A 115,343-nucleotide genomic window follows, 5' to 3' on the forward strand; every position below is an offset into this window, starting at 1 on the left:
GGTCATCGCCCCCGAGGGATCGCGGCCGGCACAACGGCTGATCCTTGACCGCATAGCATAGGGAGCCATGCAGGCCATCAATGACTTCATCCTCGCGGCAGCCGGACAGCCCTGGGTGCTGTTCCTTGTTTTGGCCTGCTGCATCATTGACGGCTTCTTTCCGCCCGTGCCGAGTGAGTCCGTGGTGGTGGGTCTTTCCGCAGTTTCTGCCACAGCCGATGTCCCCAACCCCTGGCTCCTGATGCTGGTGGCGGCTCTTGGCGCCTTTTCCGGCGACAACATCGCGTATTTGATCGGGCGCAGGGTGGGCACCGGGCGCTGGGCATGGATGCGGGGCCCGCGGATGCAAAGCGCCTTCCGGTGGGCAGGCCGGGAGCTGCGAAAGCGCCCGGCCTCGCTCATCCTTGTGGCGCGGTTCGTGCCGATCGGAAGGGTGGCGGTGAACCTCACCGCAGGTGTCACGCACTATCCGCATCTGCGCTTCGTGGCGCTGACCGTCCTCTCGGCCACCCTCTGGGCCGCCTATTCGGTGGGGATCGGGCTTTTCTTCGGGCAGTGGTTTGAAGACAACCACCTCCTGGGGGCCGTCATCGCCATCATCTGTGCAGTGGCGCTGGGAATCGTGGTGGACGTCGTCATCAACCGGGTCCGGCGCGGCCAGCCCACCGTGGAGCGGATGAAGGAACCGGAAGCGTAGTTGAACCGTTGTTCGGGCAGGCAGGGGGCGTAGCGTGTTGCGCCGCGGCCGTGGGACACTTAGAACGATTTCCGCTTTGGCTGCGTCACTTGTGGCTGGTGCCATTTTGCATAGGAGCAAGACCGCGTGGAGTTTATTAATGAGGCCGTGCTCCATGCAGCGGGCCAGTGGTGGATCTACCCGATACTGCTGCTGTTCTTCTTCGTGGACGGCTTCGCCATGGTGGTCCCCAGCGAGACCCTCATCGTGGCCCTTGCGGCGTTCTCCCGGCACAGCGGGGAACCCAACCTTTGGATCCTCGGCCTCACCGCCCTGATCGGCGCCATCGCGGGCGACAACATGGCTTTTATGCTCGGACGCCGGATTGGCCTGAACCGGTGGAAGTGGATGCGCCGGGCCAAGGTCCAGAAGGCCTTCGGCTGGGCACGCTATGAACTGGAGAAGCGCGGCGCGGTGCTGATCTTCACTGCCCGCTACATTCCCTGGGGCCGGGTGGCCGTCAACTACGTGGCTGGGAGCACCGGCTTCGCCCACCGCCGCTTCTTCCTGCTGGACGCCTTCGCCTGCTTCACCTGGGTGGGGTATTCCATCGGCATCGGCCTGCTGGCCAGTTCCTTCCCGTGGCTGCACCACAACCCCCTGCTCAGTGCCGGCATCGCAGTGGTGTTCGCCATTGTGCTGGGCATCCTCATCGACCACCTGCTCCGGTGGTGGCACAAGCACCTTGCCCGCAACGACTCCGAACACGTGGATGAGTGGCTCGACGGCGGGCCGGACGGGGCGCAGGACAACCAAACCGGCAGCACCGCCGTCCTGGCACCCGCTGCCGCAGACGGCAAGCCTGCCGCTACCTAGCGGCTGGCATTGAACCCCTGCCCACCCTAAGGTGGGAACGTGACTGAGCCTATTGTTGACGCCGCCCCTGCCATCGATTTTGACCTGAAGAACCTGCCCAAGGTTTCACTTCACGACCACCTGGACGGAGGACTCCGTCCGGCCACCATCATCGAGCTGGCCGAGGCAGTTGGCCACACCCTTCCGTCCACGGATCCGGTGGCGCTGGGTCAATGGTTCCGTGAGTCCGCGGACTCCGGCTCCCTGGTCCGCTACCTCGAGACGTTCGACCACACCGTGGCCGTGATGCAGACGGCCGAAGGCCTGTTCCGCGTGGCGAAGGAATTTGTCGAGGACCTCGCTGACGACGGCGTTGTGTACGGCGAAGTACGTTGGGCGCCGGAGCAGCATCTGCAGAAGGGCCTCACCCTGGATGAAGCGGTGGAAGCGGTGCAGGAAGGCCTTGAGGCCGGCGTCGAGGCTGTGGGGGAGAGCGGACGCGAAATCCAGGTGGGCCAGCTCATCACGGCCATGCGCCACGCGGACCGCGGCCAGGAGATCGCTGAACTGGCTGTCCGCCACCGCAACAAGGGCGCCGTGGGCTTTGACATCGCCGGCGCCGAAGACGGCTTCCTGCCCTCCCGCTTCAAGGAAGCCTTCACCTACCTGGCCCAGAACAACTTCCCGGCCACCGTGCACGCAGGCGAGGCAGCGGGCCTGGAGAGCATCCAGTCCGCCCTGGTGGACGGCCGGGCGCTGCGGCTGGGGCATGGCGTCAGGATTGCCGAGGACATCATGGTGGAGTTCGACGACGATGACGAGACCGAGGACACCATCGGGCTGGTCACCCTTGGGGACCTCTCCAGCTGGGTCCGGGACCGCGGCATCGCCCTGGAGATCTGCCCGTCCTCCAATCTCCAGACCGGTGCGATCGCCGGGTTCGGCGACGGCATCGAAAGCCACCCGCTGGACATGCTCTACCAGCTGGGCTTCAACGTCACCATCAACACCGACAACCGCCTGATGAGCGGCGTCACCCTGACGGACGAATTCGACCTCCTGGTGGAAACCTTCGACTACGACCTCGACGACCTGCTGGAACTGACCCTGAACGCCGCCGAGGCATCCTTCCTGCCCCTTGAGGAGAAGGAAGCCCTGGTGGAGTACATCAACGACGCCTACGCGAACCTTGGGTAACGAGCCGGATCCCGGCAGCTCCCCGGCGGGGGAGCTCCCTGGCAGCTACCCGAGCAGCTCGCCGCTGGGGGAGCTCCCCGGCAGCTCCCCGCTGGGGGAGCTGCTGGGGATAGTCGCGTCCCTGCGCGAGCACTGCCCCTGGATGGGGGCGCTCACCCACGCGTCGCTGGTGGAGTACCTCCTCGAAGAGGCCTATGAGGTTGCCGAAACAATCGAGGCCGGAACCGCTGGCAATACCACGGCAAAAGCAGCCGATGCCGAACTCCAGGGCGAGCTGGGCGACGTCCTGCTCCAGGTGGTGCTGCACGCCCGGCTTGCCGAGGAGCGCGGTGCCTTCACGTTCGACGACGTCGCACGGGGGCTGAGTGCCAAGATGGTCCGGCGGAACCCCCACGTGTTCCGCCCGGACGGCTCCCTGCAGGACAGCTTTCCGGCCACGATTGCTGAGATCGTGCAGAAGTGGGATGCCGTGAAGCGGGCCGAGCGGCCGGAGCGGCAGGATCCGTTTGAAGGCATCCCGGTGGCGCTCCCGGCGCTGGCCCGGGCACAAAAAGCCCTTGACCGCGCGGCCAGGGCAGGGCTTCCGCAAACTCAACCACCGGCGGATGTTGGCCCGTTCACGTCGGAAGAAGAACTCGGTAAGCTGCTGCTCGCCGTCGTGCATTCCGCCCACGCCAGCGGCTTGGACGCCGAGCGTGCCCTGCGCGGCGCGGTCCGGACCTACCAGCAGCGTGTCCCCGGGCAGCACCAACAGACCTAGCCGCACCATCATGACGTCCGTGGGCTGGATAGGTTTCCGTAACCCGGACCACTCTCGACTACGCTGGACCGTGACGAGTACGTCGAGTCTTTTAGCAAGATCCCCCCGTTAATCGCCCATAAGGAGCAAATTCATGGCGCTTATCGATGCCATCCACGCCCGCGAGATCCTCGATTCCCGTGGCAACCCGACAGTAGAAGTTGAAGTTCTGCTCTCCGACGGCCAGATCGGCCGTGCAGCAGTTCCCTCCGGCGCTTCCACCGGTGAGCACGAGGCCGTTGAGCTGCGTGACGGGGACAAGGGCCGTTACCTCGGCAAGGGCGTCCAGAAGGCCGTTGACGCGATCATCGACCAGATCGCTCCGGCCCTGACCGGCTTCGACGCCACCGACCAGCGCAGCATCGACCAGGCCATGCTGGACCTGGACGGTACGCCGAACAAGGGCAAGCTGGGCGCCAACGCCATCCTGGGCGTTTCCCTGGCCGTTGCCAACGCAGCTGCCGCCTCGGCAGACCTGCCCCTGTACAAGTACCTGGGCGGCCCGAACGCACACGTCCTGCCGGTCCCGCTGATGAACATCCTCAACGGCGGCTCGCACGCTGATTCCGACGTCGACATCCAGGAATTCATGGTTGTCCCGCTCGGTGCCGAGACCTTCTCCGAGGGCCTGCGCTGGGGCGTTGAGGTCTACCACGCGCTCAAGTCCGTCCTGAAGGAAAAGGGCCTCGCCACGGGCCTCGGCGACGAAGGCGGCTTCGCCCCGAACCTGCCGTCCAACCGTGCGGCCCTGGACCTGATCCAGGAAGCCATCAAGAACGCCGGCTACACCCCGGGCAAGGACATCGCGCTGGCCCTGGACGTTGCCTCCTCGGAGTTCTTCACCGACGGCGCCTACCAGTTCGAAGGCAAGTCGCTGACCTCCGCCGAGATGAGCGCTTACTACACCGAACTCGTCGCCGACTACCCGCTGGTCTCCATCGAGGACCCGCTGGACGAGAACGACTGGGACGGCTGGAAGACCCTCACCGACTCCATCGGCGACAAGGTCCAGCTGGTGGGCGATGACCTCTTTGTCACCAACCCCGCCATCCTGCAGCGCGGCATCGACACCAAGACCGCAAACTCGCTGCTGGTCAAGGTCAACCAGATCGGTTCCCTCACGGAGACCCTGGACGCCGTGAGCCTGGCCCAGCGTGCCGGCTACACCACCATCACCTCGCACCGCTCCGGCGAAACCGAGGACACCACCATCGCCGACATCTCGGTGGCCACCAACGCCGGCCAGATCAAGACCGGCGCACCGGCCCGCTCCGAGCGCGTTGCCAAGTACAACCAGCTGCTGCGCATCGAAGAGGAGCTCGACGACGCCGCGCGCTACGCAGGCCGCAGCGCGTTCCCGCGTTTCAAGGGCTAGTAGCCGCGTAAACGACGAGGCGGTGGCTATGGTTGAAAGACCATAGCCACCGTTGTTGTTTAGGCAGCATTAGTTTCAGCCCAGCTAGTGGCGGCCCAGGCAGGCTGCGCGTTTCAGGAGTGTCATGGCTACCCGCCGTCCCAAAGTCCCAAAGGTCGCCTCTTCCCGTTCGGGCACAACGCGTCCGGGCCAGGAAACGGACAGTGACGCCGATGTCATCCGGGCGGATTTCGGCTCCGCCAAGGAAAACCCCGGCACCGACGGGCCCGGCCGGAAAGCTGCGGGACCCAAGACGGGTTCCAGGAACGTTCCGGGTTCACAGGGCGCCACCTCGCCTGAGGGCGGAGCGAAGGGAAGCAGTTCCCACGGTGCTTCCCGGGCGGCCGGCACCGAAACGCCTGAAGACCAGCAGCCTGTTCCGGCCAAGGCTTTTTCCGGACGCATGCTCGCCCTGGCAGTGGTCATGATCGCCATCACCATCATGCTGGCGCCCACCGTGAAGATTTTCTTCGATAAAAGGGCTGAAATCGCAGCCCTGAACGCTGATATTGCCGCCCGCCAAGCGGAAGGTGACAGCCTGCGGCAGCAGGTTTCCCGCTGGCAGGACCCCAACTACGTGAAACAGCAGGCCCGGGACCGCATTAACATGGTTATGCCGGGCGAAACCGGCTACTGGGTCTTCGGCAGCGATTTGCCGGCCGGAGCGGGTAGTAGCCAAACCGGTGCAGCAGCACAAGACCCCGCCGATCTGCCGTGGGTGGATTCCCTGTGGGAGTCCATCACGCGCGCGGCCACAGACTGAACCGCAAAAGGAAGGACGGCCCGCGACAGTGGAACCCAACACGGCAGCCGCCCGGGACGAATCCCGCCAACCATCAGCGCAAGACCTGGAAGTACTGAGCCGCCAACTGGGACGGCCGGTCAGGGACGTAGTGGAGATCCCTGCGCGCTGCGTCTGCGGCAACCCCCTGGTGGCCGCCACTGCTCCCCGCCTCGGCAACGGAACCCCGTTCCCCACCACCTTCTACCTGACGCATCCGGTTATCACGTCTGCGGTTTCCCGGCTCGAAGCTGCGGGCGTGATGAACGTGATGAACGAGCAACTGGCCGGCGATGACGTACTGGCCGCCGCCTACCGCTCCGCGCACAACGCGTACCTTCAGGCACGCGCCGACATCGGTGAACGGTCCGGCATCGGAGCCGTCCCCGAAATCGACGGGATCTCCGCCGGCGGCATGCCCACCCGCGTCAAATGCCTGCACGTCCTGGTAGGGCACTCACTCGCGGCCGGTCCGGGAGTCAATCCGCTGGGGGACCAGGCCATTTCCGCCATCAGTGAATGGTGGACCGCGGACACGTGTTACTGCGAAGGCGCCTGGGACACCACCGGGGAAGCCCCGTCCCGGGACCTCAGCCGCCACGGGCCGCAGGGTCTGCCGGACATCGTAGGCCGCCCCGCGCCCGTTCGGAAAACCTCCGGCACTGCAGAGGCCGGGAAATGACCCGCGTCGCCGCCATCGACTGCGGCACCAACTCCATCCGACTCCTTATCGCCGACATCGAACGCAGCAACGGGACCACCAGCCTCAAGGACGTTGTGCGCGAGATGCGCGTAGTGCGCCTGGGCCAGGGAGTGGACGCCACCGGCGAACTGGCTCCCGAAGCCCTGGAGCGCACCTTCGCAGCGGCCGCCGACTACGCCCGCCTGATCCAGGACCACGGTGCCGGCAAGGTACGTTTCGTTGCCACCTCCGCCAGCCGCGACGCGCGGAACAGGGACGTCTTCGTCGACGGCATCCGGGACCTTTTAGGCGTGGAACCTGAGGTCATCTCCGGCGACGAGGAAGCCGAGTTGTCCTTCAATGGCGCCAGCAGCGTCCTGCCCATCCTCGACGGCCAGGAGGTGCTCGTGGTTGACCTGGGCGGCGGAAGCACCGAATTCGTCCTGGGCACGGCAGCGGGCGTGACGGCAGCCAAATCAGTGGACATCGGCTGCGTGCGGCTGACCGAAAGGCATCTGCGCAACGATCCGCCCACCGCCGAACAGATAGCAGCAGCGGAAGCCGACGTGGACGCCGCCATTGCCCGCGCCGGACAGGACGTTCCGCTGGAACGCGCCACCGCCGTCGTCGGCGTTGCCGGGTCCATCACCACCATCACGGCCCACGCCCTTCGGCTGCCGGAATATTCGCCCAACGCGATCCACGGCACCGAACTGCCCATTGACACCGTGCGGGCCGCCTCCACCGATCTTCTGGAAATGACGCGTTCAGACCGCGCCGCACTGCCCTACATGCATCCGGGCCGGGTGGATGTCATCGGCGCAGGCGGGCTGGTCTGGCGCCGCATCCTCGAACGGCTGGCGGAGTTGACCGGCGGACGCATTGCAACAGCCACAGCCAGCGAACACGACATTCTCGACGGCATAGCCCTGAGCATCGGCTGACGGCCCATGCAGAAACACCTGATGTGGATGGAATCACCGCTTGGACGGGCCGGCGCAGCACTGCTCGCGCTGGTCCTGGCCGGCGGCTGCCTCGTCACCGGTCTCGCCACCGCTCCGGCGGCACAAGCGGACGAATGGCGCGACAAGCAGTACTGGCTGGCCGAGACCGGCATCACCAAGGCCTGGGAGGTTTCCAAGGGCGCCGGCGTGAAGGTCGCCGTCATCGACAGCGGCGTGGACGCCCGGCATCCGGACCTTAAGGGAGCCGTTGCCGGCGGCTACGACGCCTCCGGGTCCGGACAGCCCGACGGCCAAAAAGGTGTGGGCTCCAAGACTGAACACGGCACCCTCGTGGCCACCATGCTTGCAGGACGGGGCCATCAGCCCGCCGACGCCACAGCCAGTCCAACACCCGGTCCGGCAGCCCTTCCTCCCGACGGAATCGTCGGCGTGGCGCCGGAGGCCCAGATCCTCGCAGTCTCCACCTGGCTGGGCTCAACGAACCCCTCAGGCAAAAGCGACCAGGACCAGATTCCCGAAGCTGTCCGCTGGGCGGTGGACAACGGCGCCAAGGTCATCAACATTTCCCTGGGCAGCACCACCCCGCAGTGGCCGCAAAGCTGGGACGCCGCCTTTCTCTACGCAGAGCAAAAAGACGTGGTGATCGTGGCAGCCGCTGGCAACCGGGTGGGAGGCAACACACAGGTGGGCGCTCCCGCCACCATTCCCGGCGTCCTCACCGTCGCCGGCCTGGACCGCAAGGGCGCGGCCAGCGTTGACGCGTCCTCCCAGGGAATCACCATCGGCGTCGCGGCGCCCGCGGAAAACCTGCTGGGCGGCCTTCCGGGCGGCAGCTATGCGGAATGGGCAGGAACGTCGGGTTCAACCCCCATTGTTTCCGGCGTTGCGGCGCTGATCCGGTCCAAGTGGCCGGATATGTCCGCGAAGCAGGTCATCAACCGGATTGTGACGACCGCAAAGGACGCCGGGGCCCCCGGCAAGGATCCGCTTTACGGCTTCGGTGTGCTCGACGCCGAGGCGGCTTTGAAGGGCACCGTCCCCGAAGCCGCCGCAAACCCGCTTGGCTCCATCGCGGAATGGATCCGGGTCCACCGCCGGGGCAACTTCGCAACCCCCGCCCCGCTGCCTACCTCGGAAGTTCCCAGCGCCGTCCCTACCTTGCCGGAGGCCACCGTGCCCGCAGCCGAGCCGCCGTCGCAGCGGGAAACCGCCCTTGGCGCCGCGGTCGTGGTCGGCTTCAGCCTGTTGTTCACGGCAATCATCGCAGCTGCAGTCATTCAACTCCGGCGGGTGGCGAGGAGCCCGGCGGAGGTGGCCGAGGAGCCCGACACCGGCGTGGTGAACACGGTGGACTCGGGCCGCTGAGTTCCGGGATTGTAGCCTTTCAGCAGCTAGTGAAGATTTTCACAAACTGCTGTATCCTTAAACTATGGCAACCACCCCAGAGCTCCAGGACCGTCCCAGGGTACTCGTCGTCGGCGGCGGGTACGTCGGCCTGTACGTAGCACTCAAACTGCAGAAGAAGATCGCGAATGCCGGTGGCATCGTCACCCTCGTGGATCCACTGCCCTACATGACCTACCAGCCGTTCCTGCCCGAGGTGGCCGGCGGCAACATCGAGGCACGCCACGCTGTGGTCTCCCACCGCCAGCACCTCAAGCAGACCGAACTGATCCAGGGCCGCGTTACCTCGATCGACCACGCCAACCGCACGGCTGTGGTGGCTCCCGCCGACGGCGGCGCGCACTTCGAGGTTCCCTACTTCGATGTCGTGATGGCCGCAGGCGCCATCACCCGTACGTTCCCCATCAAGGGCCTCGCGGACAAGGGCATCGGCCTGAAGACCATCGAGGAAGCTGTAGCCCTCCGCAACAAGGTCCTGGAGCGCATCGAAGTTGCCTCCACCATGACCGACCCCGCGGCCCGCGCCAAGGCCCTCACCTTCGTTGTGGTGGGCGGCGGTTTTGCCGGCATCGAGTGCATCACCGAGATGGAGGACCTCGCCCGGGCCGCCGTCCGGAACAACCCGCGCATCAAGCAGGAGGAAGTCCGCTTCGTCCTGGTTGAAGCCATGGGCCGGATCATGCCGGAAGTTACCGCCAAGCAGGCGGAATGGGTTGTGGAGCACCTCCGCAGCCGCGGCATCGAGGTACTCCTCAACACGTCCCTGGACAACGCAGAGGGCACGCTCAAGCTCATCAACCTCCCGGACAAGACCCCCGCGCAGGAGTTCGAATCGGACACCCTCGTGTGGACCGCCGGTGTACAGGCCAACCCGATGGTCCGGTCCACCGACTTCCCGCTTGAGCCGCGCGGCCGCGTCCGCGTCCTGCCGGACCTTCGGGTTGCCGGCGACGAAGGCATCGTCGAGAACGCCTGGGCAGCCGGCGACGTCGCCGCCGTTCCGGACCTCACCGGCAAGGGCCTCCCGGACGGCACCTGCGTCCCCAACGCCCAGCACGCGCTCCGCCAGGCGAAGCGCCTCGCCAAGAACCTGTGGGCCTCCCGCTGGGACAAGCCGCTGAAGGACTACAAGCACAAGAACCTCGGTGCTGTTGCGGGCTTCGGTGAGTGGAAGGGCGTTGCCAACATCAACCTTGTGGGCAGCATCGGGCTCAAGGGCGGACTCGCCTGGCTCGCGCACCGCGGCTACCACGGCATGGCCATGCCCACGTTCGAGCGCAAGTTCCGCGTGATCTTCAACTGGATCCTCAGCTTCTTCGCAGGCCGCGACACCACGCAGCTGATGGACCTGGACAACCCGCGCGGCGCGTTCGTCGCTGCCGCCACCCCGGCTCCCAAGCCTGCTGCTGCAGCCGCACCTGCGGCCCCTGCCGCGCCCGGAGCCGGCGCCTCAGGTTCCACTGCGGTGGGCTCCAAGGAATCGGTCACGGCCAACGCCAAATAGACCGGGCCTGCCTTAACGCACGACGGCGGCTGTCCCCTTCCAGGGACGGCCGCCGTTTGCTTTTGCCCGGCAAGCTCAGCGCGGGGGCCTAAGCGCGTCTCATAAACCCGGCAGCAGGCCGCGCCTCCTAGACTGGGCAGCATGACTGGCGAAAAGAACCTCCAGACCCTGCTGGCAGGCATGCGCCCGGTCCGGCGGCCCGGCGAATACGTTTACGTCCTGTGGCCGCACGGACGGCCGCTGGCATCTGGCATCGAAGCGGCGGTCCGGGAGGCCGAGGGCCTCACCGTAGTCCTGCCGCGTGCAGAAGCGGACGAAGAAGGGCTGTCCTACGACTTCGTGGGTGCCTGGATCACGCTGCAGATCCACTCGGCACTGGAAGCCGTGGGATTGACCGCGGCCGTCAGCAAAGCCCTCACGGAGGCCAGGATCAGCTGTAATGTGCTGGCCGGGTTCCACCACGACCACCTGCTGGTGCCGGTAGCGGACGCCCCACGCGCCCTGGAGGTGCTGGCTGACCTCGCCGGGCAGGTGCAGGATCACGGACAGCTGCCGCGGCCCGGGCTGGTGCTGCGCGACGAGACCCCGGCAGACCGGAATGCCATCCTCGCCCTGGCAGCCGAAGCCTTCGCCGTCTCCCCGGCTACAGGACTTCCGGCGGACGGGGAACCGGTTGAAGTCAACGTGCTCCGGGAGCTTTTTGACGCCAAGGAATACCTTCCCGGGTTCAGCGTGGTTGCGGTCCTTGACGGCGAGGTCGTGGGGCACGTGATCAGCACCCGCGGGTGGGCGGGGGACCAGGAACTCCTGGGTCTCGGCCCTATCGGAGTCACGCCCCGGCTCCAGAGGCAGGGCATCGGTTCTGCCCTGATGAAGGAGAGCATCGCCAGGGCCAACGCTGCGGGGGAGATCGGCATCGCGCTGCTGGGCAGCCCTGCCTACTACTCCCGCTTCGGATTCGTCCCGGCCGCGACCCTGGGTGTGCTCCCGCCGGAGGAGGCGTGGGGCGACTTTTTCCAGCTTCTTCCGCTCGCCCTGTGGCATGGCGGGGTCCGCGGGACCTTCCGGTATGCCGAACCGTTCACGCGCCTCTGACGGGATACCATTGAGCCGTTGCCCCAGTAGCCCAATTGGCAGAGGCAGCGGACTTAAAATCCGCGTGTTGTGGGTTCGAGTCCCACCTGGGGTACCTGGCAGAACCTGGTACCGAGTGCCCGGTGATTGAGGAAGTCGTCCGCATCGCGGGCGGCTTCCTCCATTTAATTCCACATATGCAACGACTGTTATAAGGATGTGACCTCAGTCACTTATCTTCCCGGTGTATATGCATTAGCTTGAAAACTAAATCAGGAACACCTGATTTTTCGTGTCAAAGGCCGTTCGCACCTTTAGATCGAGGAGCTCGTAAATGACTTTATTCCCCCAGGCGGGAACCCGCGTTGCCAAGCTGACAGCGCTTGGCATCGGCGTCGCCTTTATGGCAACGGCTTGCGGCGGTTCGTCCACACCCACGGCGTCCGAAACCGCCACCGGATCAGCGGCAGGAATTGCATGCCCTGCCCCCGGCTCCACCGGCGGAAGCACCGCCCAGGCCACTGGCGCGGGCGGCGCGGTCCCACCGTCCAAGGGCACCACCGAGACTCCGCTGAAGCTCGGTTCGCTCCTGCCCACCACCGGCTCGCTGGCTTACCTCGGCCCGCCGGAAATCGCCGGCGTTAACCTCGGTGTCAAGGAAGTCAACGACGCCGGCGGCGTCCTCGGCAAGCCTGTTGAAGTGGTGCACCGCGACTCCGGCGACACCAAGACGGACATCGCAACCCAGTCCACAGCGGCATTGCTTGGCCAGGGCGTCAACGCCATCATTGGTGCAGCCTCCTCCGGCGTCTCCAAGACCGTCATCAACCAGATCACGGGCGCCAATGTGCTCCAGTTCTCGCCCGCCAACACTTCGCCGGACTTCACCACCTGGGACGACAAGGGCCTGTACTGGCGAACAGCGCCCTCGGACGTTCTCCAGGGCAAGGTCCTGGGCAACTACATGGCCACCTGTGGCGCCCAGACTGTCGGCATGATCGTCCTGAATGACGCCTACGGCACAGGGCTGGCAACCAACATCAAGGCAGCCTTCGAGTCGGCCGGCGGCAAGGTGGTAGCTGAGGAGCTCTTCAACGAAGGCGATACCCAGTTCAGCAGCCAGGTGGACAAGGTCATCGCAGCCAAGCCCGATGCCATCGCCCTGATCACCTTCGACCAGGCCAAGAGCATCGTTCCGCTGATGACCGGCAAGGGTGTCAAGGCCACGCAGATGTTCCTGGTGGACGGCAACACCTCGGATTACAGCAAGGACTTCCAGCCCGGCACCATGCAGGGAGCCCACGGCACCTTCCCGGGAACCTTTGCCAACGAAACCTTCACCAAGAAGCTCCTTGAGGTGGACCCGGCCCTGAAGGACTTCACCTACGGCGGCGAATCCTACGATGCAGTGAACCTGATTGCACTGGCGGCTGAAGCTGCCGGCAGCACCAGCGGCCCTGAAATCGCCAAGCAGCTCAAGGGAGTCTCGGAGGCCGGTGAGAAGTGCACCAGCTTCCCCTCCTGCGTTACCCTGCTGCGCGAGGGCAAGGACATCGACTACGACGGCCAGTCCGGCCCAGTGACGTTCTCCGACGCCGGTGACCCGACCGAGGCCTACATCGGCATCTACGAGTACACCAACGAGAACAAGCTCAAGCCTCTCCAGTCGGAGTTCGGCAAGCTCTAAACACTAGTTCCGATACACCAAAGAGCCCCTGTCCAGCCGGACAGGGGCTCTTTGGTGTATCGCTTGCCTTTACTCGACCGTATCGGCCAGCGTGCCGAGGTACAGCTGAATGACCTTGGGGTCCTTCATGAGTTCGCGGCCCGTGCCGGTGTAGGCATCCCTGCCCTGGTCCAGCACGTAGCCGCGGTCGCAGATCTGGAGGCAGCGCCGGGCGTTCTGTTCCACCATGATCACCGAAACGCCCGCGCGGTTGATCTCGTGGACACGCAGGAAGGTTTCGTCCTGCTTGACGGGGGAGAGGCCCGCGGACGGCTCGTCGAGCAGCAGCACCGCCGGATTCATCATCAGCGCCCTGCCCATGGCCACCATCTGGCGCTCGCCGCCTGAGAGGGAGCCGGCGCGTTGGGCACGGCGCTTGCCAAGTTCGGGAAACAGGCCGGTGACGAAGTCGAACCGCTCCGCGAAGTCCTTGGGCCGCTGGAACATGCCCATCTGCAGGTTTTCCTCGATGGTCAGGGTGGCGAACACATTGTTCGTTTGCGGGACGAAACCTACGCCCCGGGACACGAGTTTGTTCGCTTTCAGCCCGGTAATGTCCTGTCCACGGACAATCACTGTTCCGGAATGAACCTTCACGAGGCCGAACATGGCTTTCAGCAGTGTGGACTTGCCGGCCCCGTTGGGCCCGATGATGCCGATCAGTTCGCCCTTGCGGGCCTCGATGCTGCAGCCGTTCAGGATGTTGACCCCGGGCAGGTAACCGGCCACCAGGTCGGTGACCTTGACCACGGAGTCGCTGTCGCTGACTGGCTGTGCGGCGGGTGCCGTGCTGGTGCTGCTCATTGGGTGTCCTTCTCTGTGCTGCCGGTCTCCGTGCTTCCGTGGCGGCCGCGCGGTTGATCCCGCTGTGGCTGGCCGTCCCCGCCGCGGGCGGGTTCGTCGCCTTCTGCGGCCACCACGTCGACTGCGATGATGCCGGCATTTTCTGTTCCAACGATGGATTCCTCGTCAGCCACAAGTTCTGCTGCAAGCTCCTTGATGCCCTCGGAGTCTCCAAGGTCGACGTCGTGGTGGGCGCCCAGGTAAGCGTCGATGACTGCCGGGTTCTTCATAACCTCCCCGGGAGGACCTTCCGCAACCACCTTTCCCTCAGCCATGACCACTACCCAGTCGGCAATGTGCCGGACCATGTGCATATCGTGTTCGACGAAGAGGACCGTCATGCCTTCGGCTTTAAGGTTCTTGATGTGGTCCAGCAGGGACTGCGTCAACGCGGGGTTGACTCCTGCCATGGGCTCATCCAGCATCACCAGCTTGGGCCGGACCATAAGCGACCGGGCCATCTCCAGGAGCTTGCGCTGGCCGCCTGAAAGGGAAGCCGCGTAGTCGTCCTTTTTGGCGTCGAGCTTGAACTTCTCCAGCAGGACGTCGGCTTCGGCGGTGATCTGCTTTTCCCTGCCGCCCCAGATGCCCTTGAACAGGGCCTTCGCGAGGCTCTCACCGGGCTGGTTTGCGGCCCCCAGGCGCATGTTCTCCATCACCGTGAGCTTGCCCATGACTTTGGTGAGCTGGAACGTGCGCACCATTCCCATCCGCGCCACCTTGTAAGGGGACACCCCGGCCAGGCTTTGGCCTTCGAACTGCCACTTGCCGCTGTTGGGCGTATCAAAACCGGTGAGCAGGTTGAAGAGGGTGGTTTTACCGGCTCCGTTGGGGCCGATCAGCGCGGTGATCTTGTGGCGGGGGATTTCCAGGTACTTGACGTCCACTGCGTTGATGCCGCCGAAGCTTCGGGTGACGTTTTCGGCCACGACGATGGGGTCCCGCTTCTTGCAGCCTGGGCCGGTCTCGCCGGCAGCTATGGGACGGGTGTCCGTCATGTAGTCCGGTTCCCCGGCACGTGTGGTGGTGGATTCTTCGCTGTGCTTGCTCATGCGAACGCCAGCTCCTTCTTGTTTCCGAAGACGCCCTGCGGCCTGAAGATCATCAGCAGCATTAGGGCGACGCCAACCAGGATGTAGCGCAGCTGCCCGGCCTGGACCGTGTTGAGCCACGTAACGGCACCTGACTCGATCAGGCCGTAGAGGATCCCCTGGGTCAGGGAGAGGACCACCCAGAAGATCATGGCGCCAATGACCGGGCCGAGGACCGTGGCCATGCCGCCGAGCAGGAGGCAGGTGTAGAGGAAGAACGTGAGTTCCGTTCCGTAGTTTGCCGGCTGCACCGCTCCGCGGGGGAGGGTGAAGACCATGCCGGCGAGGGCGCCCAGCACGCCGCCGATAATGAGGGCCTGCATCTTGTAGGCGTAGACGTTCTTGCCCAGCGAGCGTACGGCGTTCTCGTCTTCGCGGATGCCCTTGAGCACCCGTCCCCAGGGGCTGCGCATGAGCAGCCACACGAGGGTGCAGCAGAGGACCACCAGCCCCCATCCCACCACACGAATGAAGAAGTCGCGGCTGTTCATGCCGAAGTAGGAGCCTTCAGGGAACGGGTTCATGGAGTAGAACCCGCCTTCGAAGGCCGCGAGGCCGTTGGCTGATCCGGTGACCGAGGTGAGCTGGTTGGTGGTGACGATGTACCGCACGATTTCGGCCGCCGCAATGGTGACGATGGCGAGGTAGTCGGCCCGGAGCCTCAGGGTGGGGATGCCGAGCAGCAGCGCAAAAATAGCTGAGGCAATAACGGCGATGAGCAGCCCCACGAAGAATGGGACGCCAAAGGTGAGGGTGGAGATGGCGAAGCCGTAGGCGCCCACGGCCATAAAGCCGGCCTGGCCGAAGTTGAGCAGCCCCGAGTAACCGAAATGTACGGCGAGGCCGAGTGCGGCCAGGGCGTAGGCGGCCGTAGTCGGACTGAAAATCTCAGTGGCGGCGCTGGCGAGAATGAATCCAAAGTCCATGGCTGTCTCCTAACCCACGCGCTCGCGTCGGCCCAGGATTCCCTGCGGCCGGAACAAGAGGACAACGATCATGATGAACAGTGCTCCCACGTATTTGAGGTCGGCGGCGAGGCCGAACACGGTGGTCAGCTCCACGAAGATGCCGACGATGATGGAACCGATCAGGGCGCCGAAGACGGTGCCGAGGCCGCCGAGGGTTACGCCGGCGAAGATCAGCAGCAGGATGGCGGAACCCATGTCGAACGTGACGCCCGGACGGTAGTACGCCCAGAGGATGCCGCCGAGCGACGCCAGCATGCCGCCGGTGATCCAGACCAAACGGATCACACCGTCGACGTCGATTCCCGACGCCGCAGCGAGGGCCGGGTTGTCCGCCACTGCACGGGTGGCTTTACCCAGCCTGGTTTTCAGCAGCACAATGCCGATCAGGGCGATCACCACCGCGCTGATGCCCAGGGACCAGAGGTTGTTGGGCGATATGGAAACCGGGCCGAGCTGGATCTCGGGGCTCTGGGCGAACGGCAGCTGCTGGGTGGCCCCGCCGAAGAAGAACTGGATGACATACCGGACGGCAAGGGCAAGGCCGATGCTGACGATCATCATGGGCACCAGGCCTGTGCTGCGGCGCCGCAGCGGCCGCCACAGCCCCCTGTCCTGGATGAAGCCGAACAATCCGCCGCCCAGCAGGGAAAGAATGATGGCCAGCCAGAACGGAAGTCCGATTGCATTGAACGCAAACACCAGCACCGCGCCCAGGGTAACCATCTCGCCGTGGGCGAAGTTTGTCAGGCCCGTGGTACCGAAGATCAGCGAAAGCCCAACGGATGCCAGTGCCAGGAGCAGCCCAAAGCTCAACCCCGCCACGAGCCGGTTGAGCAGGTTCTGGCCGAAGTCCTGCTGCTGGACCACAATGCCTTTGCCGAAGGCAAAGATGACCGACAGGTTGGACGTCTGGCTGAACGTGACATCGCGGGGATTCTCCTGGCCTTCGGCCAGCGTAATGCCCTCAGGCAGGGTCGATTCGTCCAGTTCCACGGTGTAGGTGCCCTGCTGGGGCACACCAATGCTCCAGGACCCGTTCGCGGACGACTTGGCGGTGCCTGTGAAGTCGCCGCTCTTGGCGGTGATGGTCACGTCCGCAATTGGCGCGCGCGTATCGTCCCGGAGGAATCCGCTGATGTTGTTCTGGAAGGTTTGGTTCGACGGGGATGGTGTCGGTGAGGGGGAAGTGGCTTGGGATGCCGGGGCCGCCACGAGGAGGATTGCCAGGATGGATGCGCTGATGGCTCCCAGTAGTCTTAGCAACCCGGGGCGTCCTCCGGCCAACAGGCCTTGGGGTGTACTTCTCAAATTGAAAACCTCCACTTGGGGGGCGGTCTCGGCTGCGCCATTGCAGCCGCTGCGAACGGATGCAGGGCTGGGATGATGCCATAACGCCCTGCACCTGTCACGCATGTGAGTTCCGTCACCCTGCTTGGCTTATGCTACAGCCCGAAAGAACCTCTAAATGCCCTGATTGGGGGCGTCGGCATAGCGATCAGGTAACAACTGCACTGAACCGTGGGCCCCAACCGGTGGAGGAGCAGGAGGAAACCTTTGTTGAGCCACGGTGCTTCCCGGGCAGCCCGACCGCTTGCTCAACTCCGCTGGCCTAACCGCCGTACGGCTCCAGCACATCACGGTTGGGTTGCACCCGGTACTTCAGGGAACTTTTAGCAGTGCCACGACGTGAAAATTGGTAGCGTAAACCATAAGGTTCACAAACACATCCCATACATGGAGGAATCCCGCAATGGCACTTGGCGGCAACCCGATCTTCAACGGAAAAAGCTTCCGTGGAGCCACCCAGGCACCGCCTGTCCCGCAGGCTCCCTATGGCCAGGCCCCGTACGGCCAGCAGCCGTATGGCCAGGCTCCGTACGGCCAGCAGCCATATGGCCAGGCTCCTTACGGCCAGGCTCCGTACGGCCAGCAGGGCTACGGACAGCAGCCCATGACTGACGCGCAGCTGCAGCAGATGTACAACCAGCCTGCCGCAGGCCCGGCGGACACCGGCCGGATGACCTTCGACGACGTCATCGTCAAGACCGCAGCCTGCCTCGGAGTGCTGCTCGTCGGTGCCGCGGTGACAATGTTCGTCGGCATGAGCCTCGCCTCACTGCTGATGATTGTCGGCGCCCTTGGCGGCTTCGTGCTGGCACTGGTCAACACTTTCAAGAAGCAGCCTTCGCCGGCCCTAATCCTGGCTTACGCCGGGCTAGAAGGACTCTTCCTCGGTGGCCTCACCCGGGTCCTGGACACCATGTACCCGGGAGTGGGGCTGCAGGCTGTCCTCGGCACGCTGTCCGTCTTTACCGTGACGCTCCTCCTCTTTAAGAGCGGCAAGGTCCGCGCCACGCCCAAGGCCATGAAGTTCTTTATGATCGCCATCGTTGGCTACGCGCTGTTCTCCGTGGTGAACCTCGTCATGATGGTAACGGGCCTGACCACTGAACCGTTTGGGCTGCGAAGCGGCATCATCGGCATCGCCATCGGTATCCTCGCCATCGGTCTCGCGGCCTTCTCGCTGGTCATGGACTTCACCAGCATTGAAGCGGGCGTCCGCAGCGGTGCTCCGCAGCGTTTCTCCTGGACGGCCGCCTTCGGCCTCACCGTCACGCTCGTGTGGCTGTACGTGGAAATCATCCGCCTGCTCGCCATCCTGCGCGGGGACGACTAACCGCACTGAGGCGTCCCGCCGTCGGACGCCTCCTGCAAACCGGCAACAAAGCTGAGGGCCCCACCGGAAGGTGGGGCCCTCAGCCGTTATTGCCAGGTTCAGGCGATCCGCATGGCGCCGGCCGCCGGTGTCACCGTGAAGATGTCAGGTGCAGTAAAACCGGCACCGGCGAAAGCCTTGACGACGGCGTCCCGCACCTTTTGCTCCGAGCCGACGGGAGTGAGCGCAATGGCCGCGCCGCCAAATCCACCGCCCGTCATCCGGGCGCCAATGGCGCCGTTGGACCGGGAAGCTTCCACGGCAAGGTCCAGTTGCGGGCAGGAGATTTCGAAGTCGTCGCGCATGGAGGCGTGGCTTGCGTCCAGGAGGGCGCCGATCGACGCCGGTCCCTCGGCTGCCAGGAGCTCCACAGTCTGGAGTACGCGGTCATTCTCGGTGACCACGTGCCGTACCCGGCGGAACGTCACTTCATCCAGGAGCCCGGCAGCTTCCTTGAGGTCGGCAACCTGCACGTCGCGCAGTGCCGTAACCCCCAGAACCTCGGCCCCCAGCTCGCAGGATGCCCGGCGGGAGGCGTAACCGCCGTCGGCATGGGAGTGCGAGACCTTGGTGTCGATAACAAGCATCACCAAGTCCGCCGGCTCCGTCTCAAACGGAACCAAGCTGACATGCTGGTCCCTGCAGTCCAGGAAGACGGCGTGGCCCTTCGACCCCCTCAGCGAGGCGGACTGGTCCATGATCCCGGTGGGCGCGCCCACAAAGTCGTTTTCGGCCTGCTGGGTGGCCAGGACCATGTCCTCCGCCTGCAGCCGTGCGCCGGTCAGTTCATTCAACGCGGTGATGACGGCGCATTCGATGGCATGGGAGGAGGAGAGCCCCGCGCCGAGCGGGACGTTCGAGTCCAGCAGCAGGTCCATGCCCGGAACATCAATGCCCCGCTGCCGGAGCGCCCACATAACGCCCAGCGGATATTTGGTCCAGCCCTTGGCCGAACCGGGCTCCAGGGAATCCAGTGAGGTGGTCACCACGCCCTGGTCGCCGTAGGTGGACAGAAGCCGAACAGTCTTATCAGCGCGGGCCGCTACCGCCACGCGGGCGGTCCGGTCGATGGCGAAGGGCAGGACATACCCCTCGTTGTAGTCCGTGTGTTCCCCGATCAGGTTGACCCGTCCCGGTGCCTGCCAGGTTCCCGTCGGAACCCCGCCGAACTCCCGGGTGAACCGGGTGGCCAGGTCTTCGGCAGCAGTGCTTTCCGGCGTGGTCAGCGGGTCAGGTGCGGCACTCAAGCGGGGGCTCCTTCGGGCAGGGCTGCCCGAAGGGCGGCCGGGGAGGGTGTTGAAACTGGAACGGTCACGTTGCGCAGGCGCTCTGCCACACTTTCCGGGGTGGTGTCATTGATAAACGCTCCCATGGCTGCCTCCGACCCCGCGAGGAACTTCAGCTTGTCGGGGGCCCGCCGCGGCGAGGTCAGCTGGAGGTGAAGGTAGCTTGCAGGACGCAGCACCGCGTCCAGCGGGGCCTGGTGCCATGCGGAGATGTACGGGGTAGGTGTGGGGTAGAGCGCGTCCAGCCGTTTGAGCAGGTCAAGGTAGACGTGCGCCAGTTCGTCCTTTTCTTCCCCGCTCAGCGCAGCCAGATCCGGAACCTGGCGGTGGGGAACCATGTGGATCTCGAGCGGCCAGCGGGCCGCAAACGGGACATAGGCGCTGAAGTTTTCGCCTTCCATGACCATTCGGCTGCCGTCCTGACGTTCCGAGCGCAGCAGGGAGCCGGTGAGGGTCTCACGGCCGTCCGCTGCATCGTAGAACTTCCGGGCAGCGGCGCCCAGGACACCGGCGCGTGGGGTCACATAAGGGTAGGCGTAGATCTGGCCGTGCGGATGGTGGAGGGTGACGCCGATATCCGCGCCGCGGTTTTCGAAGGGGAAGACCTGCTTGATTCCCGGAAGGGCGCTCAGCGCTGCCGTGCGCTGCGCCCATGCCTCGATCACTGTGCGGGAGCGGGCTTCCGTGAGGCCGCTGAAGGATCCGGTATGGGCCGGGGTGAACGCCACCACCTCGCAGCGGCCATACGCCGGGCCGGTTGTTCCCCAGGCCGCATCGCCGGGCACTTCACCGAGAGCCGGGCCGAGGGACGGGAAGCGGTTTTCGAACACCACAACGTCGTAGTCGTCAGCCGGTATCTCCGATGGATTGCCGGCAGTGGTGGGGCAGATGGGGCACTGGTCCGCCGGCGGCAGGTGGGTGCGGCTTTGGCGGTGGGCTGCTACCGCCACCCATTCATCGGTGAGGGCATCGAAACGGACTTCACCCGGTTCGCCCCTGGGCGGCAGGGCCCGGTGGTCGGTAGTGGTGTCCGCGGTCCGCGCCTTAGGGCGGTCGGAGTCGTCAAAATAAATCAGCTCCCTGCCGTCGGAGAGCCTGGTGCTGGTGATTCCCGTCATGAATCCCGTCCTGTTGATGTTGCTGCAACTTAACACCATTGTGCCACGGATCGCTCAAAAGAGAATAGAAACAAACAAAACATAACAACGTGCAGTGCAAGCAGCCGGGGGTGCGCTGTAGCGTATTGCTCATGACTTCCGATTCACCCCTCGAAACCAGCGTCGCATCAGGCTACCGGGCGTACGCGACCGGCCGGCAGTATGAACTCCGGCGGGGAGACGCCTTGGCAGTGGTCACCGAACTGGCCGCCGGGCTTCGCTTGTTCAGCAGGGGAGGTGTCCAGCTGACGGAAACGTACGGCGACGACGAGATCCCACCTGGCGGGTCAGGGATCACCCTTGCGCCGTGGGCCAATCGCGTCGAAGACGGCCAGTGGTTCCTGGACGGCAAGAAGCAGCAGCTGGCCATCACCGAGGTGGCACGCAACAACGCAAGCCACGGACTCCTCCGCAACGCCTCCTACGCACTGATTGATGAGTCCGAACATTCAGTCACGCTCGAGGCCACCATTTTTCCCCAGCACGGTTACCCCTTCCTGGCGCGCCACCGGGTGCAGTACCTCCTCACCGAAGACCTTGGCCTGGAGGTCCGCCAGACGCTGGCCAACGATTCCAGGAAGGCTGCGCCGTTTGTCCTTGGGGCCCATCCGTATCTGCGGCTGGGGGACACCGCAGTTGAGGAACTGGTGCTAACGGTGTCCGCTGACACCCGGTTGTTGGCAGACGAGCGCCTCATTCCGCGTGACAGCGCACCCGTCCAAGGTGACACCGACTTCCGGACGGGGCTGCATGTTGCCCCGCTGAACGTGGACGTCGCCCTGACGGGCCTGCAGTTCGAAGGCGGCAAGGCACGGCACACGCTCGCGGCTCCGGACGGCCGGCAGGTGAGCCTCTGGCAGGACGAATCCTGCAAGTACGTCCACGTCTACGTCAGTACCCTGTATCCCGGGCGCAGCCGTGCGGTGGCTGTTGAACCCATGACCGGTCCCGCCAATGCCTTCAACTCCGGCGACGGACTCCGCTGGGTGCAGCCGGGGGAATCCTTCACCATGTCATGGGGGATCGACTACCGTTCCGGTGCCGCCGGCTAGCAGTTTCCCATTAGGCCGTGGCTGGGGAATTATTAGGCTATGACGCCAGCCGAGGATCCCGTTTCGCCCGACCCTCAACTTCCCGTGCGGCAACCATCCGCTGCACCGGCCAACGGAACTCCGCCGCTGCGGGTGCTGACGGACCGCGAACTGGACAAGGACATTCCTTACGGAGTGCGCATCGCCGCGTCCTGGGCCTGGCGCCTGGGACTCATCCTCCTTGTGGGCGGCGTCCTGGTGTGGCTGCTAAGGGGGATCAGTTTCCTGATTATTCCGGTGATGGTCGCAGCCCTCCTGGCCGGCCTCCTGAATCCGGTGGTGGGCTGGCTGAAAAGGCGCCGGGTGCCCGGCGGGGCGGCTGTGGCCATCACGGTGGTGGGCTTCCTGGGCTTGATCGGGGGATCGCTGGCGCTCGTGGGCAGGCAACTGGTCGCGGGCTTCGGGGAACTCTGGTCCGAAGCGCTGACCGGCATCCGGCAGATCCAGAACTGGTTGTCAGAGGGGCCCCTCCACCTGACGGCCGACCAGATCGATCAATACCTGCAGGAGGCCAGTACGGCGCTGCAGGACAACACCAGCAATATCCTCAGCGGTGCACTGTCCTTCGGCAGCAGCGCAGGGCATTTCGCTGCGGGACTGGTCCTTGCGCTCTTCGTCCTCATCTTTTTCCTGCTCGAGGGCGACCGGATCTGGGCGTTCCTCGTCCGGCTGCTGCCACGGAAGGCGCGGGCGGCGACGTTCGGCGCCGGGCGCAAGGGCTGGGCTTCGATGGTCAGCTATGCACGCATCCAGATGTTTGTGGCCTTTGTTGATGCGGTGGGCATCGGCCTGGGCGCCGCGATTATCGGCGTCCCGCTGGCACTGCCCCTGAGCGTCCTGGTGTTTATCGGTTCGTTCATCCCGATCGTTGGCGCCCTGGTGACCGGCGCCATCGCGGTACTGCTCGCGCTGGTGGCCAACGGCCCCATCAACGCCCTGGTCATGCTCGGCATCGTGCTGCTGGTCCAGCAGCTGGAGAGCCACATCCTTCAGCCGCTGGTGATGGGCAAGGCGGTAGCCCTGCATCCGGTGGCAGTAATCCTGTCGGTAGCGGCCGGCTCCTACCTGGCCGGAATTCCGGGTGCGCTGTTCTCGGTGCCCATCCTCGCCGTCGCAAATTCGGCCGTTCGCTACATCGCCGCCAGAACGTGGGAACATGAACAGGTGTTGGCATCACCTGCAGGCTCGGTGGCTGCCGGCGCCGGCCCGGACAACACCATTAAGCGTGTTGACCCGCCGGACGCCCTCAAAGGCGGCGGGGACGCCGCAGCCAGCACCAACGCAGAACAACCTGGCGCCCGTTCCAACGACGCGGCGCCGGGGCCGAAATCCAGAGGAGAATAGTCCGTGAACATCCTTGAAACCCTTCCCGTCACGCTGGACGATGTCCTGGAGGCGCAGAAGCTGCTCGACGGGATTATTGCGCGGACCCCGGTGGAATCATCCCGGGCCCTGGGTGCGCTGGTCGGCGGTGACGTCTACTTCAAATGCGAGAACCTCCAGCGGGCGGGATCATTCAAGGTCCGTGGCGCGTACGTACGGATGGCACGGTTGTCCCCGGAAGAGAAAAAGCGCGGCGTGGTGGCCGCGTCCGCAGGCAACCACGCCCAGGGCGTCGCCGTAGCCGCTAAGAGCCTCGGTATCAAAGCCCGCATCTACATGCCGCTGGGAGTTGCGCTGCCGAAACTGGCTGCCACCCGCAGCCACGGGGCTGAAGTCATCCTGCATGGGCACAATGTCGACGAGGCGCTGGCGGAGGCCCAGCGGTACAGCAACGAAACCGGAACCGTCTTCGTCCACCCGTTCGACAACGTGGACGTCGTGGCAGGCCAAGGCACCCTGGGACTCGAAATCCTGGAGCAGGTACCCAACGTTGACACCGTGCTCATGGGTGTAGGCGGCGGGGGACTCCTGGCGGGCGTCGCCGTCGCCATCAAGGCCCGGGCCAGGGAACTTGGCCGGGAGATCCGTATCATCGGCGTGCAGGCCGAGAACGCTGCTGCGTACCCCCCCTCACTCGCTGCTGATGCACTCGTCCCGTTGAAGAAGGTGTCCACCATGGCGGACGGCATCGCCGTCGGACGCCCGGGGCAGCTTCCCTTCAGCATCATCCGTGAGCTGGTGGACGACGTCGTAACGGTCAGTGAAGACTCCCTCGCGCGTGCCCTGATTTTCCTGCTGGAGCGGGCCAAGATGGTGGTGGAGCCTGCCGGCGCGGTGGGTGTGGCCGCCCTCATGGACGGCAAGATCGAGAACCCCGGAACCACGGCCGTGGTCCTGTCGGGCGGCAACATCGATCCCATGCTGATGCTCAAAGTCATCCAGCGCGGCCTCTCCGCGGCAGGGCGTTACATGACCGTCCGCATGATGCTGGACGACCGCCCCGGCTCACTTGCCACCATCGCCCGCATCATCGCCGAGAACGACGCCAACGTCACCGGGCTGGACCATACCCGGGTTGGCGGGTCAATCAGCATGGGCGACGTCTCCATCACGGTCAACCTGGAAACCAAGGGTCACGAACACTGCGAGCAGGTCCTCAGCGCACTCCGCGCCGAGGGTTTCCAGCCCATCGTGGTGCACTAGGAGAAGCCATGGCCGGACTCACGGGAAACGGAGGCTGGGAGCGGCGGACCATCGCCGCCCGGGCAAAGGGCGGACTGCTGGTGCTTGGCGGGTTTGTGGCCCTCCTGTTCGCCATCGAACTGTTCAACGCGCTGATGCTGCGCTCGCTGAACCGGACGTTCGGCCTGCGGCCCAGGAGCGCCGACGGGCTGCTGGACATCTTCACCTTCCCGCTCCTGCACGCCAACCTGAACCATTTGTTGTCCAACAGCCTGCCGCTGATAATTTTCGGCTTCCTGGTCTTTCTGTCCGGACTGCGGGTTTTCCTGACGGCGCTGGCGTTCAGCTGGCTCGGATCCGGGCTGACTGTCTGGCTGATCGGGAACGGCGGCATTACGGTGGGAGCCTCCGGCCTGGTCTTCGGGCTGTTCTCGTTCCTGCTGGTCCGGGGCTTTTTCAACCGCAGCTGGCGGCAGATCCTCCTGGCAGTTGTGCTGTTTATGGGCTACGGCAGCATCCTGCTGGGCGTCCTCCCGCTGGTCTCCGGTTTCGTCTCCTGGCAGGCCCATCTCGGCGGCGCGGCCGGGGGAGTGGTGGCCGCGCTGCTCCTGCGGCCCGGCAAAGGCGTAACGGGCATCAGGTCCTGACCTCCGTCAGCCTTCCCCGTTAAAAGCGAAAACGCTGGCCGCCCTTCCGGGCGGCCAGCGTTTCTTTACGGCTAATACCTATGCTGCATACGGCTTGGCCGAAAGGATCTCCACTTTGATGTCCTTGCCGTTGGGTGCCGTGTAGCTCAAGGTGTCGCCTTCCTTGTGGCCAAGGATGGCGGCACCCAGCGGAGACTTCTCGCTGAACACGTCAAGATCGGAATCGCCGGCGATTTCGCGGGAACCGAGCAGGAAGGTTTCTTCGTCACCGGCAATCCTGGCCACCACGATCATCCCTGGCTCCACGATTCCGTCATCTGCCGGAGACTCGCCTACGTGGGCGTCCCGAAGCAGGGCCGTCAGCTGGCGGATGCGGGCCTCGATCTTGCCCTGTTCCTCCTTGGCCGCGTGGTAGCCGCCGTTTTCCTTGAGGTCACCCTCCTGCCGGGCTGCTTCAATTTTCTGGACGATCTCCGCCCGGCCAGCGCCGGAAAGGTGGTCCAGCTCTGCCTTCAGGCGGTCAAAAGCTTCCTGGGTAAGCCAGGCTGCAGCTGCGCTGTTGGTGGTAGACACGGACTTCTCCTCTAATGGTCCTACATGCAAAAGACCCCGCCACGGTGGCCACTTGTGGAACAGTAACCAGCTCAGCGGGGTAAAGGTATTGCTCCATTGTAGTCAACCCTATGGATTTAACCCAACAAGGAAGCGGCACGCATCACATGTTCTGTCCGGAGCCGCCCGGAATCCAGCAGCTGTCCACCACGCCGGATACGGACAGTGACTCGGTCCTGACCGGGACCCGCTGCGAAACCGTTCGCCCGCCGTCGGCTGTTCCATCTGCCTGCGAAGGAGGAATGTCCACCACTTTCCACCCCACCACGGCGTACTTCGAATCCAAAGCCTTGACGGCGCACTGCACAGAGGTTCCCGGTTCCCTGGTCACCTGGAAGTCCACCTCGGCCAGCGTGGCGTCCGTGGTGACATAGCCGATGTCCTTGAAGCTCACCTCGGTGAGGGAATTCGACGTGGAAACCCAGGCCATAAAACCGATCCCGGCCGCCAGGGCAGCGCCTCCGATAATGCGCTTGGCGGCGGGGGAGAGCCGGCGCTTTTTAGCACCATAACGATTGGCTAGGCTAGTGTTCGCGGGCTTGGAATGCGCCGGCTGGTCCGGGGAGGTCACCCAACCAGTTTAGTGCCCCTTCCGGCGGACCTTTCCGGCCGATGGCACAACAGGCCTTTCCTGTGCCCGCCCCGCTCAGCAATCGTTCAGCAGCCACTAGCCGCAATGAAGAATAAGGAGCCGTCCTTCGATGACAGCGTCCAGTAACTCCCACGCACCGCTTCGGCTGCTTGCCGTCCACGCCCACCCGGACGACGAGTCCAGCAAGGGCGCTGCCACAATGGCCAAGTACGCAGCATCGGGGGTGGAGGTCATGGTGGCCACCTGCACGGACGGTTCACGCGGGGACATCCAGAACCCCGCGGTGGAAGGCGAGCCGCACCCCAAACGGGACATGGCCGGTGCCCGGCGCCTGGAGATGGAACGGGCCGCCCGGATCCTCGGAATCAAGCAGCGCTGGCTCGGCTTTGTGGATTCGGGCCTGCCCGATGGCGATCCACTTCCGCCCCTGCCGGCCGGGTCCTTCGCCACCTTGCCGCTTCACCACGCGGCCGCCCCTTTGGTCCGTTTGGTCCGGTCCTTCAAGCCCCACGTCATCCTCAGCTACGACGAGAACGGCGGGTATCCGCACCCGGACCACATCATGGCGCACCGGGTTGCCGTCGAAGCCTTTGACGCTGCCGGTGACCCGGCGCGCTATCCGGACGCCGGTGAACCCTGGGAACCGGGCAAGCTGTACTACGACCGGGCCTTCAGTCCGGAACGCTTCCGTGCCCTGCATTTCGCCCTCGAGGAGGCCGGGCTCCAGTCCCCGTACGCGGAGCGGCTCGCGGCATGGCTGGAGTCCGACGCCGAGGGCCACACTCCGCCCCCGGCACCCCATCCCACCACCACCCAGGTGGACTGCGGAGACTTTTTCGAAGTGCGCGACGACGCCCTGCGTGCGCACCGTACGCAGGTGGACCCGCTGGGGTTCTTCTTTGCGGTGTCCCCGGAAATGCAGCGCAAGGCCTGGCCTTGGGAAGATTACTCGCTGATCCGGTCCAGGGTGCCGTCCGAGCTCCCGGAGAAGGACCTGTTCGCGGGGCTAAGATAGAAGCGGCAGGCATTTCTATGCCACGTAGAAGACGTCCCCGGACCCGGGCCCGCCGAATCTGCTGCCTGCTGACACCCGTTCCATAGAAGGTATTCAACGTGCAACGTCTGCTCCTCAGCCTGGCTACCACCCCCTCGCCCCTGCCCACGCCCTCCCTGCGTGAGGGCATCTCCGAGGACCAGGTAACGCCGGGCCTCCTGGGCTTCATCATGACGGCTTTCTTTGTGGTAGCCACGGCCCTGCTGATCGTTGACATGGTGCGGCGGATCCGCCGTGTCCGCTATCGGGCCCAGGTGGAGGAGGAACGCATCGCCGCGGCCTCCGTTGCCGACGTCGAAGCGGCGGAAGCCGCAGAGGCGGGTTCCGGGGCGGCAGGGCCTGCTGCAGGTACAGCCGCCGGCGATTCGTACCAGGGCCCGTCCGAGGGCGGAGCAGGCACCGATCCGGGAAGCCGCCGGCACTAGGGCACGCTGCGCCCGGTTCCCTGCGCGGCCCTCAACGCCGCACAGCAGGCAGCCGGGACGGATCCCTCCAGTGCTAGCTCAGCACTGCCAGGGCAATGGCTGCGAAATGCGCAGCGAAGGCCACCACGGTCAAGGCATGGAAAAGTTCGTGGAAGCCAAAGTGGTGGTAGCTGAAGTTGGGCTTTTTCAGGGCATAGAAGACCGCGCCGGTGATGTACAGCACCCCGCCCAGGCAGATGAGGACGGCGGCGGGGGCGCTGGCCTGGAAAAACTGCGGGAGGTAGAACAGCGCGCCGCAGCCGAGGGCGATGTAGATCGGAACGTACAGCCAGCGGGGCGCCTGGGTCCAGAGCAGCCGGAACAGCACGCCCAGAATCGCGCCGGACCAGATGACCCACAGCAGCAGGACGGCCTGGGGCCGTTCCAGCAGGGTCCAGGCCAGCGGCGTATAGCTGCCGGCGATAACAAGCATGATGTTTGTGTGGTCCAGCCGCTTTAGCGTGATCTTCACCCGCGGCGACCAGTTGCCGCGGTGGTACACGGCGCTGACGCCGAACAGCAGTACGCCCGTGGCGGCGTAGATGGCCGAGGTGATCTTGCGGTCGGCAGTGGGGGCCAGGAGGACGAGGACAATTCCCGCCGCGAGTGCCAGCGGGGCGGTCACAGTGTGAATCCAGCCGCGCCACTTCGGCTTGATCATCAGGAGCTCGGCCAGGCCCACGGCGGCTTCATCCATGGGGGAGGTGCCGGCGTTCGTTTCCGCGCGGGCTTCAAGGCCTGGATTATCGTTGGGCTGCGGCCTCCGGGGACCGTCCGGGGTGTCGCTGTTCATGCCTCCAGAATAACTTACGGGCCGGTAAGTTACTGATGGGTAACACGGGTTCGCGCTCGACGAGCGTGGGGAATACGGACCCAGTCCGTGGCGGACTGTAGCCTAGGATGTGCAAGCCGAACGTACAGCAAGGAAGTCAGGTGAGAGGCCGCGTGGAGTTGCCCGGGTTCCTCTACGGCTTTTATGAGCGCCGGCTGCTGAAGGATCTTGCGCGCGACCGCATTCCCCGGCACATCGGGGTGATGGTGGACGGCAACCGGCGCTGGGCCAAGCAGTTCAACGCGCCCACCAGCCAGGGACACCAGGCGGGCGCAGACAAGATCCATGAATTCCTCGGCTGGTGCCAGGAACTTGGGGTCAAGGTGGTCACGCTGTACATGCTGTCCACGGACAACATGAACAGGTCCAGGGAAGAACTGGACCTCCTGATGGGAATTATCGCCAACACCCTGGACCGGCTGGACGACGACGCCAACATCTCCGTGCACGCCATGGGTGCTCCCGAACTGCTGCCGGACTATCTGGCCGAGCGGCTCAACAAGCTCACCGCCCGCACGCCCGTCCGGGAAAAGATCCACGTCAACGTGGCCGTGGGGTACGGCGGACGCAGGGAAATCGTTGACGCCGTGCGGGAGCTGTTGCACGACGCCGTCGCCAAGGGCGCGGACATCGGCAAGCTCGCCGACGACCTGTGCGTGGACGACATTTCCCGCTTCCTCTACACCCGGGGCCAGCCGGATCCGGACCTGGTGATCCGCACATCCGGCGAACAGCGGCTCTCCGGGTTCCTGATGTGGCAGAGCGCCTACAGCGAGTTCTACTTTTGCGAGGCGTTGTGGCCGGCATTCCGCAAAGTGGACTTCCTGCGGGCCCTCCGCGATTACGCGGGCAGGCAGCGGCGCTTCGGTTCCTGACCTTCCGGGTTCATCGACAGTTCACAGGGCTGCAACAGGAATCGCCGCGTAATGGTTGCGGAAATTACTTCCGATGGATTTACGTTATATCCATCAGCAGGCAAACCGCCGGCTGATCGGGGAGGCCAGTACATGGAGCGAATCATCGCACCGGTTGTATGGGAGGCCGGACCAGGCCTCTTGGCCGAGCCGCCTCACCACTAACAAATCCGGGCCTGCGCCCGGGGCTGGAGTCGATGTGGCTACTTCTGAACAACTGCCCGGGGTCTTTTTCGACCAGGGAGAGAAAGCTACCTCTCGCGCCACGCGAGCCACGTCAGAAACCGGCGCAGCGAAAGATGCAGCGGCCGGTTTTGCTGTTTCCGGAAGGGAAGCCACCATCCACACCTTCGTGATCGACACCTCCGTCCTGCTGTCCGACCCGCGCGCTCTGCTGCGCTTTGCCGAACATGAGGTGATCGTGCCGGTGGTGGTCATCACCGAGCTTGAGGCCAAGCGGCACGACCCCGAACTCGGCTACTTCGCCCGGAAGGCGCTCCGGCTCCTTGATGACCTGCGGGTCAAGCACGGCGGACTGAGCCAGCCGATCCCCATCGGCGACGACGGCGGCACGCTCATGGTGGAACTGAACCACATCTCCGCCGAGGTGCTGCCGCTGGGGTTCCGCAGCGGCGACAACGACAGCCGCATCCTCGCGGTCGCAAAAAACCTCGCGAACGAAGGCCGGGACGTCACGGTGGTGTCCAAGGACCTGCCCATGCGCGTCAAGGCCTCAGCCATGGGACTCACCGCTGACGAATACCGCAACGAACTGGTGAAGGACTCCGGCTGGACCGGCGTGGCCGAGGTCGAAGCCGGTGAACAGGAAATCTCCACGCTGTACGGGCACGAACCCGTCTTCATCCCCGCGGCCGCCGAGCTGCCGGTCAACACCGGTCTTGTCCTGCTGTCCAACCGCGGTTCAGCCCTTGGCCGGGTGGGCCCGGACAAGCAGGTCCGCCTCGTCAAGGGCGACCGTGACGTGTTCGGCCTTCACGGGCGGTCCGCCGAACAACGGCTTGCCATCGACATGCTGATGGATCCCGCCGTCGGCATCGTGTCCATCGGCGGCCGCGCCGGCACCGGCAAGTCGGCCCTGGCCTTGTGTGCCGGCCTGGAAGCGGTCCTGGAACGGCGCGAGCACCGCAAGGTCATTGTGTTCCGGCCCCTCTACGCAGTGGGCGGCCAGGAACTGGGCTACCTCCCCGGTTCCGAGTCCGAGAAGATGAACCCCTGGGCACAGGCGGTCTTCGACACCCTTGGTGCACTGGTCAGCCAGGAAGTGGTGGAGGAGGTCATGGACCGCGGCATGCTCGAGGTCATGCCCCTCACCCACATCCGCGGACGCTCCCTCCACGACGCCTTCGTAATTGTTGACGAGGCCCAGTCACTCGAAAAGAACGTCCTGCTGACCGTCATGAGCCGCATCGGCCAGAACTCAAAGATCGTCCTGACCCACGACGTCGCCCAGCGCGACAACCTCCGCGTCGGACGCCACGACGGAATCGCCGCCGTCGTCGAAACCCTGAAAGGACACCCCCTCTTCGGCCACATCACCCTGACCCGCTCAGAACGTTCGCCAATCGCAGCCCTGGTAACAGAACTGCTCGAAGGCTAGTTTCGGGTTCGATAACAAGGGCCGTGGTTCCATTTGCGAGCCACGGCCCTTGTGCGTGGCAGTGATCGGGTTCGTCGGGCCACGGCCCTTGACTGCGTTGCCGGGGCAGGGTTCGCCGGGCCACGGCCCTTCGCCGTCGCTTAGACACGTCGCATAGGGCCCCTCCGGTCGCTGAGCGACCTCCGGCGGCCCGATGCGCCGCGATGCGCTCCTACGCGAAGGACCGTAACCCGACGTGTGCGCGCCTGCACCTGACGTCGGCCTTGGCACGCATCTGATCCAAGGGCATCGCCGAGAAGGACCGCGGCTACACCAGTTGGCAGTCTCGCACTTCCCGACCACCTACAAGCCCGACGGCTCGGCACACGGGCGGTCCCAGTGCTTCGCGTAGGAGCGCATCGCCGACCAGAGCGTCGAGCAGGTCGCCCAGCGACCGAAGCGGCGCGGCGGGAGGTGTCTAAGCGACGGCGAAGCGCTGGGGGCGGACGAACCCCGCCACGGATGCGTACCTAAGCGACGGAGAAGGGCAGCCTCGCGGCGGACTGGACAGCGGACAATCGCTCAGGTGACCTTGAGGAACCTGGCTGCTGGTTCGTGGCCTTCGACTTGGAGGGTCCAGTCGGGGCGTTTGAATGTTTCCGGGGTGAGGCGGACGTGCTGGACTGTTTCGACTTTGGTGCCCCAGGCCTGGCGGGTGGTGCCGTTCAGTTCGTAGCCGAGGGCGCGGGAGACGCCGAGGGAGGGTTCGTTCCACGTGGCTGCTTCGGACTCTGCTGCTTCGGCGCCCAACCAGTCAAAGGAATAGAGGGCGACGGCGGCGCGCATCTCCTTGCCGAAGCCCCGGCCCTGCACGGACTGCTTGAGCCAGGACCCCGTGGTGACCGTCTTGAGCGCGGCGAAGTCCTTGGAGCCGACGTCCTGGCACCCGATGAACCCGCCGTCGTGCCAGATCCCCAGGAGGAGGGTCCAGGATTCGGGGGAGCACTCCGCCCGGCAGCGCCAGTACCAGCGGGCCATGTTGGGCCCCAGTTCGTCTGCCGGGAGCCCGGTCCACGGAGTGCTGAAGGGGCTCCTGCCGGCCTCGTGGATGCCGCTCTGCGCTGCTGCGACGGCCGCAGGAATCTCCTCGTCCCGGATGGGGCGGAGTTCCAGCCGCGGGGTGGCCAGCTTCAGGCCGAAAAGTGGCCACACGTCGCTCAGTGATGTCATCAGCGAAGCCTAACCGAAGAGCCCTGCCAGGCCTGCTCTCAGGCGGGGATATCCCAGGGGATGTGCTGCCGGACGTCGGTGAGATTCATTGACTGGGCCAGGAAGAGGTCGTCAAGCATGTACTCGTCCACAGCGATGATGCGCAGCCAGTGACCGTAGTCCTCAGACCCGGGTTCCAGGGACTGGCTTGCCACGCAGACGCCGGTGTTCAGGTCCACCCGGATCCGGGATCTGCCGGTAAGGCACAGCGGCGCTGTCGGGTGGGCCGGATGGTATGCGGCTGTGGGGACGACAACTGCTTCAAGGACAGCTCGTCCTTCGTGCTCCTGCTGCCGGACCTCCTGTACGTCCACAGCGTTGCTGCCGGGAAACTCAAGGGGTACGGGCGCGTTCCCGGCCAGTTCCACCGGGTCCAGGGCCGCGGAGAACCGGCCGTTGCCGAACCCGGGCTCGCCGTAGGCTGCTTCCGGGCGCCGGCGCACCAGGCCGTGGTCGTCGTACACGGGCGTTACCAGGTGCGGCGGAAGGAGCCACGACTTCCGGGTGGCACTGACGTAGAGGCCGTCTTTGGAATCGTTGATTCCGGTGGTGCTGTGCAGGACGAGTCCGTCCGCGGTTTCAAGGCGGAGTGCGCCCGGCCGGCGCAACCACGCCCGGACCAGGGGCGCCCCCGGGTTGGGCGCATCTGTGAAGGGCTCATCCCAATACTCAAAGCGCAGGGACTGCCACTTCCAGGGCGAGGACCTGCAAAGGTTCCGGAACAACGCAGGGTGCGCGGCGGCTGAAGTGGTGTCCTGATCCATCCGGTGCCGGGAGTCCCACGTCGCCATATCCACAGTTTACGCGCGGGCCGTGCGTCGGCGGGCGGAAATCCAGTAGCATCCGAGGGTGATCCAACGACTGGGCGAACTATGGCAGCACACCCCGCTGGCCTTCTGGCTGGTGCTTGCTGCCTGTGCCTACTTCGCGGTGATGGCCGTCCGGCTCACCCTGATCGACGTCCGGCATCACCTCCTGCCCAACCGGATCGTCTTTCCGTCCTACGCCGTGGCCGGTGTCCTGCTCCTGACGGCAGCGGCCTTTGCAGGGGCGGGCGGGGGCCAGGGTGCTGCCGGTTCCGTTGCCGGCCTTATCGCTGTGCCGGCGCTCCGGGTGGTGGCCGGTGCCGCCATCCTGTGGCTTTTCTACTTCATCCTGCGGTTCGCGTATCCGCCGGGTATGGGTTTCGGTGACGTGAAACTGGCTGGAGTCTTGGGGTTGTACCTCGGGTACCTCGGCTGGGGACACCTGTTTGCCGGTACTTTCCTGGCTTTCCTCCTGGGCGGGGTGTGGTCCATCGCGCTCCTGGCGGCACGCAGGGGAACGCTGAAATCGTCCATTCCTTTCGGGCCCTTTATGCTCGCCGGGGCAGCGGGCGCGATGCTGCTGCCGGCCTGACCCAACCTGCCATTGGCCCTGAACTTGCCTCCGTGCCGGTACAGCGGCCTGGCAGTTCGGTAGGCTGGCGGGATGCCTGCGCCTGACTACATCCTGAAACTCCGCAAGAAAATAGGCAACGATCCACTCTGGGTCCCCGGCGTCCGCGGCGTGGTGATCGATAATGCGGGCCGCGTCCTGCTCGCCCAGCGGGCCGACAACAAACAATGGGCGCTGGTCAGTGGAATGCTCGAGCCGGGGGAGGAGCCGGCGCGGGGCCTGGTGCGGGAGATCTTTGAGGAGACGGCCGTAGTGGCCGAACCGGAGCGCGTTGTCTCCGTGGGGGCCGTGGGTCCGTTCACCTACCCCAACGGCGACGTGTGCGAGTTCCTGGACGTGGTGTTCCGCTGCCGTTACGTCTCCGGGACTGCCCGCGTGAATGACGACGAATCCCTTGCGGTGGGCTGGTTCGGCATCGATGAGCTCCCTGAGCTGATGCCCGGGCACCTCACCAGCATCCACCGTGCACTGGCTCCGGCCGACCCGGCACACTTCGAACCCTGACCGCCCGCACCAAGGAATCCTCCCCGGGGATGGCGCAGGGCGCTGCAACCCCCAAGATCGCAGCGCCCTGCCGGCTGCCGGCAGCCCGCGTCATCAGGCCGCACGACGACGGCGGGCAGCCCGACGGCGGTCAGTTGCGCTGGGAAACCAGCTCGCCGTCGTCGTCCTTCACGTTGTCCCGCTGCCCAGCGGCTCCCGGCTTCGCCTCTGACGGTGATGCCGGCAGCCCGGCGGCGAGGCGCTCGGCCTCCTCGCCGCCCACCGCTTCGCCGCGGGCCACCATCCCGGCCGTGTCCGACAACGGGATCTGTTTCAGTGTGAGGGCCAGGATCAAGGCAACCGCGATGAACGGGATGAGGTACCAGAACACCGGAGCCAGCGACTCGGCGTAGGCGTTCACGATCGCGTCACGCAGCTGCTCCGGAAGCTGGCTCAGCGCCTGCGGGTCCAGGGTGCTGGTGGACCGGGCAGCCTGGTCCGCCGAGGCCCCCGCGCCGGTGAAAGCGCTGGTCAGGGATTCCGATAGCCGGTTGGTGAAAATCGCACCGAAAACTGCCACGCCCATGGCGGCGCCCACCTCGCGGAAGTAGTTGTTGGTGCTGGTGGCGGTGCCGATCTGGTCCGCGGGGACGGAGTTCTGCACCACAAGGACCACGACCTGCATGATCAGGCCCAGGCCTGCTCCAAAGATGAACAGCTGGACGCAGATCACCCAGATGGGCGTACTGGCAGCGAGGGTGGTCATCCAGAGCATCGCAGCCATGGTGAAGGCCGCTCCCAGGATGGGATACATCTTGTACTTGCCGGTTTTGGAGATCCGGATGCCCGAGTAGATGGACGTGCCCATCAGGCCCGCCATCATCGGCAGCATCAGCAGGCCGGACTCGGCCGCGGAGGTGCCGGAGGACATCTGCAGGAATGTGGGGACAAAAGCGATCGCCGAGAACATGCCCAGTCCAAGGGTGAAGCCGATGGCCGTGGCGTTGACGAAGATCCGGTTGCGGAACAGGCTCAGCGGAATGATGGGATCCTCGGCCCGGCGCTCCACGATAACAAAGGCTGCGGCGGACAGGACCATGCCGGCACCAAAGGTCCAGGTGAGCGGTGAATCCCAGCCTTCGTCCTTTTTGCCGCCGAAGTCGGTGAAGAAGATCAGACAGGTGGTGGCCGCGGACAGCAGCACAACACCCAGGATGTCGATCCGCTTTTCAGCCTTCTTGTTGGGCAGCGTCAGCGTGAACCAGGCGATGGCGAAGGCGGCGATGCCGATGGGGATGTTGATGTAAAAGGCCCATTCCCACGTCAGGTGGTCCACAAAGAAGCCGCCCAGCAGGGGGCCGGCCACAGCGGAAAGGCCGAAGATGGCACCCAGCGGGCCCATGTACTTGCCGCGGTCCTTGGCGGGCACGATGTCGGCGATGATGGCCTGTGACAGGATCATCAGGCCTCCGCCGCCAAGGCCCTGGATGGCCCGGAAGATCACGAAGCCCCAGAAATCCGCGGCAAGGGCACAACCCACCGAGGCGAGCGTGAACAGCGCGATGGCTAGAAGGAACAGGTTCCGCCGGCCCAGGACGTCACCGAACTTGCCGTAAATGGGCATCACGATGGTGGTGGCGAGCAGGTACGCGGTGGTGATCCAGGCCTGGTGCTCCACGCCGCCCAGTTTGCCCACGATGGTGGGCATGGCGGTGGAGACGATGGTCTGGTCCAGGCTCGAGAGCAGCATGCCGGCGATCAGCGCGGAGAAGATGATCCAGATGCGTTTTTGGGTGAGCAGCAGGGGACCCGCTGCTGTTGTCCTCTTATTGGTGGCGGTACTCATGGTTGTCCTTCTGCGGCGGTGGTTTGAGGGTGTCCGAGGGGCTGGGAGAAGAGGGTGCTGGCGGCTGTGATGTTCTCCATCAGCAGGTCGCGGTAGGGGCGGGTGTTGCCGTCGGAGAAGTAGGCCATGCTGCTCTTGCGGGCGATGGTGCCCAGCAGCACCACAGCCATCTGCACCACGGGATGGTCGGCGGCAACGCCTTCGCGGCGGGCGACGTCGCGGGCGAACTGGGCCTCGCGCTGTTCGGTGATTCCGATGATCCGAAGGATCAGCTGGGGTTCCTTCTTAACCACGGCGATCAGCTGCCGGGTTTCTTCCTCGGAGCCGGCCATGTCCTCGGAAAGCCGCAGGGAGAGCCGCACCAGGTCCTGGAACAGGGTGGGGGAGATCTCGCCGGGAGGGGACGAGGCGCCGCCTTCGATGAATTCCGCGATGACGTCCGCGGGGATGTCATCGTCCGCGTGGCCGATGATCGCGTCTTCCTTGGTGGGGAAGTAGTTGAAGAACGTGCGGCGGGAGATGGCGGCGCGCTCGCACACTTCCTCAACCGTATAACCGTTGAGGCCGCGTTCGCCCGTCAGTGCCCTTGCGGCGGCGGTGATGGCTGCACGGGTAGCGGCCCGCTTGCGCTGGCGGAGACCGCCCTCTAAAACTGCACTATCATCCATAGAGTGTAGTTTTGCACTAATGGTCTCTTGGTGCAACTTTTGATAACCAGGACTAAGTGAGTAGAAAGCAGTACGACGACGGCCGGTACCTTTCGTGTGAAAGGTACCGGCCGTCGTCGTAAGCGGGCCGCCGCAGCCAGGGAGGCGGCGGGGACTTAGGCCTTGTGGGCCGGGGCCGTCATGGTGGTGACGTCCAGGGCCTTCTCGAGGTCGGCTTCGGAAACCTTGCCCTCGCCGTCGCCGACGAAGCCGAGCTTCTCGGTGGCCTGGCGGACGGTGAGGCCTTCGGCCACGGCCGTCTTGGCGATCTTGGCCGCGTTCTCGTAGCCGATGTACTTGTTCAGTGGCGTAACGATGGACGGAGAAGCCTCGGCGAGGAAGCGCGCGCGCTCCACGTTGGCCGTGATGCCGTCGATCATCTTGTCCGCCATCACGCGGCTGGTGTTGGCCAGCAGCCGGATGGACTCGAGCAGGTTGGACGCCATCACCGGAATACCGACGTTCAGCTCGAAGGCACCGTTGGTTCCGGACCAGGCGATGGCCGTGTCGTTGCCGATCACCTGCGCAGCCACCATGATGGACGCCTCGCAGATGACCGGGTTGACCTTGCCAGGCATGATCGAAGAGCCCGGCTGCAGGTCCGGGATGGCGATTTCGCCCAGGCCGGTGTTGGGGCCGGAGCCCATCCAGCGGAGGTCGTTGTTGATCTTCATAAACGAGATGGCGATGTTGCGCAGTTGGCTGGAGGCTTCGATGAGCCCGTCGCGGTTGGCCTGCGCCTCAAAGTGGTCGCGGGCCTCGGTCAGCGGCAGCCCGGTGTCAGTGGCCAGCAGTTCGATCACGCGTTCGGGGAAGCCTGCCGGGGTGTTGATGCCGGTGCCCACAGCCGTGCCGCCCAGGGGAACCTCGGCGACGCGGGGGAGGGAAGCGTTGATGCGCTCAATGCCGTACCGGACCTGGGCAGCGTAGCCGCCGAATTCCTGGCCCAGCGTCACTGGCGTGGCATCCATGAGGTGGGTGCGGCCGGACTTAACAACGTCCTTGAACTCCACGGCCTTGCGCTCCAGCGACTCGGCCAGGTAGCCGAGGGCCGGAATGAGGTCGTTGATCAGGGCCGATGTCGCGGCAACGTGCACCGACGTGGGGAAGACGTCGTTCGAGGACTGCGAGGCGTTGACGTGGTCGTTCGGGTGGACAACCTTGTCGCTGCCGGACGCCTTCAGGGCACGGGAGGCGAGCTCGGCGATGACCTCGTTGGTGTTCATGTTCGAGGACGTGCCGGAACCGGTCTGGAAGACGTCGATGGGGAAGTCGCCGTCATACTTCCCGGCAGCCACCTCATCCGCCGCGTCTGCGATGGCCTTGGCAAGCTCGCCGTCGAGCACACCCAGTTCAGCGTTGGCCTGGGCGGCCGCCTTCTTGACCCGGGCCAGTGCCTCAATGTGGGCACGTTCCAGGGTCTTGCCGGAGATAGGGAAGTTCTCCACTGCCCGCTGCGTCTGCGCGCGGTACAGTGCGTTCACGGGGACGCGGACTTCGCCCATCGTGTCATGTTCAATGCGGAACTCTTCAGTGGAAGTCATGGGGCTAGCTTAGGGCGATCCGGCATCCCATCGAAAACCGTGAAGAGCATGCTACGGGCAGGTTTTTACCCCCGCCCTACAGCTCACCGATCCCGGAAACAACGTTGGCGCGCCCCTCCGCCAGGCTGTACGAGAGGCCGATGACCGCGGTGCGCCCGCTTTCAATTGCGTCCGAAATCACACGGGAGCTGTCCACCAGCCGCTGGGCGGTCTGCTTGACGTGCTCCACCACCATGTCGTTGACCTCGTGCTTGTCCTGGCGAATTGAGGTGAGCACCGACGGCGTGATGCGCTCCACCAGGTCGCGAATGAAGCCCGGGGGCATCTCGCCGGTGTCCACTGCCGCCTTTGTGGCGCTGACGGCACCGCAGCTGTCGTGGCCCAGGATGGCGATCAGCGGTACGCCGAGCACACCCACGCTGTACTCCAGCGAGCCGAGGACGGCGTCGTCAATAACCTGCCCAGCCGTACGGACCACAAAAACGTCACCCAGTCCGACGTCGAAAATAATCTCGGCGGCGAGCCGGGAGTCCGAGCAGCCGAAGATCACCGCGAAAGGGTGCTGGTTCTCCACCAGGGAGGACCTGCGCGAGGAGTCCTGGTTCGGGTGGGAGGACTGGCCGGCGACAAAGCGTTCGTTGCCTTCGCGCATCCGGCGCCAGGCGAGGGCAGGAGTCAGGTAGGTAGTCACCCTGCTTACCTTAGGGGGCGGTGGTGGCTGCAGGTGAATCTGTGACGGCAGGATTGCTTTCCAGGGACTTCACGACGGCGTCTGCCAAGGTGGCGAACTCGTCCAGCTGGGCGGCGCCGGTGAGGATGACGGTGGTGCCGCGGTACTCCAGCACCATCGACTTCTCACCCTTGCCGGTATCGCGAAGCTCCCATTCCTGGCCGCCCGCGCTGCGGGAACCCGTGACCGGGGCGTTTTTCGTTTGCTGGAGGAGCCAGGTGGGGTTGGCCGTGCGGGTCTGGACCAGTCCGATAAAGGACTCCTTGGGCGTGATGTAGCCCACCTCCCATGCAGGCACGCCGCTTCCCGTGCCCCCTTCCCATCGGGCGTAGTTGGGCCGGAAGGAGTTGCCGGTGTCCGGTGCTGCCGGCGTGAATCCTGCCACGTCCGTTGCGTTCCGGGCGGCGGCGCTGACGTCGATATTGGGGCGGTAGCCGTCGCTCTTCGGGGAGGGGTTCATCAGGACGATGGGCAGGAACGCGGCGATGCTTAACACCAGGGCAATGATCATGCCGATCACCGAAGCGTTGGCCCGCTTGGCTGCCGCCGCCGGAATGACAGGCTTAACCGGCTCCTGCCCTCCGGCCGCGCTGGATCCGCTGTTGCTTCCGGATCCTGCTGGTTCGGGGGAGGGGCTGGTCTTTTCCTGCATTTCATTCACCCCTCTATAGTCGCCCATGCCGGTGTCCAACTCACACTCGGTCCGGCAGGAAGCGTCCCGCTCCGGACCCTGCTTCCGCGTACATTGCGCGGGCGCGTCATCCCGCAGCCGGAAACCGGGTGCCGCGACTATGATCGATATCAGAGGAATCACCGCGCTGCTGTTCCGGCTGTGCGGGTTCAATGATCGCCACTCGAAGAAGAGGTTCACGTGTCACCAGCGTCCATGACCCAGAAGTACTCCACGATCTCCCCCTCCCTGGCGGTGGGCAACGATGAGCCGGACCGCAACCTCGCCCTCGAGCTCGTCCGCGTGACCGAAGCGGCAGCAATTGCCGGCGGCCACTGGGTAGGCTTCGGCGACAAGAACACGGCCGATGGCGCCGCCGTCGACGCCATGCGCTCCTTCCTGCAGACCGTCCACTTCAACGGCGTAGTGGTCATCGGCGAAGGCGAAAAAGACGAAGCCCCCATGCTCTTCAACGGCGAACGCGTTGGTGACGGCACCGGCCCTGAATGCGACGTGGCAGTCGATCCCATCGACGGAACCAGGCTCACCGCACTGGGCATCAACAACGCCCTGGCCGTCCTGGCCGTGGCCGAACGCGGCTCCATGTTCGACCCCTCCGCCGTGTTCTACATGGAGAAGCTCGTTACCGGCCCCGAAGCCGCGGACATGGTGGACCTCCGCCTCCCCGTAAAGCAGAACCTGCACCTGATCGCCAAGGCCAAGGGCGTCAAGGTCAACCAGCTCAACGTCATGATCCTGGACCGCGACCGCCACCGCCCGCTGGTGGAGGAAATCCGCGAGGCGGGCGCCCGCACCAAGTTCATCATGGACGGCGACGTTGCCGGCGCCATCGCCGCTGCCCGCTCCGGCACTGGCGTTGACGCCCTGATGGGCATCGGCGGAACCCCCGAGGGCATCGTGGCGGCCTGCGCCATCAAGTCCCTGGGAGGCGTCATCCAGGGCCGGCTGTGGCCCACCAGCGACGAAGAGAAGCAGAAGGCCATCGACGCCGGCCACGATCTGGAGCGGGTCCTCTCCACGAACGACCTCGTCTCGAGCGACAACTGTTACTTCGCCGCTACGGGCATCACCGACGGCGACCTGCTCAAGGGCGTGCGCTACTCCAAGGACAAGGTCCTGACCCAGTCCATCGTGATGCGTTCCAAGTCCGGCACCATCCGTTTCGTGGACGGCGAGCACCAGGCCAGCAAGTGGGAAGGCTACGCCCGCAAGAGCTGATCCACCTGCCACACAGGCAATGGGCCCCGGAGCGCGCAGCGCGCTCCGGGGCTTTGGCGTTAATGCGTTGGTATAGGGTTTAAGCCATGATTCCAGCTGTTGTGCCCTGTACTGACCGCGCCCTGTGGGACGAATACGTCGACCGGTTCCAGGGGCACCCGCAACAGCTCTGGGGCTGGGGCGAGACCAAGGCCATGCACGGCTGGTCCGTTGACCGGGTGCTGTTGAACGACGGCGACAACAACACCATCGGCTGCGCACAGCTGCTGATCCGGCGGCTGCCGCTGCCCTTCCGCGCACTGGTCTACATTCCCCGGGGGCCCATGTGCACGCCGGAGAATGCACAGGCCGTCTTCAACAGCCTGGCCGGTCATGCTGCCGCCCGCCACCGCGGCGTCGCCCTGAGCATCGAACCGGACTGGGACCAGGACTCGCCGTACGCGGCCGCGGTAAAGGAAGCCGGGTTCCGTTCATCCACCAATACCGTGCTGATCCCGCGCACGCTGATCCTTGACCTCACCCGGTCCGATGACGAACTCATGGCCGACATGTCCAAGTCCACCCGCGCGAACATCCGCAAGGCCATGCGCAGCGACGTCGAGTTCCGCAAGGTGAAGAATGACGCCGAACTTGAGCAGGTGCTGGCGATCTACCACGAAACAGCGGAACGTGCCGGATTCGGGATCCACGAGGACCAGTACTACCGCGACATCTTCCGGAACATGGGGGATGGCTCACCCATCATCGGCGCCTTCGACGGCGAGCAGTTGCTGGCGTTCGTCTGGCTCGCCAGGAGCGGATCCACCGCCTTCGAGCTGTACGGCGGGGTGTCAGCGGAAGGGCAGAAGCAGCGCGTCAATTACGGCGTGAAGTGGGCCGCCCTGCAGGCGATGCGCGAGGACGGCTGCGCGCGTTACGACTTCAACGGCCTCCTCAACGACGGCATCTCCGATTTCAAGAAGCAGTTTGCCAAGCACGAGAACATGCTCCTGGGCACCTGGGAGAAGCCGCTCTCACCGCTGTACCCGGCGTATGCGCAGGCCATGCCCCTGGCACGCCGCGGACTCCAAACAGCCCGCCGTCTCCTTAAGACTGCTGCCGGGAGGGTCCGGCCACTGATCCGGAAGGTGCGCCCGGGCAGCTAGCAGCGTCAGGACAGCCAGCAGCGTCAGGACAGCGGCGACGACGGCACCCGCCATGGTGCCGTCGTCGCCTTTTTGCTGCTGCTAGGCGCGGGCGAGACCATCCCGCAAGCCGGTGGTCACAGCGAAGGCCAGTGCAGTTTCGGTGCTGCCGGCAACCGGATGGACATTGACGGGCGCCTCGGCGGCTGCCAGGAAAGCGCTGCCGCCGCGGGAAAGCTGCAGGTCGCCCTTGGGTGAATCCAGGTAGACGTCCCCCGCAACCACGATCACCACTGCCGCGCCGGACTGTGCCAGCGGGACGGGCCCGGCGTCCGGGGTGAGTTCGATGCGCTGCAGCTGGAACTCCTCGAAAGGCGGGCGGAAGAGCTCCTGGTCCAGCACGGTCCGCTCGGCCTCCAGCATGGGCACGGCAACGGGCCGGAAATCGATGGTCCGCAGCAGTTCGGGGACATCAATGTGCTTTGGGGTGAGTCCGCCCCGCAGCACGTTGTCAGAGGACGCCATGACCTCTACGCCCAGGCCGTGCAGATACGCGTGGACGTTCCCGGCAGGCAGGTAGACCGCCTCACCCGGCTCAAGCGAGATACGGTTCAGCAGCAGCGAGATCAGGACTCCCGGATCGCCGGGGTATTTCTCATTAAGGCTGATGGCCGTGGCAAGTTCGGCGTCGTAGGGAGCCAGTGAGGCTCCGGAAAGCAGCGCGGCCACCACCTGCGCTGTGTCCTCAGCCACGGACGTGCCGCCGGAGATCAGGCGCTCGAAGGCCTTCCGCAAGCCGGCGCCGTCGTTGCTGTCCGCAAGATCCGCAAGCAGTGCGGAAACCAGCGCGGGCGGGCCCGCCACGGCATCAAACGCTGCGGCAACGTGCTGCAGGATATCCCGTGCCTCGCCGGCCGGGCGGAAACCGCAGAGCGCCTCAAACGGCGTCAGGGCAAGAATCATCTCGGGCTTGTGGTTGTCATCCCGGTAATTCCGGTTGGGGGCATTGGCGGCGAGGCCTTCGGCGTTCTCCCGTGCAAAGCCGGCCTTCGCCTGCTCCAGGCTGGGGTGGACCTGCAGTGACAGGGGCTGGGCAGCCGCCAGAATCTTGGCCAGGAAGGGCAGCCGGGGACCAAACCGTGCCACGGAGTCAGCGCCAAGGAAATGCTCCGGATCGCCGGCGATCAGGGTGTCCAGGGTGGCAGTGGACCCGTCCTCGGGCACGTGGGCCACGGACGGTGAGTCCGGGTGCGCACCGATCCACAGCTCTGCTTCCGGACGCCCGGACTCCGGCCGCCCCAGCAACGCGGCGATCGCCGTCGTCGATCCCCAGGCGTAGTCCCGGAGGACATTATCAATCTCGTACAAGGCGGTGTCCGTTCCTAGGTAGGTCTGATGTGGATGCCGGCTACAGCGAAGCGCATTGGCCGTTGGTTGCCACGAGCTGCCGGATGGCCTCCTCGTTTCCTTCAAGCTTGAGCTGGGTCAGCATCTCTTCCGTTATCGGCTCACCGTCGGGCGTGGTGGTCACCGGGACAAAGTCCGACGGCGCGGGCTGCTGTGTTGCGATGCCGCCTGCCGGCAGGTTGTAGGGAGAGGGTCCTGCCGCCTGGACGGGCCCGGCGGCTGTGGCGGGAACAACCATGACGTCGTCGGGAGCTCCTGCCGACTGTGCCTCCTGCGCAGATGCGGATGCCAGCAAGTCGTCCACCCGCGCGTGGATCTCATCGAAGTCCGGAACCGTGGAGAAGGAGGCGTCGAAATCCGGCGGGCCGATGGTGAGCCGTTTGACGTCCTGGCCCTTCGCCTTGATGGCGAGGTCCACGAAGCTGCCCAGCTGGGACGAGGAGACGTTGGATTCCACCACCTTGGTTCCCGCGTTGGCGATGTCCTCGAACTTGGCCAGCAGCGTGGCGGGATCCAGCTGCTTCAGCATGGCCTGCTGCACGCACTGCTGGCGCTGGATGCGGGAGTAGTCGTCCACATACTCGCGCGACCGTCCGTACCACAGCGCCTGGTCTCCATTGAGTGTTTGTTCTCCGGCCGGGATCCACCCAAGGGGCATACCGTGGGTCTGGCTGAAATCGTCATAAAAGCCGCTCATGGGGACCCAGCCGCCGGCCTTGATCCTGATGCCGCCCATGGCGTCGATGAGGGAGGAGAAGCCCTTCATGTCCACCAGAACGTAGGCCTGGACGGTAATGCCCAGCGTTCCGGAGACTGCTTCAAGGGTTGCCTGCGCACCGGGGTCGGCCACGCCGGGGTAGAGGTCGGTGTACTCGTTAGTCACTTCGGTGTTGATGGCATTGATCAGGCACTCGTCCCCGCAGTCGTAGCCGTCCGGGTAGACGGCACGCATGGGGGAGTCCTCGCTGAACTGGGCGTTCTGCAGGTTCCGGGGTACGGAGATGATCGCGGTCTGGCCCGTCTTGGCGTCCACGCTGAGGACGGACAGGCTGTCCGGGCGCCTGCCCGTACGGTCCTCACCGGCATCGCCACCCATCATCAGGAAGTTGTAGCGGCCCTCCACAGAGTCGATGGCGGGGCCGGAGGAGAAGATGCTTCCGATCGCGTTCCGGCCCACATTGAGCAGGTAGGCGGCGTAACCGAGCGACCCGCTGCTCAGGACCATCGCCACAACCAGGGAAATCACGACGGCGGGCCGTGCCCCCGGCGCCAGCAGCACCGGGCGGATGAGCCGCAGGGTGTTAAGGAACAGGATTGCCCAGCCGACAGCGAGTGCCACCAGCAGGATCACTATTGCCAGCGAGGCGACGGGGTTGGTGATGATGTTGATAAGGAGGGGCCGGTTAAGCAGCAGCAGGAGCACGGCAAGCACCAGGGCTGCCCATACACAGAGTGTCACCCTTAGCGCCGCACGGCCGAGCTTACGGTCGCCTGCCACAAGCTGCGCGCTGCCTGGAACCAGGAGGGTCAGAAGCACAAGGACGAAGCCGCGCTTGGTCCGGACCGGAGAGGAGGCACTGACCGGGTAGCGGACCGGGTCGGTGAGGGCTGTGTCGGTGAGGGCTGTGTCGGAAGGGGACTGCCGGACCTTGCTGCTGGTCATGGCCGCCGTCCTAACGGCTGCCCCGGAGCGTGCCGTTGCCTTCGGCGAAAACCTCGCTGACCTTCTGCCTCAGGTTTGCCCCCTTGCGGGCCGCCACGGCATTGAGGTCTGCGGCGAAGTCGAGAAGGTCGGCGCGCAGCGATGCCGCGAGTTCGTCCGTGCCTGCTGCAAGCATCCGGACCGCCAAAAGTCCGGCATTGCGGGCTCCCGCGATGGAGACGGTGGCCACCGGAACGCCGGCAGGCATCTGCACGATGGAGAGCAGGGAGTCCATGCCGTCCAGTGTCTTCAGCGGGACCGGCACTCCGATCACCGGGAGTGGAGTGACGCTGGCCAGCATCCCCGGCAAATGGGCGGCACCGCCGGCGCCGGCGATAATTACCCTCAGCCCGCGCTCGTGCGCCGTCTGGCCGTAACGGATCATCTCGGTAGGCATCCGGTGGGCGGACACAACGTCAGCCTCGAACGGAATGCCGAACTCGGCCAGGGCGTCCGCTGCGGCTTCCATAACCGGCCAGTCCGAATCCGAACCCATCACTAAGCCCACCAGCGGGAGGCCGGCGGAACCGGGGGCGGGGGTGGCTTCGGGACTCATGCTTTCTCCTCAAGAATTGCCTGTGGTTCTTCGGTGGGTACCCGCCCGTCCCGGATGATGCCCGCTACCGTCCCCGCACGGCGTCGCACAGACTCAACCTCGGCTGTGGATGACCCCACCAGGTTTACGTGGCCGATCTTCCGGCCCGGGCGTACCGACTTGCCGTAGCAGTGAACTTTGGCCGCCGGCTCGCTGGCCAGCGCCAGCGGGAAGGCGGAAAACAGGTCCTGGTTGTCGCCGCCCAGGAAGTTCTTCATCACTACCACCGGAGCCAGGACATCGGTGGCCCCCAGCGGAAGATTCAGGACGGCCCGAAGGTGCTGTTCAAACTGGCTGGTGACCGACCCGTCCTGCGTCCAATGTCCGGTATTGTGCGGACGCATCGCCAGTTCGTTGATGAGGAATCCCGTGCCCGTGCCGGGGGTTTCGAAGAGCTCCACGGCCAGGACGCCGGTCACCCCCAGTTCGTGGGCTATCCGCAAGGCGGCATCCTCCGCGGCGGCTGCAACCTCCACCGGGATGTCCAGGGCAGGGGCGATGACTTCGTCACACACCCCGTCAACCTGGATGGTGTGCACTACCGGCCAGGCGCGGGCTTCGCCGTCGGGCGTCCTGGCCACCAGGGCTGAAAGCTCGCGGGTGAATTCAACTTTTGCCTCCGCCAGGAGGGGGCTCATGGCGTCAAACCATTCAGTGGTTCCGGCAGCCTCCTCAGCAGAGGAAACAATCCGGACACCTTTGCCGTCGTAGCCGCCGCGGGGAGTCTTCAGGACCACCGGCCAGCCAATGTCCTCTCCGAACCGGATGAGCGCGGCCACGTCTTTAACCGAAGCCCAGGCGGGGTTGGGAAGTTCCAGCCGGTCAATGGCGGCGCGCATCACCAGCTTGTCCTGGGCGTGGACCAGGGCATCGGGGCCGGGCTGGACGTTGACGCCGGCTTCCTGAAGGGCCCGGAGATGGGCTGTGGGAACGTGCTCATGGTCAAAGGTCATAACGTCCAGGCCCTCGGAGAAGTCCAGGAGGGTCTGCAGGTCCTTGTAGTCGCCCACCGGTGAGGAGGACACTGCCGAGACCGCGGAAACGTCGTCGCCTTCGGCAAGCACGCGGAGTTCGAAGCCGAGTGCGGTTGCGGCTGGGGCCATCATTCGCGCAAGCTGGCCGCCGCCAACTACACCTATTACTGGAAAAGTCACATGTGCCAGCCTACCGAAGACCGCCCGGTATCCCGCGTTCCTGGCCTGTGTGGGTGGTTTTTCGGGCCCCGAAGCGTTTGGTGGTAGGGCATTAGGGGTGCCTGCCGGACCGCCACAGGAGTTTGCCGGGCTAAAATGGATCTCTGGCCGTGTGGCCCATCGTTCAACGGCCATGGAGGGTCATGTTTAGCACGCTTGCAGATCGCATCCGGGGGCTCGCCTCACTTTTTTGGCGTGAAGTGGCCAAGTTCGGGGCCGTCGGCGGTGTGGCGTTCGTCATCGACAACGGCATGACGTATTACCTCATGCACGGGCCAATGACGGACAGCGAGGCCAAGGCCCGCTTCGTGGGCGCTTCCGTGGCAACCATTTTTTCCTGGATAGCGAACCGCCTCTGGACCTTCCGGCATCGGCGGCAGGACAACGTACTCCGCGAATTCCTGATGTTCATCCTCATCAACGGGATAGGCATCGGCATCTCCACCGGCTTTACGGCCCTCGCCAAATACGGGCTCGGCATCACCGATAAGAACATGCTCTTCCTCGCGGGAGTAGCAGGCATCCTGGTGGCCACCGTGGTCAGGTTCTTCGCCTACCGGTTCCTGGTGTTCAACAAGGAACTGGACCAGGAACCGGAGTTCTCACACGACCACGAGCTCATCGAACTCCACCACCATGGCAAAGACGCCGGCAGCGGCACCAGCGTGCCGGAACCCGAGCCCCTCACGGAGGACCCGGCCCAGCCCCAGAAGTAGGGCCAGGCCGCCAGGCTGGGCGTTCAGTTGCCGTGGATGCGTTCCGCGGCGAGCAGCCTGTCCGTGGGACCGACGTCAGGGTGCGTCATCACCACCGAACCCCCGCGCCGCCACGCGCCCAGCGCGTTGGCCAGCGCCGCCTCCAGTCCGTCCTGCCCCGGGATGTGCAGCCGCACGCCCTCTTCGTGGGGCACTGCAAACCCGTCAAGCAGTTCCTGGTGGAGGTGCCGGCGGCCGTCCTGCGCAACAATCGCGCATGCCGAGGGGTCCGCTTCGGAGTGCTGCATAAACACATCTCCGTGGGAGCGCACCTCCGCAGCGTAATCCAGGCAGCCGGCCGGAAGGTCGCCGGCCCAGCGCATGGCCAGGGCCGGCAGCGCAACGGCCACGACGGCGTCGTAATTCCCTGCTGTTTTCCCGGGCTGGGCAGTGGCCAGCAGGTCCGCCTCGCCGCCGTTCAGGACCGTCTCCAGGCCGAGCTGCCAGGCGGCAAGCGCCCAGACCATTCCCTTCCAGTGCGCGGGCAGGTCAAGCGCCAGGCGCATGCCCGGTTCAGCGTCGAGTTCGTCTTGGAGCAGGTTGCTGGTTTTGGCCACCCAGTTGTCCAGCACCTTCCCGGAGAGCTCGACGCGCTCCGAGTCAGGGCCGTACCAGGTGAGGCGCGGAGCAGTGGAGTTGCCTGATCGAAGGCTGGTCATCAGATCGATTGCCGGGGTAGTCATGGCTCAATCCTGCCACCGGCGCCACAGGGGGTCACCCGGCTGCCTTCGCAGCTTACAGACCTTCCGCCTCCGGAGTGATATTTATCACAGTCGATACTAAGCGTGCTTGCTATTTCTCCCGGTTCCGGGTATTTTCGCGAAAACCGGGGCTTTTTGGGGTGTTTTCCCGCTGGTGCCGCTGGGGCTGGCCTGATTCGAGCCGGACGAAGAAAAATTCCCGGGCGTGGCGTGTGCAACCTTGGGGAACTGGAGTGATTATTATCCCGGCTGCGGCTTGACTCGCCCAAGTTACACACGTGTAATTAGGTATCTAAAGCGACTGCGTAAATACCGGCACACAACCGAGTGTCCATGTATCCAGGCAGAAGGCTGCAACATCAGGAGGGTCGCCGTGGGGCAAGCAGAGCGTATCCAGGAAGATGCCGTCGTAGCCGGCCAGGCAACGGCACGATACCGTGCGCGGGGGGTGCCGAGCGACTGGTACGTGGACCCTGCGGACCCTGAGGCTGCGGAGCGGTACAACCGGAGTTCCGGCGACGCCCTTGAGGATCAGGGCACAGCTTTCCTCGCCGCGCACGAAGCACTCCTGGGCGGCGGGCAGGACCCCGAGGACGAGCTTGACCCGCCCATGGAACTGACGGCCGGACCGGCACAGCCCGTGTGGATCGGGCTGCCTTTCCAGCAGGACTTTGACGACGAGGGCGAGCTCGGCTGGCAGACCGATGCGCTGTGCGCCCAAACCGACCCCGAGGCGTTCTTCCCCGAAAAAGGTGGCTCCACCCGCGATGCCAAAAAGGTCTGCGGTGCCTGCAACGTGCGCTCCCAGTGCCTTGAGTACGCTCTGGCCAACGACGAGCGGTTCGGCATCTGGGGAGGCCTTTCCGAGCGTGAGCGCCGGCGGCTGAGGAAGCGGGCAATCTAATTCATCAGGATGTTCACGTCACTGCCGTTGTGGTTGCCCACAACGGCAGTGCCTATCTCCCCAAAACCCTGGCGGCCCTGGCAGCCCAGGCCCGGCCGGCAGATCAAGCCATCGGTGTCGATACCGGGTCCCGCGACGATTCCAGGAACCTCCTTGAGCAGGCGCTGGGCCGGGCACAGGTACTGAACCACCGCGGCAAGGGCGGAATGGGCGCTGCGGTATCGGCCGGTCTTGCCGAACTCGCCCCCTGGCCCGGACATCATGGCAACCGCCGCTCCGAGTGGATCTGGCTGCTTCATGATGATGCTGCGCCGGCGCCGGAAGCGCTGGCGGAACTTCTCCTCGCCGTCGAACGCGCACCGTCCGTAACAGTTGCCGGCTGCAAACAGTTGGACTGGCACGAGGGACGCAAGCTGGTGGACGTCGGGCTTTCGACCAGCCGCTGGGCCGAGCGGTTGACCCTGATCGACGCGGACGAACTCGACCAGGGGCAATACGACGGCCGCAGCGATACTTTTGCCGTCAATTCGGCCGGCATGCTGGTGCGCCGTGACATCTGGGAACAGCTTGGTGGCTTCGATCCGGCCCTGCCCGGGAGCGGCGACGACGTTGATTTCTGCTGGCGGAACCGCCTGGCCGGACATCGGGTGGTGGTTGTCCCCGCGGCCAGGATGTTCCACGTAGCCCACCGTCCGCATGCGCTGGGCAATCCGGCCGCAGCGCGGCGGGCACAGGTCCACCTGCGGCTGAAGCACGCCCCGCTGTGGATGGTGCCCGTCCATGGGGCGGCGGCCCTTCTCGGCAGCATCTTCAAACTGGTGTTGAGTATCGCCCTGAAGGATCCAGGGCACGGCGTCACGCAGCTTGCGGCGACTGTCGCAGCGCTTGGCCGTCCCCGCGCCGTCGCGAGGGCGAGGGCGAACGCCAGGAAGACGCGCCGGATCCGCCGGTCAGTCATCCGGAAGCTCCAGACACCCCGCCGCGAGGTCTGGAGCCACCGGCGCTCCCTGATGGAAGCCCTGGGCTCGGACGCCGGACCTGCCGACGACCTTGAACAGGACCCGCTGGCGCACCAGCCCAGCGGCGACGCGTCGGATGACTTCGCCGCGCTTGCCACCAGCAGGCGCGGCTGGGTGGGTAACGGTGCCCTGGCCGCGGTGATCATTGCGTCCGTCACCTCTTTGCTGGGATTGACCGGACTCTTCGGTGCCCCCGCAGTCTCCGGGGGGGCGCTCATTCCCGTCTCAAGCGGCCTGGGCGACATCTGGCACCATGCATCCAGCTGGTGGATCTCGTTGGGTGCCGGGCTTCCGGGCCGCGGGGATCCCTTCGGATATGTTCTCTGGATACTGGGCGTCCTGGGCGGCGGTGACGCCAACGCCGCCTTGGCCTGGCTGCTGCTGCTCGGCACCCCGCTGTCCGGCCTGACAGCCTGGTATGCGGCAGGTGGCCTGACAGTAAGCCGCCGCCTCCGCCTGGCAGCAGCACTTTTCTGGGCGGCTGCCCCAGCCCTGCAGGTGGCCCTTAACCAGGGCCGGGCCGGAGCTCTTATTGCCCACATGATGATTCCCCTGGCCGCACTGGCCCTGCTGCGGGCCACCGGCTCCGCAGTGGGGCAAGGACGGTTCCAGCTGCCGGCGCCCGGGGACCGCCGCTTCACTGACCGGCCACCGGCCAAACCGGGGATCAACGGAATGCCGTCATGGACTGCAGCTGCAGCCGCTGGCCTGGCGCTTGCTGTGGTGACCGCGTCCGCACCGTCCCTGCTGATTCCGGCCACAGTGGTGGTAGTTCTTTGCGGGCTTCTGTTGGGGCGCCGCGGCCGGACGGTGTGGTGGGCGCTGTTGCCCACCGCGGCGCTGTTCATCCCGTTCGGCCTTTCGGCCCTGGACAGGCCGCGGGCTGTGCTGGCTGATCCCGGCGTGCCCCTGGGCTTCGACGCGGCTCCGCTTTGGCAGCAGCTGCTGGGCCAGCCGCTTGAATTCGGCCCCGGCGGCGGGCTTGCTGGGCTGCCGTACTTCGCTGACAGCTCAGTGCCGTGGGCGTTGTTGCTTGCCCTCCTCGTTGCCGTCCCCGTCCTGCTCCTGGCCGTGGCGGGCCTATGCCTTTCCGGCAACCGGGCAGGCACTGCCCGGTCCCTGTGGATTGTCGCCACCATAGCCCTGGCGGGAGGCTGGTTTGCGGGACAGGTAGCTACCGGCATGAATGCCGACACCGTAGTGACGCCCTTCCCCGGACCGGCAGTGTCGGCAGCCGCGTTCGCCCTGCTGGGTGCCGGAATCCTGGGAGCTGAACGGCTCCTGGGCCTGGCAACGGCGGCGGCCGGCAGTGTCAAACACAAGACGGCCCTGCAGTCAGCAACAGCATGTGGCATGGTGCTCCTGCTCGCCGGACCCCTCGCAGGAATGGCAGCCTGGTCGGCGCAGAACGTCCTCCGTCCTTCTGTTGTGGCCGCCCAAATGCCACCGGCATCCCCTGCACTGGGCACGCCCCGCCTCGTTGAGGCTGCCGGCATCCGCATCCTCCCCGCCACGGCCACCGACCGCGGAACCGGCCCCGAACAGACGCGCGCGCTGTTGATCAGCACCGGCGAGAACGGCACGTACAACGCTTCCCTGATGCGCGGCGCAGGCACAACGCTGGACAGCCTTTCGGCCATCGCCTCGGCACGGAACATCCTCGGCAGCCCGGGATCAGAAACCGTGCGCGACGACGACGACGTCACGGCAGCAGTCCGCCGCGTGGTGGCAACGCTGGTGGCGGGCCAGGGCGTGGACCCCCGGCCCGACCTTGAACAGCTCGGCGTCGGCTTTGTGGTTCTGCGGGCAGCAGACACCGCTGCCCAGCTCACCGCCAGCCGGATGGACGCGGTGCCCGGGCTCATCGCAGTGGGGCAAACCGACGTCGGATGGCTGTGGCGGATCACCCCGCTGAACCAGCCTGCGCTCGAGGCGGCAGATGTTGCCCACCGGGTGCGGGTTGTCGACGCGGATGGCGCCGCCATCGCGCTGGTCCCTTCAGGGTACGACGACGTCGATGCTGCTGTTCCCGAGGGGCCGGAGGGCCGGCTGGCGGTACTGGCGGAACGGGCAGATCCCGGCTGGAGTGCGTGGCTGGACGGCCGCAGGCTGACAGCAACCACGTCAGGATGGTCCCAGGCTTTCACCCTCCCGGCCTCCGGGGGCCACCTGACGGTGCGTTACGAAAACCCGTGGGCCCTGTGGTCCGGGATCGCCCAGGCCACCGTCATCGGACTGACGGTAATGCTCGCCATCCCGATGCCCGCCCGGCGCCAGAGGACGGGTCTTTCCCGGGACGAGGGCTCGCTGCGTAAGGAACACCAGAATGCGTAACACGTCAATGCCGGCGGAAACACCGGAGGCACGTGGTGCCGCCGGAAATGAAACCCAGGAAAGCCCCGCGCCTGCAAAGCGCTCAACCGGCAACGGGCGGAACTCGCTGTTCTCCGGCCTGGCCACCGCCGCCGTCATCCTTGCCGGTGCAGGAGCCGTGGTGGCAGCCGGCTCCGTCCTCCCTCAGCCCCCTTCAAGCCGCGCCGTACCGGCGGGGGTTTCGGCAGTTCCTGCCGGCAGCAGCGTCGGGGTATGTCCGGGCCCGGCCCGCCTGCTTGAAGGCTCCGAAGCGGGCACAGACCCGCAATTCAGCCCGAAGTCCGCAACTGCCGCCAGCTCGGTCACCGGGGCAGTGCTCAGCGCAGGCGGAGTGCTCCCGGCCAGCCGGCTGTCGGAACTGGGCGGAACGACCGCCGTCGAGATCGCCAAAGAGCAGGCCCGGCCCAGTGCGGCGGGAGGTTCCCAGGAACTTCTCGCCGGCGTGGTGGCGGCCCGTGCCGTGGACCAGGTCACCGTCCTCAGCGCCGATGCCCTGGCAAACCAGAAGGCCTCGGCCGCTGCGGCCATGAAGTTCACGGCAACGGACGGCGACCTGCAGGGGACGGCGGCAGCCAACTGCCTGCAGCCGTCAAACGATCAATGGCTCGCCGGTGCCGGCACGACTGTTGGCCGTACGTCAGTGCTTGTCCTGACCAACGCTTCCACCACCCCGGCCACCGTCAGCCTGGAGCTTTTCGGATCCGGAGGGCAGATCCAGGCACCCGGCAGCCGGGGACTGCTGGTGGCGCCCGGGACATCCCGGCCGGTGGTTCTCGCCGGCCTGGCTCCGGGCGAGGCCCAGCTCAGTGTGCACGTGCGCAGCGCCGGAGGCCCTGTTACCGCCGTCATCCAGCAGAGCGTCCTGCGTGGCCTCACCCCTGGCGGCGTGGACTTCATCGCACCCGGAGCGGCGCCGGCCGTCCGGCAGGTGATGACCGGCATTGATATCCAGGAACCGGACCGGGTAGCCGCGGTCACCGGAAGATCCGGGTACGAGGACGCAGGTCCGGCGCTGCAGCTTACCGTTCCGGGCCCTTCAGACGCCGTCGTGGAGGTCAAGCTCTACGGGCGTGACGGCCAGAAGGCATTGCCCAACGGGGGAGTCATCACTGCCAAAGCGGGCACCGTCACCGAAATTCCGCTGGCCGGTGTCCCGGCTGGCCACTACACGGTCGACGCGTCATCGGATGTCACCTTCGTCGCCGCTGCCCGCATTACCCGCGGCCTCCAGGACACCCAGGCAACAGACGTCGCGTGGGCGGCATCGGGAGTAAGGCTGGGCAGCCAGCACGTGGTCCCCGTGCCACAGGGTGGCCAGCGCACGCTGGTCTTCGGTGCCCTCGATAATCGGGCCACGATCACCTATTCGGCCATTACCGCCGACGGCAAGGTCCGGGCGGCCGCCACCGCCGATATCGCCGGCGGAACAACCGCGTCCGTCGCCATTCCTGAAAAGGTGGAGGACTCCGGCGTTGTTGGCTACGTGGTCTCAGCCTCAGGCGATGCCGCCTACGGGGCCGTGCTGTTGCAGCAGGACGGAAGGAACGACGTCTCGTCCCTGTCCTTCCTGCCGGCAGCGGCGGGCCAGGAAACGGTGCCCGTCACCCTGAGTTACTGAGCGCTGCACCGGCTGATGGAACGCGTTGGTTTGATTAGCTGCTGATAACCGCGGGTCAGTACCGGCGCCGGTACACGGGATCGAGGGTTTCCGGGGCAACACCCAGCATTTCAGCCGTATGCTCCACCACCACGTCATGGACCAGGTCCTGAAGTTCCTCGACGCTCCCGCACGCCTGCTCCACCACGCGCCGGTAAACGGTAATCATCGGACCGTCCTCACCGGTGGCAGGGGTGTACGAACCCATAGGCACAGTGGCGGCATTCGCGGCCAGCTGCTCCAGGTCCGGCGGGATTTCGTCAACGCCAAAGCGGACGCCATCAAGGGTTTTGCCCCAGATGTCGTGCAGCCGTTGCGCGGAGTCCAGCACCATGTCATCGAAGCGGTCCGAACGCGTGCGGTAACCCGGATGGGTGGGGAGCACCACGTCACCCCGGAGACCCCGTCCGTGGCGGTTTCGGCGGCGCATCATAAAGCTTCTGCCCGGGGAAGCCGTGCCTTGGTCCCTGCGGGCATCCGGCTCAGCCAACCGGACCGAAAAGCCTGAATCATGGTTCGATGACTGCATACATCGACTGTAAACCCGGGGGAGGATTTACGCGACACATGGACGGTCCCCGCCAAGGCGCGTCGACCCGGGGAGCAATGCAGTGTTTTGCCGCCATCACGGAGTAGTCTGTGATGTCGTGGGAGCTATCCGTCAGTGTTCAAGATCCGCGTGCCGCCAGTCAGCGGTCGCTACGCTGACGTACGTCTACGCGGATTCCACGGCGGTCCTGGGACCGCTGGCCACCTACGCCGAGCCTCATTGTTACGATTTGTGCGAGCAGCACGCTGATTCCCTCACCGTCCCGCGGGGCTGGGAGGTTTTGCGCCTGGCCATGCCCTCCACTCCGCAGCAGCCGGGCCCGGATGACCTCCTGGCACTGGCCAATGCGGTCCGCGACGCCGCTGCCTTGCCCGCCCAGCCGCAGCCAACGTCCGGGAAGCGCGGCCCGCATTCGGCACTGGAAGCACCGGCAGGAGCGGAAGGTACCCGACGAGGCCACCTTCGCGTCCTGCGTGAACCGTCCTGACGTGCATCTGGCGGTAGGCTGGAAGCTGCAATTCCGTCCGCTACGGCGCCAGCACGCCCGCCAGGGAGCATGAGTAATGCCAAAGATCCATCCTGAACTCCTGTCCATCCTGCGTTGCCCCGTGACGAAATCGTCCCTGGCACAGGAAGGCGAGGAACTTGTTGCAGCCGTCGCGGGCGAGTCCGGAGTGAAGCCCCGCTACGCCATCGAGGACGGAATTCCCCTCCTCCTTCCGCCCGAACTGCTGGCAGCAGCGACGGCGGCTGGTTCAGACCAGCACGATTCTGCCGCCGGAACACCGAAGGCCGTTTAGCCCGCAGCACCACGCCACAGGCGCACCGCCCCACGCCGCGGTTCCCGGACGGGGCGCCGCAAGCAGCACCCGGCCACCGCCGGACAGAGTAAAGGATTCACCCATGGCTTTTGATTACAAGGTTGCCGATATCTCGCTGGCCGAAGCCGGCAGGCACCAGATCCGCCTGGCAGAGCACGAAATGCCCGGCCTGATGTCGCTGCGCGAAGAGTTCGGACCCACGCAGCCGCTTAAGGGCGCGCGGATCGCAGGATCGCTGCACATGACGGTGCAGACCGCCGTGCTGATCGAAACCCTCACGGCATTGGGCGCCGAGGTGCGCTGGGCTTCCTGCAACATCTTCTCCACCCAGGATGAGGCCGCCGCGGCGGTAGTGGTCGGAAAGGGCACCGTGGAAGACCCCCAGGGCGTCCCGGTGTTCGCCTGGAAAGGCGAAACGCTGGAGGAGTACTGGTGGACTGCCGAGCAGATCCTCACCTGGCCCGGCGCGGAGACCAACCCGGAGCTTGGCCCCAACATGATCCTGGACGACGGCGGCGACGCCACCATGCTGGTGCACAAGGGCGCCGAATTCGAGGCAGTGGGCAACGTCCCGTCCAATGACCCGACGGATTCCGAGGAGTACGGCATCTTCCTTGACGTCCTTCGCCGCTCACTGGCATCGGACCCGCAGAAGTGGACCCGCACCGCCGCCACCATCAAGGGCGTCAGCGAGGAAACCACCACCGGTGTGCACCGCCTGTACCAGCTGGCTGAACAGGGCAAACTGCTCTTCCCGGCCATCAATGTCAACGATTCCGTCACCAAGAGCAAGTTCGACAACAAGTACGGGATCCGGCACTCGCTTCCGGACGGCATCAACCGTGCAACGGACGTCCTCATGGGCGGCAAGGTCGCCGTCGTCTGTGGTTACGGCGACGTCGGCAAGGGTGCCGCGGAGGCACTGCGCGGCCAGGGTTCACGCGTGATCGTCACCGAGATCGACCCCATCTGCGCACTGCAGGCGGCCATGGACGGTTACCAGGTGGCCAAGCTTGAGTCCGTCTTGGCCCAGGGCGATATCTTCATCACCACCACGGGCAACAAGGACGTCATCATGGCCGAGCACATGGCCGGCATGAAGAACAAGGCGATTGTTGGCAACATCGGGCACTTCGACAACGAGATCGACATGGCCGGGCTCGCCAGGATCCCCGGCATCAAGAAGGTGGAAATCAAGCCGCAGGTCCACGAATGGGTTTTTGACGAGGGGACCGACGCCGAGCGTTCCATCATTGTCCTGTCCGAAGGCCGCCTGCTGAACCTGGGCAACGCCACGGGGCACCCGTCCTTCGTGATGAGCAACTCGTTCGCCAACCAGACCATCGCCCAGATCGAGCTGTGGACCAAGAAGGACCAGCCCGAGGGGGAGCGCGAGTACGAAAACCAGGTCTACGTCCTGCCCAAGGTCCTGGACGAGAAGGTGGCCCGCCTGCACCTGGACGCCCTGGGCGTGGAACTGACCGAACTGACCAAGGACCAGGCTGAGTACCTGGACCTGGACGTTGCCGGCCCGTACAAGCCCGAGCACTATCGTTACTAAGAAGTAAAGTGCCCGGGTGCGTGGAGCAACCGGGCTGTTACTTTCTGCGCCTAGGATCAACTTATGGAGCCTGAAGTCCAATCCCGCCGTCCCGGAAGAGTCAAAATGATTCTTGTGGTGGCCGCTGTCTGCCTCCTCGCCGCCGTGGGTGGCGTGTTCGCTGCCGTGGCACCGGGAATTGCCCGCGGAGCCATCGAGTCCGAGGCAGGGACCGCCGTCCGGACATCACCGGGCATCGCCTCCCCGGTCATTGCGCCCGTGAAGCTCGACGCCGCGCCCGCCGACGGTTCCAAGCAGGTGAATCCGGCCGCCCCGGTGTCCCTGAAGGTGGCCAACGGCACCATAGAACGCGTTACGCTCACCAGCACCGCAGGTGAGACGGTGGAAGGCAGCATCGACGCCGCGGGGACAGGCTGGACGGCGTCCGGGGCCCTGAAGTTCAACACGGATTACAGCTATACGTACGTGGTGAAGGACGGTGCCGGCCGCGAGACCAGCACCACGCAGTCCTTCAGCACGGTGTCCAGTTCGCACGAGGCGGACGCTGCCATCTACCCCCTGGACGGCATGAAAGTGGGCGTCGGGCAGCCACTGCAGGTGATCTTCAGTGAACCGGTGGTCAACCGTGACGCCGTGGAAAAGGCCATCAGCATCACCAGCAGTGCCGGCCAGGTGGGCGCCTTCCATTGGCACAGTGACACCATGGTCCGGTACCGGGCGGAGAACTTCTGGGCGGCAAACTCCACCATCACCATGGACATGCAGCTCTTCGGCGTGGACCTGGGCAACGGCCAGATCGCCAACTTCAACAAGAAGGTGAACGTCTCCATCGGCGACAAGAAGGTGGCGGTGGCGGACGCAGCCGCTCATACCTTCACCCTTAGCGTCAACGACCAGGTAGTTAAGACGCTCCCGGTGAGCATGGGGGACAAGCGGTTCCCGTCCGCCCGCGGCTATGGCGTGCTGATGGAAAAGAAGCGCTACGACCACTTCCGGGCCTCGAGCATTGGGCTGAAGCCCGATGATCCGGCTTACTACGGGGACAAGGACGTGGAATACACAATCAGGCTCACCCTCAGCGGAGCCTACATCCACCAGGCCCTGGAATCCGCCTACCCCTTCATTGGCAACACCAACGTCTCGCATGGCTGCATCGGATTCGCTCCCGACGGCGCCGCCTGGGTCTTCGAGAACATGGGCACCGGCGACGTTGTCCACATCGTCAATACCGAGGGCGACTACGCAGCCCACGACGACGGGTTCGGCGACTGGAACATCCCCTGGAGCGAATACGCCAACTGACGCTCAGCTGCCAAAAGGCAGCCGGTGCAGCCGCTCACCAGTCTCTGCGGTCCGCCGCCGCGCCTGCGACAACCTGGCGAGTTCCCTGCTCCGCCGCTCAGCCACGACGGCGGCAAGGTAGTCGCCGGGGATGGTCCCGGGAGGCGGGGGAGGGGCCACGTGGGCCGCGAGCTCATTTGCGATTGACTCTGCCATGCCGGTCCTGGACAGGGGCGCCATCCGTCCGGCCTGGCGGATGAACTGCGATGCCCGCCGTGCCGTCGCATCAGGAATCCGTCCGATGTCCGCAGCGGCGGCCCAGGACTGCAGCCGGGGCGGAACAAGCACGGGAGGGGACTCCTCAACCGGTACACGGCTCCGGATGGCGTAAGTCCCCGCCATCAGGTCGCCCAGCCGGCGGGACCTGTCGTTGAACAGGGCCACGGCAATCGCGAGCCCACCAAAGGTCAGGTAGATCTCGAGGAAGCCGGTCAGCCCACGGATGAGGGCGTGGCGGAACCGGATGGCGCCGCCGTCCTCCCGCACCACCCGCAGACCGGCCGCGAGCTTGCCGAGCGAAAGCCCGCGGCTCAGGGTCTCCACCGCCACCGGAACGATCACCAGGCAAAAGACAACACTGGCCAGCACCAGCGCGCGCAGGGCGGCCTCGTCCAGGTCCCCGGCCGCAGCTGTTACGCCGATCAGGATGGCCACCAGCAAAATAATGCTCAGGGCCATGTCCAGGAGCAGGCCCAAGGCACGGGCGGCAAACGATGCCGGACGCAACTCCAGGACAACGGCCTCACCGGTGACGATCGAACTCACGCTGTTCCTGTTCCTCGCGGCGTACGGGACGCTCATAGTCTAGTGCTGGCAGTTAGGCTGGTGCCGTGGATATGGACGCGTTCTCCGCCGTCAACGCGGACAAGTGGTCGCGGCTGCATGACCTTGCCCATAAAGGCAGGCTCAGTGGCCCGGAAGCAGATGAACTGCTGACGCTGTACCAGGCCACCTCCGCCCACCTCTCCCTCATCCGGTCGCTGGCTCCGGAAAGCGGACTGTCCGCGTCGCTGTCCGCCACGCTCGCCCAGGCGCGGACGCGCTTCACCGGCGCGCGGTCCAACCTGATGGAAGACCTGGCACGGTTCTTTGTGGTGGCCCTTCCGGCGGCCTTCTACAGGCTCACCTGGCTCATCCTGGCGTGCGGGGCCGCCTTTGTCCTGATCGGCGCGGCCTACGCAATCTGGATCAGCACGTCGCCCGAGGCGCTGCGTGCGGTGGCGTCCGAAGCGGCGGCCACGCAGTACGTCGAGGAAGACTTCATCAACTATTACTCCGAGAATCCGGCCGCGTCCTTCGCCGGCGCGGTCTGGACCAACAATGCCTGGATCAGCGCACAGGCTGTGGCCCTGGGAATCACCGGAGTGTGGGTGCCAATGATCCTGTTCAGCAACGCCCAGGGGGTGGGCATAGCCGCGGGCATTTTCGCTGCCGCCGGGAAGTCGGATGTCTTCTACAGCTACATCCTGCCGCACGGCCTGATGGAACTCACCGCGGTGTTTATCGCCAGCGCCGCCGGCCTCCGGATCTTCTGGGCGATGGTCTCGCCGGGTCCCCGCACGCGGGGCCGGGCGGTTGCCGAGGAGGGCCGGTCCTTGATCACCGTAGCCCTGGGCCTTGTCCTGGTGCTGTTCGTCTCCGGGCTGGTGGAAGGGTTCGTCACACCCAGCGCGCTGCCGGTCTGGGCGAAGATCGGCATCGGGGCCGCGGTGCTGGCAGCCTACTGGCTGTATGTCCTCACCTGCGGACGGCACGCCTACCAGGCAGGGGAGCGCGGGGACCTCCGCCGCGAAGACGCAGGTTATTCGGAAATGGCTGCCTGAATCGTTGTAATCCATGCGGGGTGGTTCCTCGCCCCGCCGGAAGCCCGGGCGGTAGGCTCGTCAACAGATGAAGCGCGCCGGCGGATCCAGAACCGGCGCGGAAACCCAACGGAAGTGACGCTGCTGTGAAAGACGAAACTCCTGCCCGCGCCAGGCGCGCCGAGCCGCAGCCGGAACCAGTCCTGGACACATCAGGTGACTCTGACGAGCCCGCGTTTTCCTGGCTGACGCCAGCCGGAACGGGCACCGGAAGCACCGCTACTGACCGGCCCAACGGATCAGCCGGGGACGGGCAAGCCGCGACTCCGGTGCGCGGCGGGACTGCCGACGCCGGTTCAACTGCAACAAGTGCCGGCCCAGCCGCAGCCCGCACCGGTGGTTCTTCCGGGGTTGGGGCAGCAACGGGTGCCGCAACCCCGGAAGCCCGCCAAGCTGTCCAGCCGGAGAGCCGGGCGGACCGAAAAGCCGCGGAATCCACCATCGAGGATCCGGGACCGGCGTCCAGTCTGGATTCCTCTCCAGTATTCAAGGAACGGCTGCCCACCTCCGCGCTGCAGGTGCGTCCGCCTGAGGAGGAAGTGGAGCGCCGCAACGCCCAGCGCGAGAGTGCAGCCAATGCCAAACCCGTCGCGCCGCGGGTGATGCAGGTCCTGCTGGCACTCTTCTTCCCACTGATCCTGCTCATCCTTGCTGTCCGTGCAGTGACCAGCCCGCTGTTCCTGTGGGTGGAGTACAACCGCCCCGGATTTCCCGGCGATGGCTACGGGTTCAGCACCGACGACAGGATGACCTACGGCTCCTACGCCGTTGATTACCTCAGCAACTGGGCCGGCCCCCGCTACCTGGGTGACTTGGTGCACCGCAGCGGCGACAAGCTGTTCAAGGATGGCGAAGTCAGCCATATGGCAGACGTCAAGCTGGTGATCCTGTCCACGTTTGGTGCCGGCGTGCTGCTGATCCTGGTGAGCATCATCGCCGTCCTCTACCTGCGCAAGCGGAGCCGGGGCGGAGTCCGCAGGGGCCTGTTTGCCGGCTCCATCATCACGCTGGTCCTGATCCTGGGATTGGGCTCCCTGGCAGTGCTCGGCTGGCAGCAGTTCTTCACCGAGTTCCATCGGATCTTCTTCGCGGACGGCTCATGGACCTTCAGCCTGGATGACACCTTGATCCGGCTGTTTCCCGGCCAGTTCTGGATCGACGCCGGGATGGTGATCGCGGGCCTGGTGCTGTTGACTGCGCTCGTCACGCTCATCCTCACCTGGCCGACCCGACGTCGGCGCGGCCTCGCCAAGGACGAACCGGCGGAAGACCAGCCAGCCGGGCAGGCGTAGCCGGCCAGCCGGCCGGTCAGGCGTAAAGTTTGGCGATATCGGCTTCGTGGTCATTCGCGACGGCGGAACGCTTCAGTTTGAGGGACGGTGTCAGGTGTCCTGACTCGACGGTGAACTGGGCGTCAAGCACGGCGAATTTGCGGATGGATTCTGCCTTGGACACCAACTGGTTCGCCTGATCCACCGCCTCCTGTATTGCTGCCGTTACCTGGGGATCGGCGACGGCGTCGCGGACGGCAAGGGAGGGCAGTCCCTGCTCGGAGCGCCAGTTGTCCAAGCCTTCCGGATCCAAACTCACAAGCGCTGAGACAAAGGGCTTTCCGTCGCCCACCACCACGGCGTGGGCCACCAGCTGATGGGTGCGGATTCTTTCCTCCAAGGGCCCGGGAGCCACGTTCTTGCCGCCGGCGGTAACCAGCAGGTCCTTTTTCCGCCCCGTGACGGTCAGGAAACCCTGGGGGTCAAGCTCCCCGAGGTCGCCGGTGCGGAAGAAACCGTCCACGAAGGCCTCTGCATTTGCGGCCTGGTTGTTGTGGTACCCCCGGAAGACGCCGATCCCCTTCACCAGGATCTCACCGTCGTCGGCTACCCGGACGGTGGTGCCGGGGATGGGGATGCCCACTGATCCCACCCGCGTACGCGAGGGCGTGTTGGCGGTGCACGGAGCGGTGGTCTCGGTCAGGCCGTAGCCCTCAAGGACAGGAATTCCGGCACCGCGGAAGAAGTGGGCGTCCTCGGGCGCAAGGGCACTCGCGCCCGAGACCGTATACCCCACGTGGCCGCCGAAGGCCTGGCGAAGCCGGGGATAGAGCAACCTGTCGAAGATTCCGTGGCGGATCCGGCAGAGCAACCCGGGGCCGCTGCCCTCGCCCCGGCTGCGCCTGTCCTCCTCCTGCGAGTACTCAATGGCCGTTGCGGCCGCGGCGTTGAAAAGCCGCGCCTTGCCCGCCGCTGTTGCCGTGTGCGCTGCGGTGGCGCGGACCTTCTCGAAAATCCGCGGAACCACCAGCAGGAACGTGGGCCGGAACGAGCCCAGGTCCTCCAGGAGCCGGGACGCCCCCGGCGTGTGCCCCAGGGTAGCGCCGGCGGTGAGGCAGACCACCTGGACCGCCCGGGCCAGCACGTGCGCGAGCGGCAGGAACATCAGCGTGCGGGCCTGGTCCTGGAGCAGCAGTTCCGGGAGGAACGTGACGATGTTCTTCGCCACCAGGGCGAAGTTGCCGTGGGTGATTTCGCAGCCTTTGGGGTTGCCGGTGGTACCGGACGTGTAAACCAGGGAGGCGACGTCGTCCAGCCCGGCACGGCTCCGGTGCCGTTCCAGTTCGGCGTCGGTGACACCCATTCCGGCGGCGGCCAGGCTCGCGAGGTCCGGGGCTTCGCCGTCGAAATCCATCCTGACCACGTTGACGAGGCGGTCCCGGAGCAGCGTGGAACCAGCCAGGACGCCTGTCACGAGCTTCACCTTGGCCCGGTCTTCGGCGAAGACACGCCGGACTCCGGCATCATGGAGGATCCACTCCACCTGACCAAGGGAGGACGTTTCGTAAATGGGAACGGTCACGCCGCCAGCAAACCAGATGGCGAAATCGACCAGCGTCCATTCGTAGGAGGTGGCGGACATCACGGCAACGGTGTCGCCGGGCTCAAGTCCCCCGGCGATGAGGCCCTTGGCAAGGGCGCTGACATCCTGCAGGAATTTCTGCGCCGGTACGTCCATCCAGCCGTTGGGCCCCTTGCGCCGGTAGAGGGCGTGGGCCGGGTTGGCGGCCTGTTGCTCCAGCAGCAGATCCGTGACATTGCTGCCGGGATCAAGCTCAACCAACAGTCCGGTGCTCGCTTCTCTCACTGAGGTCTCCGTTCCGCTGCCATGCCGCGGCAGCGGCTCCGTCGGGGGTCTCCTGCCATCCTGCCCTAGATCCAGGAAGGCATCCACATGCGGAGCCGCCACTCCTGGTACGGGATGACTTCGGCGGCCCAGACAGGATAGAAAAAGGCTGCCAACATCACTGCTGCCGCCACGAACAGGGCCACCAGGTAAAGCCCGGACCGGCGGCGCCACGGGGGATCGGTGGTCCTTCCCAGGACAAGCCCCAGGCAGTACACGAGGGCCAGCACCAGGAACGGTTCGAAGGACACCGCGTAGAAGTAGAACATGGTCCGCTCGGGGTACAGGAACCAGGGCAGGTACCCGGCGGCGACACCGGCCAGCACAGCTCCCGCCCGCCAGTCCCGGCGCCCCGCCCACCAGAACAGGAGCACTACCAGCGAGATGGCTGCCGCCCACCAGATCAGGGGATTTCCCACGGACAGGATGGCGGATGTGCACTTGTCCACGTCGCAGCCTGGAGTGCCGGGCTCCGGTGACTCATAAAAGAACGACGTGGGCCTGCCCATCAGCAGCCAGCTCCAGGCGCTCGCCTCATAGGGGTGCTCGGACCCCAGGCCCTGGTGAAACTTGTAGGCTTCCAGGTGGTAGTGCGCCAGTGACCGGACCGAATCCGGCAGCCATCCCCACTCGGCAGACGGGTTGCTCTGCGCCCAGCGGCGGAAGTAGGCATCGTCGGACCGGAACCAGCCGGTCCAGGTGGCGGCGTAAACCAGCACGGCAACCGGAACCATGCTCAGGAACGCCGGGATTCCGTCCTTGATCACGCCGCCGCTGACCCAGCCGCGGATCCCCGCCACCCGTCGTGCGCTGAGGTCCCACAGGACGGTGAGGATCCCGAAACCCGCCAGGAAAAACAAGCCGGACCATTTGGTCCCCACGGCAAGCCCCAGGAAGACCCCTGCTGCGATCCGCCACCAGCGGATGCCCAGCCACGGCCCGGACAGCAGCTGCGCGGGGCTGGGAAGTCCCCCGTTCGCGGACGCACTCTTGGCCAGCCGGGCCGCCAGCCGGCGTCGCCCGTCATCCCGGTCCAGCAGCAAGGCGCCAAACGCTGCGAGGATCCAGAACATCAGGAAAATATCCAGCAGCGATGTCCGCGACATCACCAGGTGATGGCCGTCCACGGCCAGGAGAAGCCCCGCGGCAGCCGCCAGCGGAAGTGAACGGAAGAGCTTCAGCGCTATCAGGGACAGGAGCAGGATGGACAGGGTCCCGGTCAGGGCCGCGGCGAAGCGCCAACCGAAGGAATTGTCCGCCCCGAAGACCCACATGCCGGCGGCGATCATCCACTTTCCCACCGGGGGGTGGACCACGTACTCGGGAGAGTCCAGGAGGAGGGCCGGATTACCTGCATTGAAGGAATCATTGGCTTTCTCCGGCCAGCTGCGCTCGTAACCGCTGATCAGGTACGAGTACGCATCCTTGACGTAATACGTTTCGTCAAAAACCAGCTTGTGCGGCGCCTCCAGCCGGACAAACCGCAGGACGCCGCCGGCCGCCGCAGTCAGGAGCGGGACCAGCAGAAACCAAAGCCGCAGCGACGGCGGGTAGTCCCGCCAGCTATGGACGGGCCCCAGCAGCCGCGCACGAAGGGACTCCGCCGTGAAGGCTTCTGCCGGGCGGCTGACCCACGGCCGGCCCGGCGTCTTCCGGGGCTGGGCAGCGATCCCGGTCGAGGAGCTGGTGGACGCCGGGGTTGTGGCGTGTTCGGCCCCGGCCGGCCGCGTCGAGGTCTGCGTCACGAGCCCCATGCTACCTTTTGCGGCTGGCCGCGCCCTGCAGCAGTAGGCTGGTGGCGTGGACCCTAACCCCAGCCCCTTCCCTGATTCCGGCACTGCCACCCCCGATGAGGAAGCCGGAGGGCAGCCGTCAGGGGGTTCGCAGGCAGCCGCGGCACAAGCGCCTCCCGGGGGGAGGATCGTGCTGGCGGCCACCCCAATCGGAAACACGGGGGACGCGTCCGCCCGCCTGGTGGAGCTGCTGGGTACAGCGGACATCGTTGCCGCGGAGGACACCCGACGCCTGCACCGGTTGGTGCAGAGCCTCGGCGTCACTGTTGCCGGGCGGGTGATCAGCTACCACGAGCACAACGAGGCAGCGAAGACAGCCGAGCTTCTCGAACAGGTGAAGGCCGGCAAGACCCTGGTGATGGTCACCGACGCCGGGATGCCCTCGGTGTCCGACCCCGGGTTCCGGCTGGTGGAAGGTGCGGTGGCAGGCGGACTCACCGTGACTGCCGTACCCGGCCCCTCGGCTGTCCTGACGGCGCTGGCATTGTCGGGTCTGCCCACCGACCGCTTCTGCTTTGAGGGATTCCTGCCACGGAAGGCAGGCGAAAGGGCGTCACGCCTGGCTGACCTTGCCGGGGAGCGCCGGACGATGGTGTTCTTCGAAGCGCCGCACCGGCTTGAGGTGATGCTGCGGGCGCTGCGCGAACGCTTCGGCCCTGAGCGGCGCGTCGCCGTGTGCCGGGAACTGACCAAGACCTACGAAGAAGTGATCCGCGGTTCGCTCGGGGAGCTCCTGCAATGGGTCGAGACCACCGAAGTCCGCGGTGAAATCGCCGTTGTCCTGGCCGGTGCGCCTGAACAGGCTCCCGGGACTCCGGAGGACCACGTTGCCGCCGTCAATGAACTCGTGTCCCAGGGGATCCGACTTAAAGAGGCCGTCGCAGCGGTGGCGGAGGACGTCCGGGTGAGTAAGCGCGAGCTCTACTCCGCTGTTCTCGCCGCCCGCTAAAGGGGGCCATTGGCGATAGGGGAAGGGCTGTGCAGGTGCACAGCCCTTCCGTCTTTCTGTAGTGCGTGAAGGCGTAGACCCGCAGGTGCCACAGCAGTAGTCTGGCAACTAATCAGCCATGACGACGGCGGCTACTCCGGCCGCCGCCCGGGGCTGCACCACAACCCTACTGACAAGGGAGTCATCGTGACTGTCACTGCACAGCCGGCCGTTTCCGCAGAACGCGAAAGCGCCCTTCTGGCCTCTGTTCCCACCGGCCTGCTTATCAATGGCGAGTGGCGGGCTGCCGCTTCGGGCAAGACGTTCGACGTCGAGGACCCCGCGACGGGCAAGGTGCTGTTGAGCATTGCCGACGCCGGTCCCGAGGACGGTGCCGCTGCGCTTGATGCCGCCGCGGCTGCCCAGGAGTCCTGGGCCAAGGTTGCCCCGCGTGAGCGCGGCGAAATCCTGCGGCGCGCGTTTGACCTGGTGACCGAACGCGCCGAGGACTTCGCGCTGCTGATGACGATGGAGATGGGCAAGCCGCTGGCCGAAGCGCGTGGCGAAGTCACCTACGGCGCGGAGTTCCTGCGCTGGTTCTCGGAGGAAGCCGTCCGCGCCTTCGGCCGCTACTCGGTCTCCCCGGACGGCAAGTCGCGGCTGCTGGTCACCAAGAAGCCCGTGGGCCCGTGCCTGCTGATCACTCCGTGGAACTTCCCGCTGGCCATGGCCACGCGCAAGATCGCCCCCGCCGTCGCCGCAGGCTGCACCATGGTGCTGAAGTCCGCGAACCTCACACCGCTGACCTCCCAGCTCTTTGCCGCCGTCATGATGGAGGCCGGCTTGCCCGCCGGAGTCCTGAACGTCATCCCCACCTCAACTGCCGGCGCCACCACCGGACCGCTGATCAAGGACTCCCGGCTCCGCAAGCTCTCCTTCACCGGCTCCACCGAAGTGGGCCGCCGCCTGCTGGCTGACGCCTCCGAAACTGTCCTGCGCACCTCCATGGAGCTCGGCGGCAACGCCCCGTTCGTGGTCTTCGAGGACGCCGACCTGGACGCCGCCGTCGCCGGAGCCATGCTCGCGAAGCTGCGGAACATGGGCGAGGCCTGCACCGCCGCCAACCGCTTCATCGTGCACGAATCCGTTGCAGCCGAGTTCGCTGAGAAGTTCGCCGCGAAGATGAAGGAGATGACCACCGCCCGCGGCACCGAGCCCGAGTCAAAGGTGGGCCCGCTGATCGATGCCAAGAGCCGGGACAAGGTCCATGAACTGGTTTCCGACGCCGTTGCCTCCGGTGCCAAGGCCGTCCTGGGCGGGGGACCGGTGGAGGGCCCGGGCTACTTCTACCAGCCCACCATCCTCTCCGGCGTTACCGAAGGCACCCGGATCCTGGCCGAGGAGATCTTCGGCCCCGTGGCCCCGATCATCACCTTCAGCAGCGAAGACGACGCTGTTCGGCTCGCCAACAACACCGAATACGGGCTGGTGGCCTACGTCTTCACCAAGGACCTCAACCGCGGAATCCGGATGGGCGAAAAACTCGAAACCGGCATGCTGGGCCTGAACGCCGGCGTTATCTCCAACGCGGCAGCACCCTTCGGCGGGGTCAAGCAGTCCGGCCTGGGCCGCGAAGGCGGCCTCGAAGGTATCGAGGAATACCTCTACACCCAGTACATCGGCATCGCCGACCCCTACGCCGCGTAAGCCTTCCTTCGCGAGGGCAAGCCGCCGCAGGCAGCCGGATCAGGAACGCGCAGACCAGCGCGCCGACCAGAAGCGTGCGGCGGCTTTCGCTGTGTGGACCGTTGCTGCTCCGGCAGCCCGGAACGGCGCCGCCAGCAGGCGTCCTAGGCGCCCAACCACCGACGGCGGCACCCACAAGGCGCGCAGCCGCCGCAGCACGGGGGCATGGGCCCGCAACGCGGTTTCAAGTGCCGCGATCCGGGCGCCGGATACCTCCTGGTTACCGCCTGCTGCGTTACCGCCTGCTGCCCTCGGGCCGGTGCGGCCGGTGCGCCCGCCAGGCGCATCGGTCGTTGGCGGGGGCGGGCCGTACTCACGGCGCTCGAAGTCCGAAGTCAGGGCGGCGGCGGCCCGATGGGCGGCATCGTCAAGTCCTCCGGCTTCCCCCAGCAGCCCGGATTCGCGGAGGCGGGCGCCATAGCCGCGGGGGGTCTCGCTGGACTTCGGCGGCAGGCCATAGTCGGTCCCCAGGTCCACCATCTCGCTCCAGGCCATCGCCGCCGCCGCGTCCGGTTCTGCGGCTCGAAGCCGCCGTGCCCTGATGCCTGCCCTGGCCAGGCGCGGCCCGGCGGCGAGAAAAGCGGCCCCCAGGACAGCCCCCATGCCCAGCAGCAAGGGCAGCAGCTGCGTGCCGGCATCAGTGCCCTCGCCTCCACCCGGCGCCGGCAGGGGAGCGGCGCTTGGTGCCGGGGCAGGCGCCGGCGTGGAGTCAGGGACAAGATCGTCATTGTTGTCGAGGGAACCAGGGGCCGAAGGGGCTGATGCCTCTGAAGCGTAGTCAGGCACTACCCCACGGGACGGGGTGGGCTCAAAGGGCACCCAGCCCAGTCCCTGGAAGTACAGTTCCGGCCAGGCGTGGGCATCCCTCGCGTCCACCTCGTATTCGGGCAGCGCGCCCTCGCCGGCCACGGAGACCGTGGCACCGGTCAGCCTGCCCGGGGCGTAGCCCACTGCGATGCGGCTGGGAATTCCTTCGAGCCTGGCCATCACCGCCATGGCCGACGCGTAATGGATGCAGTACCCGCTCTTTTGGTCCAGGAAATCAGCCAGGACCGAGAGGCCGTTTCCGTCGTAGCCTCCCTGCACGGGCGACTGCAGGGAGTAGGTGAACTCCGCTGAGCGGAGGTACTTCTGGATGGCCATCGCCTTCTGGTATGGCGTCTCGCCGGAACCGGCCACTGTGCTGGCCGTCGTTCGAACAATCTCGGGAACGTTGCCCGGAATCCTGGTGAAGTCCTCCGCGATGCCCTGCACGCCCGCCGAGGATTGGGCCAACTGCCCCGCGGTAAGCTTCGGCACGGAGGACCGGACCAGGTACTCCTGACGCCGGGAGGTGGTGTCCGTCCCCTTGATGCTCAAGGTGGCGGGATCCCAGGTCCAGCGGCCATCCAGGCCCTGCACTGATTCCGGCGGGTACGGTGCCGGCAGGTACGGGCTCGTGAAGGTCCCGGCGTCGATTGCCGTGACCAGCGGCTGCTGTTCATCCGCCAGGACTGCATAGCCGGGATCGATCTGGCTGCCAAGGGGGCGGCGGGACGCGTTACGGTCATCCGGACCCCAGGAGTCGCCGTCGAAATGGTCCACGGTGACGGACCGCAGGTACAGCGGCGCCGTGGAATTGGTGGCGTACGTAATCCGTCCCGTGCCGGCAGGGGTGCGGAGGCTGTTGCCCAGCGTGATCATCGGATTAAGGCCGGTGGAGGTGCCCCACGGATTGAGGCGGGAACCCTGCGGGAACGTGCCCTGGTCGAAGCCCGGGACCGCCATCGGCACCAGCATGGTGGCCACCAGGGCCACAGAGCCCGTCAACGCAGCGCGCCGGATTTGGCCCGGGCTGCGCGCGGAATCAGCCGGGGTCCGTGCATCAGGAAGAAACCACTGGCTGCATGCCAGGATCATCAGGTACCCCGCGACGGCGGCGGTGAATCCCAGGATCCCGACGCTCTGGGGTTTGATCATGGCAGGCACCACGAGGATGGCCAGTAACCCTGCACCCGTGGCGGCAGGCATGCCCAGCGGCACGGCGAGCGCGTCAACAAGGATGACCGCGAGGCCCAGGACTGCGCAGACCACCATAACGATGCCCACGTTGGGGGCCACCGGCGCAGTTTCGGCCAGTACAGTTTCGCTGGCGCGGCGGATCAGCCGGTCCAGCTCGCCGAGGCTGGCACCGGTGGGGATGATGCCGGCAAAACTGGAACCGCGGAAGAACGTCAGGGTCAGGACTGCGCCCAGGGCAAGGAACCCGCCGCCAGTCACCAGCAGGGGCTGTGCTCGAGCCGCACGCAAGGCGGCCAGGGTAAAGCAGACCACCACCACGGTGGTGAGAACAGGCCAGTACCAGCCCCAGCCCCTCAGGACTCCGTTCAGCGACAGGGCAGCTCCGGCCACTCCCACGGCAATGGAGCCCGCCATCAGCCATGGGTAGGCACCAACGCGGGCACGTCCTGGTGCGTTCCCTGCCGACGGCGAGGGTTGCCGTTCCGTTCCCGTATTCCGGGGCGGCGCAATGGTCATCCCGTTACCTCCGCTCCGCGCCGGACCTCGGTGGCCGGGGATTCCGGCAAGGCCACGTCCTGGTCGAATTGGTTCCACGCGGCTGCCACCGATACTGACGGCGGCACCGCAGCGGCCCGCCAGCCCCCCTGCCGGAGCTTCTCTAGGGCGTCTTCAAACTCCGCGGGCCGGTCCGTGATAACGATGGCAAAGGCATTCGTACCGTAACCGGCGGCCGGGGCGAGCGACACGGCGTCCAGCGGTGAGATCTTCCCCAGGACAGCGATCAGGGGTCCGCGCATACGGTGCGCCGATAACTTGTCCATCAGGTTGTCCTCAAAGGATGGCGGTCCGGAATCCTGGTGCACGTGGAATTCCCGGGCGCCGTATATCCCCGGGTGGCGGGCGTCGCGGCGGCCATGCGGCCCGGTGAGCTGAATCGCCGCGAGACTTTCCGCGATGGACTGGAGCCCGGACGCGCCGCTGTACTCCTCCACCTCAGGTTCGGGAGCCGAGGGCGAATGCAGGAAAGCAGGTTCACCGCGGGCGTCCAGCAGGCGCAGGGCGTAATTGCGCTCCGCGAGGTGGGCACTGATGGACATCGCGGCAACAACGGCCCACTCGAAGGTTTCGCTGCTGATCATGGAGTGGCCGTCCTGGGCCCCGCTTCCTGCCGGTACGGTTCCGGTACCGCCGGAGAATGCGGTGAACCGGTGGTCCAGGATGATCGTGGCCTCGGGCGTGGTCACGGATTCCTCCTGCCGCACCATCAGGGACCCGTGGCGCGCCGTAGCGGCCCAGTGCACCCGGCGCATCGGGTCTCCATGGCGGTATTCGCGGGTCATGACGTCGTCGTCGCTGGGATTTGCCCGGATCCTGGTGGCCGTGACGCCGTCGTTGCCCCGCGCGCCGGCCAGCCCCGTCAAGGGAAGCACGACGGCGGCGGGCGTTACGGTGAGCGTATCGCCGTCGTCTATTGCCTGCCGGTGCAGGGACAGGCCGAACGGGTCCGTGAATTCCGCGGTCACAGGTCCGATCAGGAACTGGCCGCGCTGGGCGGAGCGGAGGTGGTACTCGTACCTGCTGGTGCCGCCGTTGCCGGAGCGGGACGGAAACCGGAAGGCGGGCGATTCACCGAACCGGGGAGGCAGCCTTTCCTCCATCGTGGCTCTGCCAGTGCCTGCACCGGTCCGCGCTACCGCGAGCCGCACGGTTGTGGGAGCCGACGTTTCCACCGGTGAAGGATTGAATTCGCGGTACACCTGGAAGCGTGGCTTGACCAGCCGGATTCCCGCGAGGGAAACCAGCGGAAGGACGAACAGCAGTACGGCCAGGCTTAAGAGGTCCCGCCGGCCCATCACGTGCGCTGCGGCAAGTGCTGCGGCCCCTGTAGCCAGCATGCCCCAGCCGCGCTGGGTGAAGAGGTGTCGGGGCAGTCTGTCCAACAGCGCCATGGAAAACCGCCTAGTGGTTCCTGCTCAGGCCTGCCACAGGGGTGTTCTTGCCCGTGGCCGCGGGAGCCCTGTTTCCGGCGTCGGCCGGCCTCTGCGTGACGGGCAGCCGGGACAGGATGCCTCGGAGGACGCTGTGCGGGGTTTCCCCGGCGCCGGCGGCCTTCCGGTCGAGGATGATCCGGTGCGCCAGCACGGCTTGGGCAACGTCCACGACGTCGTCCGGCAGCACAAAGTCGCGGCCGTCCAGCGCCGCCGTGGCCTTGGCCGCCCGCAGCAGCTGCAGCATGGACCGGGGGCTCGCGCCCAGGCGAAGCAGAGGACTCTCCCGCGTGGCCCTGCCCACCGAGACCGTGTACTCCTTGACTGCCTGCGAGACGTAGACCTGCTGCACCATGGCAATCATGGCGGCCACGTCGGCAGTGGTTACCACTGCCGATACCTTGGCCAGAGGTGAGGTGGCCTGGTGGGTCTCGAGCATTTCGATCTCGGAGTCCTTGTCCGGGTAGCCCATGGAGATGCGTGCCATAAAGCGGTCCCGCTGGGCTTCAGGCAGCGGATACGTGCCCTCCATCTCAATCGGGTTCTGCGTTGCCACCACCATGAACGGCTCGTCAAGCCGGTACGACTTGCCGTCCACCGTCACCTGGTGTTCCTCCATGCACTCCAGCAGGGCGGACTGGGTCTTTGCTGACGCGCGGTTGATTTCGTCGCCGATCACGATATTGGCGAACACGGCACCGGGACGGAACTCGAAAAGCCTGGAGGACTGGTTATAGATGGAAACGCCCGTGACGTCCGAGGGCAGCAGATCGGGGGTGAACTGGATCCGGTTGACCGTGCAGTCGATGGTCCGGGCAAGTGTCTTGGCCAGAAGTGTTTTTCCCACGCCCGGCACATCCTCCAGGAGCAGGTGGCCCTGGGCCAGCAGGACCGTCAATGCCAGCTTGGCGGCATCGGACTTCCCGTCGATCACCGTATTGATGGTGTCCAGGATCCGCTGGCTTGCCGCGTGGAAGGAAGCACTGTCCATCGCGTTGGGCCGGTGCCCGTTGAGGCGGCTCACGGGGTCCGTGAGCCCCGCCAGGTTGCGGTTCGCGGCGCTCACATCGTTGGCAATTCGTCGGTGCGATTCCATCGGCAACCTTTCAGCCCGGGTTCCTCTGGACGGGACAGAGAGCCCTGCCTTCGCCCCTTGGTGGGCGTCCGCATGTGTTCGTACCAGACTACTAACACAACTGCCGCACCTGACAGAGAGTTCCGACAAATATGCAGCCATCTTCGCGGTTTAGGCTTGATGGATGTGCAATCCGCTGATCCCCGCCGCTTACCGTGCGTCCGCTGACGGCGGCGCTTCGGAAGCAGGCAGTTCTCCGCAACGGGAGTTTCCCCCTGCTCCGGAGCCTTTGCCGGTGCCCGTGATGGACAACCACACGCACCTGGACTTCCCGGACGGAAAAGCGCCGGTAGGGATCAAAGAAGCGCTCGACGCCGCCGCCGCGGTAGGCGTCCAGGGTGCGGTCCAGGTGGGCTGCGACCTGGAATCCTCGCGGTTCACCGTCCAGGCCGTGGACCTGGACGAGCGGCTGCTCGGAGCGGTGGCCCTGCACCCCAACGACGCTCCCCGCTACGCCGAACGCGGTGAGCTGGAAGAGGCGCTGGCGGAAATTGAGCGGCTGGCAGCCCATCCCCGGATCCGGGCCATCGGCGAGACGGGGCTCGACTTTTTCCGCACCGGGGGCGAAGGCCTGGCGCACCAGCGGTACTCCTTCCGACGCCACATAGATATCGCCAAGCGGCTGGACCTGACACTGCAGATCCATGACCGGGATGCCCACGGTGACGTTGTGCAGGTGCTGAAGGAGGAAGGAGCACCCGAGCGCGTAGTTTTCCACTGCTTTTCCGGGGATGAGGAGTTGGCGGCCACGTGCAACAAGGAAGGCTGGTTTATGTCCTTCGCCGGCACGCTGACGTTCAGGAACGCAGCCAACCTGCGGGCTGCGCTCGCCGTTGCCGATCCCGATCTGGTGCTGGTGGAAACGGACGCTCCCTTCCTCACTCCGCACCCGCACCGGGGCCGGCCGAACGCGAGCTACATGGTTCCCTATACCGTCCGTGCCATGGCGGAATTGACAAGCACTGACCTTGGCGGGCTGTGTGCCGGAATCAGCGAAAACACCGTACGCGCGTACGGATCCTGGGATTAAGAACACAGTGTCGAGGGGCCCGCGCGCAATACTCAGTATGTAAAATTGTTGGCCGGTTTATAACGCTACGGTTACAGTGGGAAACTATTAGCCGGGGTCGGGGAAGGCCACCGGGTAAATTCACTTCATTTGCACCAGGATCTGCTGGTCCTTTTTCCAGCATGCCCCAATGTAGAAGTGTGGCGGCGCGAGGGTGCCCGGACTACCCCTTTTAGAGGTGGTGCCGGGCATTTTATTGCGCTTTCCCCGTGCCCGGAAGGACCTAAAGTTACGGGCAATCGTGGTCAAGTTCTTCACAACGGACGGCAAGTTCAGCTTTATCAAGGTTGGCACGCAGCTCCTGGTGCTGTGCGCGCTGGTGGTGGGCCTGGTCGCCTTCGTCGGCAATAACAAAACCATCACGCTGAACGTGGACGGCAAGGTAACGTCAGTCCAGTCCTTCGGCGGAACGGTCGGCCAGCTCGTCAAGGGCGCCAACCTCGAGCTGAAGCCCGCGGACAGGGTTTCCCCGTCCGTTGATGCCACCGTCCAGAACGGCACGGTCATCAACGTCAACAAGGCCAAGGAAGTCAAGGTCAGCCTGGACGGCGCCGAAAAGACGGTGAACACCACCGCCCAGGACGTTGCGGGACTGGTGACCGAACTCGGTGTCGCGAGTGCGTCGTCGGTCTCCGTGCCCAAGGACGCGCAGCTTTCTGTGGCCGGGTCCTTCGTCTCCATTTCCACTCCCAAGTCGGTGAGCATTGTTGCTGACGGCAAGGTGGAGACCGCAACCACCACTGCCGCCACGGTGGGTAATGTGCTCCAGGATGCAGGCCTTGCCCTTGGCGCCAACGACCGTACATCCCAGCCCGCGAACGCGCCCGTGGTCAACAACATGGTCATCAAGGTCTCCCGCGTAGACACCGGCCAGACCGCTGTAACCACCGAGGCTGTCCAGTTCGCGTCGGAGACTATCGAGAGTGCGGAGCTGCTGAAGGGTGAAAAGGAAGTCACCCAGGCAGGCGCCGCAGGCAAGCTGGAGAAGACCTATAAGCTCGTGCTGGTTGATGGCCGCGAAGCATCCCGCACGCTGGTATCCGAAGCCGTCACCGCGCAGCCTGTGACTGAGAAGATCACGGTAGGCACCAAGCCCAAGCCGGTACCCCAGGCCGCCCCGGCCCCTGCACCGGCAACCAGTGCCGGCGCAGCTGCGCCGGCCATGATGAACGAGGCCATGTGGGACAGGATTGCCAAGTGTGAGTCCGGCGGAAACTGGTCCATCAACAGCGGCAACGGCTACTACGGCGGCCTCCAGTTCGACATCCGGACCTGGCTCGGATCAGGCGGCGGTGCCTACGCTCCCAACGCCAGCCTTGCCTCCAAGGCCCAGCAGATCGACATCGCCAACCGCGTTTACGCCCAGCGCGGCCTGCAGCCGTGGGGCTGCGGCTGGGCAGCCACCAGCTGACCAAGACGACCCCCAGCCCCCGCGGGGCAGTGCGGCCGGGCCCGGATCTTCCGGGCCCGGCCGCAGCACTTAAGCGGGCCGGATGCAAGTGCCGCGCGGGATAGGATACCTAGGTGACTGAACCCATCCCCGCCGCGCCCGCACCGCTGTTTGGTGCTACCGACATACGCCGGCTGGCGGAAGAGATCGGTATCCGCCCCACCAAAACGCTGGGCCAGAACTTTGTGATTGACGGCAACACCATCCGCAGGATCGTAGCTGCGGCGGGCATTGGTCCGGACGAAACGGTGCTGGAAGTCGGGCCCGGCCTGGGATCGCTGACTCTCGGGCTGCTGGACGCCGCCGCTTCGGTAGTGGCAGTGGAGATCGACCCCGTGCTGGCCGCGAAGCTTCCGGCCACGGTCAAGGAATGGCGCCCTGCCGCAGCCGGGAGCTTCCACCTGGTGCAGGGCGACGCCATGAAAGTCACGGAACTTCCGGTCGAGCCAACCGCCCTGGTGGCCAACCTGCCCTACAACGTGGCCGTTCCCGTTGTGCTGCACCTTCTGCAGCATTTCCCCAGCCTCCGGCACGGCCTGGTCATGGTCCAGGACGAGGTGGCTGACCGCCTCGCTGCCGGGCCAGGATCCAAAACCTACGGCGTGCCGTCCGTGAAGGCCGCCTGGTACAGCAGGATGCGCAAAGCGGGCGTGATTGGCATGAACGTGTTCTGGCCCGCACCCAAGATCCACTCCGGGCTGGTCTCCTTCACCCGCCACGAACCCCCTGCCACCACCGCCAGCCGCGAACAGGTGTTCGCCGTGGTGGACGCCGCCTTCGCGCAGCGGCGCAAAACGCTCCGCGCAGCCCTCGCGGGCTGGGCCGGGAGCTCGGCGGAAGCCGAACGCTGCCTGGTGGCCGCCGGCGTCGACCCCACGGCCAGGGGCGAAGTGATCGACATTGCAGCCTTCGCGAGGATCGCGGAAGCCCGTGAGGCCCGGCCATGAACGCAGTGGCAGGACGGTTCATGGCCAGGACCGTCCGCGCCAAGGCTCCGGGGAAGGTCAACGTTTCCCTTGATGTCGGACCGCTCCGGCCCGATGGCTACCACTCCGTTGCCAGCGTCTACCTTGCCGTATCGCTGTACGAGGAAGTAACGGCCACCAGCACCGAAGCCCCCGGAATTACGGTGAGCCTCAGCCCGGACAGCACACTGGACCTGGACGACGTCGATATCCCCCTGGACCAGAACAATCTGGCGTACAAGGCGGCAGCCATCATGGCGGACGTTTCCGAGCATGCCACCGGCGTGCACCTGGACATTACGAAACGGGTGCCGGTGGCGGGCGGCATGGGCGGCGGGTCCGCTGACGCTGCAGCCACGCTCCTGGCCTGCGACGCACTCTGGAACAGCGGGCTGTCCCGGGAAGAGTTGGCGCACCTTGCTGCCGAACTGGGCGCCGACGTTCCCTTTTCCCTCCTGGGCGGAACAGCAGTGGGCCTGGGCTTGGGCGACGAGCTGTCGCCCGCCCTGGCCAAGGCGCAGACGGACTGGGTCCTGGTCACCGCCGACTACGGGCTGCCCACGCCCGAGGTGTACAGGACCTTGGACCGCCTGCGGGCGGCAGAGGGCATCGACGTTGCCGAACCAACAGCCGTTGACCCCCAGATCCTCACGGCCCTCCGCAGCGGGGACGCCGAAGCCCTCAGCCGTGTGCTGGTCAATGACCTTCAACGGGCCTCCATCGAACTGGCACCTTCCTTGCGCGATACGCTGGGAATCGGTGAAGCACACGGAGCCATCGCGGGCATCGTCTCAGGCTCCGGTCCCACCGTGGCGCTGCTGGCCGACGACCCTGTGGCGGCGGAAGGCATGGCGGAGAACCTGCGGCGCTACGGGCTGACAGCCCTCGCCGTCCACGGCCCGGTTCCGGGGGCCCGCATCATCTCCGACATCCTTATGTAAGACGTTCAGTTCCTACCTCAGCAGCAGAAAGCAGTTCCCTTTGGCACACCTTCTTGGCGGCGAGAACCTGACGGTCTCCTACGCAACCCGCACCGTCCTGGACGGCATCACCCTCGGACTCGAAGAGGGCGACCGCATCGGCATGGTGGGCCGGAACGGTGACGGAAAATCGACCCTCATGCGCCTGCTGGCGCTGCGGTCCACCCCGGATTCAGGACGCGTCACCAAGCGCGGCGACGTCAACGTGGGCTACCTGGACCAGAGTGACGTGCTCGACGGCGACCTTACGGTTGGCGCCGCGATCGTGGGGGACCAGGCCGATTATGAGTGGGCAAGAAACCCGCAGATCCGCGAGGTCATGGGCGGCCTGGTGTCCGACGTCGACTGGCACGCCAACGTCCACGCCCTCTCCGGCGGGCAGAAACGGCGCGTGGCCCTGGCCAAGCTCCTGATCGAGGACCATGACGTCATTATGCTCGACGAGCCCACCAACCACCTTGACGTTGAGGGCGTCGCCTGGCTTTCCCGGCACCTGAAGACCCGGTGGCGCGCGAACCAGGGCGCGTTCCTGGTGGTCACCCACGACCGCTGGTTCCTGGACGAGGTCTGCAACAAGACCTGGGAAGTCCACGACGGCATTGTGGATCCCTTCGACGGCGGCTACGCGGCGTACGTGCTGGCCCGCGCCGAGCGTGACCGCTCGGCCACTGTGATGGAAAGCAAGCGCCAGCAGCTGGTCAAGAAGGAACTCGCCTGGCTCCGCCGCGGTGCGCCCGCACGCACCGCCAAACCGAAGTTCCGGATTGAGGCGGCAAACGCCCTCATCGCCGACGTGCCCGAACCCAGGGATTCAATGGCGCTGAGCAAGATGGCAACTGCGCGCCTGGGCAAGGATGTCCTGGACCTCGAAAACGTTTCGCTGGACTTCCTTGGCGGTGACGAAGGGCAGAAACTTTTCGACAACATCACCCTGAGGCTTGCACCCGGTGAGCGGCTGGGACTGGTGGGCGTCAACGGCGCCGGCAAGACCACCCTGCTCAAGCTCCTCAATGGTGAGATCGAGCCGACCTCCGGCAGGCTCAAGCGTGGCAAGACCGTGGTCACCGCGGTGCTTACCCAGGAGGTCAAAGAGCTCGACGACGTCGCAGACCTGCGCGTTATCGAAGTGATCGAGCGGGAAAAGCGGTCCTTTAACGTAGGCGGCAAGGAATTCACGGCGGGCCAGCTCGTGGAGCAGCTCGGCTTCACGAATGAGAAGCAGTGGACTCCGGTGAAGGACCTTTCCGGCGGTGAGCGCCGCCGTCTCCAGCTGCTGCGCCTGCTGGTGGGGGAGCCCAACGTGCTGATGCTCGATGAGCCCACCAACGACCTTGACACCGATACCCTCGCCGCGGTCGAGGACGTCCTGGACGGCTGGCCCGGAACCCTCGTTGTGGTGAGCCACGACCGCTACCTTTTGGAGCGCGTGACGGACCACCAGATGGCGCTCCTGGGCGACGGCAAGATCCGCGCCCTTCCGCGCGGTGTGGACCAGTACCTGGAGCTGCGCGAGTCCGCCCTGGCCGGGTCCACCGTCACCGGCGGCGGCAACCCCGTCACCAGCGGCGGTTCGGCCACCGCAGCCGCCGCTCCCGCGGGCCCCTCGGAAGCCGAAAAGCGGGACGCCCGCAAAGCAAAGAACCGCATCGAACGCCAGCTCGGCAAACTGGAGCAGCAGGAAAAGAAGCTCCACGACCAGATGGTCAAAAGCACCGAACAATCGGACTTCGACGCCCTTGCCGAACAAAACAAAAAGCTCAAGGACCTAGCAGGAGAACGCGAAGCCCTCGAACTCGAATGGCTTGAGGCACTCGAAGTCCTCGGCGAGTAAACCGTTCCGTCCGTCGCTTGTGCCTGGCCTGGGTGCCGGAGCCGGCCCTTCGGCGTCGCTTAGCGCGTAGGTCCCTCCCCAACACTCGCAAGCTCGCGTCGGGTCCCTCGGGACGACGCTTACGACGCGTAGAGGCCATTCCGGTCGCTGAGCGACCTCCATGCCCTGACGCGCCGCGATGCGCTCCTTCCCGAAGGACCGCCTCCGGCCAGGGACGTCACCTTCCTGCCTCGAACAGTAGGCGACGCCCGACCTCGAACTTGGCCTTTGGCATCTGGCGCGGCAGCGGTCTCGAACTGAACCTTCGGCTGCAGCAGTGCCGGGAGACGTCCGTACGGAACGCTCGGCACAAGTGGTGCAGGGGGCCTTCGCTTAGGAGCGCATCGCGGCGCATCGGACGCCGGAGGTCGCTCAGCGACCGCAGGTGCCCCTATGCGACGTGTCTAAGCGACGGCGAAGGTCTCCTGCGCCGCGAAGGTGACAGCAACTTCACCCCTCGGACATGAGTTCAGGGTCCTTTTTGAGGCCGGTGAGGCCGTTCCAGGCCAAGTTGACCAGGTGTGCCGCAACAGTGTGTTTGTCGGGCTGGCGGCTGTCCTGCCACCATTGCCCGGTCATGGCGACCATGCCGACGAGCATCTGGGCGTACATGGCGCCATCCTGGGCGCTGAAGCCCCGGCGGTCGAATTCGTCGGAGAGGATGTGCTCCACTTTGGCGGTCACGTGGGAGAGCAGGGTGGAGAAGGCGCCCTCGGGCTGCGACGGCGGTGCATCCCGCATCAGGATCCGGAACCCCTCCGTGCGGTCCTCAATGTACGTGAGCAGGGCCAGGGCGGCCCGTTCCACGAGGACGCGCGGCTTCGCCTGGGCTGTCAGGGCGGCGTTGATGGCATCCAGGAGGATCCGGAACTCGAAATCCACCACCTGGGTGTACAGCCCTTCCTTGGAGCCGAAATGCTCATAGATGACCGGCTTGGATACTCCCGCACAGGCGGCGATCTCCTCGATCGTGGTGCCGTCAAGCCCGCGGACTGCGAAAAGGCCCCGCCCGACGTCGATCAGCTGGCTCCGCCGCTGAAGGCCGGTCATGCGCGTCCGCGGAGGGTTGTTGCTCACATTTCCATCATGCCCTACCGGCCCCGGCGGAACTGCAGCCGCCCGGCCTGCCGGAAGGGCCGGGAAAGGGCATAAACCGGGCAAGGACGGGGGATGGGCGGCCCGTGTCGCGCGGCGCCCCGAACCCGTGGCAAAATAACTACTTGTGCCCGGCCACGCGCCAGGGCACGGTCCGCTCTGGTGTAATGGCAGCACCCCGGCCTTTGGAGCCGTGGAGTATAGGTTCGAATCCTATGGGCGGAACTGCTGTGCGAGGAGCGTTCAGTAGGATGACACCCGGTGCCGGGACGGCTTCAGGCCGCGCGGGCACCGAAAACGCCAGCGTAACTTAGCAAGGAGAGCCCGTAAGTGATCCCCGAGAATACCTGCCCGGCCGCGGTCATCGTTCTGGCGGCAGGCGCCGGTACCCGGATGAAATCGCGCACTCCCAAGATCCTTCATGAGATTGGCGGCAGGTCCATGGTGGGCCATGCCCTGCTCGCCGCACGCAGCATCAATCCCCGCCAGCTCGCTATCGTGGTCCGCCATGAACGTGACCTGGTGGCCCGCCACGTCTCGGAGCTCGATCCTGCTGCCGTCATCGTCGACCAGGACGACATCCCCGGCACCGGACGGGCGGTGGAAGTGGCACTCCAGGCCCTGGACGGGAAACAGAAACTCACCGGAACCGTTGTGGTGACCTACGGCGACGTGCCGCTCCTTTCCGGCCAGCTGCTGGCCGAACTCGTGGCCACCCACGAACGTGAAGCCAACGCCGTCACCGTCCTCACCGCAGTTCTTGACGACGCCACCGGCTACGGACGCATCCTGCGCGGCGACGACGGCACTGTCACCGGCATCGTTGAACACAAGGACGCCTCCGAGGCCGAGCGGCTGATCCGCGAGGTCAATTCCGGCATCTACGCCTTTGATGCTGCCGTCCTTCGCGACGCCCTCACGCTCGTCACCACAGACAACTCCCAGGGCGAGAAGTACCTCACCGACGTCCTCGGACTGGCGCGGCAGGCAGGCGGCCGCGTCGCCGCAGTCGTCACCGCCGACCGCTGGCAGGTGGAAGGCGCCAACGACCGTGTCCAGCTCTCCGCCCTGGGCGCGGAGTTGAACAGCCGCATCGTCCAGGCATGGATGCGGGCCGGAGTAACAGTTGTGGATCCGTCAACCACCTGGATCGACTCTTCCGTGACCCTTGACGAGGACGTCCGGATCCTGCCCAATACCCAGCTGCACGGCGCCACCTCCGTGGCGAGGGACGCCGTCGTCGGCCCCGACACGACGCTCACGGACGTCACCATTGGTGAAGGCGCCAAGGTGGTCCGCACGCACGGATCAGGGGCGGTCATCGGCCCGGACGCCGCCGTCGGACCCTTCACCTACCTGCGCCCCGGCACTGTACTGGGCGAAAGCGGCAAGATCGGCGCGTTCTATGAAACGAAGAACGTCACCATCGGCCGAGGCTCCAAGCTGTCCCACCTCGGCTACGCCGGCGACACCGAAATCGGCGAGGACACCAACATCGGCTGCGGAAATATCACTGCCAATTACGACGGCGAGAAGAAGCACCGGACGGTCATCGGCTCGGGCGTCAGGACAGGCTCCAACACCGTATTCGTTGCCCCGGTTACCGTGGGGGACGGCGCCTACAGCGGCGCCGGCGCGGTGATCCGCAAGGACGTCCCGGCGGGCGCGCTTGCGGTGACGGTTGCCGCCCAGCGCAACACCGATGGCTGGGTGGCGGCCAACCGCCCCGGTACCCGCTCCGCCGAACTGGCCCAGGCAGCAACCCCAGATTCCTCACGTACCCCAGCATCTACAGAAGAGGGCAACCCATCATGAGCGAAATTACGGCGCGCGGCGAAAAGAAGCTGGTGCTGGCCACTGGCCGCGCCCACCCCGAGCTGGCCAGGGAGATCGCCAAAGAGCTCGGCACTGACCTCCTCCCGGTGGACGCCTACGACTTCGCCAACGGTGAGATCTATGTCCGCGCCGGCGAGAGCGTCCGCGGAACTGATGCTTTTGTCATCCAGGCCCACCCCGCGCCGTTGAACAACTGGCTCATGGAACAGCTGATCATGATCGACTCGCTGAAGCGTGCCTCCGCCAAGCGCATTACGGTCGTGTCGCCCTTCTACCCTTACGCGCGCCAGGACAAAAAAGGCCGCGGCCGCGAGCCCATCTCCGCCCGCCTGGTCGCCGACCTGTACAAGACCGCCGGCGCGGACCGCATCATGAGCGTGGACCTGCACACCTCGCAGATCCAGGGCTTCTTTGACGGTCCTGTGGACCACCTGATGGCCATCCCGCTGCTGGCGGACTACATCCGGACCCGGGTGGACGCCGAAAACATCACCGTTGTCTCCCCGGATACCGGCCGCGTCCGCGTGGCGGAGCAGTGGGCGGAACGCCTGGGCGGTGCCCCGCTGGCATTCGTGCACAAGAGCCGGGACCTCACCGTTCCCAACCAGGCCGTATCAAAGACTGTGGTGGGCCAGATCGAAGGACGCACGTGCGTCCTGATCGACGACATGATCGACACCGGCGGAACCATCTCCGGTGCCGTCAACGTCCTGAAGAACGCCGGTGCCAAGGACGTGATTATCGCCGCCACGCACGCTGTCTTCTCCGAGCCGGCGGCCCAGCGCCTCTCCGAGTCCGGTGCACGGGAAGTGGTGGTCACCAACACGCTGCCGCTCACCGCTTCACAGCGCTTCCCGCAGCTGACCGTGCTGTCCATCGCTCCGCTGATCGCCCGGGCCATCCGGGAAGTATTCGACGACGGCTCCGTCACCAGCCTGTTCGACGGTAAGGCCTGACCCTTCCTTACCAACCGGGCCCTGCGCCCCGGTGGCCGATCGTTCGGCTGCCGGGAGCGGGGCCCGTTTTCATTAATAACGGGCAGCGCTGGTAGACTCTTCAGCGATACCTTGGCGAGGGAGAGCGCCGGTGACCGTGTGTATACGGAAGCCGGACTGCAGTCTCCGTTATCGACTGGGTCTGAATCTCCCTTCGAAGATGGGCCCGGCTGCGGCCGCCCGGCGTTGAAGGTCGCAACAGACCTCCGCCCTTGCTGAACACCGTTTAGTTTTCAAGGAGATATCCATGTCTGAGCAGAAGCTCGCAGCAGAAGTACGCACCGAATTCGGCAAGGGCTTCGCCCGCCGCGCCCGCATGGCGAACCTCATCCCCGCCGTCATCTACGGCCACGGCGCCGAGCCCATCCACGTGACCCTTCCGGCGAAGGCCACCACCCTGGCCGTCCGCACCGCCAACGCTCTGTTGTCCCTGGACATCAACGGCGAAAGCCACCTGGCCCTCGTCAAGGACGTCCAGCGCGACCCGATCAAGCAGATCATCGAGCACATCGACCTCCTCACCGTCCGCCAGGGCGAAAAGGTCACCGTTGACATCCCCGTCCACGTCGTCGGCGAGCTTGCTCCGGGCAACGTCTTCAACCAGGAACTCACCGTTATCTCCCTTGAGGCCGAGGCAACCCACCTGCCCACCGCCGTCGAGGTCAGCATCGAAGGCCGCACCGCCGGCGAGCACATCCACGCGTCCGACCTGGTCCTGCCCAAGGGCGCCGTCCTCCTGGCCGACGCCGATGCCCTCGTGGTGAACATCTCCGAGGCTACCGAGTCCGCAGAGGAAGAAAGCGAAGAAGCTGCCGGCGCTTCTTCCGAGGCAGCAGCCGAGTAAAAGCCTGCACTTTTGAACGGTGGCCGGATCCCCAGGGGTCCGGCCACTGCCGTGTCAGCCCCCGCCGTCCGTACCGGACGCCCCACCTTAGGATTGAATCATGACTGACACCTGGTTGATCGTCGGCCTCGGAAACCCGGGAGCGCAGTACCAGGGCAACAGGCATAACGTCGGGCAGATGGTCCTGGACGAACTCGCCGCACGTGTGGGCGCCGGATTCAAGACGCACAAGGCACGTGCCCAGGTGGTGGAGGGCCGGCTCGGCATCGGTGGTCCGCGGGTGGTGCTGGCCAAACCCATGAGTTACATGAACGTCTCCGGCGGGCCCGTCTCGGCGCTGGCGAGCTTCTACGGCATCACACCGGACCATGTGGTGGCCGTACACGACGAAATCGACATTCCCTTTAATACGGTGAAACTCAAAACCGGCGGGGGAGAAGGCGGCCACAACGGCCTGCGGGACATCTCCAAAGCGCTTGGCACCAAGGACTATCTGCGGGTCCGCGTGGGGGTCGGCAGGCCGCCGGGCCGAATGGACACGGCAGACTATGTCCTGCGTGATTTCGGCACTGCCGAGCTCAAGGAACTGCCTTTCCTGCTCGACGAAGCCGCCGATGCGGTGGAGCTGCTGCTGCGGGAGGGGCTTACGTCCGCCCAGCAGAAATTCCATCCGGCGAAGTCCGAGCCCTAGCAACACAAAAACTTAAAGTCGCCTGTACCTGTTTCCTTGTCTGTGCCACAGGGTAGTCTTTCTCGTATGCGGGGGAGCAATGGGGCTACATCCCGCTATCGTGGGACGTAGGGGATAAGTTCATGTCAATCGAGCCACTTAGCTGGGGACGTCGGTCAACATCCCACGACGTTGGGCTGCACACCGAAGGTTCCGGCACCTCCGGGGCGCACTGGTCCGCGCCCGCCCGAAGCGCAAACCTTGAAGCCGTCAGAACGGCGCTGGTCGATCAAGACTCGCTGGGCGTGGTAATCACCGGAGGCCGGGGTGTTGGCAAGTCCTCCCTCGCCCGGGCGGCAGTGTCCGACCTCGGGCCCGACGTCTGGTCCCTGCAGCTTCGCAGCGGCCCGGCCGGCGCCAACACACCTTACGGCTGCCTCTCCTTCCTGCTGGCGCGCCTGCCCCAGGCCTACATGGGTTCCCCGACCGCCATTCTCCGCGGGATCACCTCGCTGATCCGGAGCGACGCCGCCGGCCGGCAGTGCGTCATTACGTTGGACACGTCCGGAAGCATTGACGATATGAGCGCGGGCGTGCTCTTGAACGTGCTCCTGACCGGAACAGCCAAAATCATCGCCGTCGCTCCAAAAATCAGTGACCTTCCTGCCGACTTCCACTGGCTGCTCACGGACCGGCGCCTGACCGAGGTCCGGCTCAGCAACCTCAGCGAGCTGCAGACCCGCCAGGTGCTGTTGTCCTTGCTCGGCCAGCGCGTGTCTGCATCCCTGGTCAGCACCTACCATCACATGGTGGGCGGCAACCCGCTGCTGTTGAAGGCTCTTGTTACCGAACAGCGGCTCTCGGGAAACCTTGTTTTGTCCGATTCCGTCTGGACGCTCCGGGACAAGGTGGTGCTCGACGGCGCCGCCAGCCTTGATGATATCGTCCGGTCCCGCTGGTCCAGGGAGACCCCGGAAACCAGGGAAGTCATCGAGATGCTCTCCTGCGCCAGGCGGGTGGAACTCGGCAGGCTCACTGCCATCTACCGCGCCGAGGTGGTGGCGGACATGGAGGACGCGGGCCTGCTGGAAATCGACGACTCGGACCACCGCTGGGTGTCACTGCGTGAGAAGTACATCGGCGACGTGGTGCGGTCATGGCTCAGCATTGCCCGGCGCCGGGACCTGCGGAGCACGCTTCTGGGCGGTACGGAACCCGAACCGGCGGAAATGACCATCGAGGAGCTGATGGCCTTCGCCGCATGGACGCACGAGTGTGAGGCTGAGCTGAGCCCGGCCCTTGCACTTGCCGCTGCCGAAGCCGCCGTCCAGCTCTTTGATCCCCGCTTCGCCCTGGCCTATGCAGACATGCTGAAGCGGACGGATCAGGAGTGGGTGCCCGCCCAGCGCCAGAAGGCTGACGCCTATCTTCAGCTGGACCTGCCCATCCAGGCATTGGCTGCCTTGGATGACATCTCCCAGCCGGAACTTGAAAGTGTTGGTCTTGAAGAATACGCCCGCGTCGTAGCGGCCAAGGCCAGGGTCATGTTGTGGCATCCGGACCAGGCAGGCAAAGTGCCGGCCCTCCTTGCTGAAGCCCGGGAGCGGCTGGACCCTGCGGCGGCCGGCACGGAATGGCCCTACCGCGCAGTGGCGGCCGCCAATCGTGTGAAGCTTAGCGAGTTTGAATACCGTGCGTTCGTTGGCGACTATGCGGCCATGATTCCCGAGCTGCAGGCAGCCGCAGATCCGGCAGAGAACCCGGACACAGCCCACCGGATGCAGTCCGCGGTTATCCTGATGACGGCGCTGGCCCTGACGGGGCGGGAGATGGATGCGCTGAGCCTGATGCGGCAGCTTGGTGGCCAGATAACAGACGCCTCGCATGTGGTGGGTTTGCGCGAGCAATACACCAGGGAGGCCTACCTGGTGCTGCTCATGGCCGGGCAGTGGCGGCGGTGCATCGACCTCCTGGGCCCCCATGGCACTGGTGAATACGACCGCCTCCCGTACTGGAGCGCCGCAGCTGAGCTTGCCACCGGCCTCGCCTATGTCTATTCCGGCCGTGGTGGCGCTGCCCTGGACCCCCTGATTTCGGCGGTGGCCCAGCTCGAGCTCCAGCCGCTCCAGACTGCCCTCCGCTGCGCCTACGCAGCCACGGCACTGGCCCATGCCCAGACCGGCAACGCGGCCCAGGCACGTAAGTTCCTCACCAAACTCCAGCGGACACAGGGCAAGTCCAGTTTTTCCACGGAGAGCATCATCGAGTTCTGCACGCTGGTGGCTGGACGGTGGCTGGGTGACTCCGAGTCCGTTGCCGGCTTGAAGCAGTCCGCCCGCCAGAACATGGAGGCAGGCCTCCACACCGTGGCCGGAATCAGCCTGCTGGCAGCCACCGTGAACGGCAGCGACGCCGACTTCCGCCTCCTGGAGGAGATTGCGGATCACCGGCAGGGCCCGCTGGCGGAAGTCGCCCGGCTGATCGCACTGGGCAGCAGGACCAAGGATGCGAGGACACTCCTCGCTGCAGGGGAAATCGCGGCCACCCTCGAACTGGACACCGTGGAGGCCCGCTGCATGGCCCTGGCGGTGGACTTCGCCCGACAGGACGGGGATACCACGTCCGCCCGGACCGCACAGGCACGCCTGGACATCCTGGCTGCCACTGTGGCGAATCTTCCCATCGTGCCCAGCAGCGGCAGCCCGTTGCTGACCTCCCGGGAGCGGCAGATCGCGCGGCTGGCAGGCCGAGGGGCGTCCAACCGTGACATCGCTCTGGAAATGGGTGTGTCCGTCCGCACCGTGGAAGGCCACCTGTACCAGGTCTTCACCAAGCTCGGCGTAACTTCCAGGGGTGATCTGACTGGACTCGTCTAACGGCCACAAACCGGCACCCGCCCACCGCCCCGTCACCGGCAGGCGCGAGCCCCTGGAACGGATCTGCAACATTGTCCGGAACGGGACCAGCCATGCTGTTTTTGTGATGGCAGGGCCTGGAATCGGGAAGACGTCCTTGACGGAGGCGATCGCGGAACGGCTTTCCGGGGAGCTGAACATCCTGCAGATTCACGGCAGTTCTGCCCTGGCCGCTGTGCCTTTCGGCGTACTCACTCCCTACACAGGCGAGCTGACCGCCGAAGAGTCTGTCTCGCCCGTGGCGGTACTGCGTTCCATGTGGACGTACTTCGAGGAGCTGAAGGGAGGCAGGGGCGCCCCCGTTCTGCTGGTAGTGGATGATGCCCACCACTTGGACGACTCCTCTGCCGGGGTATTGGCCGACCTGATTTCAGCAGGTTGGGCAACAGTGGTGGCGGCTGCCAGGCCCCGGCCGGGCCTCCCGCAACCGCTGGACCAGCTTTGGTACGACGGCCTTGCCGAGCGGGTGGACCTTCGGCCCCTGAACCGGGAACAAATTGAGGAGGTTCTGGCACACCTCCTTGATGGAACAGTGCCGGACGCCACAGTGGATTCAGTGTGGACAGCGTCAGGCGGCAATCCCCGCATCCTCGACGCACTGCTCCACGATGCAGCCGAATCCGGTGTCCTCGCCAAACGGAACGGCATCTGGATGTTACTCGGTCCTTTGCCCGCGGACGGCACCAGGCTGACGGCAGTAGTGACGAAGGACCACATCCGGCGGGGGCCGGAGGAGCAGGAGGCCCTAAAGCTCATCGCACTTGCCGGGCCGGTGGGCCGTAAGGTGATCGAGGACATCAGCGGTGCTGCAGTGGTCCGCTCGCTCCTGGACCAGCAGATGATCATCGAGAGTTCGGGAGTGCCGGCTGAACTGTCCATGTGGAATGCCCTCTTTGCGGGCGCCATCCGGAACACACTCTCGGTGTCACGAAGCCTGCAGTTCCTCGAGAAGGTCCGTGTCCACCAGGACGGCACGGTAATGCGCGGGGAGGGCAGGCTCAGGTCCGTGGAGTGGGCTTTTGAATGTGGACTGCGTTCATCGGACCCCAACATGCTTGAAGCAGCCCGCGAGGCCCTGAGGCTGTTCCGCAACGAAAGCGCACGCTCCATCGCCGCCAAAATCCAGGATCCATCACTGGTGCCATTGGCCAAGGCCATCCAGGCGCGTGCCCTGTACAACGAGGGGGCTTACGGCCAGGCCGCACACCTGCTTGATGCCTGCTGGCGCCAGCTTTCCGATCACCCGGAGGGCCCTGCCGTCCTCCTGCTCCGCGCAGCCTCGCACCAGGCCACCGGCCAATCCTTAAGCGGGTTGGCCGAGGAGATGAACGCCCACCAGCCGGCCGAAGGGGACCAGGAACGGAAAGGCCGGCTCCTGCAGGTCCTGCGTCTCCTGCAGCTGGGCGCTGCTGTGGATGCCGGGGCGCTGTCCACTGAAGTCCAGGAGATCCGGAACGCTGCCTCCGCGGAGGCGGGAAGTGAATCCATCAGGGCGCTTGGCGAGGCGCTTCTGGCCCATGCCCTTGCTGCCGCCGGCCGGGCCGGCCAAGGGTTGGACTGTGCCCTCCTGGCTGCCTCGGAATTGCCTCCGCTGGAGGACAGCCTGTTCTTTTTCGCCGAATTCGTGCTGGGACGCCTGGTGACCGACTATCTCGCGATGGGTGAATGGGAGTCGGCCGAGCGGGAGCTCGACAATTACGCTGCCGGACACGCGCCGGCTGCCGCCACCTTCAACGGCAGCCTCCAGGTGCTCCGCGGCTACTCGCTTCTGCGGCAAGGCCGGATGGAACGGGCGTACCAGGTGCTGCTGCCGGCCGTCGAAGCGCTGAGGTTGAATGATCCGCTGCAGCTGTTCCGCTTCGGGTCTTCCCTGGGCTTTTACGTTGCGGCAAGGCTGGGGGATGCAGCCCAGGCCAAACGGCTGGAACAGGACTTCACCGACGCAGTGCCTGGAGGTCCTGCCCACGAGCTGCTGGCGGCAGCATACGGTGCCGCTGCCTCCGAATATCTGTCCCGGGACGGCAAAGGCCTGGCAACGCTCCATACCCTGGCAACCACGCACGACGCCACTGCCAGAGCAGGAAGCCTGCTGGAAATCCTGTCCATCTGCTGGGACCTGGGTGACCCTTCCGTCATTCCCATGGTGCAGTCCGTCGCAAAGACGGTAGAAGGACGATACGCCGAGGCGATCCTGACACTGGCCACAGCCTGGGAAGCGGCCGACGGGGACGCCCTCATGGAGACGGCAGCCTCACTGGAGGAATCAGGCTTCACGAATCTCGCGCGGGAGGCGTATGCCCGAGCCAGTACACTCCTGGACCAGGCCGGAGAACGCCGGCGGTCCAGGCAGGCGGTGGCGCTGCGCGAGAAGTGCGACCACGAGCTGGGGGAGCGGTTCAGGGAAGGGCGTTTCATTGCTGCTGCTCCCGCCGTCCACCTCACCCGCCGCGAGCAGGACATTGTGGGGTTGGCTGTGGAAGGCCTTACTGACCGCGAAATCGCCCAAAGACTGATGGTCTCCGTTCGCACGGTGGAGGGACACCTGTACCGCACGTACGTCAAGCTGGGCGTACGCAGCCGCGACGAGCTGGAGTCAGCCCTCCCCAAATAGGCCCGCACAAGGACGCCTGGCTTCGGTGCAAGCATGCATGGGCAAGGGTCCGCGGCAGGGGTTAGCGCCGGATGACGTGCCCTGCGGCCGTGGGCGTGCCACCGTCGGCTGTTCCCCGGCCCCTGGCTCCAGGCCCCTGACTAATTGGCCCCTGACTCTAGGCCCTGACGCTTGGCCCCTGACGCTTGGCCCCTGGCTCCAGGCCCCTGTCTAATTGGCCCCTGACGCTTGGCCACTGCGCCGGCGTGCCCGCCCCTCCCGCCCGCGGCAGACGCGCGGGCACCGGCCGCGTCAGCCTTCGACTGGCAGCCCGGGGGCAATCCGGGTACCGCAGGGGGTCCCGGTAGTACGGGGACGGCGAATTCGAGTACACCCTACTCGTGTGCGGGATGGCGCTGGGATATTTACTTAAGGAGGCAAAAGGAACCGGCACGAAAGAAGCCGCAAGAGTTGCCGACAGCAGAACAAAGCTCCTCCGTCCCGACAAACTTCCGGTCCTTCGGGGCCGGGCTGGACGGGGCCGGCGACGTCAGAGTCTTCTGAGACCGAGACTCTCCCCCCAGCCGTCGCCGGCCCTCCATTCCGCGGGCTGAAGCCCGGAGCGACTGTGGCGGCTGCCCCTCCGGGCGGCCGCCACAGCCGTGCTGTGGGACAATTGAATGTCATCCGTTGGCATCTCAAGGAGTTAGTTTTGGCCGTAGTATCATCGCCAGCCACACTGGAACGCGCCTTGCCGGTCATGGATAACGCCGAAGTCCAGCGCATCCGCAATGACTTCCCGGTCCTGGAACAGCTGGTCAACGGACGCCCGTTGATCTACCTGGACTCCGGAGCAACGTCCCAAAATCCGCTGAGCGTTATCGAAGCCGAGCAGGAATTCTATGAGCAGCGCAATGCTGCCGTGCACCGGGGCGCCCACCACCTTGCGGTCGAGGCTACCGAAGCATTCGAGGACGCCCGGCAGACCGTGGCCGACTTCATAGGCGCCGACTACTCCGAGACCATCTGGACCTCCAACGCCACCGAGGGCCTCAACCTGCTCAGCTATGCGCTGTCCAACGCCGGCCTTTGGGCGGCCCAGGGGCGGGGCGACGCCCGGCTGAAGGACCTGGCGCTTAACCCGGGCGACGAAATTGTTGTGACGGAGATGGAGCACCACGCCAACCTCATACCGTGGCAGGAACTTGCCTTCCGTACCGGGGCAACCCTGCGCTATATCCCCGTGGACGACGCCGGCAGCCTCCGTATGGACCTCGCCCCGGACATCGTCGGCGCGCGGACGAAGGTGCTGGCATTTACGCACGCCTCCAACGTCCTGGGCACCATCAACCCCGTCCGGGAACTGGTGGCCCTGGGCCGGAACGCCGGCGCCCTCGTGGTCCTGGACGCCTGCCAGTCCGCTCCCCACATGCCCTTGAACGTCAAAGAGCTGGATATTGACTTCGCTGTTTTCTCCGGCCACAAAATGCTTGCCCCCACAGGAATCGGCGTCCTTTACGGCAAGCAGGACGTCCTGGACATCCTGCCGCCGTTCCTGACGGGAGGGTCCATGATCACCACAGTGACGATGGAGCGCGCCGAGTACCTCCCCGCGCCCCAGCGCTTTGAGGCCGGGACCCAGCGCATCTCCCAGGCTGTGGCCCTGGCCGCTGCAGCGAACTACCTGACGGAGACCGGGCTGGACCGGATCCACCGCTGGGAGGCAAAGCTCGGCCAGCGGATGATCACCGGCCTTGAGTCCATCCCGGGGATTCGGGTCCTGGGTCCCGCGGCAGGCCAGGACCGGATTGGGCTGGCCGCGTTCGACGTCGAAGGAGTGCACGCCCACGACGTGGGCCAGTTCCTCGATTCACGGGGAATCGCCGTTCGTGTTGGGCACCACTGCGCCCAGCCGCTGCACCGCCGGCTGGGGCTGACCGCCACCACCAGGGCCAGCGCCTATCTGTACAACACCACCGACGACGTGGACCAGTTCCTGGATGCCGTTGCCGGCGTACGCGCCTACTTCCGCGCCTGATACAGCAACCACAGATGCACATCGAAGGTATGACATGAGCCTTGACCACCTGTACCAGCAGATCATCCTGGACCATTCCAAAGCACGCCACGGCAGCGGGCTGGCCGGGACGAAGGCGCCGGACGGTGCCACCACGGGCCAGTCGCACCAGCTCAACCCCGTCTGCGGCGACGAAGTAACCCTGCGCCTGGCCGTAACCGACGGGAAAGTGTCGCAGATTGCCTGGGACGGCGCAGGTTGCTCCATTTCCATGGCGTCCGCCTCGGTCCTCACGGACCTGGCAGAGGGAATGACTGTGGCTGAGATGCACGAGGTGATTGACAACTTCCGCGAGGTCCTCCGGTCCCGGGGCAAGATACCTGCCGACCCCGAAATACTCGGTGATGCCGCGGCATTTGAGGGAGTGGCGCGCTACGCCGCCCGCGTCAAGTGCGCCATGATCTCCTGGGTCGCGGCGGAGGACGCGCTCAACCAGGCCGCCTGACAACAAAAAGTCCTGACAACAAGAAGTCCGGCCCTCCTTCCCGCGGGAAGGAGGGCCGGACTTCTTTTAGGAACGAACCTAGCTGAACAGGCCCATGATGCCGATGATGGCGGTGGCCGCTCCCAGCACCATGGAGATGCTGACCAGCACCACGTGGACGGTGAGGAACTTCGTGGCCTTGCCGGCGGCGTCCCGGGCTCGGGGATCCTTCATGACCCGGCGCAGGAACTGCGGCCAGACCACCAGGGACCAGAGGCCGGCGATGACCAGGACCAGCGCGGCGAAGACTGGCATCTCCACGGACTAGTGGCTTTCCAGCCAGGCCTGTGCCTGCTTGGCCTGGAGGTTCAGTGCCTTGGCAACCATCGGTTCTGCGGCGTCGGCAATCTTTCCGCCGAGGAATGGCACCGAGGACTTTACTTCGCCTTCAAGCTCTACGCGCGTGCCGCCGTCGGCAGCTACGAGCCGCTGCACGGCGGTGACGTCCACGGGGGCTCCGGCGATCTTCAGCGAGATGTTGCTTTGGCGGGAACCGTCGGCCGCGGGGGCGTCCCAGTTTTCCACCTGCGTCACCTTGAGGTGCTCACCCACGAACTTGCGGGCGAACTCGGGAAGCCGGGTGGTGGGAAGGGTCCGGACGGACGTGGCGCTGAACGCGCCGGCAACGTCGCCGTCGACCGTGAAGGATTCGAGGTTGCCGCCGACAAGCTGGCTGACGTGGCGCTGGAAATCTTCATCCACCAGGACAGCTGCAACGTTGGGGACAGAGTGCGGAAGGGTGGTGGTTGCGCTCAAGGCCATGGGTCCTCCTGGGACGTGGGATCGGATTAGGCTCCAAACATCCTACGGGGTCCGGGCTGTCCGTTCCGCATCCACCATCTTCCGGGCCGCGCCGGTGATATTCCTTGCCATGGCCGGAAAGATCAGGCTATGAAAGGGAAGGACCGCCAGCCAGTACAACCGCCCGCTGAGCCCCTTGGGGAAGAAGATGGCCCGCTGCCGGTAACGGCTTCCGTTCCCGTCCGGCTCCACGGACAGCTCCAGCCATGCCCTGCCCGGAGCCCGCATTTCCGCACGGAGCCGCAGGAGCTTTCCGTGGTCGATCCGTTCCACCCGCCAGCAGTCCACCACTTCTCCGGTGGCAAGCCGTCCGGGGTGCCGGCGTCCGCGCAGCAGTCCGGCGCCGCCCGTCAGTTTGTCCAGCCAGCCGCGGACGTGCCAGGCCAGCGGCAGGGAGTACCAGCCGTTCCGCCCGCCGATTCCCTCGATTACCGTCCATACGTGGGCGGGATCCACGTCGCCATGGAAGGTCCGTTCGTCGATGTAGACCTTATGCCCGGCCCAGTCGGGGTCGCTGGGCAGGGGATCAGCAGCCACCCCGGCGTTGGCCCACGTTGTCTGCACCTGGCCGTCGCGTTCCTTGCCAAGGGCCAGGGCGACGGCGGTGCGGTAGTCGGTGAGGCCGCTGTCGGGCTGCGGGATGTACTGGTCGATGTCGTGCTCGTTGGACACGGCGTCGTGTTGGAGGGACTGGACCAGCGGCACGGCCATGGACAGCGGGATGGGTGTGGTCAGGGCCACCCACATCCCGGCGAGTTTGGGCGCGGGGACGGGCAGTGCCAGGACCACGCGGTATGGCAGGCCCGCTTCGGCGGCGTACTCCTTCATCATCCCGGCGTACGTCAGCACCTGGCGGCAGCCGACGTCGAACGTGCGGTTAATGGGCCCCTCCAGTGATGCCGCGGACACCAGGTAGTACAGGACATCCCGCACCGCGATGGCCTCGATCCGGTTGCGGACCCAGCTGGGCGCGGGCATCAGCGGCAGGGTCTCGGAGAGATGGCGGATCATCTCGAAGGACGCCGAGCCGGAACCGATCACCACTCCCGCCTGGAACACGATGGCGTCCACAGGGCTGTCCAGGAATACCTTGCCCACGGCCTCGCGGGAGCGCATGTGGGTGGACAGGTCCACTCCCTTGGGGTGGAGTCCGCCCAGGTAGATGATCCTGCCTACTCCCGCTGCCGCCGCGGCCTCCGCTGCCGCCCGTGCCATCGCCTGTTCCTTGGCTTCGAAGCCTGCCCCGGCAGCCATGGAATGCACCAGGTAGTAAAAGACGTCGACGCCGGCAAGCGCCGCCCGCAGCGCGCCGCCATCGTCCAGGCTGCTTTCCACGACATCCACCCTGTCCCGCCACGGGACCCCGGCGATCTTGTCAGGGGAGCGCACCAGGACCTTGACGTTGTGGCCCGCCTCCAAAAGCTTTGGCACCAGCCGGCCGCCGATGTAGCCGGTGGCCCCGGTGACCAGGACAGTCTTGGGTGAAGGCTGGGTATTGCTGGTTCCGGTCATGCTGTCTCCTCTTCGTCCTTAAGCTGTTCGGAGCCGCAGCGCGCCCGGACGGCCCCTGACTGCCTTCGCCGGGTTTTGCCAGCCTAACTGCACCACCAGCCCGCCATGCCGGTGCAGGAGGGTAGGCTGGGTTTACCCGGGATTCGCAGCGAATTTCGGGTTTTCGCGTTGCCTGCTTTTCGCTGAACACCACAGGAGCTTCTGCCATGAGCCTTCCCGGCCCGTCCACCGCCGGCCATTCCAGCGCAGGCCCGTCGCTGGACGGACTGCGCCGCGCCCTCGCCCCGGACCGCACCTTTGCCCGCGTCCGGGCCGAGGCTGCCCGCGGCTTCGACGTCCGGGGCCAGGACTACCAGATCAGTGCGCCCCCCGGGCTGCGCCCGGTGCTGCTCGCCGAAATGGCGGACGGGATCGCGGCCGCTGCTGAAGGGGCGGGGGACAACGGGCACGACGCCGCCGGGCCGGGTGTGGTGCTGGCCGTCACCGCTACCGGCCGGGAGGCGGAGGACCTGACCGCCGCGCTGCGGGCCTACCTCCCCGCCGACGCCGTGGCGGAGTTCCCCAGCTGGGAAACACTCCCGCACGAACGGCTCTCGCCGCGCTCGGACACCGTGGGCCGGCGCCTCTCCGTGCTGCGCCGCCTCGCGCACCCGGAAACGTCGACGGCCGGACCGCTCCGTGTGGTGGTGGCGCCCGTCCGCGCCGTGGTTCAGCCCGTGGTGGCCGGCCTGGGCGAGCTGGTGCCGGTCACGCTGAAGGTGGGCCAGGAGATGCCCTTCACCGAGGTGGTGCGGAACCTGGCGGACGCCGCGTACGCCCGCGTGGACATGGTGACGCACCGCGGCGAGTTCGCGGTCCGCGGCGGCATCATCGACGTCTTTCCACCCACGGAGGACCACCCCATCCGGGTTGAATTCTTTGGCGACGAAGTGGACCAGATGCGCTGGTTCGCCGTTGCCGACCAGCGCTCGCTGTCCTCGCCGGGACTTCACCATCCCACGGAGCTGCACGCCCCGCCATGCCGGGAAATCCTCATCACCCCTTCCGTGATGTCCCGGGCGGCCACCCTCAAGTCCCAGCTTCCGGCAGCGGCGGACATGCTGGAAAAAATCGCCGGCGGCATCACCGTGGAGGGCATGGAGTCCCTGGCCCCGGTGCTGGTGGACTCGATGGTTCCTTTTGTGGAGCAGTTGCCTGCAGGGTCCATTTCCGTGGTCATCGAGCCGGAGAAGGTCCGTACCCGTGCCCACGACCTCGCCGCCACCAATGAGGAATTCCTCGAGGCTGCCTGGTCCACTGCCTCCGACGGCGGAGCTGCCCCGCTGGATTTGAGCTCGCAGGCAAGTGCCGCGCTCCATTCAGCCAGCTTCCGGTCCTTGACCGAAACGCGCAGCTCCTCGCTGGAGCACGGAGTCTCCTGGTGGTCCATCACTTCCCTCACCCAGGACGAAGAGCTGCTGCCAGAGATTGACGTCCTGAACCTGCATGCGCGGGAACCCCGGGGCTACCAGGGCGACGTGGCGGAAATGATGGACTTCATCGGGTCCCACGTCCGCGACCAGTGGCGGATTGTTGTGGCCACCGAAGGTCCCGGGCCTGCCCAGCGGCTGGCCGAGCTGTTCCACGAGAACGACATCCCGTGCGCCCGGGTGGACAGCCTGGACCACGAGCCCCAGGCGGGCATCATCGAGGTGACCACGGCCGCCGTCGGACGCGGCTTTGTCCTGGACGGGCTCAAACTGGGCCTGCTGACTGAAGCTGACCTGCTGGGCCGCACGTCCGCCGGATCCACAAAGGACATGCGCCGGATGCCCTCCAAACGGCGCAACGCAGTGGACCCGCTGCAGCTCGTGGCGGGCGACCACGTGGTCCACGAGCAGCACGGCATTGGAAAGTTTGTCGAGCTGATCCAGCGAAAGGTGGCTGGCGGCGGTGACGGCGTGCGTGAGTACCTGGTCCTGGAATACGCCCCGTCCAAGCGCGGCGCGCCCGGGGACCGGCTGTTCGTCCCCACGGACCAGCTGGACCAGGTGACCCGCTACGTGGGCGGCGACACCCCGGTCCTGAGCAAGATGGGCGGCGCGGACTGGGCGAGCACCAAGTCCAAGGCCCGGAAAGCCGTCAAGGAAATCGCCGGTGAGCTCATCCGGCTGTACTCCGCCCGCATGGCATCGCGCGGACACGCCTTCGGGCCCGACACCCCGTGGCAGCGCGAACTTGAAGAAGCGTTCCCGTACGTGGAGACCCCGGACCAGCTCACCACCATCAACGAGGTCAAGGCGGACATGGAACGCGAAATCCCCATGGACCGGCTGGTCTCCGGGGACGTGGGCTACGGCAAGACGGAGATTGCCGTGCGCGCCGCCTTCAAGGCGGTGCAGGACGGCAAGCAGGTGGCGGTGCTGGTGCCCACGACGCTGCTGGCCCAGCAGCACTACGAAACGTTTACCGAGCGGTTCTCCGGCTTCCCCCTGCGCGTGAAGCCACTCTCCCGGTTCCAGGCCGGCAAGGAAGCGAAGGAGACGGCGGAGGGCGTCAAGAACGGGACGGTCGACGTCGTCATCGGTACCCACCGGCTGCTGTCCAAGGACTTTGAGTTCAAGGACCTGGGCCTGGTGATCGTGGACGAGGAGCAGCGCTTCGGCGTGGAGCACAAGGAAGCGCTCAAGAAGATGCGCACCAACGTGGACGTGCTGGCCATGAGCGCAACCCCCATCCCGCGCACGCTGGAGATGTCCCTGACCGGCATCCGCGAGACGTCCACCCTGGCCACCCCGCCGGAGGAACGGCATCCGGTCCTGACCTACGTGGGCCCGTACACAGACAAGCAAACTTCCGCTGCCATCCGGCGCGAGCTGATGCGCGAAGGCCAGGTCTTTTTTGTCCACAACCGGGTGTCCACCATTGAACGCACGGCGGCCAAGATCCGTGAACTGGTGCCGGAGGCGCGCGTGGAGGTGGCGCACGGCAAAATGTCCGAAAGCCGCCTTGAGCAGATCATCGTGGACTTCTGGGAGAAGCGCTTTGACGTGCTGGTGTGCACCACCATCATCGAAACCGGCCTGGACATCTCCAACGCCAACACCCTGATCGTGGACGGCGCGGACAAGTACGGCCTGTCCCAGCTGCACCAGCTCCGCGGGCGCGTGGGCCGCGGCCGTGAACGCGCCTACGCCTACTTCCTGTACCCCTCCGAGAAGCCGCTGGGCGAAGTGGCACTCGAACGGCTCAAGGCCGTGGCCACGCACAACGAGCTGGGCGCTGGCATGCAGCTGGCCATGAAGGACCTGGAAATCCGCGGTGCCGGCAACCTGCTGGGCGGTGAGCAGTCCGGGCACATCCAGGGCGTCGGCTTCGACCTGTATATCCGCCTGGTGGGCGAGGCGGTGGCAGACTTCCGCGGCGAGGCCGAGGAGAAGGCCGCCGAAATGAAGATCGAACTCCCGGTCAACGCCCACCTTCCGCACGACTACGTACCGGGGGAGCGGCTGCGGCTGGAGGCCTACCGCAAGCTAGCGTCCGCGCTCACCAACGAGGCCATCGACGAAGTCCTCGCTGAGCTCGTGGACCGCTACGGCGAGCCGCCGCTGCCGGCCCAAAACCTGGTGTCCGTGGCCCGTTTCCGGGTGGATGCCAGGGAAGCCGGACTGTCTGACGTGGCCCTGCAGGGCAACTTCATCAAATTCGCGCCGGCCACCCTCCCGGAATCCAAGGTCATGCGCCTGAACCGGATGTACCCGGGGTCCCAGTCGAAGCCCGCCCTTGATGCGGTGCTGATCCCCAAGCCGAAGACCGCAAGGATCGGCGGCCGGGACCTGCAGGACGCGGAAATCCTGGAATGGGCCAACGGCGTCATCCGCAACATCTTCTCGGACCAGCCGCTGGCGGTGAGCTAGGACTTGATGGGAGGACACCACGCCGCGTCGGGAGCCGCGGCGTGGATAGCTATTGCCTCAACGGGGCCGTACACGCTCGGCTGGTACCCGCTGGACGCCACCGGCATCCTGATCGGCGGAATGGCGACGGCGGGAACCGCCCTGGTGTGCGACTGGGACCACCGGCACAGCACCGTAGCGAATTCCCTGCCGCCGCTGTCCAACGTGATCGCCGTCGGCATTGAAAACGCCAGCGGCGGGCACCGGCAGGGCACCCACTCCGTGCTCGGGGCGGCGTTCTTTGTGCTGCTGGCCACCCTGGCCGGGCAGGTCCAGCTGGAGACCGACTGGGGACTGCTGTCCGTGGGCGCGGGGCTCCTGTGCATGTTTATGATCAACATCGCGGCGAAGGCCCTGAAGCTGTTTCCGAAGTCCGGCTTCATCAGCAACTGGATCTTCGCCCTGACCATGGCCGGGCTGGTGACCTGGTTCGCGCCGGACCAGTGGACCTGGCTTCCGGTCTCGATGCTGACCGGCGTGGTGGTCCATATTGTGGGGGACCTGATCACCACAGGAGGCGTGCCCCTGCTGTGGCCCATCGTCATCCGGCCGCCTAAACTCCTGCGCAAGGTGCCGCTGCTGCGCCAGGTCTGGCGGCCCAACGGCGCCCTCTCCCTGCCGTTGCTGGGCCGCGCAGGATCCAAGCGCGAATGGCTGCTGCTGATCCCGGTGAGCGCCTACGCAATGGTGGGGCTGTGCCTGGCCGTCTGGTCCATAGCCCAGGGCCAATGGAGCAGAGTTGCGGCCGCTGCGGAGACGTGGACCCGGATCTGGTTCTGATTCAGTCCTCAAGGGCCTGGACGTGAAGAGACCCCCTGGACGCTGTCCAGGGGGTCTCTTCTGCAGTCTGCGGTTCTTAGTGCTCGCCCGCCGAGTCGGAGCGGCCGAGGATGGTCTGCGGGATCCAGTAGGTCAGGCCGAAGAGCAGGATGCAGACGGCCATCGGCCACGGATTGCCCAGCGTGAGGAAGGACAGCGAGTAGATGGCGCCGAGGAACAAGGCCATGCAGACCACAAAAAGGATGACGCTGGTGGCAAGCTTGTTCTCATTCTGGGGAGTCTGGAGTGACCCTTCGTGAGACGCCGGGCCCGGGTTGGAAGCCGTGATCTTGCTGGACATTCATTCCTCCTTGGCCACGGGGGCCTCAATCTGTGGCGAATCCGGCTGCTGTCAGTAGGAGGATGAACCCTGTTCACCCTTGACGATGGCAATCCCGGAGCTGGCACCAATACGTGTTGCACCTGCAGCAATCATAGCCTGCGCATCCTCGAGGGACCGCACGCCGCCGGAGGCCTTGACGCCCAGATCCGGTCCCACCGTGCTGCGCATCAGGGCAATGTCTTCGACCGTGGCGCCGCCGCCGTTGAAGCCTGTTGAGGTCTTTACGAAATCGGCACCGGCCTCCACGGCGGCCTCACAGGCCAGGACCTTCTGGTCGTCCGTCAGCAGCGCTGTCTCGATGATGACTTTGAGGATGGCGCCGCTCGCGTGGACAGCCTCCGCCACCGCAGTGATGTCCTCAACCAATGCACCCTTGTCCCCGGCCCGGGCCGCCGCGACGTTGATGACCATGTCCACCTCGTCAGCCCCATCCAGCACCGCACCGCGGGCTTCGAAGGTCTTGACGTCAGTGGGCGTGGCACCCAGTGGGAAGCCCACCACCGAACATGTCAGGACGCCGGTCCCCTTGAGGGCGGTCTTGACCGTCTTGACCCACAGGGGATTAACGCACACCGACTTGAAGTGGTACTCGGCCGCTTCCGCGCACACCTTGAGGACGTCAGCCTTTCCTGCTTCAGGCTTCAGCAGCGTGTGGTCGATGTAGGAAGCGATGCTCCCCGCAACGGCGGCGGCTGGTTGAACGGAAGGGGTGGCTTCGTTGCTCATGATGGTCCTCTCCAGGGGCCTCGTGGGCCCCGGCGCGCGTCCTTGACTCGTTTCGGGAACCATCTTGTCACAACGCCCGCCCCCAAAATTCCGAGCGGATTATCGGGCCGGGAGTGACGCCGGACTACCGGCTCAGGCAGCCGCGGGCAAGGCGGCAGGAGCGGATGCCGCCGTCAGGAGCTGGGTGGCGCAGGCGCCTGCAGCCGAAGCGGCAGCAACCAGCAGGCCGAGCCGGACGCCGTCGAACGCTGCGGCGTCACCGATGGCCCAGATACCAGGGACGGAGGTCCGGTAGTCCTCGCTGATGACAATCCCTCCGGTAGCCGCAGTCCGCAGGCCGGCGCTGGCGGCCAGCCCGTCCCGGGACACCCGCTCCTCGGCAAGGACCACCAGGTCGCCGTACATGCTGCTGCCGTCCTCGAAGACCACACCCGAAGCCGCGAAACCCGACGCTGTTGCACCGGGCATTACGGCGGCCGGCCGGGCGGTGGTGCGGATGGGGCGTACGCCTCTGGCACGGAGCACTGCTTCAGCTTGGCCGGCGGCGGCACCCGTTCCCACCAGGATCCCCAGCGGGCGCCTGCCAAGTTCCCTCGTGACTTCGCTGACGGCCTCGCCGATGCGGGCCGCGTCATCGATGGTGGAGTAGCTCAGGCAGCCGCCAGCGCCCTCCACCGGGCTGGCTACCGGTGCTGATCCGGTGGCAATGACCAGCTGGTCGTAACTGAATTCCATGCCGTCCGCCGTCGCGACAGTCCGGTTTTCCGGGTCGATGTGGCTGGCCGGCTGGCCGAAGCGGACGGAGACCTGGGGGAGGAGCGCCAGCTCCAGCAGCTCCTCCGGGGTGTCGTCCCGGTTGCTCAGCACGGTGATGGTGCCGGTGAACCGGGCGCGGTCAAGCTGGCTGACAAGAGCCTGGGCGGCAGGGCCCGCTCCCGCAATGACGATGCGGGTGGCGGGAGCGGTTGACGTGGAGGGTGCCGGAGCGGACATGTGCTGGCCCTTTCGCTGGCGGCCGGTGACGGCCGGAACTTCGTGATGGAACCCAGCGTAGGCTGCTGCTTTTTCCGGCGTGTTTCCCTGCAGTTGCCGTTTGTAGGCCCCGTGTTCGCCAGTGTTTACCGGGCGGTAACAGAACCCGTGATGTGGCTCTCATCCGTCCGCCAACAGACACATTGGGGCCCCGCAGGCAGCTAGACCCGGATGCGGTAGCCTCGTTTGACCACTGTTTCCACCAGCCGCCCGTCCGGCAGCGAGGAGCGCAGCCGGCTGACCGTCATGTCCAGGGCGTGCACCGATCCGCGCAGTTCCAGCAGTTCCGACAGGGAATCCCGCGACAGGACAGCGCCGCCGGCGCCCAGCAGTGCCCGCAGGAGCAACAGCGGGGCGGGGGCCAGTTCCACGGGCTGGCCGTCGATGCGCAGGCTGCGTCCCCGCAGTTCGATGTTGCCGGACCTCGTATCCAGCCGGCGGACGTGGTTCAAGGCCAGGTGCTCACACACCAGCCTGATGAGCGCACCCATCCGGAACCGCTCCGGAACCAGTGGCGTCACGCCGGCGTCCAGCAGCGGCTGCGCCGTGACCGGACCCACCACTGCGGTGGTGACGTTGGTCTTCAGGCTTTCGATCAGCTGTTTGTACACACCCATCTCGTGGGCGGTGCTCCACATGGCGTCGACGGCGGGTGCGCTGGTGAACGTCAGGACGTCCAGGTTGCCGCTGCATGCGGCCTCGATGAGGCGGGGAAGCCTGTCCTCGCCATCGGGCTTCACCCAGCGGTAGGGCGTGACCGTCAGGACCGTGGCGCCGGACATGCGCAGGCGCTCCAGCTGCCGGACGTCGGTGTAGCCGTGCAGCTGCACCGCTACCGTCTTGCCCCGGACGCCTTCGGTAAGCAGCATGTCCACCAGTGTCGCGGTGGTTTCGTCGCTGCTGATGCCGACGTCGGCAAGCCCCGCCGCGCGCACGGCGCCGCGGGCTTTGGGGCCCCGGACAAACATCCGGCAGGCGCCCAGGGTTTCCAGCAGCTCATCACCGATGCCGAAGGAATCGGCTGCCTCGCACCACCGGCGCATGCCGTAGGCAGTGGTGGCGATGCACAGGTCCGGCTTGGCCGCGATAATCGCCCTCGTGTCCTCGATGAGGCGCATGTCCTCCTGCACGGGAGCGATCTTCAGCGCGGGCGCGTGCAGCACTTCCGCTCCACGGCGTTCCAGGGCCTCGATCAGGTCCTGGGAGCGGCGGTGCGAGGTGACACCGATGCGGAAACCCTCCAGCGGGGCCTCTGCGGCGTCGGGCGCTTCTTCAACCTGCGGAGTTTCGGCCGGTGCAAGTGCAGTCATGGAGGTCAATCCTTTCACGAGCCCAGCAGCGAGGCCGCCAGCCTGTCGAGGTCGGCGGCGGCCTCAGCGTGCCCTCGGTTGGCTTCCGCCACCCGAACCACCTCGCCAATAACCAGTACAGCCGGGTTGCTGCAGCCGGCGGCTGCGGTGGTGATGGTGCCAAGGTCCGCAATGGTGGTGCGCTGCCCGGGCCGGTAACCGCGTTCGACGACGGCCATGGGCATGTCGGCGCGCATCCCGGCCCTGCGCAGTCCGGCTGCGAGCTGATGGAGGGTGCCGATGCCCATCAGGACAACGATGGTCCCGCCCAGGCCGGCCAGGTGGCCGTGCTCCTTTTCCGTTAGCGGGGCGTGCCCGGAGACCACAGTGAACATGTGGCTGACTTCGCGGTGCGTGACCGGGATTCCGGCTGCCGCCGGAACGGAGATCGCACTGGTGACACCCGAGATGACGCGTACGGGCACCCCGGCGGCAACGCAGGAGGCAACTTCCTCGCCGCCGCGGCCGAAGACGTAGGGGTCGCCGCCCTTGAGCCGGACCACGTTGTTGCCTGCGAGGGCACTTTCCACCATCAGCTTTTCGATGTCGCCCTGGCTGACCTTGTGGTGCCCGGGCTTCTTGCCCACATCCACCAGTTCGGCGGAGGTCAGGGACGCCAGCTCCTGGCACGGAGCCAGGCGGTCATAGAAGACGACGTCGGCATCACGGAGGGCCTTGACGGCACCGACGGTGAGCAGCTCGGTTGTTCCGGGGCCGCCACCCACGAGGGTGACGTGGCCAACGGGCCCGGCCCCCGGCTCGGCGGCCACCGGAATCCCGGCTTCCCGGCACCTGCCCAGCAGGGCCTCCCAGCCCGGCTGGCCGTCGTCGACCGCGGCAACCAGGAAGGGGCGTTCGGGCAGCGGGCCGTCCTGGCCGGCACCCTGGGGGGTGCTGAGGCGGTAGACGACGGCGCCGGCGGCTTCGTAGCGGCGTACCGCCTGGCGTGCGGCGTGGTCAGAGCCGGTGACCAGGACGTCGCGGCCGGTGAGATCAATGCTGAGCTGCATGTCTATACCTCGTTCTTGTCCAGCAGGTCGGGGGTGGAAGGCCGGACGGGGATGGAAGCGCCGATCAGGACCTTCCCCTTTTCCTCGGGGGTGGCGGGGCGCATCTGCCCGCGCTCGTCCGGGACGAAGGTGATGGAGTCGTCCTTCTGGTCGGGGGCGTTGACGAAGGAACGGAACCGGCGCAGGCGCTCGGGGTCCTTGAGGGTGTCCGCCCACTCGTCGACGTAGGTGTCCACGTGCTTTGCCATGGCTGCTTCAAGGTCCGCGGCGATGCCCAGGGTGTCCTTGACCACCACGTCCTCAACGTGCTTGATGCCGCCGTCGAGCTCTTCCTGCCAGCGTGCGGTGCGCTGCAGCCGGTCTGCGGTGCGGATGTAGTACATGAAGTAGCGGTCGATGTACTTGATCAGCGTTTCGTCGTCGAGGTCCTTCGCGAGGAGCTGGGCGTGGGCCGGGGTGGCACCGCCGTTGCCGCCGACGTACAGGTTCCAGCCGTCGGCGGTGGCGATCACGCCCACGTCCTTGCCGCGGGCTTCGGCACATTCACGGGCGCAGCCGGAGACGCCCATTTTGAGCTTGTGCGGGCTGCGCAGGCCGCGGTACCGCAGTTCGAGCTGGATGGCCATGGCCACCGAGTCCTGGACGCCGAACCGGCACCAGGTGGAACCGACACAGGACTTCACCGTGCGCAGGCTCTTGCCGTAGGCCTGGCCGGATTCGAAGCCGGCGTCCACGAGTTCCTTCCAGATTTCCGGGAGCTCCTCAAGACGGGCGCCGAACATGTCGATCCGCTGGCCGCCGGTGATCTTGGTGTACAGGTTGTACTTTTCGGCCACGGCGGCGATGACGCCGAGCTTCTTGGGGGTGATTTCGCCGCCGGCGATGCGGGGGACCACCGAGTAGGTGCCGTCCTTCTGCATGTTGGCGAGGGCTCGGTCGTTGGTGTCCTGCAGGGTTCCGCGGCCGGCGTCCAGGACGTAGGCGCTGTTCTGGCTGGCCAGGATGTTGGCGATGGTCGGCTTGCAGATGTCGCAGCCCGCTCCGGTGCCGTACTTGGCCATGATCTCCTCGAAGGAGGTCAGTTCCAGGACCCGGATGGCGTCGAAGAGTTCCTGGCGGGACAGCTCGATGTGTTCGCAGAGGGCCTTGGAAACCTCGACGCCGGACTTGGTGAGCTCGGTTTCCAGCAGCTTCTTGAGCATCGGCACGCAGGAACCGCACTGGGTGCCTGCACGGGTGCAGCCCTTCAGCTCACCGAGTTCCTGGACCGGGGCGTTGCCCTCGCAGGCGCCGCAGCCGTTGATGGCGTCGCGGATGCTGCCGGCGGTGACGTTGTTGCAGGAGCAGAGGGTGGCGTCGTCCGGGAGTTCGGTTTCAGGAGCCTCGCCGCCGCCGGCCGCACTGAGGAACGCACCCGGCTCGGCGGGAAGTTCGCGGCCCAGCAGCGGACGCAGGCTCATGTACGGGGAAGCGTCGCCCACGAAGATGCCGCCCAGCAGCGTCTTGGCGTCGTCGGTGGTGACGATCTTCTGGTACACGCCGCGGGCGGGGTCGGCGTAGACGATTTCGAGGGCGTGCTCGGTCTTGGCGAAGGCATCACCGAAACTGGCAACGTCCACGCCGGACAGCTTCAGCTTGGTGGCGGTATCAAAACCGGGGAAAGTGGCGTCGCCGCCGTGCAGGCGGTCAGCCACGATCTCGGCCATCGTGTTGGCGGGGGCCACCAGGCCCAGGCACATGCCACCGTAGTTGGCCACTTCGCCGATGGCCCAGATTCCGGGTACCTCCGTGGCGCAGTAGTCGTTGATGACCACGCCGCCGCGCTGGCCCAGCGAGAAGACCTGCTCTTCGCCTTCGGCTGCGCGGAAGAGTTCGTCGCGCGGCCGGACGCCGATGGCGACAATCACGAGGTCGGCGTCGATCACGCGGCCGTCAGCCATGAGGACGCCGGTGACCTGGCCGTCGTCGTCGGACAATACCTCAGACGGGAAGACGCCACCGTGGACTTCGAAGCCCTTGGCCTTGATGAGGCGGCCCATTGCCTGGCCGGCGCCTTCGTCGAGCTGGGTGGCCATCAGCCACTGCGAACCGTCAATAACGATAGGGTTGGCGCCCAGCTGCTCGGTGCCGGCGGCGGACTCGAGCCCCAGGAGGCCGCCACCGATGGTGACTGCGTTGACCTTGCGGCCCAGCTTTGCGGTGAGTCCGGTTATGGCTTCGTTGATCGCCCAGACGTCTTCGAGCGTGCGGTAGACGTGCGTGAGTTCGTTGCCGGGAATGGGCAGGCGGGCGGCATTGGAACCCGTGGCGACCACCAGTTCGTCGTATTCGACAATGCTGCCGGTGGCGGTTTCCACCGTCTTGGCTTCGGCGTTGATCTTGACGACACGCTCGCCGGTCTTCAGCTCCAGGGCGGGGTGGTCCCACATGGAAGCCGTTCCCAGGGTCAGGTCCACGTCCTTCTCGGTCAGGGCCTTGGAGAGGGCGACGCGGTCGTAGGGGAGGTGGGCTTCCTCAGTGAGGACCGTGACATGCCAGCCATCGAGGCCGCGGGCGTGCATTGCGTCCGCAAAACGGTGGGCCGCGGGGCCGCCGCCGGCGACGACGATGCGGCGCGGAGTCTCTGTGCTTGAAGTCTGTTCGGTCACTGTGGGCCTTTCGCATGGGCCGCAGCGTTTCCTGCAGCCTTCTGGTGACGAGTGTCCATCCAGACTAGGGAGACGCAGTTTCGCTTCAGTTTCCCAATTGTTTCGTCAACTTAACTTCTGCATCACGAACGGGTTTCCGGCTGCGTGAGGTGTCTTTTACGCGCCGGACACATTGACTGCACCCCACTGAAACACCTGCGGCCTAGCGTGGAACACGGCCGCAAAGGCAGCCAAACGCAAGGATTACACGCACAGGGAGAGGGGCCGACATGACGGCAACACTGGAACTTGGAGCACTCGCAGCCGGCACCGAAGAGGCCGCAGCGGGCATCACCGGCGGCTGGCACCGCGTCTGCCTGGTGGATGACCTGGAACCCGCCTGGGGCGAAGCAGCACTCATCGCCGGACGCCAGATCGCTCTCTTCCGCACCGGACCCAACGAAGTTTTCGCGGTAGCCCACGAGGACCCGGCCACCGGAGCTCACGTCATGGCCCGGGGAATCCTTGGATCCCGCGGCGCCCGTCCCACCATCGCGTCTCCGCTGCACAAAGAGGTCTACGACCTGGAGACCGGCGAATGCTTCAGCACCCCGGGCCTGGGCCTGGCAACATTCAGCACCCGCATCACCGACGGTTTCGTCGAGATTGAGCTGTAGTCGGGATTGAGCTTTAAAGGGCTTTAGCCCGGCAAGCCCAGGACTAAGGCCCCGGGCCTAAAGCCCCAGCGCCTCGCTGACGTCGCTCAGCACCTCGTCCAGCGCTGCCCGCGCTGCCTGCCGGGCTTCCGGCAGTTCGGCGGCGGTACCTACGTGGTGAATTACTTCCAGGTAGCACTTGAGTTTGGGCTCGGTGCCGCTGGGCCGGATGATCACCCGGGTGAGGTCCCTTGTGAGGTAGAGGAGCCCGTCGGTGGGAGGAAGCTGCCCGCTGCCCTCAGCCAGGTCCGTGAAAACCTCCACCGCGGAGGATCCGAAGGATTCCGGCGGGCTGTCCCGAAGCCGGTTCATCATGGCGTCCAGGAGGCCCAGGTCCGCCACCCGGATGCTGAGCTGGTCGCTGGCGTGCAGGCCGTGCTGCAGGTAAAGCTCGTCCAGGGTGTCAAAGACGGTCTTCCCGTCAGCCTTCGCGGCGGCAGCGAGTTCCGCGATCAGCACTGCCGCGGAGATGCCGTCCTTGTCCTTCACGATGTCAGGCGCCACGCAGTAGCCCAAGGCTTCCTCGTAGCCGTACACCAGCCCGGGCACGCGTGAAATCCACTTGAACCCGGTCAAAGTTTCTTCATGTGCATAGCCTGCCGCCGTGGCAATCCGAGCCAGCAGCCGTGAGGACACGATCGAATTCGCGAAGACGCCCTGGGTGTTCCGGTCGCCATCGCTCCGGGCAGTCGCCGCCAGCCGCGCCGCAATATGGGCTCCCAGCAACGCTCCCACTTCGTCTCCACGAAGCATCCGCCACGCGCCGGTATCCGGATCCTTCGCCGCAACTGCCGCCCTGTCGGCGTCGGGATCATTGGCAATAACGATGTCAGCGGCGAGCCGCTCTGCCGTTTCAAGTGCCAGGTCCAGCGCCCCGGGTTCCTCCGGGTTCGGGAAGCTGACGGTCGGGAAGTCCGGGTCCGGCTCTGCCTGCTCGGCCACGAGGGTAACGTCGGCGAAACCCGCAGCCTTCAGCACGGCCTCCGCGGTTTCCCCACCCACACCGTGCATGGGTGTGAGAACAATGCGCAGGTTGCGGGCGGGGAAGCTGTCCGGGAGGACCAACGCCGCAGTGGCCTGTTCGTAGCCCGCAGCCAGGGACCCGTCCAGCACCGTCCAGCCGCTGGTGGCCAGAACAATGGAGTCCACAGGCCCCACGGCGTTGATCCGCGCAGCGATCCGGGCGTCATAAGGTGCCACGATCTGGGCGCCGCTGCCGCTCTCCGGGACGGCATGGCGGCCCAGGTAGACCTTGTAGCCGTTGTCCTGCGGCGGGTTGTGGCTGGCAGTCACCATCACGCCGCCGTCGCACTCCAGGGCCCGCACAGCATAAGCCAGCAGGGGAGTTGGCAGCGCCGCCGGCATCAGGAAAGTGTCTATCCCGGCGGCAGTAAAAATGGCGGCGGTTTCTTCAGCAAAGATGTCGGAGTTGTACCGGGCGTCATAGCCGACGACGGCGCGCGGCCGGGTCCCCGGCGACGCTCCGCCCACCGCCTGGAGCAGGAAGTCCGCCAGGCCGGCAGCAGCACGCCGCACCACCACCCGGTTCATCCGGTTGGGACCGGGGCCCAGGGGAGCCCGCAGTCCGGCGGTGCCGAACTGCAAGGTCCCGCGGAAGCTGTCTTCGAGTTCCTGCCGGGCGGCAGCGTCCCCGTCATCAACCGACCTGACGAGCTCAAGGAGGGAAGCCGCCGTCGCGGGATCCGGGTCCTGGGCGGCCCATTCGCGGGCTTCGGTGAGCAGGCGGAAATCGGCTTCGGAGGACGTCATGGGCACAACGCTATCGTCATTGGCTCCCGAACTCTTGCCGCCCGCCGTCCAAACGGCAAAATCCGCGCCCCCGCCCTGGCTTCTGAGGCCACGCCGCCTGCCGGGCCCAACCAGCGCGGGCGGGGCCCCACCTTTCGTCAGAGTTTGGCGATGATTTCGGCGAGCAGCTTGGAGATCCGGGGACCCGCAGCCTGTCCTGACTCGAGGACTTCCTCGTGGCTGAGGGGCTGGGGGCTGATACCGGCGGCGAGGTTGGTGACGAGGGAGATACCGAACACTTCCATTCCGGCGTGGCGTCCGGCGATCGCCTCCAAAGCCGTGGACATGCCCACCAGGTCCGCCCCGATGCGCTTGGCGTACTGGACCTCGGCCGGCGTCTCGTAGTGGGGGCCGGGGAACTGGGCGTAGACACCCTCCTCGAGGGTTGCGTCGACCTCCCGGGCAAGTCCCCGGATCCGGGCGGAATAAAGATCTGTCAGGTCAACGAACGTGGCGCCTTCCAGGGGCGAGGCAGCGGTGAGGTTGATGTGATCGCTGATCAGCACCGGTGTTCCGGGATTCCAGTTTTCGTTCAGCCCGCCGCAGCCATTGGTCAGCACCAGGGTGCTGCAGCCTGCAGCCGCCGCCGTCCTGATGCCGTGCACGACGGCACGCACGCCCTTGCCCTCGTAGTAATGGGTCCTGGCGCCCAGGACCAGCGCCCGCTTGCCCTCCTTGGTGAGCACCGAGCGGATGGTGCCCACGTGCCCAACGACAGCCGGCGCATGGAAGCCGGGGACCTCCTCGGCTGACAGCGTGGCGGTGGTTTCGCCGATGAGGCCGGCTGCCTCGGCCCAGCCGGAGCCAAGCACGAGCGCGACGTCGTGGCTGTCCACGCCGGTTTCCTCGGCAATGTACTCGGCGGCGGCGCGTGCGGCAGCGAAGGGATCGGTCTTCAGGAAGTCTGTTGTACTCACTGGTACAAGTTATCCTGCCGGTCCGCGCGCGCCCACCCTTTGGCCGGATCGGCGAGAGACCGTTTTCTTTGGTGGTCCGGCCACGGATACAGGAGAATGATTGATTGTGACTACGCATCCAGATTTCAGCTCACCCCGGATCGCAATCCTGGGAGGTGGTCCCGGCGGATATGAAGCCGCCATGGTGGCCGCCTCGCTTGGAGCGCAGGTCACGATCATCGAGCGGGCGGGGCTGGGCGGCTCAGCCGTGCTGACCGACGTCGTCCCCTCCAAAACTCTGATTGCCACGGCGGACCTGATGACCCGCGTCGCCGAGGCGGGGGAACTGGGAGTGAAGTTCGACGTCGACGGCGGCGACTTTGTGCCCGTGATGCGTGCGGACCTCAAGCACATCAACGACCGCCTCCTCAACCTGGCGCGCAGCCAGTCCAAGGACATCCACGACGGCCTCATCCAGCAGGGCGTTCGCATCCTGACCGGGTCCGGCCGGCTCCTGGATGACCACACCATTGAAGTCCTCACCGCCGAGGGCACCGAGACGGTTGAGGCAGACACCATCCTCCTCGCGCTGGGCGCCCATCCGCGCGAGCTCCCCACTGCCCGGCCCGATGGCGACCGGATCCTGAACTGGACGCAGATCTACGACCTCGATGAACTGCCCGAGGACCTGATTGTGGTGGGTTCTGGCGTTACGGGTGCCGAGTTTGCCTCCGCCTACAACGGACTCGGTTCCAAAGTGACGCTGATTTCCAGCCGCGACCGCGTGCTCCCCGGCTCTGACGTGGATGCAGCAGTTGTGCTGGAGGAAGTATTCGAGCGCCGCGGCGTCCGCGTCCTGTCCCGCTCCCGCGCAGAGGCCGTGGAACGGACGGACGACGGCGTCGTGGTCACCCTTAGCGACGGCTCCAAGGTCACCGGCAGCCACTGCCTGCTGTGCCTGGGCTCCATTCCCAACACCGCCGGCATCGGACTCGAAGAGGCCGGCGTGGCGCTCAGCGAGAGCGGCCACATCAAGGTGGACGGCGTCTCCCGGACCTCGGCCCCCAACATCTACGCCGCAGGCGACTGCACCGGAGTGCTGCCGCTGGCCTCCGTGGCCGCCATGCAAGGCCGCATTGCGGTGGCCCACTTCATGGGCGACACCGTCACCCCGCTCAAGCTGCACCAGGTGGCATCCAACATCTTCACCTCGCCCGAGATTGCCAACGTCGGTGTGTCCGAGGCAGAGATCGACTCCGGCAAGTACCAAGGTGACGTGGTCAAACTTTCCCTGCGCAGCAATGCCCGCGCCAAGATGCGCAACCACAAGGACGGCTTTGTGAAGATCTTCGCCCGGAAGGGCTCCGGCACAGTGATCGGAGGCGTCGTGGTGGGGCCCAACGCTTCCGAGCTGATCTTCCCGATCTCCATCGCCGTTAAACAAAAGCTGCACGTGGACGATGTGGCCAGCACCTTCACTGTTTACCCGTCGCTGACCGGATCCATCTCGGAGGCCGCGCGCCGCCTCCACGTCCACCTATAGGTTCCTGCACGGGAGTCTGGACCGCTCTCGTATCACCTGCATAGACTCCTCAAAGGACCGGCCGGGAACTTCATCAGAATTTCCCGGCCGTCCCTGCATCAGCCATCGACGCAAGGAGAAGTTCGTGGAACTGAAAGACGTCACGTGGAATGAGCAGGCAAGGGAGAAGATCCTGCTCGACGCTGACCGGGCCCTGCAGGAAGCGGTCCGGCAGGCGGCCGCCACTTTGTCCACCGCTGACAAGGACGAGGTGTACAAGTTCCTTTTTGAGCAGCTGAAGGACCAGTTCGTCGACTTCCAGCCCGGCCCGGACCTCACCCGCTACGCGGAAGCGGTGGCCAACGGGGAACTAAGCTCCAACGGCGCGTCCGGCGCGGAAGGTTGAGGAACAAGCCATGACAACAGCCCTCGTCCGTCCCCGCAGCGGCAAAGTCATCGGCGGCGTCTGCGCGGCCCTTGCAGCCCGGTTCGGGCTCCCCAAATTCCTGGTCCGGCTGGGCTTCGTCATCTTCGGCCTGGTGGGGATCGGTGAACTGGTCTACATCGCGCTCTGGATCCTGATCCCGAAAGCGCCGGTCTAGAGCAACCGGCAAGCTCAACGACCGGGCGCCTGCGGTTTACGCCGCGGAGACCGCCTGAAAGTGTTTTTCGATCAGCCCTTTGATGTCCTCGTGGCAGCCGCCGCAGCCGGTGCCGGCCCGGGTTGCCTTGGAGACCTCGGCCACGGTTGAGCACCCTTGCTCCACCGCGCCCGTGATCGTTGCTCCGCTGACGCCCGCACACCGGCAGACGGTTCCCTGCGGGTCGGCCGCCGCGCCCGGAAGCTGGTCCGGCCCGTCAAGGCGAAGGAGCAGCGACCGGTCGGCGGGCAGTTCGGCGCCGCGTTCAAACAGTCCCACCAGCTCCGCGGCCGTGCGCGGCATGCCCACGGCCACCAGGCCTTCCAGGACCCCGCCCCGGGTGGTCATCTTCACGTAGCGGCCGTGTTCCGGATCCGCCCACTGGGCAATCTGCAGCCGGGGACGGCCGTTGACTGCCCCGGCTGTGAGGATGTCCTCGTCCCAGGGTTCGGCAGCGTTGTCCCCGGCCACCGCCATGTTCATGCCGCGGGCCTTCAGGACGATGACGCCGGCCTGCTCGGCAGGCAATTCAGGCAGCAGGTCTGCTGCCTCCGGAGCAGCGGACGCCAGGAGCGTGAGGTACTCGGCCAGCCATTCGGCCTGGCGCCATCCGGGGCCGACCAGACCGGAGGGGCCCTTGGCGTTCCTGCAGTGCGCGCAGTCGGGATCGGGGCAACGGACCTCAGCGCAGTCGCCAATGGCAAAGATGTGTGGTTCGTGGTGGGCCCGGAGCTTGTGGTCCACCAGGATCCCGGCGGAGGTGGAGAGCCCGCAGCCCTCTGCCAGTTCGGTCCGGGGGCGGACGCCGCAGGAGATGACCAGGAGGTCGCCGTCGATAGCGGACCCGTCGGCAAGCAGCAGGGCCGAGAAGCCGCCGTCGGGCCCGTTGTGCTCCACCCCGGTGGAGCGGGCGTTGCCGGCCATCCGGACCCCGCAGCGCCGGAGGCTGGCAGCCAGGACGGCGCCGCCGCCGCGGTCAATGTTGCGGCCCAGCGGGTACGGCCCGTTGTGGACCACCGTGACCGTGGCGCCTTCTTCCGCTGCGGCCAGGGCCGTCTCCAGGCCCAGCACACCGCCGCCGAGGACCACCACCCGCTTGCCGCCATCCACGGCCTCGCGCAGGACCTCGGCATCACGGAGGTCGCGGAGGGCGGTAACTCCCGCCGGGAGGACCGGCGAGGTGGGATCCGGGTTGATGCCGGTCAGGTTGGGGATCACCGGCCGCGAACCGGTGGCGAAAACCAGGCGGTCGTAATGTGCCACGGCACCGTCGGACAGGAGGACCTGTTGCCTGGCACGGTCCACGCGGCGGACGCGGACGCCGAGCCGGACGTCCACGCCTTCTGCAGCCAGGGCGTCGGCGTCGGAAAGCGCCAGGGCGTCGGGGGTGGTCCGCCCCACGCCGAGGTCGGCCACCAGCACGCGGTTGTACGCGGCTTCCGCTTCCGCGCCCACCACCGTGAGGTCCAGGTGGCCGCTGCGGACGGCAGGCAGGAGCTCATCAACCAGCCGGGCAGCCACCGGCCCGAATCCTACGATGACAACTTGCTCGCTCATGAGGCCTCCGTCGTTTGAAGCACGTTGGTTGAAACGGGTGCGGCGGCCGGCCGCACCCACACCTTGTTGAACTTGAATTCGGGCATCCCCGAGATGGGGTCCGTGGCGGCGTCGGTGAGGCGGTTGGCGCTCTCGAGTTCCGGGAAATGGAAGGGCAGGAAGACGGTGTCCGGGCGGATCGCGTTGCTGAGTTCGGCCCGGCACAGCACCTCGCCGCGCTCATTGGCCACCGAGACGAGCGCCCCTTCGGTGATGCCCATGGCGGCAGCAGCGGCAGGATGGAGCTGCAGCTTCGCTTCGGGCCGGGCCTCCAGCAGTTCCGGCACCCGCCGGGTCTGCGAGCCGGACTGGTAGTGCTCCAGGAGGCGGCCGGTGACGAGGGTCATGGTTGTCGCGGCCGGGTCAGGGTTGGCAGCGGGGGTACGACGGCGGCGGGACGTTACC

99 protein-coding genes and 2 tRNA genes (2 of these 101 only partly in view) are annotated in these 115,343 nt (G+C 65.9%); 59 read left to right on the plus strand and 42 right to left on the minus strand.

The window, feature by feature from the left end; all coding sequences use genetic code 11:
• The 14 genes from M1D93_RS06270 to M1D93_RS06335 all read left to right on the plus strand — a co-directional run.
• Window positions 1-61 carry the 3' portion of a thymidine phosphorylase gene (locus tag M1D93_RS06270; protein WP_461174285.1) on the plus strand. The gene continues 1,268 nt to the left of window position 1, outside the view, so only the last 61 of its 1,329 coding nucleotides appear in the window; its start codon lies beyond the left edge, outside the window; its stop codon occupies window positions 59-61.
• Between the two features lie 6 nt (window positions 62-67).
• The gene (locus M1D93_RS06275) at window positions 68-697 is read left to right on the plus strand and encodes a DedA family protein (RefSeq protein ID WP_461174286.1); all 630 of its coding nucleotides are present in this window, start codon (window positions 68-70) and stop codon (window positions 695-697) included.
• Between the two features lie 126 nt (window positions 698-823).
• On the plus strand, window positions 824-1,552 hold the full coding sequence (locus M1D93_RS06280) for a DedA family protein (protein ID WP_461174287.1): 729 nt from the start codon (window positions 824-826) through the stop codon (window positions 1,550-1,552).
• 39 nt (window positions 1,553-1,591) lie between these two features.
• Window positions 1,592-2,728 carry an adenosine deaminase gene (locus tag M1D93_RS06285; RefSeq protein ID WP_461174288.1) on the plus strand — a complete coding sequence of 379 codons (1,137 nt, stop codon included), beginning with the start codon at window positions 1,592-1,594 and terminating at the stop codon, window positions 2,726-2,728.
• Window positions 2,729-2,870: 142 nt separating this feature from the next.
• Window positions 2,871-3,488, plus strand: coding sequence for a MazG nucleotide pyrophosphohydrolase domain-containing protein (locus M1D93_RS06290; RefSeq protein ID WP_461174946.1), 618 nt, complete (start codon window positions 2,871-2,873; stop codon window positions 3,486-3,488).
• A 133-nt stretch (window positions 3,489-3,621) separates the two neighbouring features.
• The gene (gene eno / locus M1D93_RS06295) at window positions 3,622-4,902 is read left to right on the plus strand and encodes a phosphopyruvate hydratase (RefSeq protein WP_163164245.1); all 1,281 of its coding nucleotides are present in this window, start codon (window positions 3,622-3,624) and stop codon (window positions 4,900-4,902) included.
• Window positions 4,903-5,026: 124 nt separating this feature from the next.
• Window positions 5,027-5,704 (plus strand): FtsB family cell division protein, encoded by a 678-nt coding sequence (locus M1D93_RS06300; protein ID WP_461174289.1) that lies wholly within the window; start codon window positions 5,027-5,029, stop codon window positions 5,702-5,704.
• Between the two features lie 28 nt (window positions 5,705-5,732).
• Window positions 5,733-6,404, plus strand: coding sequence for a DUF501 domain-containing protein (locus M1D93_RS06305; RefSeq protein ID WP_461174290.1), 672 nt, complete (start codon window positions 5,733-5,735; stop codon window positions 6,402-6,404).
• A complete protein-coding gene (locus tag M1D93_RS06310) occupies window positions 6,401-7,348 on the plus strand; it encodes a Ppx/GppA phosphatase family protein (protein WP_461174291.1) in 948 nt (315 codons plus the stop codon). The genes M1D93_RS06305 and M1D93_RS06310 overlap by 4 nt, the downstream gene beginning before the upstream one ends.
• Before the next feature lie 6 nt (window positions 7,349-7,354).
• Window positions 7,355-8,734, plus strand: coding sequence for a S8 family serine peptidase (locus tag M1D93_RS06315; protein WP_461174292.1), 1,380 nt, complete (start codon window positions 7,355-7,357; stop codon window positions 8,732-8,734).
• A gap of 64 nt (window positions 8,735-8,798) precedes the next feature.
• A complete protein-coding gene (locus tag M1D93_RS06320; protein ID WP_461174293.1) occupies window positions 8,799-10,277 on the plus strand; it encodes an NAD(P)/FAD-dependent oxidoreductase in 1,479 nt (492 codons plus the stop codon).
• A gap of 141 nt (window positions 10,278-10,418) precedes the next feature.
• The gene (locus M1D93_RS06325; RefSeq protein WP_461174294.1) at window positions 10,419-11,372 is read left to right on the plus strand and encodes an N-acetyltransferase; all 954 of its coding nucleotides are present in this window, start codon (window positions 10,419-10,421) and stop codon (window positions 11,370-11,372) included.
• A gap of 20 nt (window positions 11,373-11,392) precedes the next feature.
• Window positions 11,393-11,466: transfer RNA gene (locus M1D93_RS06330), tRNA-Leu, on the plus strand.
• 219 nt (window positions 11,467-11,685) lie between these two features.
• The gene (locus tag M1D93_RS06335; protein WP_461174295.1) at window positions 11,686-13,038 is read left to right on the plus strand and encodes an ABC transporter substrate-binding protein; all 1,353 of its coding nucleotides are present in this window, start codon (window positions 11,686-11,688) and stop codon (window positions 13,036-13,038) included.
• Window positions 13,039-13,107: 69 nt separating this feature from the next.
• On the opposite strand, the gene M1D93_RS06340 is transcribed toward M1D93_RS06335, so the two are convergent.
• From M1D93_RS06340 to M1D93_RS06355, 4 genes are read right to left on the minus strand one after another with little or no spacing between them, the layout of a single operon-like run.
• Window positions 13,108-13,881, minus strand: a complete 774-nt coding sequence (locus tag M1D93_RS06340; protein WP_461174296.1) for an ABC transporter ATP-binding protein — start codon at window positions 13,879-13,881, stop codon at window positions 13,108-13,110.
• Complete coding sequence (locus tag M1D93_RS06345) at window positions 13,878-14,972, minus strand: ABC transporter ATP-binding protein (protein ID WP_461174297.1); 1,095 nt, start codon at window positions 14,970-14,972, stop codon at window positions 13,878-13,880. The genes M1D93_RS06340 and M1D93_RS06345 overlap by 4 nt, the downstream gene beginning before the upstream one ends.
• The gene (locus tag M1D93_RS06350; RefSeq protein WP_461174298.1) at window positions 14,969-15,937 is read right to left on the minus strand and encodes a branched-chain amino acid ABC transporter permease; all 969 of its coding nucleotides are present in this window, start codon (window positions 15,935-15,937) and stop codon (window positions 14,969-14,971) included. Before M1D93_RS06350 ends, M1D93_RS06345 begins: the two co-directional genes overlap by 4 nt.
• Before the next feature lie 9 nt (window positions 15,938-15,946).
• The gene (locus M1D93_RS06355) at window positions 15,947-17,287 is read right to left on the minus strand and encodes a branched-chain amino acid ABC transporter permease (RefSeq protein ID WP_461174299.1); all 1,341 of its coding nucleotides are present in this window, start codon (window positions 17,285-17,287) and stop codon (window positions 15,947-15,949) included.
• A gap of 442 nt (window positions 17,288-17,729) precedes the next feature.
• Between M1D93_RS06355 and M1D93_RS06360 the strand changes: the two genes are divergently transcribed.
• A complete protein-coding gene (locus M1D93_RS06360; protein WP_461174300.1) occupies window positions 17,730-18,656 on the plus strand; it encodes a Bax inhibitor-1/YccA family protein in 927 nt (308 codons plus the stop codon).
• A gap of 98 nt (window positions 18,657-18,754) precedes the next feature.
• On the opposite strand, the gene galK is transcribed toward M1D93_RS06360, so the two are convergent.
• Both galK and galT read right to left on the minus strand, forming a co-directional pair.
• Complete coding sequence (galK, locus tag M1D93_RS06365) at window positions 18,755-19,942, minus strand: galactokinase (RefSeq protein ID WP_461174301.1); 1,188 nt, start codon at window positions 19,940-19,942, stop codon at window positions 18,755-18,757.
• Complete coding sequence (gene galT / locus M1D93_RS06370; protein WP_461174302.1) at window positions 19,939-21,099, minus strand: galactose-1-phosphate uridylyltransferase; 1,161 nt, start codon at window positions 21,097-21,099, stop codon at window positions 19,939-19,941. Before galT ends, galK begins: the two co-directional genes overlap by 4 nt.
• A 131-nt stretch (window positions 21,100-21,230) precedes the next feature.
• On the opposite strand from galT, the gene M1D93_RS06375 reads away from it, so the two are divergent.
• Genes M1D93_RS06375 through M1D93_RS06390 form a run of 4 tightly spaced genes read left to right on the plus strand, consistent with a single transcriptional unit; the run spans window position 21,231 to window position 25,441 of the window.
• Complete coding sequence (locus M1D93_RS06375) at window positions 21,231-22,190, plus strand: aldose 1-epimerase family protein (RefSeq protein ID WP_461174303.1); 960 nt, start codon at window positions 21,231-21,233, stop codon at window positions 22,188-22,190.
• Window positions 22,191-22,229: 39 nt separating this feature from the next.
• Window positions 22,230-23,573, plus strand: coding sequence for an AI-2E family transporter (locus M1D93_RS06380; RefSeq protein WP_461174304.1), 1,344 nt, complete (start codon window positions 22,230-22,232; stop codon window positions 23,571-23,573).
• Window positions 23,574-23,576: 3 nt separating this feature from the next.
• Window positions 23,577-24,815 carry a threonine ammonia-lyase gene (gene ilvA / locus M1D93_RS06385; protein WP_256246820.1) on the plus strand — a complete coding sequence of 413 codons (1,239 nt, stop codon included), beginning with the start codon at window positions 23,577-23,579 and terminating at the stop codon, window positions 24,813-24,815.
• An 8-nt stretch (window positions 24,816-24,823) separates the two neighbouring features.
• Complete coding sequence (locus M1D93_RS06390) at window positions 24,824-25,441, plus strand: rhomboid family intramembrane serine protease (RefSeq protein ID WP_461174305.1); 618 nt, start codon at window positions 24,824-24,826, stop codon at window positions 25,439-25,441.
• 78 nt (window positions 25,442-25,519) lie between these two features.
• Here the strand turns inward: M1D93_RS06390 and greA are convergent, their stop codons facing one another.
• Together greA and M1D93_RS06400 are read right to left on the minus strand one after the other, a co-directional pair.
• Window positions 25,520-26,014, minus strand: a complete 495-nt coding sequence (gene greA / locus M1D93_RS06395) for a transcription elongation factor GreA (RefSeq protein ID WP_461174306.1) — start codon at window positions 26,012-26,014, stop codon at window positions 25,520-25,522.
• A gap of 142 nt (window positions 26,015-26,156) precedes the next feature.
• Window positions 26,157-26,624, minus strand: coding sequence for a DUF4307 domain-containing protein (locus tag M1D93_RS06400; protein WP_461174307.1), 468 nt, complete (start codon window positions 26,622-26,624; stop codon window positions 26,157-26,159).
• Between the two features lie 130 nt (window positions 26,625-26,754).
• On the opposite strand from M1D93_RS06400, the gene mca reads away from it, so the two are divergent.
• Window positions 26,755-27,660, plus strand: coding sequence for a mycothiol conjugate amidase Mca (mca, locus tag M1D93_RS06405; RefSeq protein ID WP_461174308.1), 906 nt, complete (start codon window positions 26,755-26,757; stop codon window positions 27,658-27,660).
• A gap of 98 nt (window positions 27,661-27,758) precedes the next feature.
• Window positions 27,759-28,124, plus strand: a complete 366-nt coding sequence (locus tag M1D93_RS06410; protein ID WP_461174309.1) for a hypothetical protein — start codon at window positions 27,759-27,761, stop codon at window positions 28,122-28,124.
• A 73-nt stretch (window positions 28,125-28,197) separates the two neighbouring features.
• Here the strand turns inward: M1D93_RS06410 and trhA are convergent, their stop codons facing one another.
• Window positions 28,198-28,956 (minus strand): PAQR family membrane homeostasis protein TrhA, encoded by a 759-nt coding sequence (gene trhA, locus M1D93_RS06415; RefSeq protein WP_461174310.1) that lies wholly within the window; start codon window positions 28,954-28,956, stop codon window positions 28,198-28,200.
• A 152-nt stretch (window positions 28,957-29,108) separates the two neighbouring features.
• Between trhA and M1D93_RS06420 the strand changes: the two genes are divergently transcribed.
• Window positions 29,109-29,870 carry an isoprenyl transferase gene (locus M1D93_RS06420; protein ID WP_461174947.1) on the plus strand — a complete coding sequence of 254 codons (762 nt, stop codon included), beginning with the start codon at window positions 29,109-29,111 and terminating at the stop codon, window positions 29,868-29,870.
• Window positions 29,871-30,108: 238 nt separating this feature from the next.
• Window positions 30,109-31,527 (plus strand): PhoH family protein, encoded by a 1,419-nt coding sequence (locus M1D93_RS06425; protein WP_461174311.1) that lies wholly within the window; start codon window positions 30,109-30,111, stop codon window positions 31,525-31,527.
• 561 nt (window positions 31,528-32,088) lie between these two features.
• Here the strand turns inward: M1D93_RS06425 and M1D93_RS06430 are convergent.
• Entirely contained in the window at window positions 32,089-32,736 is a 648-nt protein-coding gene (locus M1D93_RS06430; protein ID WP_461174312.1) for a GNAT family N-acetyltransferase, read from the minus strand.
• 38 nt (window positions 32,737-32,774) lie between these two features.
• On the minus strand, window positions 32,775-33,566 hold the full coding sequence (locus tag M1D93_RS06435) for a hypothetical protein (RefSeq protein WP_461174313.1): 792 nt from the start codon (window positions 33,564-33,566) through the stop codon (window positions 32,775-32,777).
• Between the two features lie 58 nt (window positions 33,567-33,624).
• Here M1D93_RS06435 and M1D93_RS06440 point away from each other — a divergent pair, with 58 nt between their 5' ends.
• Window positions 33,625-34,173: a prepilin peptidase gene (locus M1D93_RS06440; RefSeq protein WP_461174314.1), complete on the plus strand. Its 549-nt coding sequence runs from the start codon at window positions 33,625-33,627 to the stop codon at window positions 34,171-34,173.
• Window positions 34,174-34,245: 72 nt separating this feature from the next.
• Window positions 34,246-34,716: an NUDIX hydrolase gene (locus tag M1D93_RS06445; RefSeq protein WP_461174315.1), complete on the plus strand. Its 471-nt coding sequence runs from the start codon at window positions 34,246-34,248 to the stop codon at window positions 34,714-34,716.
• Window positions 34,717-34,846: 130 nt separating this feature from the next.
• Here M1D93_RS06445 and M1D93_RS06450 read toward each other — a convergent pair whose 3' ends face one another.
• From M1D93_RS06450 to M1D93_RS06470, 5 genes are all read right to left on the minus strand, one after another.
• Window positions 34,847-36,541 carry an MDR family MFS transporter gene (locus M1D93_RS06450; RefSeq protein WP_461174316.1) on the minus strand — a complete coding sequence of 565 codons (1,695 nt, stop codon included), beginning with the start codon at window positions 36,539-36,541 and terminating at the stop codon, window positions 34,847-34,849.
• Entirely contained in the window at window positions 36,538-37,209 is a 672-nt protein-coding gene (locus M1D93_RS06455; RefSeq protein WP_461174317.1) for a TetR/AcrR family transcriptional regulator, read from the minus strand. The genes M1D93_RS06450 and M1D93_RS06455 overlap by 4 nt, the downstream gene beginning before the upstream one ends.
• Before the next feature lie 155 nt (window positions 37,210-37,364).
• Window positions 37,365-38,792, minus strand: a complete 1,428-nt coding sequence (locus M1D93_RS06460; RefSeq protein WP_461174318.1) for a class II fumarate hydratase — start codon at window positions 38,790-38,792, stop codon at window positions 37,365-37,367.
• A 76-nt stretch (window positions 38,793-38,868) separates the two neighbouring features.
• Entirely contained in the window at window positions 38,869-39,483 is a 615-nt protein-coding gene (locus M1D93_RS06465; RefSeq protein ID WP_461174319.1) for a carbonic anhydrase, read from the minus strand.
• Window positions 39,484-39,493: 10 nt separating this feature from the next.
• Window positions 39,494-40,174, minus strand: coding sequence for a DUF4245 domain-containing protein (locus tag M1D93_RS06470; RefSeq protein WP_461174948.1), 681 nt, complete (start codon window positions 40,172-40,174; stop codon window positions 39,494-39,496).
• A 234-nt stretch (window positions 40,175-40,408) separates the two neighbouring features.
• On the opposite strand from M1D93_RS06470, the gene glpX reads away from it, so the two are divergent.
• Both glpX and M1D93_RS06480 read left to right on the plus strand, forming a co-directional pair.
• A complete protein-coding gene (gene glpX / locus M1D93_RS06475) occupies window positions 40,409-41,431 on the plus strand; it encodes a class II fructose-bisphosphatase (RefSeq protein ID WP_176156781.1) in 1,023 nt (340 codons plus the stop codon).
• A gap of 86 nt (window positions 41,432-41,517) precedes the next feature.
• Window positions 41,518-42,576 carry a lipid II:glycine glycyltransferase FemX gene (locus M1D93_RS06480; protein WP_461174320.1) on the plus strand — a complete coding sequence of 353 codons (1,059 nt, stop codon included), beginning with the start codon at window positions 41,518-41,520 and terminating at the stop codon, window positions 42,574-42,576.
• An 81-nt stretch (window positions 42,577-42,657) separates the two neighbouring features.
• Here M1D93_RS06480 and manA read toward each other — a convergent pair whose 3' ends face one another.
• Genes manA through M1D93_RS06500 form a run of 4 tightly spaced genes read right to left on the minus strand, consistent with a single transcriptional unit; the run spans window position 42,658 to window position 47,365 of the window.
• Entirely contained in the window at window positions 42,658-43,923 is a 1,266-nt protein-coding gene (gene manA / locus M1D93_RS06485; RefSeq protein ID WP_461174321.1) for a mannose-6-phosphate isomerase, class I, read from the minus strand.
• 40 nt (window positions 43,924-43,963) lie between these two features.
• Entirely contained in the window at window positions 43,964-45,625 is a 1,662-nt protein-coding gene (locus M1D93_RS06490) for an LCP family protein (protein ID WP_461174322.1), read from the minus strand.
• Window positions 45,626-45,635: 10 nt separating this feature from the next.
• The gene (gene purE, locus M1D93_RS06495) at window positions 45,636-46,220 is read right to left on the minus strand and encodes a 5-(carboxyamino)imidazole ribonucleotide mutase (protein WP_461174323.1); all 585 of its coding nucleotides are present in this window, start codon (window positions 46,218-46,220) and stop codon (window positions 45,636-45,638) included.
• Window positions 46,217-47,365: a 5-(carboxyamino)imidazole ribonucleotide synthase gene (locus M1D93_RS06500; protein ID WP_461174324.1), complete on the minus strand. Its 1,149-nt coding sequence runs from the start codon at window positions 47,363-47,365 to the stop codon at window positions 46,217-46,219. Before M1D93_RS06500 ends, purE begins: the two co-directional genes overlap by 4 nt.
• Window positions 47,366-47,595: 230 nt before the next feature.
• Between M1D93_RS06500 and M1D93_RS06505 the strand changes: the two genes are divergently transcribed.
• Entirely contained in the window at window positions 47,596-48,168 is a 573-nt protein-coding gene (locus M1D93_RS06505; RefSeq protein ID WP_461174325.1) for a GtrA family protein, read from the plus strand.
• Between the two features lie 23 nt (window positions 48,169-48,191).
• Here the strand turns inward: M1D93_RS06505 and M1D93_RS06510 are convergent, their stop codons facing one another.
• A complete protein-coding gene (locus M1D93_RS06510; protein ID WP_461174326.1) occupies window positions 48,192-48,890 on the minus strand; it encodes a TIGR03089 family protein in 699 nt (232 codons plus the stop codon).
• Between the two features lie 391 nt (window positions 48,891-49,281).
• Here M1D93_RS06510 and M1D93_RS06515 point away from each other — a divergent pair, with 391 nt between their 5' ends.
• Genes M1D93_RS06515 through M1D93_RS06525 form a run of 3 tightly spaced genes read left to right on the plus strand, consistent with a single transcriptional unit; the run spans window position 49,282 to window position 54,822 of the window.
• Window positions 49,282-49,812, plus strand: a complete 531-nt coding sequence (locus M1D93_RS06515) for a WhiB family transcriptional regulator (RefSeq protein WP_461174327.1) — start codon at window positions 49,282-49,284, stop codon at window positions 49,810-49,812.
• 29 nt (window positions 49,813-49,841) lie between these two features.
• On the plus strand, window positions 49,842-53,165 hold the full coding sequence (locus M1D93_RS06520; protein ID WP_461174328.1) for a glycosyltransferase family 2 protein: 3,324 nt from the start codon (window positions 49,842-49,844) through the stop codon (window positions 53,163-53,165).
• A complete protein-coding gene (locus tag M1D93_RS06525) occupies window positions 53,158-54,822 on the plus strand; it encodes a DUF5719 family protein (RefSeq protein WP_461174329.1) in 1,665 nt (554 codons plus the stop codon). The genes M1D93_RS06520 and M1D93_RS06525 overlap by 8 nt, the downstream gene beginning before the upstream one ends.
• 55 nt (window positions 54,823-54,877) lie before the next feature.
• On the opposite strand, the gene M1D93_RS06530 is transcribed toward M1D93_RS06525, so the two are convergent.
• Window positions 54,878-55,390, minus strand: coding sequence for a metallopeptidase family protein (locus tag M1D93_RS06530; RefSeq protein ID WP_461174330.1), 513 nt, complete (start codon window positions 55,388-55,390; stop codon window positions 54,878-54,880).
• A 118-nt stretch (window positions 55,391-55,508) separates the two neighbouring features.
• On the opposite strand from M1D93_RS06530, the gene M1D93_RS06535 reads away from it, so the two are divergent.
• The 4 genes from M1D93_RS06535 to M1D93_RS06550 all read left to right on the plus strand — a co-directional run bounded on the left by M1D93_RS06535 (window position 55,509) and on the right by M1D93_RS06550 (window position 59,095).
• Window positions 55,509-55,898 (plus strand): DUF3499 domain-containing protein, encoded by a 390-nt coding sequence (locus tag M1D93_RS06535; protein ID WP_461174331.1) that lies wholly within the window; start codon window positions 55,509-55,511, stop codon window positions 55,896-55,898.
• A 76-nt stretch (window positions 55,899-55,974) separates the two neighbouring features.
• Window positions 55,975-56,211: a Trm112 family protein gene (locus M1D93_RS06540; protein WP_461174332.1), complete on the plus strand. Its 237-nt coding sequence runs from the start codon at window positions 55,975-55,977 to the stop codon at window positions 56,209-56,211.
• Window positions 56,212-56,314: 103 nt separating this feature from the next.
• Window positions 56,315-57,793 carry an adenosylhomocysteinase gene (gene ahcY, locus M1D93_RS06545; RefSeq protein WP_461174333.1) on the plus strand — a complete coding sequence of 493 codons (1,479 nt, stop codon included), beginning with the start codon at window positions 56,315-56,317 and terminating at the stop codon, window positions 57,791-57,793.
• A 63-nt stretch (window positions 57,794-57,856) separates the two neighbouring features.
• Entirely contained in the window at window positions 57,857-59,095 is a 1,239-nt protein-coding gene (locus M1D93_RS06550; RefSeq protein ID WP_461174334.1) for a L,D-transpeptidase, read from the plus strand.
• A 3-nt stretch (window positions 59,096-59,098) separates the two neighbouring features.
• Here M1D93_RS06550 and M1D93_RS06555 read toward each other — a convergent pair whose 3' ends face one another.
• Window positions 59,099-59,899: an RDD family protein gene (locus M1D93_RS06555; protein WP_461174335.1), complete on the minus strand. Its 801-nt coding sequence runs from the start codon at window positions 59,897-59,899 to the stop codon at window positions 59,099-59,101.
• Between the two features lie 65 nt (window positions 59,900-59,964).
• Here M1D93_RS06555 and M1D93_RS06560 point away from each other — a divergent pair, with 65 nt between their 5' ends.
• Both M1D93_RS06560 and M1D93_RS06565 read left to right on the plus strand, forming a co-directional pair.
• Complete coding sequence (locus M1D93_RS06560) at window positions 59,965-60,957, plus strand: stage II sporulation protein M (RefSeq protein WP_461174336.1); 993 nt, start codon at window positions 59,965-59,967, stop codon at window positions 60,955-60,957.
• Window positions 60,958-61,082: 125 nt separating this feature from the next.
• Complete coding sequence (locus tag M1D93_RS06565; RefSeq protein WP_461174337.1) at window positions 61,083-62,288, plus strand: TIGR01906 family membrane protein; 1,206 nt, start codon at window positions 61,083-61,085, stop codon at window positions 62,286-62,288.
• A gap of 16 nt (window positions 62,289-62,304) precedes the next feature.
• Here the strand turns inward: M1D93_RS06565 and M1D93_RS06570 are convergent, their stop codons facing one another.
• Entirely contained in the window at window positions 62,305-64,134 is a 1,830-nt protein-coding gene (locus tag M1D93_RS06570; protein ID WP_461174338.1) for an AMP-dependent synthetase/ligase, read from the minus strand.
• A gap of 65 nt (window positions 64,135-64,199) precedes the next feature.
• The gene (locus M1D93_RS06575; protein WP_461174949.1) at window positions 64,200-65,843 is read right to left on the minus strand and encodes a dolichyl-phosphate-mannose--protein mannosyltransferase; all 1,644 of its coding nucleotides are present in this window, start codon (window positions 65,841-65,843) and stop codon (window positions 64,200-64,202) included.
• A gap of 130 nt (window positions 65,844-65,973) precedes the next feature.
• On the opposite strand from M1D93_RS06575, the gene rsmI reads away from it, so the two are divergent.
• Both rsmI and M1D93_RS06585 read left to right on the plus strand, forming a co-directional pair.
• The gene (rsmI, locus tag M1D93_RS06580) at window positions 65,974-66,915 is read left to right on the plus strand and encodes a 16S rRNA (cytidine(1402)-2'-O)-methyltransferase (protein ID WP_461174339.1); all 942 of its coding nucleotides are present in this window, start codon (window positions 65,974-65,976) and stop codon (window positions 66,913-66,915) included.
• A gap of 186 nt (window positions 66,916-67,101) precedes the next feature.
• Entirely contained in the window at window positions 67,102-68,601 is a 1,500-nt protein-coding gene (locus M1D93_RS06585) for an NAD-dependent succinate-semialdehyde dehydrogenase (protein ID WP_461174340.1), read from the plus strand.
• 39 nt (window positions 68,602-68,640) lie between these two features.
• On the opposite strand, the gene M1D93_RS06590 is transcribed toward M1D93_RS06585, so the two are convergent.
• From M1D93_RS06590 to M1D93_RS06600, 3 genes are read right to left on the minus strand one after another with little or no spacing between them, the layout of a single operon-like run.
• Window positions 68,641-71,157, minus strand: coding sequence for a transglutaminase family protein (locus M1D93_RS06590; protein ID WP_461174341.1), 2,517 nt, complete (start codon window positions 71,155-71,157; stop codon window positions 68,641-68,643).
• The gene (locus M1D93_RS06595) at window positions 71,154-72,590 is read right to left on the minus strand and encodes a DUF58 domain-containing protein (protein ID WP_461174342.1); all 1,437 of its coding nucleotides are present in this window, start codon (window positions 72,588-72,590) and stop codon (window positions 71,154-71,156) included. The genes M1D93_RS06590 and M1D93_RS06595 overlap by 4 nt, the downstream gene beginning before the upstream one ends.
• A 10-nt stretch (window positions 72,591-72,600) precedes the next feature.
• Complete coding sequence (locus tag M1D93_RS06600) at window positions 72,601-73,725, minus strand: AAA family ATPase (protein WP_461174343.1); 1,125 nt, start codon at window positions 73,723-73,725, stop codon at window positions 72,601-72,603.
• Window positions 73,726-73,888: 163 nt separating this feature from the next.
• Between M1D93_RS06600 and M1D93_RS06605 the strand changes: the two genes are divergently transcribed.
• The 5 genes from M1D93_RS06605 to M1D93_RS06625 all read left to right on the plus strand — a co-directional run bounded on the left by M1D93_RS06605 (window position 73,889) and on the right by M1D93_RS06625 (window position 80,059).
• Window positions 73,889-74,794, plus strand: coding sequence for a TatD family hydrolase (locus M1D93_RS06605; RefSeq protein ID WP_461174344.1), 906 nt, complete (start codon window positions 73,889-73,891; stop codon window positions 74,792-74,794).
• Window positions 74,795-75,074: 280 nt separating this feature from the next.
• Complete coding sequence (locus M1D93_RS06610) at window positions 75,075-76,244, plus strand: transglycosylase family protein (RefSeq protein WP_461174345.1); 1,170 nt, start codon at window positions 75,075-75,077, stop codon at window positions 76,242-76,244.
• 113 nt (window positions 76,245-76,357) lie between these two features.
• Window positions 76,358-77,230, plus strand: a complete 873-nt coding sequence (gene rsmA, locus M1D93_RS06615) for a 16S rRNA (adenine(1518)-N(6)/adenine(1519)-N(6))-dimethyltransferase RsmA (protein WP_461174346.1) — start codon at window positions 76,358-76,360, stop codon at window positions 77,228-77,230.
• Window positions 77,227-78,189 (plus strand): 4-(cytidine 5'-diphospho)-2-C-methyl-D-erythritol kinase, encoded by a 963-nt coding sequence (locus M1D93_RS06620; RefSeq protein ID WP_461174347.1) that lies wholly within the window; start codon window positions 77,227-77,229, stop codon window positions 78,187-78,189. The genes rsmA and M1D93_RS06620 overlap by 4 nt, the downstream gene beginning before the upstream one ends.
• A gap of 40 nt (window positions 78,190-78,229) precedes the next feature.
• A complete protein-coding gene (locus M1D93_RS06625) occupies window positions 78,230-80,059 on the plus strand; it encodes an ABC-F family ATP-binding cassette domain-containing protein (RefSeq protein ID WP_461174348.1) in 1,830 nt (609 codons plus the stop codon).
• A 489-nt stretch (window positions 80,060-80,548) separates the two neighbouring features.
• Here M1D93_RS06625 and M1D93_RS06630 read toward each other — a convergent pair whose 3' ends face one another.
• A complete protein-coding gene (locus M1D93_RS06630) occupies window positions 80,549-81,175 on the minus strand; it encodes a TetR/AcrR family transcriptional regulator (protein ID WP_461174349.1) in 627 nt (208 codons plus the stop codon).
• A 171-nt stretch (window positions 81,176-81,346) separates the two neighbouring features.
• On the opposite strand from M1D93_RS06630, the gene M1D93_RS06635 reads away from it, so the two are divergent.
• From M1D93_RS06635 to sufU, 9 genes are all read left to right on the plus strand, one after another.
• Window positions 81,347-81,418, plus strand: a tRNA-Gln gene (locus M1D93_RS06635).
• 105 nt (window positions 81,419-81,523) lie between these two features.
• Window positions 81,524-83,008 (plus strand): bifunctional UDP-N-acetylglucosamine diphosphorylase/glucosamine-1-phosphate N-acetyltransferase GlmU, encoded by a 1,485-nt coding sequence (gene glmU, locus M1D93_RS06640; RefSeq protein ID WP_461174350.1) that lies wholly within the window; start codon window positions 81,524-81,526, stop codon window positions 83,006-83,008.
• Complete coding sequence (locus M1D93_RS06645; protein ID WP_104042941.1) at window positions 83,005-83,985, plus strand: ribose-phosphate diphosphokinase; 981 nt, start codon at window positions 83,005-83,007, stop codon at window positions 83,983-83,985. The genes glmU and M1D93_RS06645 overlap by 4 nt, the downstream gene beginning before the upstream one ends.
• A 286-nt stretch (window positions 83,986-84,271) precedes the next feature.
• On the plus strand, window positions 84,272-84,868 hold the full coding sequence (locus M1D93_RS06650) for a 50S ribosomal protein L25/general stress protein Ctc (protein ID WP_461174351.1): 597 nt from the start codon (window positions 84,272-84,274) through the stop codon (window positions 84,866-84,868).
• Between the two features lie 100 nt (window positions 84,869-84,968).
• Window positions 84,969-85,559 (plus strand): aminoacyl-tRNA hydrolase, encoded by a 591-nt coding sequence (gene pth, locus M1D93_RS06655; RefSeq protein ID WP_461174352.1) that lies wholly within the window; start codon window positions 84,969-84,971, stop codon window positions 85,557-85,559.
• 122 nt (window positions 85,560-85,681) lie between these two features.
• Window positions 85,682-88,414: a LuxR C-terminal-related transcriptional regulator gene (locus M1D93_RS06660; RefSeq protein WP_461174353.1), complete on the plus strand. Its 2,733-nt coding sequence runs from the start codon at window positions 85,682-85,684 to the stop codon at window positions 88,412-88,414.
• Window positions 88,415-88,466: 52 nt separating this feature from the next.
• A complete protein-coding gene (locus M1D93_RS06665) occupies window positions 88,467-91,064 on the plus strand; it encodes a LuxR C-terminal-related transcriptional regulator (RefSeq protein WP_461174950.1) in 2,598 nt (865 codons plus the stop codon).
• 691 nt (window positions 91,065-91,755) lie between these two features.
• Window positions 91,756-93,081: a SufS family cysteine desulfurase gene (locus tag M1D93_RS06670; protein WP_461174354.1), complete on the plus strand. Its 1,326-nt coding sequence runs from the start codon at window positions 91,756-91,758 to the stop codon at window positions 93,079-93,081.
• 34 nt (window positions 93,082-93,115) lie between these two features.
• Window positions 93,116-93,565, plus strand: coding sequence for a Fe-S cluster assembly sulfur transfer protein SufU (gene sufU, locus M1D93_RS06675; RefSeq protein WP_461174355.1), 450 nt, complete (start codon window positions 93,116-93,118; stop codon window positions 93,563-93,565).
• Window positions 93,566-93,643: 78 nt separating this feature from the next.
• Here sufU and M1D93_RS06680 read toward each other — a convergent pair whose 3' ends face one another.
• Genes M1D93_RS06680 through M1D93_RS06690 form a run of 3 tightly spaced genes read right to left on the minus strand, consistent with a single transcriptional unit; the run spans window position 93,644 to window position 95,917 of the window.
• Window positions 93,644-93,859 carry an SCO4848 family membrane protein gene (locus tag M1D93_RS06680; protein ID WP_461174951.1) on the minus strand — a complete coding sequence of 72 codons (216 nt, stop codon included), beginning with the start codon at window positions 93,857-93,859 and terminating at the stop codon, window positions 93,644-93,646.
• Window positions 93,860-93,868: 9 nt separating this feature from the next.
• Complete coding sequence (locus M1D93_RS06685) at window positions 93,869-94,366, minus strand: DUF2505 domain-containing protein (protein WP_461174356.1); 498 nt, start codon at window positions 94,364-94,366, stop codon at window positions 93,869-93,871.
• Between the two features lie 42 nt (window positions 94,367-94,408).
• A complete protein-coding gene (locus M1D93_RS06690; protein ID WP_461174357.1) occupies window positions 94,409-95,917 on the minus strand; it encodes an SDR family oxidoreductase in 1,509 nt (502 codons plus the stop codon).
• A 206-nt stretch (window positions 95,918-96,123) separates the two neighbouring features.
• On the opposite strand from M1D93_RS06690, the gene mfd reads away from it, so the two are divergent.
• Window positions 96,124-99,813 carry a transcription-repair coupling factor gene (gene mfd, locus M1D93_RS06695; RefSeq protein WP_461174358.1) on the plus strand — a complete coding sequence of 1,230 codons (3,690 nt, stop codon included), beginning with the start codon at window positions 96,124-96,126 and terminating at the stop codon, window positions 99,811-99,813.
• 6 nt (window positions 99,814-99,819) lie between these two features.
• Window positions 99,820-100,632, plus strand: a complete 813-nt coding sequence (locus tag M1D93_RS06700) for a metal-dependent hydrolase (protein ID WP_461174359.1) — start codon at window positions 99,820-99,822, stop codon at window positions 100,630-100,632.
• A 76-nt stretch (window positions 100,633-100,708) separates the two neighbouring features.
• Here the strand turns inward: M1D93_RS06700 and M1D93_RS06705 are convergent, their stop codons facing one another.
• The 6 genes from M1D93_RS06705 to nirB all read right to left on the minus strand — a co-directional run bounded on the left by M1D93_RS06705 (window position 100,709) and on the right by nirB (window position 107,779).
• Window positions 100,709-100,972: a hypothetical protein gene (locus tag M1D93_RS06705; RefSeq protein WP_461174360.1), complete on the minus strand. Its 264-nt coding sequence runs from the start codon at window positions 100,970-100,972 to the stop codon at window positions 100,709-100,711.
• 51 nt (window positions 100,973-101,023) lie between these two features.
• Window positions 101,024-101,740, minus strand: a complete 717-nt coding sequence (deoC, locus tag M1D93_RS06710) for a deoxyribose-phosphate aldolase (protein WP_461174361.1) — start codon at window positions 101,738-101,740, stop codon at window positions 101,024-101,026.
• 132 nt (window positions 101,741-101,872) lie between these two features.
• Window positions 101,873-102,733, minus strand: a complete 861-nt coding sequence (locus M1D93_RS06715) for an FAD-dependent oxidoreductase (RefSeq protein WP_461174362.1) — start codon at window positions 102,731-102,733, stop codon at window positions 101,873-101,875.
• A gap of 200 nt (window positions 102,734-102,933) precedes the next feature.
• A complete protein-coding gene (locus tag M1D93_RS06720) occupies window positions 102,934-104,082 on the minus strand; it encodes a uroporphyrinogen-III synthase (protein WP_461174363.1) in 1,149 nt (382 codons plus the stop codon).
• Between the two features lie 14 nt (window positions 104,083-104,096).
• Entirely contained in the window at window positions 104,097-105,131 is a 1,035-nt protein-coding gene (gene cobA, locus M1D93_RS06725) for a uroporphyrinogen-III C-methyltransferase (RefSeq protein ID WP_461174364.1), read from the minus strand.
• A gap of 2 nt (window positions 105,132-105,133) precedes the next feature.
• Window positions 105,134-107,779 carry a nitrite reductase large subunit NirB gene (gene nirB / locus M1D93_RS06730; RefSeq protein WP_461174365.1) on the minus strand — a complete coding sequence of 882 codons (2,646 nt, stop codon included), beginning with the start codon at window positions 107,777-107,779 and terminating at the stop codon, window positions 105,134-105,136.
• A 269-nt stretch (window positions 107,780-108,048) separates the two neighbouring features.
• Between nirB and nirD the strand changes: the two genes are divergently transcribed.
• A complete protein-coding gene (gene nirD / locus M1D93_RS06735) occupies window positions 108,049-108,435 on the plus strand; it encodes a nitrite reductase small subunit NirD (protein ID WP_461174366.1) in 387 nt (128 codons plus the stop codon).
• A 57-nt stretch (window positions 108,436-108,492) separates the two neighbouring features.
• On the opposite strand, the gene M1D93_RS06740 is transcribed toward nirD, so the two are convergent.
• Window positions 108,493-110,244 carry a phospho-sugar mutase gene (locus tag M1D93_RS06740; protein ID WP_461174367.1) on the minus strand — a complete coding sequence of 584 codons (1,752 nt, stop codon included), beginning with the start codon at window positions 110,242-110,244 and terminating at the stop codon, window positions 108,493-108,495.
• Window positions 110,245-110,381: 137 nt separating this feature from the next.
• Window positions 110,382-111,200: a purine-nucleoside phosphorylase gene (locus M1D93_RS06745; RefSeq protein ID WP_461174368.1), complete on the minus strand. Its 819-nt coding sequence runs from the start codon at window positions 111,198-111,200 to the stop codon at window positions 110,382-110,384.
• A 106-nt stretch (window positions 111,201-111,306) separates the two neighbouring features.
• Here M1D93_RS06745 and M1D93_RS06750 point away from each other — a divergent pair, with 106 nt between their 5' ends.
• From M1D93_RS06750 to M1D93_RS06760, 3 genes are all read left to right on the plus strand, one after another.
• Window positions 111,307-112,722: an NAD(P)H-quinone dehydrogenase gene (locus M1D93_RS06750; protein WP_461174369.1), complete on the plus strand. Its 1,416-nt coding sequence runs from the start codon at window positions 111,307-111,309 to the stop codon at window positions 112,720-112,722.
• Between the two features lie 124 nt (window positions 112,723-112,846).
• Window positions 112,847-113,107, plus strand: a complete 261-nt coding sequence (locus tag M1D93_RS06755) for a hypothetical protein (protein ID WP_461174370.1) — start codon at window positions 112,847-112,849, stop codon at window positions 113,105-113,107.
• Between the two features lie 10 nt (window positions 113,108-113,117).
• Window positions 113,118-113,303, plus strand: coding sequence for a PspC domain-containing protein (locus M1D93_RS06760; RefSeq protein ID WP_461174371.1), 186 nt, complete (start codon window positions 113,118-113,120; stop codon window positions 113,301-113,303).
• A gap of 36 nt (window positions 113,304-113,339) precedes the next feature.
• Here the strand turns inward: M1D93_RS06760 and M1D93_RS06765 are convergent, their stop codons facing one another.
• Together M1D93_RS06765 and M1D93_RS06770 are read right to left on the minus strand one after the other, a co-directional pair.
• The gene (locus M1D93_RS06765) at window positions 113,340-114,899 is read right to left on the minus strand and encodes an FAD-dependent oxidoreductase (RefSeq protein WP_461174372.1); all 1,560 of its coding nucleotides are present in this window, start codon (window positions 114,897-114,899) and stop codon (window positions 113,340-113,342) included.
• Window positions 114,896-115,343 carry the 3' portion of a molybdopterin oxidoreductase family protein gene (locus tag M1D93_RS06770; RefSeq protein ID WP_461174373.1) on the minus strand. Its footprint extends 1,781 nt past the window's final position, so the window shows 448 of its 2,229 coding nt (coding positions 1,782-2,229); its start codon lies beyond the right edge, outside the window — the gene reads right to left on this strand; its stop codon occupies window positions 114,896-114,898. Before M1D93_RS06770 ends, M1D93_RS06765 begins: the two co-directional genes overlap by 4 nt.

Source organism: Arthrobacter sp. Z1-9 (assembly GCF_054792695.1).

What these genes read in the sequence shown, in the direction of transcription:
- M1D93_RS06550 (WP_461174334.1), top strand. Translation starts at nt 57,857, where the DNA reads ATGGAGCCTGAAGTCCAATCCCGCCGTCCCGGAAGAGTCAAAATGATT.
- M1D93_RS06645 (WP_104042941.1), top strand. Translation starts at nt 83,005, where the DNA reads ATGAGCGAAATTACGGCGCGCGGCGAAAAGAAGCTGGTGCTGGCCACT.
- M1D93_RS06540 (WP_461174332.1), top strand. Translation starts at nt 55,975, where the DNA reads ATGCCAAAGATCCATCCTGAACTCCTGTCCATCCTGCGTTGCCCCGTG.
- M1D93_RS06740 (WP_461174367.1), bottom strand. Translation starts at nt 110,244, where the DNA reads ATGACGTCCTCCGAAGCCGATTTCCGCCTGCTCACCGAAGCCCGCGAA.
- purE (WP_461174323.1), bottom strand. Translation starts at nt 46,220, where the DNA reads ATGAGTCCCGAAGCCACCCCCGCCCCCGGTTCCGCCGGCCTCCCGCTG.
- M1D93_RS06315 (WP_461174292.1), top strand. Translation starts at nt 7,355, where the DNA reads ATGCAGAAACACCTGATGTGGATGGAATCACCGCTTGGACGGGCCGGC.
- glpX (WP_176156781.1), top strand. Translation starts at nt 40,409, where the DNA reads ATGACCCAGAAGTACTCCACGATCTCCCCCTCCCTGGCGGTGGGCAAC.
- M1D93_RS06680 (WP_461174951.1), bottom strand. Translation starts at nt 93,859, where the DNA reads ATGCCAGTCTTCGCCGCGCTGGTCCTGGTCATCGCCGGCCTCTGGTCC.
- M1D93_RS06590 (WP_461174341.1), bottom strand. Translation starts at nt 71,157, where the DNA reads ATGACCATTGCGCCGCCCCGGAATACGGGAACGGAACGGCAACCCTCG.
- ahcY (WP_461174333.1), top strand. Translation starts at nt 56,315, where the DNA reads ATGGCTTTTGATTACAAGGTTGCCGATATCTCGCTGGCCGAAGCCGGC.
- M1D93_RS06480 (WP_461174320.1), top strand. Translation starts at nt 41,518, where the DNA reads ATGATTCCAGCTGTTGTGCCCTGTACTGACCGCGCCCTGTGGGACGAA.
- cobA (WP_461174364.1), bottom strand. Translation starts at nt 105,131, where the DNA reads ATGCAGCTCAGCATTGATCTCACCGGCCGCGACGTCCTGGTCACCGGC.
- M1D93_RS06310 (WP_461174291.1), top strand. Translation starts at nt 6,401, where the DNA reads ATGACCCGCGTCGCCGCCATCGACTGCGGCACCAACTCCATCCGACTC.
- M1D93_RS06650 (WP_461174351.1), top strand. Translation starts at nt 84,272, where the DNA reads ATGTCTGAGCAGAAGCTCGCAGCAGAAGTACGCACCGAATTCGGCAAG.
- M1D93_RS06600 (WP_461174343.1), bottom strand. Translation starts at nt 73,725, where the DNA reads ATGGAATCGCACCGACGAATTGCCAACGATGTGAGCGCCGCGAACCGC.
- M1D93_RS06685 (WP_461174356.1), bottom strand. Translation starts at nt 94,366, where the DNA reads ATGGCCTTGAGCGCAACCACCACCCTTCCGCACTCTGTCCCCAACGTT.
- M1D93_RS06320 (WP_461174293.1), top strand. Translation starts at nt 8,799, where the DNA reads ATGGCAACCACCCCAGAGCTCCAGGACCGTCCCAGGGTACTCGTCGTC.
- trhA (WP_461174310.1), bottom strand. Translation starts at nt 28,956, where the DNA reads ATGAACAGCGACACCCCGGACGGTCCCCGGAGGCCGCAGCCCAACGAT.
- M1D93_RS06660 (WP_461174353.1), top strand. Translation starts at nt 85,682, where the DNA reads ATGTCAATCGAGCCACTTAGCTGGGGACGTCGGTCAACATCCCACGAC.
- M1D93_RS06505 (WP_461174325.1), top strand. Translation starts at nt 47,596, where the DNA reads ATGTTTAGCACGCTTGCAGATCGCATCCGGGGGCTCGCCTCACTTTTT.
- M1D93_RS06390 (WP_461174305.1), top strand. Translation starts at nt 24,824, where the DNA reads ATGGCCGGACTCACGGGAAACGGAGGCTGGGAGCGGCGGACCATCGCC.
- mfd (WP_461174358.1), top strand. Translation starts at nt 96,124, where the DNA reads ATGAGCCTTCCCGGCCCGTCCACCGCCGGCCATTCCAGCGCAGGCCCG.
- eno (WP_163164245.1), top strand. Translation starts at nt 3,622, where the DNA reads ATGGCGCTTATCGATGCCATCCACGCCCGCGAGATCCTCGATTCCCGT.
- M1D93_RS06300 (WP_461174289.1), top strand. Translation starts at nt 5,027, where the DNA reads ATGGCTACCCGCCGTCCCAAAGTCCCAAAGGTCGCCTCTTCCCGTTCG.
- M1D93_RS06595 (WP_461174342.1), bottom strand. Translation starts at nt 72,590, where the DNA reads ATGGCGCTGTTGGACAGACTGCCCCGACACCTCTTCACCCAGCGCGGC.
- M1D93_RS06455 (WP_461174317.1), bottom strand. Translation starts at nt 37,209, where the DNA reads ATGGATGATAGTGCAGTTTTAGAGGGCGGTCTCCGCCAGCGCAAGCGG.
- mca (WP_461174308.1), top strand. Translation starts at nt 26,755, where the DNA reads ATGACAGCGTCCAGTAACTCCCACGCACCGCTTCGGCTGCTTGCCGTC.
- M1D93_RS06765 (WP_461174372.1), bottom strand. Translation starts at nt 114,899, where the DNA reads ATGAGCGAGCAAGTTGTCATCGTAGGATTCGGGCCGGTGGCTGCCCGG.
- M1D93_RS06470 (WP_461174948.1), bottom strand. Translation starts at nt 40,174, where the DNA reads ATGCAGGAAAAGACCAGCCCCTCCCCCGAACCAGCAGGATCCGGAAGC.
- deoC (WP_461174361.1), bottom strand. Translation starts at nt 101,740, where the DNA reads ATGAGCAACGAAGCCACCCCTTCCGTTCAACCAGCCGCCGCCGTTGCG.
- M1D93_RS06700 (WP_461174359.1), top strand. Translation starts at nt 99,820, where the DNA reads ATGGGAGGACACCACGCCGCGTCGGGAGCCGCGGCGTGGATAGCTATT.
- M1D93_RS06380 (WP_461174304.1), top strand. Translation starts at nt 22,230, where the DNA reads ATGACGCCAGCCGAGGATCCCGTTTCGCCCGACCCTCAACTTCCCGTG.
- M1D93_RS06290 (WP_461174946.1), top strand. Translation starts at nt 2,871, where the DNA reads ATGGGGGCGCTCACCCACGCGTCGCTGGTGGAGTACCTCCTCGAAGAG.
- M1D93_RS06340 (WP_461174296.1), bottom strand. Translation starts at nt 13,881, where the DNA reads ATGAGCAGCACCAGCACGGCACCCGCCGCACAGCCAGTCAGCGACAGC.
- M1D93_RS06375 (WP_461174303.1), top strand. Translation starts at nt 21,231, where the DNA reads ATGACTTCCGATTCACCCCTCGAAACCAGCGTCGCATCAGGCTACCGG.
- M1D93_RS06430 (WP_461174312.1), bottom strand. Translation starts at nt 32,736, where the DNA reads ATGACATCACTGAGCGACGTGTGGCCACTTTTCGGCCTGAAGCTGGCC.
- M1D93_RS06605 (WP_461174344.1), top strand. Translation starts at nt 73,889, where the DNA reads ATGTGCAATCCGCTGATCCCCGCCGCTTACCGTGCGTCCGCTGACGGC.
- nirD (WP_461174366.1), top strand. Translation starts at nt 108,049, where the DNA reads ATGACGGCAACACTGGAACTTGGAGCACTCGCAGCCGGCACCGAAGAG.
- M1D93_RS06275 (WP_461174286.1), top strand. Translation starts at nt 68, where the DNA reads ATGCAGGCCATCAATGACTTCATCCTCGCGGCAGCCGGACAGCCCTGG.
- M1D93_RS06325 (WP_461174294.1), top strand. Translation starts at nt 10,419, where the DNA reads ATGACTGGCGAAAAGAACCTCCAGACCCTGCTGGCAGGCATGCGCCCG.
- pth (WP_461174352.1), top strand. Translation starts at nt 84,969, where the DNA reads ATGACTGACACCTGGTTGATCGTCGGCCTCGGAAACCCGGGAGCGCAG.
- M1D93_RS06345 (WP_461174297.1), bottom strand. Translation starts at nt 14,972, where the DNA reads ATGAGCAAGCACAGCGAAGAATCCACCACCACACGTGCCGGGGAACCG.
- M1D93_RS06335 (WP_461174295.1), top strand. Translation starts at nt 11,686, where the DNA reads ATGACTTTATTCCCCCAGGCGGGAACCCGCGTTGCCAAGCTGACAGCG.
- M1D93_RS06450 (WP_461174316.1), bottom strand. Translation starts at nt 36,541, where the DNA reads ATGAGTACCGCCACCAATAAGAGGACAACAGCAGCGGGTCCCCTGCTG.
- M1D93_RS06705 (WP_461174360.1), bottom strand. Translation starts at nt 100,972, where the DNA reads ATGTCCAGCAAGATCACGGCTTCCAACCCGGGCCCGGCGTCTCACGAA.
- sufU (WP_461174355.1), top strand. Translation starts at nt 93,116, where the DNA reads ATGAGCCTTGACCACCTGTACCAGCAGATCATCCTGGACCATTCCAAA.
- M1D93_RS06500 (WP_461174324.1), bottom strand. Translation starts at nt 47,365, where the DNA reads ATGATGGCCCCAGCCGCAACCGCACTCGGCTTCGAACTCCGCGTGCTT.
- galT (WP_461174302.1), bottom strand. Translation starts at nt 21,099, where the DNA reads ATGACGGGAATCACCAGCACCAGGCTCTCCGACGGCAGGGAGCTGATT.
- M1D93_RS06690 (WP_461174357.1), bottom strand. Translation starts at nt 95,917, where the DNA reads ATGACCGGAACCAGCAATACCCAGCCTTCACCCAAGACTGTCCTGGTC.
- M1D93_RS06435 (WP_461174313.1), bottom strand. Translation starts at nt 33,566, where the DNA reads ATGGCGACGTGGGACTCCCGGCACCGGATGGATCAGGACACCACTTCA.
- M1D93_RS06510 (WP_461174326.1), bottom strand. Translation starts at nt 48,890, where the DNA reads ATGACTACCCCGGCAATCGATCTGATGACCAGCCTTCGATCAGGCAAC.
- M1D93_RS06720 (WP_461174363.1), bottom strand. Translation starts at nt 104,082, where the DNA reads ATGACTGCACTTGCACCGGCCGAAACTCCGCAGGTTGAAGAAGCGCCC.
- M1D93_RS06360 (WP_461174300.1), top strand. Translation starts at nt 17,730, where the DNA reads ATGGCACTTGGCGGCAACCCGATCTTCAACGGAAAAAGCTTCCGTGGA.
- M1D93_RS06350 (WP_461174298.1), bottom strand. Translation starts at nt 15,937, where the DNA reads ATGGACTTTGGATTCATTCTCGCCAGCGCCGCCACTGAGATTTTCAGT.
- M1D93_RS06460 (WP_461174318.1), bottom strand. Translation starts at nt 38,792, where the DNA reads ATGACTTCCACTGAAGAGTTCCGCATTGAACATGACACGATGGGCGAA.
- M1D93_RS06715 (WP_461174362.1), bottom strand. Translation starts at nt 102,733, where the DNA reads ATGTCCGCTCCGGCACCCTCCACGTCAACCGCTCCCGCCACCCGCATC.
- M1D93_RS06530 (WP_461174330.1), bottom strand. Translation starts at nt 55,390, where the DNA reads ATGCAGTCATCGAACCATGATTCAGGCTTTTCGGTCCGGTTGGCTGAG.
- M1D93_RS06490 (WP_461174322.1), bottom strand. Translation starts at nt 45,625, where the DNA reads ATGACCAGCAGCAAGGTCCGGCAGTCCCCTTCCGACACAGCCCTCACC.
- M1D93_RS06445 (WP_461174315.1), top strand. Translation starts at nt 34,246, where the DNA reads ATGCCTGCGCCTGACTACATCCTGAAACTCCGCAAGAAAATAGGCAAC.
- M1D93_RS06760 (WP_461174371.1), top strand. Translation starts at nt 113,118, where the DNA reads ATGACAACAGCCCTCGTCCGTCCCCGCAGCGGCAAAGTCATCGGCGGC.
- M1D93_RS06525 (WP_461174329.1), top strand. Translation starts at nt 53,158, where the DNA reads ATGCGTAACACGTCAATGCCGGCGGAAACACCGGAGGCACGTGGTGCC.
- M1D93_RS06620 (WP_461174347.1), top strand. Translation starts at nt 77,227, where the DNA reads ATGAACGCAGTGGCAGGACGGTTCATGGCCAGGACCGTCCGCGCCAAG.